Below are 112,193 nucleotides of genomic sequence, written 5' to 3' on the forward strand. Positions count from 1 at the left end.
CGGCCATTCCTCTGGCTGCCACAGGTTTGAACGGATGATGCATTTGGGGCAGTGCGCAAAGATGGTTTCGACATGGATCAACAAGGCCAGTTTGGGGGCATGACCTCCAACATCCATGGTAGAAAGCAGTTCAGAATCCGCACAAATCCTTGCGGTGCCGCGAAGTCGCAGCGTTTCCATTTTTCCGGGGACGAAGAAGATCAAACTAACGCGCGGGTCCTTCAGAACGTTGTGAAAGGTATCTACGCGCTTGTTTCCGGGGCGGTCGGGCAGGGCGATCAGCGTGTCAGAAATGATGAATGTAAACCCTGCCGGGTCCCCGCGTGGAGAAATATCTAGATAGCCGGACGGGTTCGCCGACGCGATGAGGCAGAAAGGTGATGTTGCGATAAAGTCACGGCACATCTGATCCAGCGCCGGAAGTTCTTTGTCGATGATCTGAGGCAGGGGGTGCCCGCAAATCTGTTCGAGTTCGGCTTCTGAGGTCACGAGATTTGCGAACTCTGAAAAAGGTGAAGCATCGACGGGCATGCGCGTTCCTCCTTGGTGCTGGTTCGACGAGTTTGGAAGATCGCGCCAAACGAAACAAGGGCGCCCCGAAGGGCGCCCTTAAAACAGTCCGATATGCTATTGGATCAGCAGCTGTAGTACATGCCGTACTCAACCGGGTGCGGCGTGTGTTCGTAGGTTTCGACCTCTTCCATCTTCAATTCGATGTAGCCGTCGATTTGGTCTTTTGTGAACACGTCGCCCTGCAGCAGGAAGTCGTGATCGGATGCCAGAGCTTCCAGAGCCTCACGCAGCGATCCGCAAACTGTCGGGATGTCGGCCAGTTCTTCGGCGGGCAGATCGTACAGGTTCTTGTCCATGGCTTCGCCCGGATCGATCTTGTTCTTGATGCCGTCCAGACCGGCCATCAGCAGCGCAGCAAACGCCAGGTAGGGGTTTGCGGCGGGATCGGGGAACCGAGCCTCGACGCGCTTGGCTTTCGGGCTTTCGGTCCACGGAATACGCACACAGCCCGAGCGGTTGCGGGCCGAGTAGGCGCGCAGAACAGGGGCCTCGAAGCCCGGGATCAGTCGCTTGTAGCTGTTGGTCGCCGGGTTGGTGAAGGCGTTCAGCGTTTTGGCGTGCTTCAGAACGCCACCGATGAACCACAGCGCCTCATCCGACAGATCAGCATATTTGTCGCCTGCAAAGAGCGGCTTGCCGTCTTTCCAGATCGACATGTTCACGTGCATGCCGGTGCCGTTATCACCTGCGATGGGCTTCGGCATGAAGGTGGCCGATTTGCCGTAGGCGTGGGCGACGTTGTGGATCACGTATTTGTACTTCTGCAGCTCGTCGGCCTGTTTGGTCAGGCTGTCAAAGATCAGACCAAGCTCGTGCTGGCACGAGGCGACTTCGTGGTGGTGTTTGTCGACCTTCATACCCAGACGCTTCATGGTGCTGAGCATCTCGGAACGCAGATCCTGGCTCTCGTCCACCGGGTTCACGGGGAAGTAACCGCCTTTGACCCCGGGACGATGGCCCATGTTGCCCATCTCGTATTCTGTGTCAGTGTTCCACGATGCATCAGTTGCATCAACTTCGTAAGATACCTTGTTGATACTGTTAGAGAAACGAACATCGTCGAACAGGAAGAATTCGGCCTCAGGGCCCATATAGGCCACATCACCGATACCGGACGCCTTCAGGTAGGCTTCGGCTTTTTGCGCGGTGCCGCGCGGGTCACGCTCATAGGCTTCGCCGGTGTCGGGCTCGACAACCGAGCAGTGCAGGCAGATGGTCTTCTCCGCATAGAACGGATCGACATATGCGCTGTCTGTATCGGGCATCAGCTTCATGTCGGATGCTTCGATCGACTTCCAGCCTGCGATGGACGATCCGTCGAACATGAAGCCTTCTTCCAGAAAGTCTTCGTCGACCTGATCGGACATGATGGTTACGTGCTGAAGCTTGCCACGCGGGTCGGTAAAGCGGATGTCGACATATTCGGCGTCCTCATCCCGGATCAGCTGAAGAACTGTGTCCTTGCTCATACTCTCTATTCCTCTGGTTTGAGATTAGTCGGTTACAGCGCGTCCGAGCCGGTTTCACCGGTGCGGATGCGGATAGCTTGTTCAACGGGCGAGACAAAGATTTTGCCGTCGCCGATCTTGTCTGTCTTGGCTGCGCCAACGATGGCTTCGATGGCGGCGTCAACCTGATCGTCGTCCAGCACCACCTCGACCTTTACCTTGGGCAGAAAGTCGACCACGTATTCAGCGCCGCGATAGAGCTCGGTGTGGCCTTTCTGACGGCCAAAGCCCTTGACCTCGATCACGCTCAGACCTTGTACGCCCACGTCCTGCAGCGCTTCTTTCACTTCGTCCAGCTTGAACGGCTTGATGATCGCTTCGATCTTTTTCATTCCGGCTCACCTTGCATGGTTGTCTTGAAGGCACTGATCACGTCTAAGATTGGGCGGCAATCCGATTGCTGTGTTGCAGGCTGCCAGAAACAGTGAAAGCGGTCATTGGATCAAATTTTGATCGCTGTGCACAAAAAGTAATCAAATTTGAATCGCCTGAGGGGCCAGAGATGACAAAACTGCTGACCGCTGCGCAAATGCGCCTCATCGAGACCACCGCGATTGGTCTTGGGCAGGCGACGGGTCTTGAGTTGATGGAGCGCGCAGGACAAGGCGTTGTGGCCGCGATTTTTGAGGAATGGCCAGACTTAGCGAATTCCGGAGGTCGCGCGGTGATATTAAGTGGCCCGGGCAACAATGGCGGAGACGGCTTTGTGGTCGCGCGGTTGCTGCAAAGGCAGGGGTGGCAAGTCGAAGTGTTGCTCTATGGTGACCCTGCCAAATTGCCACCGGATGCGCGCTTGAACTATGAACGGTGGGAAGGAAGGACGCTTGGCGTGGCTGATTTTGGTAAGGCTGAAATTCAGCATCCTGACCTTTCCATTGATGCATTGTTTGGCACCGGATTGACGCGACCAATCGAAGATCCGGTTTTGTGGGAATACCTATGGGCGCATGATGATGCGGAAGACGCATGGGAAATGCGCAGGCAAGGTCGTGGAACCGATATCGTACCACCACGAACAGTCGCAATTGATCTGCCTTCAGGTCTCTGCTCGGATTCAGGCAAAGTTATTGGGGGCGCCTTTGCACAGCATGGTCGCCGTTGCGCACGGTCCGCCCTGACCGTTTCATTCCACGCGCGAAAGCTTGGGCATGTTCTGAGCGAGGGTTCATCTTATTGCGGTCGGCTGGTCGTGAAAGATATCGGATTGAATCGGGATGAGGGAGAGATTGAGGCAGCAACTTCTGTCGAAGCGCCATCTGGCACTCATCTCAACAAAAGTGAGCACAGCCATAAGTACTCGCACGGTCATGCGCTTGTCCTGTCTGGCGGCGTCCGCAAAACCGGGGCCGCACGTTTGGCAGCCCGAGCGGCGCTGCGGATAGGGGCGGGGTTGGTGACACTGGGTGCGCCACCTGCCGCGCAAATGGAGATCGCGAGCCAGATCACCGCTCTGATGCTGAAGCGGGTTGATGGGGCAGGGGACTTACTTGAAACTCTGCAGGATGAGCGGTTTAACGCATTGTGCCTTGGACCGGGCCTGGGGGAAACGCGATCTCGGGAATTGGTGCCGGTTGCACTAAGCGCAGCGCGGCCGACTGTGTTGGATGCGGATGCCTTGTCAGCCTTTGCCGAAGAACCGGCGGCGCTATTAGAACTGCTGCATGAAAGATGCGTGCTGACGCCGCATACAGGAGAGTTCGCGCGTTTGTTCCCGGATATCGCAGAAAAGCTGAATGAAGTGCCCGCCAAGGGCCCGGCATTCTCTAAGGTTGATGCGGCTCGTGAGGCGGCGGTGCGAGCTGGATGTTGTGTACTGGTGAAGGGGCCTGACACGGTCATTGCCACGCTGGACGGGCGGTGCTCGGTCAATTCTGCACATTACAACCGGGCGGCCCCCTGGCTCGCAACGGCCGGATCGGGCGATACGTTGGCCGGCTTCATCACCGGATTGCTTGCCCGTGGGTTCGAGCCAATGCAAGCGGCAGAAACGGCGGCCTGGCTGCATGTTGAGTGCGCCCGGAACTTTGGGCCAGGCTTGATCGCCGAAGATTTGGCCGAGCAGTTGCCCGCCGTATTGCAACAGATTGAAGTATAAATGGATCGGCGGTAAATGGCCGATCACAACCCAAAGCGGCGAATTTATGCCGCTGCGTCCCGCCAGTTGCATAGCGGCTGTTTGCAGTATGCAAAGATCGGCGTCACAATTTTCTTGCATGGTTATTAGAGTCGCCTCTGGGTCTCGATCAATGAATTGAAATTAATGCAGAATTCTTGCCTTCGACGCAGATACCTGTGGCGATAAAGCAATGAATGCTGAACTTGAGCCGGGTATCATTGGAAATGCAGGAACCGATGAGCATTTGAGCAGTATCAAACTTAAAGAACCATCTACGGTGAATGACATGACAGTGAAATATAAACTGACTTCCTTAGCAGCAGCTTTTGCTGCAACAACCGCAATACCTGCCGCCGCCGAACTTAAATATGAAAACAACACAGGTGGTTATGTGTTGCTATACGGACAGTTGCACCCTGCGTTGATTTCGGTCGATGACGGAGAAGACACCGAGACCCGCGTGCTGGACAACGACCTTTCGAACAGCCGGGTCGGACTTGAGCTGTTACAGCCTTTTGGCAATAACGATTTCACATTCCGGTTGGAAACCGGATTGGGACTTCCGAATTCAAGCGAGTGGAACCAGCTAGGCACTGATTTCAGCGGTTGGACTCGCGAAGACATCCGGCATGTAGATTTCGCTCTGGCGGGTGACTGGGGTAAGTTCTCTGCTGGTCAGGGCAGCATGGTGGCGGACGGTGCTGCCGAAGTGGACCTGTCCTATGTCGGGACCGCGCTGTATTCTTTCACGAATGACGAGAACGGCGGTTTTTTCTATCGCGGCACTGACGGTTTCCTAAGCGATATCACCGTGGGCGATTCCAGCAGCAACTTTGACGGCGCGCGTCGTGGCCGTGTTCGTTATGATACACCCGAGTTCAGTGGATTCACCGCTGGGCTGGCATATGGTCAGAACATCCTGTCCAGCGGCGATGACGATGACTATTATGATGTTGGCCTCAGATACAACAACACCTTCGGTGGCGGGGTCGAGTTCGCTGCAGCCATTGCTTACTCGGTTCGTTCGGCTGACGATGGATCAGGGGATCGCAAGGATACGATCGGTTCCGCGTCCGTTCTGCTGCAGAGTGGGTTGAGTTTCACCGTCGCTGCGGGCACGCGCGACAATGATGCGGACGGTGCGTCTGATCCGAACTACTTCTATGGGAAGATCGCGTATGAAGATCAGTGGGTCTCCTGGGGCAAAACCGGTATCGGGATCGACTACTATTCGGGTTCGGACTTCGTGAATGACGGGTCCAGCACAGACGCTTGGGGCATCGCTGTCGTTCAGCGTATCGACAGCATCAATACAGATGCCTACCTGAAATACCGCAATCACGACTTCGAAGATGGCGCTTCGTTCGACAACAACGAAGCCTGGGTGTTGGGCGCCCGCTGGAAGTTCTGAGCTCTTAATTCAGTAATGATCAAACGCTCCGGTCTGCGCCGGGGCGTTTTTTTCGTCTGTGATATGGGCAAAACGGGGCTGAAAAGGCCTTTGCCTCTTGCACGTAGGCGGCTGGGCAAATAGAAGGCGTCAAATTTGCCCGGCGCGCCCGTTTTGCGCGCCCCGAATCCTATGGGGACTACCATAATGCAGGTTACCGAGACGCTGAATGAAGGTCTGAAACGCGGGTACAACATCGTTGTGACCGCAGCCGAGCTGGACAACAAGGTCAACGAAAAGCTGACCGAAGCGCAGCCCGAAGTCGAAATGAAGGGCTTCCGTAAAGGTAAGGTGCCGATGGCACTGCTGAAGAAGCAGTTTGGCCAGCGTCTGCTTGGCGAGGCGATGCAGGAAACCATCGACGGTGCGATGAGTAAGCACTTTGAGGACAGCGGCGAGCGTCCTGCACTGCAGCCCGAGGTCAAGATGACCAACGAGGACTGGAAAGAAGGCGATGACGTAGAAGTTGCTATGTCTTACGAAGCACTGCCCGAAATTCCAGAGGTTGACCTGAAATCGGTCGAGCTGGAGAAGCTGGTTGTCAAAGCTGATGATGCAGCCGTGGAAGAAGCGCTGAACAACCTGGCCGAAACCGCCCAGAACTTCAAAGCGCGTCGCAAGGGTTCGAAAGCGAAAGATGGCGATCAGATCGTGTTCGACTTTGTTGGCAAGGTTGATGGCGAAGAGTTCGAAGGTGGTTCGGCTGAAGATTACCCGCTGGTTTTGGGCTCGAACAGCTTCATCCCTGGCTTTGAAGAGCAGTTGGTTGGCGTAAAAGCCGAGGAAGAAAAAGACGTGAACGTCACCTTCCCGGAAGAATACGGTGCCGAGCATCTGGCCGGTAAAGACGCAGTATTCACCTGCACCATCAAAGAAGTGAAAGAACCGGTTGCAGCCGCGGTTGACGACGAACTGGCAAAGAAATTTGGTGCCGATGATCTGGCTGCTTTGAAAGAGCAGATTGGTGAGCGCCTGGAAGCGGAATATGCGGGTGCGTCGCGTGCGGTTATGAAGCGCGCGCTATTGGACGTGCTGGACGAGAAAGTTTCGTTCGACCTGCCGCCCTCATTGGTGGAAGCCGAAGCCAAGCAGATTGCACATCAGCTGTGGCACGAAGAGAACCCTGAAGTTGAAGGCCACGATCATGATCCGATCGAGCCCACCGACGAGCACAGCAAACTGGCCGAGCGCCGCGTGCGTCTGGGCCTGTTGCTGGCAGAGCTGGGTCAGAAGGCCGAAGTCGAAGTGACCGATGCCGAGATGACTCAGGCGATCATGAACCAGGCACGTCAGTACCCAGGTCAGGAACGTCAGTTCTTTGAGTTCGTGCAGCAGAACGCTCAGATGCAGCAGCAATTGCGCGCGCCGATCTTTGAAGACAAGGTTGTCGACTACATTGTCGAGCTGGCTCAGGTCGCAGACAAAGAAGTCAGCAAAGACGACCTGCAAAAAGCCGTTGAGGCACTGGAAGAGGAATAATCCTCTTCCTTCTCCCAGCCTGGGGCCACAAAAAAGCGGAGCCGTCTGGAAATTAGACGGCTCCGCATGGGTGGCTTTGTACTATGAGGTGAGGGGGTCAGGCCTCATGAGCAAAAGCACGGGGGGTCTGTAACAGAGCGGTCTTTTGCTCTGGGGTGAATGTATCGGTCAGCGCTTCGATCAGTTTCAGCACTGCCTGTCTTTCCACTTCGGTCTTGGCCGCACTCATCTGTTCGACAAAGTACTTCTCAAGATCGGTGAGCGGTTTGTGGTCGCGGTTTGCCGGGTTGGCCGCCGCTGCCTTTTTTGCCTCAAAGAACTCCAATGCCTTTTCTTCTTCGATAAAGACATCGTGGTGGATTTCAGCAAATTCTCGAAGGCCCGAAATCCTTTCCTCGGAGCAATCCAGCAGGGCCGCCATCGCCGGCACTTTGCCCATCGGTACTGTTTCGCCAACATAATCGTAGGGCGCACAGTTCGAGCGTTTGAGGACGCGGTTCATGACCGGGTCGATGACGGTGATGATGTCTTGAATACCCGCGCTGCGGCAATATTCCAGTGATCCAATCATCAACTCACAAGTCGCATATGAGACCGAGTTTTTCTCTTTTCCTCGAGTCAAACGCTGCGTATCGACACAGAAGCGGGTCGATTCCCACATGGTCGCACTGCGCATTGGTGCTTCGCCGCATAAGATATCCGAGAACACATCCGAAAGCATGTGTGGGCCAGTGGTCTGGAGTGCACGTACTGCGGCCACGACGTTCCCCTCATCGTCGAGACCGATTACATATGCAGGATCCAGATGATCGAATTGATCGATTTCTTTCCCATCTTGGATGTTAACGTCCCAACCAAGTCGCCCGCCAAATACCCGAGCGCGCAGTTCGAACATATCGTCAAGAACTTCGGTGAACAGATGTCTGTTCAGCCCATCAACTACCAAAATCATGTTAACCCCCTTCGAGTGATCTGTCTGTGGATAAGACGTTACTCGGTTTCCACAGCGAATCTATTGGGGGTTTCCCGTAATATTGGCTTTTTTTAGCCCAATTTTGGCAAGATTTGGCTTTACCCTGGGTAGATTAAGCCGATTCCGATGGCGCGACCGACGGCCTGCGGAGTCGTCAGTGCATTAAGCTTTTCGCGAGAAGAGCGCAAGTGCACCTCAACCGTACGGTGCGAAATCGACAGAATATCGCCGATATCCTGCTGTGATTTGCCTGCTGCGGCCCATTGCAAAATCTCCAACTCGCGGCTGGAGAGGGTCGGGTGGTACAGCATTCGGCTGATTGTATCCGACGTCATGACGTTGTCATGAATGTGTACGGCCAAAGATTGCAGGTCACTTATCACGTTGGGCACCAGTTTCTTCCACTCTTCCCGGCTGCATTCACGCACGGCGCTGAGCAGGCCGATATCTCCGTACGGCCCGCGCACAGGAATCGTAATGCCCTGATCTGGAATGCCAAAATCATGTGCATCACGAAAAACGCGCTGGAAATCTCTGCCCCGTTCAAGACGACTCCAATCTACGGGCGCGATGCTACGTTGACTCATGTGCAACGTCGGATCGATCAGATGCAGACCTTGTTCTTGATAATGAGCTTTCCAGTCATCGCTATAGGTCACATGCCCGTGGATGGTTCCTGCGGCAGGGTTCATGCCAGCATAAGCGGCATGGTCCATTTCGTATTTGTCACAGACTTGGCGCAGGAACTCGTCATACCGAGTATCCTGTTCTGGAAGGGTGCTGAGATCAACAATATCCATACGGCAACGACCAGCTAGACCCGAGTGAGCGGGCGGATCCCTTTTTCCAGGAAAAAAGATACTGTCTTCCCTGACGTCAACAAGGACACCACATTTCCCACATCATGACAAGAAGCTAGGGGAAATGTCTGCCTTTTAAAGGGAAATGTGCCTTTGGTGCACATCTTTATGGCGTCCTTTGCTCAGGTCAATGTCAGATTTGTGGTGCCCATTCCGAAGTTTATCGGGTGTTTGAGTGGTTATGCGCATACTTTACGAGGTGAATGCGCAGTAATAACGTCTATTTTGTGGCGGAAACTAGGCCGGTTTCAACTAGCATACCCCTCTTCTTAGCTTCGGGGTAATACCCTTTCGCATAAAGAAAAATAGCGCGCTGTTGATCGCCGTCCGACAATAGCCAGGCGCCGCGTAGGTATTTACCTGCAAATTCCAGATTTGTGTCTGCGTCCAGCAATCCCTGGGCATTACCAGCATAACCCATAGATCGCGCGGTCGCAGGCAGGATTTGCAGCAGCCCATAGTAGGGGCGGTTCACTGCCCAGGGGCGATGTGTGCTTTCGCGGATGGCAAGTTTGTGCACCAACTCTCGTGGAAGCTCATAGTGATCGGCCCATTTGTTGATCGAGGCACGCAGTTCCGGCGTCTCATTGGGATATAGGGGCGGGTCGGAGGTGTCGGTGCCACCTGAAGCGTTTGGGCCACCACAGGCGGCAAGTGGCGCAATGAGCAACAAGGTCAAAACGCTGCGGCGAAGGAGAGGGGTCATATATATGCTCCTGATATCGAAGGGCGATGATATGAAACCTTCGCCGGTCCGCAAGTCTAGGCGATCAATCGGGCTAAATCTTGCTGGTGGCGATAAGAAAACAAAAAAAGGCCGCACATAAGTGCGGCCCTTTGGATTCGTAGAAGCAGCTGGATCAGGCTTTGGCTTCGTCTTCTTCAGCCGGAGCTTCTTCGGCGACCAACTCATCGTCATCCGACGCGGCCGAGCCGATGTCGTCAAAGAGTTCAGCGATTTCGAATTCAGCGGCGGCTTCTTCTTCAGCAGCCAGTTCCTGAATCGATTTACCCGATGCCTGCAGTTCGGCTTCTTCTTCCGAACGGGCAACGTTCATCTTGATCTCGACTTCAACCTCGGGGTGCAGTTTGACTGCCAGCGAGTGAAGACCAAGTTCTTTGATCGGGGCGATCAGAACAATCTGTTTCTTGTCGACGGTGAAGCCTGCGTCGGTCGCAGCGTCTGCGGCGTCACGCGGGGTGACCGAACCGTACAGAGCGCCGGCATCTGACGCCGAGCGAATCACGATGAACTGCTGACCGTCCAGCTTTTCAGCCAGCGCTTCAGCTTCTTTCTTGGTTTCCAGGTTGCGTGCTTCAAGCTGCGCTTTCTGGGCCTCGAACGATGCGATGTTCGATTCGGATGCGCTCAGTGCTTTGCCCTGAGGCAGCAGGAAGTTGCGGGCGTAGCCGGGCTTGACGTCAACGACGTCGCCCATCTGACCCAGTTTCGCAACGCGTTCCAGAAGGATAACTTGCATGTCAGTCTCTCCTTACTTCACGGCGTAGGGCAGCAGGGCGAGGAAGCGGGCGCGCTTGATAGCACGGGCCAGTTCACGCTGCTTTTTCGCCGAAACGGCGGTGATGCGCGAAGGTACGATCTTGCCGCGCTCAGAGATGTAGCGCTGCAGCAGACGGGTGTCTTTATAGTCGATTTTCGGCGCGTTCTCACCCGAGAACGGGCAGACCTTGCGGCGGCGGAAAAATGGTTTTGCGGCCATGGGTTATGTCCTTTCCTCAGGCGTTGATCAGCGGCGCTCGCGGCGGCCTTCGCGCTCATCGCGCTTTTGCATCTGGACCGAGGGGCCCTCGTTGTGCTCGTCGACCTTGATGGTCAGAACGCGCATAACGTCGTCATGCAAGCGCATCAGGCGTTCCATTTCCTGAACTGCGCCCGAAGGGGCATCGGTTTTCAGAAAGGCATAGTGGCCTTTGCGGTTCTTGTTGATCTTATAAGCCATCGTCTTGACGCCCCAGTACTCGCTGTCTACGACGTTGCCGCCGTTGTCAGCCAGAACGGTGCCGAAATGTTCGACAAGGCTTTCTGCCTGCGCGTTGGACAGATCCTGACGCGCGATCATTACATGCTCATACAGTGGCATGTGCACTCCTGTTTATATCAAGGCGCATTTCAAAGGCGGGGTCATTGGTCCTTCGCGACCCTGCCACGAGAGGCTGCGCGATTCATAACCTTTGCGAAGGATGGCCCCGTATACACGTTTGCGCGGTCGGGGCAAGCCCTGCCATGGATGCCTTGGTGAAGTCGCCCAATTTCCTTTGGTGTGCCCAATTCCTGACGCTTTTCGCCCCGAGGTTGTTCATGAAGACCGGAGTACCCGGCAGTTTGAAAAAATTAGACAGGGCAAAACAATGGCCGTCATGAACACAAACACTTTTGAACAATCTGCGTCTCGCGCAGCATTTGAGAAATCAGTTCCCGTTCTGATTACCTTCGCGCCGAACTGGCGCGCACGGATCGTTCTTATGCGTGTCGTAGGTGCTTTTCTGATCCTCTCGGCATTTTCAATGTGGCTTATGCCTGGATCTGTCATGGGGGCCGAAGTTTGGCCGATCAAACTGGCCGCATCGATGATGTTCCTAATTGTTGGCGTCAGCCTGCTGACCATCGAGGTCATGGATTCACGCCCAGATGCCTATTTTGATCCGATCCGCCGCGAAGTTCGCATTTTGCAGAAGAATGAAAACGGTCGGCCGCAAACGGTTCTGCGCCGCAGCTACGACTCGCTGGGCGGTGCACGATTTGCGGATGATCAGGTTGAATTGTTTGATGTGGATGGCAGCCTGCTGATGAAGCTGCCGCTGCAATCGGCCGATGTCAGCTCAGCGCTGAAAGGTCAACTCAGCCAAAACGTAACAATTTTCGCCTGAATTTTATTCTGTTCAAAAAGGAACAGATTCTGTGAATCAAAAAAACTTGTGTGCTGCCCTTGGGCAGCACATTTTTGTTGGTGAGCAACCCACCCGGTTTGCGACAACACCATTGCGGAGATTGTTATGAAATCCACCCTTCTTGCCGCTGCTCTGGCTGTTTCGGCCACGACTGCATTTGCCAGCGCTGAAAAATATACTCTGGATCCAAGCCATAGCCAGGTCATCTTCAACTACAACCATCTGGGTTTTTCGACCACCTACGGTATGTTCTCGGGCTTTGAAGGCGAGATCATGTTTGATCAGGAGAACCCTGCTGCTTCAAGCGTGAATGTGTCGATGCCAGTTGTTGAGATGTTCACGGGCTGGAAGCCGCGTGAAGACCACTTCATGACCGAAGATTTCTTCGGCGTGACTGAGGGTGATCTGATCACGTTTACCTCTACCGGTATTGAAGTTACCGGCGAAAACACTGCCAACATCACGGGCGATCTGACCATGAACGGTGTTACCAAATCGGTCGTACTGGACGCCAAGTTAAACCAAGTGGGCGAACACCCGATGGCGGGCAAACCCTGGGCCGGTTTTGACGCCACCACAACACTGGTGCGCAGCGAGTTCGATCTTGGCCAGTTTGCACCCTTTGTCAGCGACGAAGTCGAGGTTCGCATTTCGGTAGAGGCCCAGAAGGCCGACTAATCCGACGTTGACGAACTCTATTACCGCCGGAGGCAACCCTCCGGTGGTTTTTTCATTCCTGGTCGCGCTCTGCCGTCAATTCAACTGTAACAACGACAGTGAAGCCTAACGAATCTTCAGTGGGTTGCGATGTGCCGACGTTGAAATCCATGCGGTTGAGCTCCAGACTGCCGGACATGGTCGCTTCGTCGCCCGCAATCTCCAGCGTGAACGGCAGAACAACATCAACCGATTTATCCCGGATCGTCAGAGGCCCACGTGCTTCGAAGCCTGTTTCTGTTTTGAAAAGATCAGCTTTGAATTGAGCGGTGGGAAATGTCTTGCTGTCGAAGAAATCCGCACCCATCGCCTGATCGGTGACCGTACCAAGGCTAAGTGATCCGATCGCAATGGTCACATCGACCGATCCCGCCAGTCCCGGTTCGGTGGTGTCCTCGAACGCAATCGCCGCAGTCCAGTCGGCGAATTCACCGGTCACCGGGCTCCCCAACTGGGAAATCGTGATCGACAGGGTGCCTTCCTCAACTTCCCACTCTGATTGGACATCTTCAAGCTCTGCAGTGTCCACCGAGGTTTTGCCGTGGTCGTCAAACTCGCCAGTGGCCCAGCCGCCCACGAGCACTGCAGCCCATATTGCTAAAGCGGCAAACGCGGGTACGGTCGAATGGTGCTGTGCTGGTGGCTGTGGCGCCTCGGACCGACCCGGCAGCATGCGGCGCAGAGTGCTGTCTCTGTCCACGACATGATGTTTCAACGCGCCCGCGATATGTAGCAAGAGCGATCCGGCCAGGACCAAGATGAATAACCAATGAAAGGCGGCGGTTAGCTCGGCGAGAAATGCCGATTTTGGAATAAACGGCAGGTTCTGACCGAACGGCCAGAGAATTGGGGCAAAGCCTTCGGCGGCGGCGTGGTGGATCCAGCCACTGAGCGGAACCAATATCAGCGAACCGTAAAGTAACCAGTGCACGGTTTCAGCGGCAAAGGCCTCGGGCTTGTTATCGGCGTTGAGCAGACCGGGTTTTGTTTGGTTTAGAGCCCAGAGGATTCGTGCCAGAGCCACGAAGAACACGGTGACCCCGACGGTCTTATGCAACGAAAATAGCCGGGCCGCGTGGGCGATATCATCCTCGGTCGTTTGGATGTTTGGATCATATATCGCGTGGGCCAGCTCATTCGCGAACCAACCCAGTGGCAAAGCCGTCAGGATCAGCAGAGCAGTCAACCAATGAAATGCTTTGGTTACACCACCATAGCTGGACCGGGTATTTGTCAGGGGCATTGTTTAGCTCTCCGCATTTCTGGGTTTCGGGTAAGTTAAAGGGATGCTGTGCGGACACAAGGCGGAGAAATGCACAGACAAGGTGTCCTGATGCAGAACGCATGCAACGCTTGTGCAGCGTCGTCAGTCAGTTTACACCCCGCCGCAATCTAACGTCATCCATGAGGTTGCAATGACACGCGCATTCGTTTTCCCAGGGCAGGGTGCCCAGACCATCGGAATGGGCAAAGCACTGGCCGACGCCTATCCCGCCGCGCGCGCGATTTTCGATGAGGTCGATGAGGCTTTGGGCGAAAAGCTGAGCGATTTGATCTGGGAAGGCGATATTGCTGAATTGACGCTGACGCAAAATGCCCAGCCTGCGTTGATGGCGACGTCGATGGCAGCGATGCGTGCACTGGAGGCTGAAGGGGCGTCAATCTCAATGGCGTCCTATGTGGCGGGACACTCGCTGGGTGAATACTCGGCTTTGGCCGCTGCCGGTGCTTTGTCGGTTGCTGATACCGCACGGCTGTTGCGGACGCGCGGACAGGCGATGCAAAGCGCTGTACCAGTAGGTGAAGGCGCAATGGCCGCAGTCCTAGGTCTGGACCTAGAAGCAGTGCGTCTGGTGGCCGAAGAGGCCGCGCAGGGAGAAGTTTGTCAGGCTGCCAATGACAACGATCCGACACAGGTCGTCGTCTCGGGTGCAAAGGCCGCTGTTGAACGCGCTGCCGAGATTGCGAAGGAAAAAGGCGCCAAACGCGCGATTATGTTGCCTGTAAGTGCTCCATTTCACTGTGCGCTGATGCAACCTGCTGCAGATGTAATGGCAGACGCTCTGGCTGCCGTGAAAATCAAGGCACCCGCCGTGCCGTTGGTCGCGAATGTTCGGGCCGGTGCTGTGACCGATCCGGATGTGATCCGACAGCTGCTGGTGGAACAGGTCACCGGTTCGGTTCGGTGGCGCGAGAGCGTGCAATACATGGTCGCGCAGGGTGTGACTGAGGCGTGGGAGATCGGCGCGGGCAAAGCTTTGTCGGGAATGATCCGCAAGATCGATCGTGCACTGGCCTGCACGGCGGTCGGATCGCCCGAGGATGTACAAAAAGCCGTTAACCCCGGCGCATGAACAAAGGACAGCCGCCGGTTACAGCGGCCAGAGAGGGAACATAGATGTTTGATTTGACAGGTAAGAACGCGCTGGTCACTGGTGCTTCGGGTGGAATAGGCGGCGATATCGCTCGCGCCCTGTATGACGCTGGTGCCACTGTTGGCCTTTCCGGAACCCGCGTGGAACCTCTGCAAGCGTTGGCTGAAAACCTTGGTGAGCGCGCGCATGTCTTACCTTGTAACCTGAGCGACCCCGAGGCCGTCGAGGCACTGCCGAAACAGGCTACCGAGGCGATGGGCTCGGTTGATATTCTAGTCAACAATGCTGGAATCACGCGCGACAACCTGTTCATGCGCATGTCGGACGAAGAATGGCAGAGCGTGATTGACGTGAACATGACCGCCACGATGAAGCTGTGCAAAGGCGTGATCCGGGGCATGATGAAAGCGCGCTGGGGTCGGATCGTGAATGTCTCGTCCGTTGTTGCTGCGATCGGGAACCCGGGACAAGCGAATTATGCTGCATCTAAGGCAGGGATGATCGGGTTTTCCAAGGCTTTGGCGCATGAGGTGGCAACCCGCGGCATCACTGTGAACGCGGTCGCTCCGGGCTTTATTACCACGGCCATGACCGAGAAGCTGACAGATGAGCAAAAGAAAGGTCTGCTACTCAAGGTTCCGGCTGGCCGCATGGGCGATCCGCAAGAAATCGCAGCCGCCGTTCTGTACCTCGCAAGCCCCGAAGCCGGGTATGTTACCGGAAGCACCTTGCATGTGAATGGCGGTATGGCCATGTTGTAATCGCAATTCGGGGCGGACGCGAAAGCGTTTGCCTTGTGCGTTGTCTGTGCTATAGGCGGCGCATATGCGCAGGAACCGGTCCAAGGGCCGGTTCTCTGATTTCCCGGGGACCCGGGACCCAAACCGCCCGGAAAGGGCAAAACCAGTCCATCCCGAACGGGCAAGGGCAGAACCGGGCGGACAGCCCTGAAATGAAATGAGGAATAGACATGAGCGACGTCGCAGATCGCGTAAAGAAGATCGTTGTTGAGCACCTGGGTGTTGAAGAGGACAAGGTTGCTGAAAACGCCTCGTTCATCGACGATCTGGGCGCAGACAGCCTGGACACCGTTGAGTTGGTAATGGCGTTCGAAGAAGAGTTCGGCATCGAGATTCCAGACGACGCTGCCGAGACCATCCAGACCTTTGGCGACGCGGTCAAATTCATCAGCGAAGCTTCCTAAGCTTATCGTTCGAAGACAAAAGCGGCGCTTCCGGGCAACGGAAGCGCCGTTTTTTTTTGCCTGACGTAATTCGCACTTGCCTTGATCTGTTGAGAATTCGCAATCTGGCGCTTGAGGCAAAAAATGAGCGGGTAAGGGCATGATAAGATCCATCCCGATGATCAATACGGCGCGTCTGACCTTGTGTGCGATGCGCCCCGAAGATTTCAACCGTTTCGCCGAGATCTGGCGTGATCCGAAAGTTGTGCGCCATATCGGTGGCACCCCGAAGACGCGTGGCGAGGCCTGGGATTCCTTCTTGCGCAACGCTGGCCACTGGCAGATGACCGGTTTCGGTCAATGGGGTGTGATGCTGCAATCGAATCGCACTTTGATCGGGCAGGCCGGGTTCTTTTTCGGCAACCGCGAGCTTGGAGAAGATTTTGATGGCTTCCCCGAAGCAGGGTGGGTTCTGGACCCAGAATTGCAAGGGCAGGGGTACGGGCGCGAAGCCGCACAAGCTGCGCATGACTGGTTCGATCGCGTCATACCCGGCCCGCTTGTCGCGCTGATAGATGCGGACCACGCAACGTCTCAGCGACTGGCTGAGAAGTTGGGCTACAAGCTGCTGCGTGAGGCAGAGTATCTTGACACGGCGGTTCATTTGTTTCGCCGAGATGGGCCTCCGGCGCGGGTCTGAAACGCTTATGCTTGAGCGATGCCGCAAACGGCATTTACTTTGCCGATCCCGGGAAAAGATGGGAGGGGCGGCGGAGATATGGTATCGTGGTATTGCCATTTGAGTGAGCGGAGGAAAAGGCTCATGAGAATTTATCCCACGATGGAACTACAGAACGGTCGCTGTGTGACGCTGGACAAGGGGCGTCTGGATGACGCGATGATCTGGCATGTGAATCCGGTAGAGACCGCGCGAAGCTGGTCCGCTGCAGGCGCAGCATGGATGCAACTGACGGACTTCGATGCCATCGAAGGACGTGACACCAATGCAGAGCTGGTTGAAGAGATCATTCGTTCGTCCGAGATGTCCGTGCAGTTGGCCGGTGGCATGCGGACGCGCGAGCAGGTTGAATATTGGATCAACAAAGGCGCTGGACGAATCGTAATCGGGACGTTGGCGGCCTGGGACCCTCAATTGGTAAAAGAACTGGCTAAGCTGTATCCTGATCAGATCGTATTGGCAGTTGATGTCTGGCAAGGCCAGGTGATGACCGAAGGTTGGCGAAGCCAGAGCGCCTTTACACCGGAAGCGTTCATTGAAGCATTTGCAGATACACCATTTGCGGCCATTTTGGTCACTGACATCGATAGCGAAATGGAAGATGTCGAGGCGCAGCTGGGGCTGATCTCGGGTCTCGCCGAGAAATCACGCACACCGATCATTGCAAGCGGCGTCGTCCGTACTGCAGATGATATTTCGCGCCTTGCCTATATATCGAATATTTCAGGTGCAATCGTTGGTCGCGCACTGTTCCGCAAAACAGTTGATTTGTCCGAAGCGTTGGAAGTTGCAAAATCGGCGCATGAGCCGGTCGCTGAATTCCAGTAAACATAGCGCAACAGAAAACCCGGCCGTTATATGCTTGATGTCGGTCGGGTTTTCACTTTTTCACGCATTTTAGATTACATGGCAGAGTTTTGAACGATTTCCGGTTTGGGGATACCGAGCCAGATTCTGCTGTTGCTCTTGCCCCCGCACCCCGGGCCGGGGTATGAGCGGTTCTCATAACAGGAAGCAGGCAAGAGGCACTTCATGCGCAGAGTCGTCGTAACCGGTCTTGGATTGGTCACTCCTTTGGCCAGTGGGGTTGAGGAAACATGGTCGCGGCTGCTGGACGGCGAGTCCGGTGCAGGCCCGATCACACATTTCGACGCTGAGGCAAGCGGGGTCACCACGACCTATGCCTGCGAAGTGCCGCGCGGAGATGGCACCGACGGGACGTTCAATCCCGATGATTGGATGCCACCGAAAGAGCAGCGCAAGATTGAGGATTTCATCCTCTATTCGATCGCGGCTGCCGAGATGGCCTGCAAGGATGCCAATTGGCTGCCCGAGGACGAAGAAGACCGCCTGCGCACGGGCGTTCTGATCGGATCGGGTATTGGCGGGCTTGGGTCGATTGCCAACACAGCAAATCTGATCCGTGACAAGGGTCCGCGTCGAGTGTCACCGTTCTTTATTCCGGGCGCTCTGATCAATCTGGCCTCGGGTCAGGTATCGATCCGGCATGGATTTAAGGGGCCGAACCACTCGGTCGTGACCGCGTGCTCGACCGGTGCCCATGCGATCGGCGACGCCAGCCGCATCATCCGCGCCGGAGATGCAGACGTGATGATCGCGGGCGGTGGCGAGGGCTGCATCTGTGAAATCGGTATCGCAGGCTTCAACGCCTGTAAGGCGTTGTCGACCAAATATGCCGATGATCCGAAGAAGGCGAGCCGCCCCTATGATATTGACCGCGACGGTTTCGTCATGGGTGAGGGCGCGGGTATCGTGGTTCTTGAGGATTACGAACACGCTAAAGCTCGTGGTGCGAAAATTTACGCGGAGGTGCTGGGTTACGGTATGTCCGGCGACGCCTATCACATCACTGCTCCGTCTGAGGATGGCGACGGGGCCGAACGCTCGATGAAAGCAGCGCTGCGCAGCGCGGGGCTTGAGCCGAAGGACCTAGACTACATCAACGCGCATGGCACCTCCACCATGGCGGATACGATTGAATTAGGCGCGGTCGAGCGCCTGCTGGGGGATCACGCCAGCAACGCGACCATGACCTCGACCAAATCGGCCACCGGTCATCTGCTGGGCGCTGCTGGCGCGATTGAGGCAATCTTCTCGATCCTTGCTATCCGCGATCAGGTCGCTCCGCCGACCATCAATCTGGACAACCCGGCGGTTGAAACTCCGATCGATCTGGCCCCGAATGCCAAACGCGAGCGTGAGATCAATGTGGCGTTGTCAAATTCGTTCGGATTTGGCGGCACCAACGCAAGTGTGATCTTCGGAAAGGTCAGCTAAATGTGGCGAGCGCTCGCTTCGAACGCGTTGACTATTCTGATCGTTGGCCTGTTCCTGATGGGTGGCATCATCCTGTGGGGGCAGTCGCAATACAAGTCCGAAGGTCCCCTAGAAACTGCGATCTGCTTGCAGGTGAAGCCGGGCTCGAACATGACGCGGGTCAGCCGTGATCTGGAGGATCAGGGTGCGATCAGCAGCGGGTTGATTTTCCGCTTAGCTGCTGATTACACAGACAAATCTCAGCAGCTGAAAGCGGGTAGTTTTCTGGTTCGCGAAGGCGCGTCGATGGAACAAATCGTCGACGACATAACCCATAGCGGCGCCAGCACCTGCGGGACCGAAATCGAATACCGCATCGGTGTGACCCGTATGCAGACCCGCGTGCGCGAACTGAACCCGGCGACGCTGGATTTCGACGAAGTCGCATCCTTCGTAGTCGGTGAAGAGGAAGCGCCTGAAGCCTATGCAGAAAAACGCGGCGAGGCGGATACGCGCTATCGCATTTCTCTGGCCGAAGGCGTCACCAGTTGGCAGATTGTCGAGTCGCTGAAAGCGATGGATTTATTGACCGGCGAGGTGGCCGAATTGCCCGCCGAAGGGATGTTGGCCCCCGATAGCTACGAGGTCAGACCCGGTGAAGATCGGAATGCAATTCTTGCTGAAATGCAGGAAAAACAAAAACTTAGAATAAATGCAGCGTGGGAGGGGCGTCAGGACGGTTTGCCTTTGAACAGCCCTGAAGAGATGCTGGTTCTGGCTTCGATCATCGAAAAAGAAACGGGTCAACCGGAAGAGCGCGGCCAAGTGGCCAGCGTTTTCGTTAATCGTCTGAACCAAGGTATGAGGCTGCAGACTGACCCGACCGTAATCTATGGCGTGACCAAGGGGCAGGGCACCTTGGGTCGCGGATTGCGGCAAAGCGAACTGCGCCGCGCGACGCCTTGGAACACCTATGTCATCGAGGGGTTACCGCCCACCCCGATCGCCAATCCGGGTCTTGCGAGCCTTGAGGCTGCGGTGGCACCTGACAACACGGATTTCATCTTCTTCGTTGCAGACGGGACCGGTGGTCATGCCTTTGCCGAGACCCTGCAAGAGCACAATCGCAACGTTGCCAAGTGGCGCGAGATCGAGGCAGAGCGAAATTCAGGGAACTGATCTGATCGTCCGGCTTGTACAGGTTTGAAACGGCATGTTGTCCGACTTGTACAGGTTTGAAACGGCATATTGTCCGACTTGTACAACTTGAATTCATAGCCCCAACAAAGAAACGGCCCGGTCATTCGACCGGGCCGTTTCTTGTTCAGGCCGCCTTGGCGCGACGTGGACGGCGGCGTTTCTGACCGCCCGGCTTCGGTGCACCGGAGTGCTGAGGTTTCGGGCCACGACGACGATTGTTCGGACGGCGTGGGGATTTCTTGGGCGCGATTGCTTCGGGCATCTCACCGCTGGCGACCGGGATCTCGATCTTCATCAGCTTCTGGATTTGACGCAGCAGGTCGACCTCTTCTGCCGAACAGAAGGCGATGGCCTCACCCTCGCGGCCTGCACGGGCGGTGCGGCCGATGCGGTGGACATAGTTGTCGGGCACCTCGGGCAGGTCGTAGTTGATCACGTAAGCCACGCCCGGAATGTCGATGCCGCGCGCAGCGACGTCTGTTGCGACGAGAACATTAATCTCGCCCGCGCGGAAGGCCTTGATCGCGCGATCACGCTGGCCCTGACTTTTGTTGCCGTGGATCGAGGCCGCGTTGAAACCATCGGCAACGAGGCCTTTCATCAGTTTCTCGGCCCCGTGCTTGGTGCGAGAGAAGACCAGCGTTAGGGCGTCCATATCTGCCGAGAGGATCTCGCGCAGTTTGGCGGGTTTTGCAGGCTTTTCAACAAAGTGGATCGACTGCGTGATTTTGTCGGCTGCTTTGCCGGGAGGTGAGACCTGCACCCGTTGCGGGTTGGTCAGATAGGCCTGGCTGAGCTCTTCCATCTGCTTCGGCATCGTGGCCGAGAACAGCATGGTCTGGCGCGGCGTGCCTAGTTCCGGCGCGATGCGGCGCAGAGCGTGAATGAAGCCCATGTCGAGCATCTGATCCGCCTCGTCCAGCACCAAATGACGGACCGAACCCAGATCGACCGCGCCGCGATCCATCAGGTCAATCAGGCGACCGGGAGTGGCGACAAGAATATCGGTGCCGCGAGACAGGAACATGATTTGCTTGTTGATCGATTGGCCTCCGACCACGGTGGCAACGCGCAATTTGGTCTTTTTGGTCAGGTTGCGCAGGCTGTCGGCGATCTGATTAACCAGCTCGCGTGTGGGCGCAAGGATCAACGCCTTGGCGGTTTTTGGCGCAGGTTTACCGGGCTGAGCCAGCAGGTGGTCAATCAGCGGCAGACCGAAGGCCAGTGTTTTACCTGTACCGGTCTGCGCAAGGCCGAGGATATCGTGACCGTTCAGCGCCAGCGGGATCGCCTGGTTCTGGATTGGGGTCGGTTGAGTGAAGTTGGCGCGTTTGAGCGCATCATTCAGAGCGGGTGCGAGGCCCAGCATGTCGAAGTCGAACAAATAACTATCCTTTACAGCCCGAGGCAATGGCCCACGGGCAAGTCGTGATCGGCCGCATCCGCGACCAGCAGGGGTTGTGCGAAACCTCAGGACGCGCAGGCGTTTCCTGCAGCATCTGGTTGTCGCGTCAAGAACCCTGCGTGATGGGGAACTATGGGTGAATCGGGCGCTGTTGGGGGGCGGTGTCGCCCACGTGCTCACGCGGTAGCGCTGTTTGAGGGGCACATGCGGGTTGGAAGAACGATTGTCAAGCAAACATTACGGAGATGAGACAGTAAAACACTGGTTTAACTGCGATCGATTAACCCGTGGCGCACAAGGCCAGAAAAAAGGATGTCGTCCCGTTCGTCCTCATACGGACACCATTTACTAAGGCGCGCGACACTTCCAGGTGAAAGCTGCTCGCACGTGACCAAAGCTTTTGATGCGTCGTCCACCCGGTCAAGCGCTGCAAGGCAGATCGCACGACGATACACCATATTGGCGTCGGTCGGGCGTGTGCTGACAGCGCGATCGGCCCAGTCAAGTGCATCAAACGCTTCACCTGCCACTAGGTTGATGCGTGCGATGGACCAGAAATAAAATGCGCGGTCAGGTTCGCGCGGTGAAAGAGCTAGCGCCTTTCGAATCTCTTCGGCGGCTTCCAATCCCTGTGAAGGATCGGCCAATTCCTTTCGGTTGTGATATGCCACTTTTGCACGGGTGAAATAGGGATTCAGCCGAATTGCATGCTCAAGCTCATTGAGGCTGAGTTCTTTTTCTCCGCGCCAGACATAGGCTGTGGACATAACGTAATGGGCGAATGGCGATTTTTTAGAAAGAGACAGAGCCTTTCGCGCAGCATCGAACCCATTTTCGAGGGCGGTGTCACGGTTCTTTGACAAGCCAAAGCCATACTCTTTTAGGTAGGCCCAACCTAGAGCCGCCCAGGCCTCGCCATAGTCCGGCTCAGTATCGATGGCGGCACAAAAGTCCCTTTGCGCTTCTTTGAGGTCCTGCAGCGCCGCGTTGCGCAGATTTGCCATGCCACGCAGATAGAGTTCCCAAGCGCCCAAGTGGCGTGGTCTCTGCTGGCGCAGGCGGTCAATCTCACCCTCGACCAGTTCCACATCGAGCGCGGTGACAACGCGCAAAGTGATATCGTCTTGGATTCCGAAAAGATCCTTGAAATCACGGTCATACTTTTCGGACCAAAGTGAATGTCCGGTGTCACCCTCGATCAGCTCAACTGAAACCCGAATGCGCTTGCCAGCGCGCCGAACCGTTCCTTTGACCAAATATCGGGCACCTAGAACGCGCGCCGCATCCTGCGGCGAAAGAGCGGGATCGATAATGAGGCTCGACGCGCTGGCGATAACAGGGAGGCGGCCCATATGTTGCAGAGCAGAGATGATGTCTTCGGCGAGACCTTCGGCAAAGAATGACTGGTCGGGATCAGGAGCGTGATCCAGAAACGCAAGGACAGCAACCGTTGGCGGGGAAAAAGATTGATTGGGCTCGGTATGCTGCAATTCACGATCCGCAGCCCAACGCCATACCGTCAGTGAGCGCGAGATATTCTTAACGGTGTGTTGCCCATCCTGATCCAGATGAGCAACAAGACCTTTCTGTAGGGCATGCGCAAATTCGGAAGAAGCCGCGATGCCACTAGGGTGTGCTAGCCCTTCGAGGCGGGCAGCGATATTGACACCATCGCCGAGGATGTCTTCACCTTCGATAATGACGTTGCCGATATGGGCGCCAATGCGCAGGAATAGTCGCCGATCTGCTGGCGCCGCGCGTGCTTGTTCAACGCAGGCATTTTGAATCTCGAGCGCCGAAGTCATAGCTGCATCTGCTGTACCAAATTCAGCCAGGAACCCGTCGCCCATTGTCTTGACCAATCTCCCTCCCGATGCCTCTAATGCAGGGAGGATGATCCGATTTCGTAGACTCCGCACCGCTCGCACGGTTCCCAGTTCATCCGCCTCAATTAGTTGCGAGTACCCAACGACATCCATGACCAAAATGGCAGCGAAACGCTTTTGATCTAATGCGACTGTCATCGTTTCGATGCCCCATAGATGATACGCGATGCGTATAGGTTACGAATTGATGCCGATATTACCAAGTGTCATAGCGTGATCGGCCTGAGATGAAGCTGGAATGGCGGATCGGTTCTTGGCTAGAGGTTAAGAAAAAGTAATAATTATAGTACGTTGGGTGTTGCGGCTGTTGCATGAAGCCTTGACTTTGGGTGCGGTTTCTCGTATAGGTTGTGTCATGCTAGAAGAAGTGGGCAACGGCCCCGGGGTGACCCGGTGGCCGTTTTTCATTTCTCTCGTGCGGAAAAACTCACGCATGAGGTCAAGACGCAAACATGACTTTGATTACCCCGGAAGAGCGGATTTCTCAGACGGCTGATTTGTTGCAGTCGCTCGAAAGGTCCATTCGCGATCTGCGCCAGGCAGCGGAAGAACTGCGAAAACAGATCAGTGCCGGGGAGGATGCAGACCTTGCCGGAACAGGCAAGCAACTGGGTCAGCTAGAGGGGCTGATCCGCAGTTGCCAGAAAGTGGAGACAAGCTTTGTCGAACAACATCACAGACAAGCCGGAATTGCCCAAGGAGGCTATGCGCTCGACCTTGATCGGGCACGATCTGAGATCGGGTGCAGGCTGGCTCGCCTCCGCGCCTGCTGCGGTGCAGGACAGATTTCTGAGTGAGATCGGGGAGGGGGGGCTGTGCGCCCTCCCTTTCCTGTTCGAGTTCTGGGCGCTGCCGCATCAGTTGCCGCCCGAGGGCGACTGGCGGTCATGGGTGATCATGGGCGGACGCGGAGCGGGTAAGACGCGGGCCGGGGCCGAGTGGGTGCGGTCGATGGTCGAGGGGTCTTTGCCGCTGGATCGGGGGGAGGCGTGTCGTGTTGCTTTGGTCGGTGAGACATTCGATCAGGTGCGCGATGTGATGATCATTGGCGATAGCGGGATTTTGCAATGCTCTCCGCCGGATCGGCGGCCTGTTTGGAAGGCGTCTGAACGCAAGCTGGTCTGGCCAAACGGAGCCGAGGCGCAGGCCTTTTCGGCACATGATCCTGAGGGGCTGCGCGGCCCTCAATTCGATGCGGCCTGGGTAGACGAGCTGGCCAAATGGAAAAAGGCGGGGGAGACTTGGGATATGTTGCAATTTGCTTTGCGGTTAGGCGAGCGGCCGCGGGTCTGTGTGACCACCACGCCGCGCAATGTGACGGTTTTGAAAGAGCTTCTGGCATCGCCTTCTACGGTGCAAACCCACGCACCGACCGAGGCGAACCGAGCCAATCTGGCGGGTTCCTTTTTGGAAGAGGTACGCGCGCGCTATGCAGGCACGCGGCTGGGGCGGCAGGAATTAGACGGGGTGTTGCTGTCGGATGCCGAAGGCGCGTTGTGGACGGGTTCGATGCTGGAGGCGGCGCGCTGTGCGCAGGTGCCTGAGCTGGACCGGATTGTGGTGGCGCTGGACCCGGCGGTGACGGCGGGGTCGGATGCGGATGCCTGCGGGATCGTGGTCGTCGGCGCTCAGGTTCAGGGGGCGCCCGAGGAGTGGCGCGCCTTTGTGCTGGCCGACCGGACGGTTCAGGGCGTTGGTCCGGCGGGCTGGGCGCAGGCGGCGATTGATGCGATGGATGAGTTTGGGGCCGAACGGCTGGTGGCCGAGGTCAATCAGGGCGGGCAACTGGTGGAAGAGGTCGTGCGGCAGGTAGACCCTCTGGTGCCTTATCGTGCGGTGCGGGCGTCTCGCGGCAAGGTCGCGCGGGCCGAGCCCGTTGCAGCCCTGTATGAGCAGGGGCGGGTGAGCCATGTCGCCGGGCTGGACGCGCTGGAGGAGCAGATGTGCCAGATGACCGCGCGCGGGTTCGAGGGGCAGGGCTCGCCTGACCGGGTCGACGCGCTGGTCTGGGCGTTGCACGAGCTGGTTGTGGGGCCCGCGGGGGTGTATCGACGGCCTAGGGTGAGGGCATTGTAATCGCATCAGTATTCTTGCTTCCGGCAATCCGCGCTCAATGACTTAAAGTTGAAAGTGAATCAGGAATTACATCTTTAGAAATTCTGATCATTGAATACAATGGCACCGCCCGTTCTGCGATCGACGTCGAAAGGAGAATTTGGTGCCGTTCGATATACTGGCGCACACTGTGAATGAAACCGGTCAGGGAGACCTGATCGTACAGAACACCACCGTACCTGCCATTATTGATGGGTCGACCATTTCTTTCGACGGTGGTCAAACATTCCAACCTTACACCTATCTTGGCCAGGGGAACTACCGTGGCACAGGTGAATCTGGCGAGTTTATTCAGGTTGGGGGGCAGGTGTATGCTTACGATACAGCAAACCCGACAGGCCCGATGCGAACAGGTAACTGGAAAATAACGGAAAACGACCTTGATCCCAGTAATCCGCCTTGTTTCGTAAGTGGCACCCTAATCCAAACACCTAATGGCGAAGTGCCGGTTGAGTCTTTGTTACCGGGGAACAGTGTTGTAACCGCTTCCGGCAACAAAATGCCAATTCTTTGGAAAGGAAGTCGAGTAGTCACGCGATATATGTTCCATCGAAATCCATCGCTTAGGCCAGTAATCATAGAGAATGGTGCTTTAGAAAACGAGAGGGCTTTGCAGGTATCTCAGCAACATCGGTTGCTGATAAAAGGTCATCAGGCAGAACTGTTTTTTGGTGAACAAGAAGTCTTGGTTCCGGCCAAGGCGTTGATCGGATTGCCCGGAATCACTGTGGATTGTTCCGACAACGAAGTCACTTACCACCACATTTTGCTGCAAGAACATCAAATGGTTCTTGCAAATGGGATTGTCGCAGAGAGCTTATTTATTGGCGATCAGCTTGGTCACAAGGACTTAGCGGAAATTAAGGCTCTTTTTCCGGAACTTATCGCGGATCTCAAGAAGGTTAAAGCGGCGAAGCCGATGTTATCCAACAACGAAGCAAAGGTTCTAGTTTGGTAAGGCCAGAGTGTCTCACCAGCAAAAGTTCTTGAATCTTTGTGTTGATAAACTTGCGGAACGGGTTTGGTTTCTTCTCGATCGATTGCGATTTGCTCGCGAAGCGCCCAGTAGAGATCAACTTTGGGCATTTTTGGTGCTCTCTAGACCCCTCTCCCAAGGCATTAACGCTTTCCGCGATAAATCCTTTCAAAAAATTGGGTAGAGAGGTGATCAGTTGACCCATGATCTGGCTGGACGCGCTAGAAGCTAAGATATGTTAGATTAGCGCGCGCGTGTTTAAGTGGCAGGACTCACCCTACTGCCTCGGCGCGCTGATCTGGGCGCTGCGTGAGCCGGTGGTGTGGTCTGCAGGGGCGTATCGGCGGCCGAGGGTGCGGAGTTTGTGAGCGCTTTGAGGGTTGATAGATTGCTGGCGCAATCAGGTTCTCGACATTGGGTACTCTTGACTCCAATTATCCTCGTATTCGCCGAGCAGCCGGGACAGCGTCAGCAGCGAAGAAAACAGCCTTGCGTGGACATCCGGCGACATCATTGTTTTGTAGTCATCAAGCAGCTGCACAAGAACGACTACGTTGGAGGCAAACACCTCGTAGACGTGCTTGTCAGCGGCAGTAGGTTCCTTGGTCCAACTATAGGTCGTATCGGAGTGTCCGGAAGGTGCAGGTTCGTTTTCATTCATCGGGTGGCCTCTTCAATTTGAAGCACACGTGGGGGCATGTGAAACGCAGGCAACAGCCGTGGCAAGAAATCACAAGAACTTGGCGGCGATGGCAAAGGATTTGGGTTAAATGTCCAACGAGCCGCTAAATCTTACAATTGGCCATGCTGGATGGGGCTCACCAGACCGGGTCGACGCGCTGGTGTGGGCGCTGCATGAGTTGGTTGTGGGGCCTTTGGGCGTGTATCGGCGGCCGAGGGTGCGGAGTTTGTGAGACGGCTGACAGGCAAAGAGCCGGAATTAGTTCTGACGGCTCGCGAGCCAAAGCTCGAAGTCAATAAACACATCATCACCGGATTTTTCGTATTTGGACTTGGCGTCAAATCCTCTCAATCCAGCGAAAGCATCGTCGGGGATTTGCCACCTTAGTGAATTGTCTAGCCCCCGTGTTCTGGGCCATCTCGGACTAGAGTTTCGGGGACTGGTGGGCGCATGTTGAGGGCCTGATGCGGCCGGGTGTGGTTGTATTGCCTGAGCCAGCAATTGATCACGATCTGTGCCTGCTTGGTCGTTGTGAACCATTCGGAATTGAGAACCTCGCGGCGGAGCGTTCCATTGAACCTCTCGTTGTATCCGTTCTCCCAGGGAGAGCCCGGGTAGATCCGGATCGGGTTCACACCGACCTTCTCGAGCCAACTCTGGGTTGCCCGTGAAGAGAACTCTGGGCCGTTATCGCTTCGAACGAAATCAGGCTTTCTGTGGCGCAGGAACAGCCCGTAGAGAACCTCCAGCACATCTTCAGAACCCATGCGGGTCCGAACTTCCACTGCGAGCGCCTGCGGGTGTATTCATCCAAAACCGTGAGCATCTTGTAGCTCCGCCCATTGCTCAGCTTGTCGTGAACGAAATCGACGCTCCAGACATGGTTAGGATGCGTCGGTCGGAGTCGAATGATCGAGCTGTCCTTGTGGTACAGGCGACGCTTCTTCTTGTGCCGCTGCGGGAGTTGCAGACCTTCCTCCCGCCACAGCCGTTCTACCTTCTTGTGATTGACACGCCAGCCCTCGACCCGAAGTAGCTGCGCCACCTTACGGTAGCCATACCGGCCATAGCTCTTGGCCAGACGGATCATGGCCAGTCGAAGAGCATCATCGTTCTTCTCTACGGCCTGGTATTGCATGGAGCTGCGTGCAAGGCCGACCACCTTGCAGGTGCGACGCTCTGATGTGCCGAGCTTCTGGCGAGCATGAATGACGGCCTGACGAAGTTGGCTCGTCGTCAGGCCCTCGGTTTTAGGTAGTTCAGACTTTCTTTGAGGATCAGCTTGTCCAGTTCCAGTTCGGCCACGATCTTCTTCAGCCGGGTATTTTCTTTCTCCAGGCTGCGCAACTCCGACAGTTGCGACTTGCCCATGCCACCGAACCGACGCCGCCAATTGTAGTAGGTCGCATCGCTGACACCGACACCACGACAGGCTGTCCGAACATCGTCGCCATCTGCCAGCTTCAGTTCAATCTCACGCAGCAGCTTCAGAATATCTTCGTCCGAGTATCGCTTCCGAGCCATCCCTTGTTCCCCCTTCTCGGCCAAAGTAGTGGCCCAAGTTTAGGGGGCAAAGACAACGGGGTTCTGAAGTTCCGAACCCGGGATGGGCGTCGGGCCGTTGACATTGACCCCGAGCAGATCGCGATCAGCACAGATATCGACGGGCCGGTGGAACATCGCCGCGAGGCTGAGGCCGAGATGACCGGGCGCGTGCGTCTGCGGTTCGTCCAGTCGGATGCAGATCACGATGTGGTCGCGGAAGAGGCCGTCTTGCCCGATGACAGAACCCATTCGGTCGCCGTCAACGAAATGCCTCTGTCGATGACCCGCGCTGAGGGGCGTCAGACGGTCGAACGCTGGCTGAGCGAATCCCGCATCTCGCGCGAGACGGCGCGCTTTGCTCTGCCGCCCTCGCTGCTGCATGTCGGGGCTGGCGATGTGGTTCGTTTGCCGGATGCTGGGGACGGAACGCTATATCGGATTGACCGGCTGGAACAGGCCGAGATGCAATTGGCCGATGCAGTACGGATTGAACCCGGCGTCTATACGCCGTCCGACGTGCTGGACGATGTATCTGCGGCCAAACCGTTCATCGCGCCGGTGCCCGTCTTACCGGTGTTCATGGACCTGCCGCTGATCACCGGATCCGAAGCGCCCCATGCACCTTATCTTGCAATCTCGGCCGAGCCGTGGCCCGGCAGCGTGGCCGTCTATTCAGCCCCACAGGATGAGGACTATACGCTGCATCAGGTGATCGCAGGGCAGGCGGTAATCGGATTCACTGAGACACCGCTGCGGCGCGCTGAGGCCGGGCTCTGGGATGAAGGGGCTGCGCTGCGGGTCAATCTCATCGATGGCGTGTTAGAGTCTCGTCCACGCTCAGCGTTGTTGAGTGGTGCTAATCTGGCCGCCATCGGGGACGGGACGCCCGGCAATTGGGAATTGTTCCAGTTTTCCGAAGCCAACCTGCAGGAGACCGGCGTGTATAACCTGTCAGGCCGCCTGCGCGGACAGTTGGGTACGGATGCCTTGATGCCCGATATCTGGCCAGAAGGGTCAACCTTTGTGCTGCTGGATGAACGTGTTTATCAGACCGAATTGCTGCGCACCGAACGGCGCGTGGCCAAGCATTACCGCATCGGCCCGGCAACGCGCGGCTATGAGGACCCGGCCTATGAGCATCTGGTCGAAGCGTTCGACGGCAATGGGCTGAGGCCTTATTCGCCGGTGCATTTGCGAGTCTCTGTGACGGGCTCGGGCGACGACATCTCTTGGGTGCGCCGGACACGGATCGATGGCGATGACTGGAGCGGGCTCGAAGTGCCCTTGGGCGAAGAAAGTGAGGTATATCTAGTTCGCGTGTTCGCCGATGGCGCTTTGCTGCGCGAGACGGTTACTAGTGCTCCGGTCTGGCAGTATTCCGCCGCGATGAAGTTCGACGATGGGCTGAGCGGAGCTTACGACATCGCGATCGCGCAAGTCTCAGCCACTTATGGGCCCGGTGCGTTTGCACATCTTTCGGTAGGCTAAGGCACTGTGAGACCGGTCCTGCACGGAGATATCAGCGCAGCGGCGCGGGCTTTGCTGGCTGCGCCGCTAGCCGACCGTGATCAGTTGAGCACCCTTTTGATCTCTGCGGCCGAAGTGGCAGATCAGCACGTCGCCAGAACGGGTCGGCTGCCTCCGGTTTACGGAAATGGCTCACTAATGGCGGCTGCACGCAGTCGACCGCTGGCAGATGAACCAAGTTTCGATGATCTGCAATATTGCCAGTGTTTCGAGATGGTTCTGCTAAAACTGATCCGGTTTCAGATTAAGCAGTCGAGCAGCTAACACATTTGGATGCGGCAAGGTCCAATTTGAGCCGACCGTGGGCAATTTCCTCGCCGCAATCTTCGCAATAGCCGAACTCGTCCTCTTCCATCCGGACAAGCGCAGCCTGAAGACGATGAACTTCGGTGTTCCGCCGAACCTGCTGGGCTTTCGCCATCGCCTGATTTTGAAGGGCATCCATTCGGCTAAGTCGACCAACTGCCTGTTGATCCAGTTCCACAATCGATTGAGCTTCTTGGCCGGCTGCGGATTGCGTGGCCAGATCGCCAAGGCGCTGGTGGATGAGTTGCCGGAATTGCTCCAGTTCAGCTGAGTTCATTTTTTGTTGCACTGTGCATCAAGGGTTTGCGTTTGGCGTTTTTGCCACTAGATGGCTATTCTAAGCGCAGCAAAGGATGAAAAGCCATGTTCGAAACGCGCAGCCAAGTGACGCCAGTGGATCCCGTTTGGGACCGCATAACCTCTGAAGCCCACGCGGCCGTTGAAAAAGAGCCACTGATGGGCGGATTGGTGCATGCCTGTATACTGCATCACCGCAGCCTGGAAAGGGCGCTTTCCTATCGCATCTCGGCCAAGCTGTGCTCGAACGAGATGTCGATGATGGTGCTGCGCGAGATAGTGGACGAGGCCTATGCCGACGACAAAGCGCTGCTCGAAGCCGCGCGCGCAGACCTGATGGCAGTCTATGAGCGCGATCCGGCCTGCCACCGTCTGCTGCAGCCGATTCTATATTTTAAAGGCTATCAGGCGATGCAGGCCTACCGTGTGGCCCATTGGCTTTGGAAGAAGGGACGGCATGATCTGGCCTATTTCTTCCAGATGCGGTCATCCGAGATTTTCGGGATCGATATCCATCCCGCCGCGCGGATTGGTAAGGGCATCATGATTGACCATGCGCATTCCATCGTGATCGGTGAGACTGCCGTTGTGGGTGACAATGTCTCGATGCTGCATTCGGTAACACTGGGCGGGACCGGCAAGGAAGAAGAACAGCGCCATCCCACGATTGGTGATGGAGTTCTGATCGGCGCTGGTGCTAAGGTTCTGGGCAATATTGAGGTCGGCCATTGCAGCCGTATCGCGGCGGGTTCTGTGGTGCTGCAAGAGGTTCCACCGTGCACGACGGTTGCGGGTATTCCCGCCAAGATCGTGGGCGAGGCCGGGTGCGATCAACCTTCGATCTCGATGGATCATATGCTGGGGAAAGACCAGTAAATCTGAGTTATTAAACGAAAAAGGCCGCCTCGGGGTTCGAGGCGGCCTTTTTTGTGCGTATTCCAGCTGGCTTAGGCCAACATGACCATCGGGTTTTCCAGATTATCGACGATGGCTTGCAGCAGCTGAGCGCCAAGCGCGCCGTCGATGACCCGGTGATCAACCGACATGGTGACGGACATGACGGTGGCGACCGTCAACTCTCCATCATCTCCGACAACGGGTTTCTTGAGGCCAGTGCCGACTGCGAGAATACCGGCATGCGGCGGGTTCACGATGGCATCGAAATTGTCGATGCCGAACATGCCCAAGTTCGAAACGGCGAAAGTGCCGCCTTGGTATTCATGCGGCGCCAGCTTGCGTTCGCGGGCGCGACCGGCGAGGTCTTTCATCTCGGTCGAGAGCGCCGACAGTGATTTGGTGTCGGCATCTTGCAGGACCGGAGTGAACAGACCACCCTCGATGGCGACGGCAACAGCCACATCCGAAGGTTTCAGTTGCAGAACCCGGTCGCCCGCCCAGACAGCGTTGCATTCGGGCACTTGCTGCAGCGCGTTGGCGACGGCTTTGATGATGAAGTCGTTGACGCTGAGCTTCACTCCGCGGCCTTCAAGCTGCTTGTTCAACTGGCTGCGGAACTTGAGTAGTGCATCCAGTTTGATGTCGCGGCGCAGGTAGAAATGCGGGATGGTCTGCTTCGCCTCAGACAGACGCGCGGCGATGGTCTTGCGCATGCCGTCGAGTTTGATCTCTTCGTATTCGCGACCTTCATACATCTTGGCCACGGCGTCTGCCGATGGGCCTGCAGGCGCAGCGGCGGCTGGGGCGGCCGCAGCAGCGGGCGCTGGTGCCGCTGCAGGTGCGGCTGTGGCGCTTTCCACATCGGCTTTGACGATACGACCATGAGGACCAGAACCTGAGATTTGTGCCAGATCCAGGCCTTTTTGTGCGGCAATCCGACGAGCAAGGGGGGAGGCGAAGATACGACCGCCATCCGCTTTGGCCGGCGCTGCCGGGGCAGGGGCGGGCGCCTCGGGTGCCGCTGGTGGGGCAGCCTCGTTGCCCGCTGCAGCTGCTGGCGCAGCCGCGGGAGCGGCGGTTGGCGTGGTTGCGATATCATCAGCGCTTTCGCCGTCTTCAAGCAAGACTGCGATCGCGGTGTTGACCTTGACGCCTTCGGTGCCCTCGGGGATCAGGATCTTGCCAACGATACCTTCATCGACGGCTTCGAACTCCATCGTAGCCTTGTCAGTTTCAATCTCGGCTAAAAGATCGCCTGAGGAGACGGTGTCGCCTTCCTTGACGAGCCATTTTGCAAGTGTGCCTTCCTCCATCGTCGGGGACAGGGCAGGCATCAGGATTTCGGTGGGCATTTCAGCGCTCCTCAATCAGAGTAATTTGGTCAAAGGGCGCTTTGGGGCGCCCGGTGCCGCGTGCGAGCGTCGCAATCGCAGCCTCGATTTTATCTTTGTTCTCCGCCATCCAGACATAGGCGGTCTGGTGCGAGGGGCGCGCGCCGATCAACCGCATATCCGCCGCAAGCCGTTCGGGCACAAGCGCCCGCACGGTCCGGTCGTCGAGATCGATCTCGACACGGTAGCATTCGGTTGCTGGATCGCGGCCCCTGATCTCCATTACCGGTAGGTCACCTGTTTCACCGCCGCGATCACCTCATCAGTGGTGATCAGCGCCAGCTTTTCGAGGTTCGCTGCATATGGCATCGGAACATCTTTGCCGGTGAGGGTGATGACCGGTGCGTCGAGATAATCGAACGCTTCCTGCATCACGACCGAGCTGATGTAGCTACCAACGGAACCTTGCGGCCAGCCTTCTTCGACGGTCACAAGACGGTTGGTTTTCATCACCGAGTTGATGATCGCGCCGGTGTCCATCGGGCGGATAGTGCGCAGGTCGATCACCTCGGCGCTGATGCCGTCCTCGGCCAGCTTGTCGGCGGCTTCCAGCGCATAGTGCATGCCGATGCCGAAGCTGACGATGGTCACGTCCGAGCCTTCGCGCCAGATGCGGGCCTTGCCCAGCGGGATGGTAAGGTCATCCACTTGCGGCACGTCGAAGGAGCGACCGTAGAGGATTTCGTTTTCAAGGAACACAACCGGGTTCGGATCACGGATGGCCGATTTCAGCAGGCCTTTGGCGTCGGCTGCGGAATAGGGCATCACCACCTTTAGGCCGGGCACCTGCATGTACCACGCGGCGTAGTCCTGGCTGTGCTGAGCAGCCACGCGGGCGGCGGCACCGTTGGGGCCACGGAACACGATGGGACAACCCATCTGACCGCCAGACATATAAAGCGTCTTGGCGGCAGAGTTGATAATCTGGTCAATCGCCTGCATGGCAAAGTTGAAAGTCATGAACTCTACAATTGGTTTCAATCCGCCAAAGGCCGATCCAACCGCGATGCCTGCAAAACCGTGCTCGGTGATCGGAGTGTCGATGACACGCTTGGCACCGAACTCATCGAGCAGACCTTGGGAGATTTTATACGCGCCCTGATATTCGGCGACTTCCTCGCCCATCAGATAGACTTCTTCATCACCGCGCATTTCTTCGGCCATCGCATCGCGGAGTGCTTCGCGGACGGTTTCGGACTTCATCTCTGCATCTGCGGGCCAGTCGGGCGACGGGTCGACCACCGGCGCAGCAGGGGCAGTGGCAGAAGTGGGGGCCTCAACCGCCGCTGGGGCGGCCTCGGTCACCGCAGCGGCTGCGGGTGCAGCCGCAGGCAGGGCCGAGGCGTCTTCGCCTTCTTCCACAAGCACGGCGATCGGGGTGTTCACTTTGACCCCCTCTGTGCCTTCAGCGATCAGGATTTTGCCGACGATGCCTTCATCGACGGCCTCAAACTCCATCGTCGCCTTGTCGGTTTCGATCTCGGCCATGATGTCGCCGGAAGATACGGTGTCGCCTTCCTTAACCAACCATTTGGCCAGTGTGCCCTCTTCCATCGTGGGCGAAAGGGCGGGCATGAGAATTTCGGTTGCCATGTCTTATTCGTCCTCTCAGGCGTAAATGTCGGTCCAGAGCTCATCCAGCGACGGCTCGGGGCTTTCTTTCGAGAATTCAGCGGCTTGATTGACGATTTCTTTGATTTCTTTGTCGATCGCCTTCAGGTCATCCTCGGTCGCATGTTTGCCGGTTAGCAGCAGCTCGCGCACGTGTTCGATCGGGTCGCTTTGTTCGCGGACCTTCTGAACTTCTTCGCGCGTGCGGTATTTGGCTGGGTCGGACATCGAATGGCCGCGATAGCGGTAGGTTTTGACCTCGAGGATGTAGGGGCCCTTGCCAGCGCGGCAGTGGGCGACGGCCTTCTCACCAGCAGCTTTGACCGCCAGAACGTCCATGCCATTGACGATCTCGCCGGGGATGCCGAACGCCTCGCCCCGATGGTAGATGTCTTTGGTTGAGGTCGAACGCGTCTGCGACGTGCCCATGGCGTATTGGTTGTTCTCGATCACAAAGACAACCGGCAGATCCCAGATCGCCGCCATATTGAACGTCTCATAAACCTGGCCCTGGTTGGCCGCGCCATCACCGAAATAGGTGAAGGTTACGCCACCGTTTTCCTTGTACTTGTCGGCGAAGGCCAGACCTGCGCCCAATGGCACCTGAGCGCCGACGATACCGTGGCCACCATAGAAGTGTTTCTCTTTCGAGAACATGTGCATCGAGCCGCCTTTACCTTTTGAAAGGCCACCTTCGCGACCAGTCAATTCGGCCATAACACCACCTGGGTCCATGCCACATGCCAGCATATGTCCGTGATCGCGGTAGGAGGTAATCCGCTTGTCGCCTTCTTTGGCGGCAGCCTCGAGGCCCACAACGACGGCTTCCTGCCCGATATAAAGGTGGCAGAACCCACCGATCAGACCCATTCCATAGAGTTGACCTGCCTTCTCTTCGAATCGGCGGATCAGAAGCATCTCGCGGTAGTAGGTTTTAAGTTCTTCCGCAGAAACATTTGGTTTCTTTGTGGTTTTTCGCGCAGCCATCGTGGCGATCTCCCCCTCTCGGACAGATAGTTTAGCGTTAAACTATCTCATAAAGCATTTCGCGCGTTCTGGCGAGTACAAATGTGACGCGGGGGCAGGGTGCCTTCGTTTCGGTGGCAGAAAATCTTAGAAGATGAATTAGGGTGAGTGATTTTTCTGTAAAAAACCCTGTGCCTGGGCGTGATCAGCGAATGACAATTTCATCGGCGCGGATCATGCCGAGGATAGATCGTGCCTGCTGATCCAGCAGGTCAAGGTCCAGATAAGTATCAGACAGACGACGGGTCATATTTTCCATTCGCGCGATCTCATCCTGAAGCAGGGTAAGGTCGCGGGACAACGCGTCACGTTCCGCTGCAATTTCCACACGTCGGAACAAGCCATAATCCCCCTGCACGGCGGCAAAGGTGAAATAGACGCCTAACATAAAGGCGACCGAGTAGAATGCGAATGCCCCAAGACCGGGTCGATAGGAACGGGTCACTGTGTAAACCACCGTAGAACGAACTGCCTCAAAACGTACCCTTAGCGGGCATCTGCCGGTACTATGTCACAGGTGATTCGGCTTGTGAATCCCCTGTGAATAAAAAGGTCAAATCTGAGGGTTGGGCGCTTACCGAACCAGAGCAGCGACGCCTGGCAGGGTTTTACCTTCCATCCATTCCAGGAACGCACCACCTGCGGTGGAGATATAAGAAAATTCAGCCGCTGCACCCGATGCGTTCAGCGCGGCCACCGTGTCACCTCCACCCGCGACAGAGGTTAGTTTGCCATCTCGGGTCAAAGCCGCGGCTTGCAGCGCGGCGGCATTGGTGGCGGCGTCGAACGGGGTCAGCTCGAACGCGCCTAGCGGACCGTTCCAGATCAGGGTCTGGCTTTTCTCCAGCACCTCGGCCACGGCTTCGACGCTTTCGGGGCCAGCGTCCAGTATCATGGCGTCGGCGGGGCATTGATCTGCGGGCAGAACCTGATGCGGTGCGTTTGCCTCGAATGCCTCGGCCACGACGATGTCGCGCGGCAGGACGATCGTGCAGCCTGTAGATTCGGCTTTGTTCAGGATTTCTGAAGCGGTGTCGGTCATGGCGTGTTCGGCCAGAGATTTTCCGACGTCAATCCCTTTGGCCACCAGGAAGGTATTGGCCATACCTCCGCCGATTACGAGGTAATCGACCTTCTCGATCAGGTTGCCCAACAGGTCTAGTTTGGTTGACACTTTCGCGCCACCGACGACGGCAGTGACGGGGCGATTGGGTGCACCCAACGCTGCCTCAAGCGCGCTGAGTTCCTGTTGCATCAGACGACCGGCGCAGGCGGGTAGCAGGCGGGCAAGCGCTTCGGTCGAGCTGTGCGCGCGGTGGGCGGCCGAGAAGGCGTCGTTGCAATAGACATCGCCCAGTTTTGCCATGCCTTCAGCAAGGGGCAAGCTGTTCTTGGTTTCTTCGGCATGGAAACGCGTGTTTTCCAATAGCAGTACCTCGCCTGCAGCCAGCGATGCTGCGGCAGCTTCGGCCTCAGGACCGACGCAATCATCGGCGAACCGAACCGGTGTGCCAAAGGCGGTCTCGAGCGCCGGGACCAATTGCCTGAGAGACATCTCGGCGACGCGTTCGCCTTTCGGCCGACCGAAATGGGCCAGCAGGATCGGCTTGCCGTTTGCGGCGAGGATATCGCGCACGGTTGGCACGATGCGCTGAATGCGGGTGTCATCCGTGACCACACCATCCGCGACGGGCACGTTGATATCCACACGTACCAGAACCCGTTTGCCGTTCAGTTCCATATCGTCCAGAGTTTTCCAGCCCATCGCGTCTATCCTTGCCCATTACATCCAGTTTCAGGCGGTTCTTTTCCTGCATTTTGCCTTCAGGTCAATGCGTCACTTGGCATTCGCGCGTCTGCGTCATAGGTATTTGCGCAAGTTTCAAAGACAGGAGGGCCAGATGGCCGAGATCAAAGACCCCGAAAACACGATCATCATCGAGCTGAAAGACGGCAATGTCGTTATCGAGCTGCTACCCGACGTGGCACCTCAGCACTCGGCCCGCATGAAAGAGCTGGCGCGTGGTGGCGAATATGACAACGTTGCCTTCCACCGTGTGATCGACGGGTTCATGGCGCAAACCGGTGACGTACAGCATGGCGACATGGAAGACGGTTTCAACATTCGCATGGCAGGCACTGGCGGATCGTCGCTGCCGAACGTACCTGCCGAGTTCTCGAAGCTGCCCCATGATCGCGGCACTTTGGGCGCGGCACGCTCGGCCAACCCGGATTCGGCCAACTCGCAATTCTTCATCAACTTCAAGGACAACCATTTCCTGAACGGTCAGTACACCGTGTATGGTCGTGTCATCGATGGAATGGAGCATGTGGATGCCATCGTTCGTGGCGAGCCGCCTGCGAGCCCTGACCGGATGATCAGCGTGAAGGTGGCCGCCGATGCATAAGCTGGCAGCTGCATTCGTCGTGTTGGCCAGCCCTGCGCTGGCGACAGGCCTTGAGATCGAAATCGAAGGGGAGGGGGCGAATGGCACCGTTACGGTCGACCTCTTCGAAGACCTTGCGCCCAAGCATGTCGAGCAGATTACCGCTCTGGCCGCTGACGGTCAGTATGATGGCGTTGTGTTTCACCGCGTGATTGATGGCTTCATGGCTCAGACCGGTGATGTGCAACATGGCCGCGTTGGCGCGGACATGCGTCGCGCCGGAACAGGTGGGTCAGATCGCCCAGACCTGCCTGCTGAGTTCTCGGACTACAATTTTGACCGGGGCGTTGTCGGCATGGCACGGGCACAGGATCCCAACAGCGCAAACTCACAGTTCTTCATCATGTTCGAGCCCGGTCCGTTCCTGAACGGCCAATACACCGTCGTTGGCCAAGTTACCGACGGGATGGATGTAGTCGATGCGATCAAGCGCGGCGACGGCCCTAACGGTGCTGTTATCGGTCAGCCCGATGCGATGAAAAAGGTCACCGTGACCGAATGAACGAAAAAAGCCCCGGCTCGCGACAGCGGACCGGGGCTTTCAGAAACGGACCGATCAGTCGTCGGACGACATCGCCCGCCAGATCAGCGCGCCAATTGCGCCACCAATCAGGGGCGCCACCCAGAACAACCAAAGCTGAGCTAGTGCTGGACCGTCGGCAAACAGCGCCACGCCAGTTGACCGGGCAGGGTTTACCGAGGTGTTCGTCACTGGAATCGAAATCAGATGGATCAGCGTCAGCCCCAACCCAATGGCAATCGGCGCGAATCCTGCCGGAGCACCGCTGGACGTTGCCCCCAAAATGATCACGATGAAGAAGGCCGTCATGACGATTTCGATTACCAACGCGGACATCATCGAATACCCTTCGGGTGAGGCCTCGCCATACCCGTTCGAGGCAAACCCTCCCACACCTTCAAAACCCGGCGCTCCGCTGACGATTAAATAGAGCACGGCTGCTGCCGCGATGGCTCCGATCACCTGAGCGATCCAATAAGGGATCAGATCTTTGGCGTCGAACCGCCCGCCTATCATTAGGCCAAGGCTGACTGCCGGGTTGAAATGCCCGCCCGAGATATGCCCGACCGCGTAGGCCATGGTCAGCACTGTCAGGCCAAAGGCAAAAGAGACGCCCAGCCAGCCGATACCCACATCGGCGACACCCGCAGCCAGAACCGCGCTACCGCAGCCTCCAAGTACCAGCCAAAAAGTGCCAAAGAATTCAGCCATAAGTTTCGATGACATGAAAAGTCCTCCAGAAAACAATGGTTTTAAGACTAATTCATAAAGTTCGTTTTGTGAAACTGACGTCTGCGGGGAATTTCTTAGACTCTTTCACAGCGAGTGGAAACTATCCAGTGCGTCCGTAGAACGTCTGGCGCGCGCTTTCCGATAATGAGATGCCGTGTTCAGTATTGTAGGCGAGCACGGCAAGAATACGGGTCTGTTCACCCTCGTTTGGTGCAACCCGATGGATCGAATTCCGGCCGCGGAAGAACACCAGCGTTCCAGCGCTGGCGTCAAGCCGATTAACTGGGGTACGGCCATCAAGGATGTCACCAACCGCGTCAAAGCTCATCTCACCGGCATCTGCATTGCGCACATCACGAACGTACTCAAATGACCCGCCCTGTTCCGGAGGTTGCACCATCAAAGTGATCGCGAATGAAGAGTTGTCGAAGTGCCATCCCAACTCTTGACCTTGCTCGGCAAAATGCAGGTTAATGGACGACAACGGGTCGGCATATTCATACAGCGCGTCTTCTTCCAGCACGTCGCATAGAAAGGCGCGGAATACATTTGAATCATATAACGCCCGCAGGGCGGAGGATTCGGCAATTTGATCATCTGTCAGGCAACCTTTTGAGGATGTTACCAGCCTGTTGCGCGGGTGATCAGGATTGTAGGCAGGGTCCTTCGGGCTGAGATAGACCGTATGTTTTTCGGTCTTCGCATAAACCTTTTCCCGGTTGGCTAGACCCTCGGCCCGAATCGAAGATATCGCACGCTCTTTGACAAAACCCGGCATCTCCAGCACACCGTCGCGTTGATAGCTCTGTCTGAGTTTCGCGCAAAATTCCGCATCCTCGATCGGGTATGTGGTGAGGTCAACAATATCTGCCAGTTCCATTGAGCCTCCAGGCCGTTGAGTGCAATTTTCCTAACCGGTGTAGGACTTATTCTGTAACCGAGAAACAAAAAAAACGCCGCGATCAGGATCGCGGCGTTTCAGCAGGACAGAATGACCTGTCGTTATTGTTTGACTTCTGCCGCAGGGTTGGCACCCGATTTGCCGCCGCGACCGGGGTTCAGCGGGTCGTCCTGACGCTGGACCGAACCTTCGAAATGGGCACCGCTTTCGATGGCGATGGTCTTGTGGATGATGTCACCTTCGACCCGTGCGGTCGAGGTCAGGCGGACCTTCAGGCCACGTACGCGGCCCACGATGCGGCCGTTGACGACGACGTCATCGGCAGTAACTTCACCCTTGATGGTGGCAGTCTCGCCGATGGTCAGCAGATGGGCACGGATGTCACCTTCTACGGTGCCTTCAACCTGAATATCGCCCGAGGTTTTCAGGTTTCCGGTGATGTGAAGATCCGAGGACAGGACCGATGCGGGTGGCTTTGGCTTGGGCGGGGTGCTTGCCTTGGTTTCAGCCGGTGCAGGAGCCGCCGGAGTGGCCGGTGCGGCTGGTTTTGCTGCCTCAGTCTCTTTCGATCCGGGTTCGTTGATTTTGCTCTTAGAAAACATTTCTCGCAGCCTTGATGTAAGTCATTGGGTTAACAGGTTTTCCGTTCACACGGACCTCGTAGTGCAAGTGTGTGCCGGTCGACCGTCCGGTGCTACCCATATCAGCAATATGATCCCCGCGCGAGACCCTTTGACCAACCTTTACGCGTACCTTGGTGTTATGAGCGTAAAGTGTCTCAATCCCAAAGGCGTGCTTGATCTTAACCAGCCGTCCGAAGCCCGATTGCCAGCCTGCATGAGTGACAACACCATCAGCGGTCGCGAAGATATCGGTGCCCGAGGGGCCGGCAAAATCAGCGCCGTTATGCATGCGGCGACCGCCGGTCTTGGGATCGCGCCGCGTACCGTAGCCGCTGGTGAAACGAACCGCTGCACGCACCGGGCTGGCGAAGGGGGCCTTTTCGGCAGCGATGCGATAGAGGTTAAGCTGGTCCATCTGTTCCAGCAGGATATTTGCGCGGATCTGGTCGGGGGTCAGTTCCTCACCGCGCGTACTAAGGGATAAAGGGGTCAGCGGACCGCCCATACCGCTATATCCACGACGAACCTCGTCGAGGATACGATCTGTGGGCATGCCCGCGTTGCGGAACATCTTGTCGAGGGGTTCGACCGAGATCACCATGGCCTCTTCCAACTGGCGGAAAATCTCGTCGCTGCGTTCCTGCATCAAGCGAATTTCAAGTTCCAGCTCATCGCGCTGATGCAGCGCGCCTTGTGCGTCAGCCGCAATCTGGTCGCGCTGTGCAGCGGTCCTAGCCAGAGCGTCTGTCATGAATGCCATTTGCGCGGGATTGGCCGATGCCGCCATATACGCAGAATCTCCACCGGTGCTTTGTTGCAGTTCGGCCAATTCAATTCGAGCATCTTCACGCTGTTTCATCGTGGCGCGCAGTGTGGTCTGGATTACCTCGATGCCGGTCTCCAACTCGCGGCGGCGGTTCTCGGATTCCAGTAACTCGGACTGCATGACCGAAATCTGTTCCAGCGCCGCGTTGAACCTGTCATGGGCAGCCAAAGCCTCGGCAGCGCGCGTATCGCGTTCATCCGACAGGATATTCAGGCGCTCTTGATAGGTTGCTTGATCGCGCTTGGCTTGTTCCCGGAAATTGCCAGACCCAATACTGTCCATCAGCAGGATCGACGTGGCAATGGCGGTCCAGGCGACCATTACCCCGACACCAGCGACGGCGGCGATCTGGGTCTCCGAACTTAGCCGGATAAACCGTGTATCATTGTCAGATTTCAGAAAAACCCGGCGCTCTGGAAAGTGCCGCTCAAGCAGTGAGTGTAGTTTAATTGCCAGACGTGTCCGCACGCGTCCTACCTCAATTGTCCCCATATCTCGGAGCCGGTCGTGAGTGAGTAGCCGCTCCTTGACGCGATTGCATAAAGGGGTCGGGGCATTCGGGCAAGTTTGTTAACCAATCGAGCGCAATGAACGGAGTTTTACCGCATGTGATCGGCGGGAATTTGCCGATAGCAGGCGTTTGCTGTCAGTCTGATACAACTCCGGGTGGTGGTAGGTCTTCGGTCAGGGGCCAATAGAAATCAGGGGGCAGCCCGGCTTCGGCGCGCTTCTCTTCGTTGAAGGGTGGTTTTAGCGCTCCGTGGAAATAGCGGCGCACAAGGGCGTGAAACACATCCTTGGGATCCGCATTCTCGCGCCCGCACAGAAAGTGAAACCATTTCGAGCCATAGGCAACATGGCCGACCTCTTCGGCATAGATCACCTCAAGCGCGGCAACGGCGTCATCAGCCTTGGCCTTGCGGAAGATGTCTATCATGCCAGGGGTCACATCCAGCCCGCGCGCCTCAAGAACCATCGGGACCACGGCAAGGCGGCCCATCAGGTCCTCGGCGGTGTCCTCGGCGGCGCGCCACATTCCCGCATGGGCGGGCAGGGCGCCATAATGGCTGCCCATTTGTTCGAGGCAGTCGCAGACCATCTCGAAATGGCGCGATTCTTCTTCGGCACATTTCACCCAATCGTCATAGTAGCCGATGGGCATCGGCACATGGCCAAATCGGGCAATGATGTCCCAATGCAGGTCCACGGCGTTCAACTCTATATGCGCGACGGCGTGTAACAGCGCGATACGGCCCGCCTCGGACCCGGGCCTGCGGCGGGGCACATCCCGAGGCGACAATAGTTCGGGCTTTTCAGGCCGCGCAGGGTAAAGCGGTGGCTCGGCGGTGCCCACTTCGATCTTGGGCGCGTCGCCCTGCCGGGATGTAAACCAGGCAGCGGCGTATTGTTTGGACAGGGCGGTTTTCTCGCGTCCGACCGATGTGGTTAAAACCTCAGTCGCCATTTCGGTCAGTGTTTTTGACACGCTTGCCCCCTTACGCTGCAGTCCGCGCGGGTCATACCCTTGATGCCCGCGCGGGTCGAGAGGGTCAGAGTGCGCGCGCAGCCTCAAGCACTTCGTCCACATGGCCCGGCACTTTCACCTTGCGCCAGATACGGGCTATTTTGCCCTCGGCATCGATCAGAAAGGTTGAACGTTCAATGCCCATCGATTTCCGCCCATACATGTTCTTTTCGACCCAAACGCCATAATCCTCGCACACGGTCTGACCCTCGTCGGACAAAAGTGGCGTGGTCAGGCCGTGCTTTGCGACGAATTTGTCGTGCTTTGCCACGGTATCGCGCGATATGCCGAAAACGTTAGCACCCGCATCCGCAAAGGCTTGCAGTTGTTCCGAGAAACCGATGGATTCCTTAGTGCAGCCCGGCGTATCATCGCGGGGGTAGAAAAATAGAACGACGGCACGGCCACGTTGTTCCGACAGGGACACCTCGCCGCCGCCATCGCGGGGCAGAGTAAAGTCGGGTGCGATGTCTGAGACTTCGGGCATATTCAAACTCCGGCTGAGAAATTAACGGTCGCCGCTTATCATAGGGCTCCGTGTGCAGGTTGAAAGGCGTGGGACGTAAATTGGTCCAGCAAGAACAGCAGGATGACGCCGGTTCGGTTAAAAAGCCCCGACGTCGGTCGCGTCGACGGACTGCTGGCTTGTGGACACTGCGCGGTGTCTTCATTCTTGTTCTTCTGGCACTGGTCTCAGGCTTCATGGTGGTGGGGCAGCGCATGCACGCGCCGGATTGGCTACGTGATCGGGTTGAAACTCGGTTAGATCAGGCGCTGGGCGGCGTCAAAGTGCGGTTCGGCGATGTCAGCTTTATCATTCATGAAGGCTGGCGTCCTCGATTGCGTTTGACCGATGTCCGCATCAGTGACGGGGGCGGACGGCAGATCGCCGAAGTGTCCGACCTGCGGGCCAGCCTTTCTATGCGCCCGCTGCTGCGCGGTCATGTGCGGCCCAAGCGGATCATCCTGCAAGGCGCGCAGATCGCTTTGACAAGGGGTGTGGACGGAGCCCTTTCTCTGACGGTGGGTGCGGGCAGTGCGCCGGTCGGGCAAGCTCCGAATCTGGCGCAGCTGATCGAGGCCTCGGACGAGGTGTTCCAGGCGCCTGTCTTGTCAGCCCTGACCTCGGTTGAACTGGATGCAATTACGTTGGACTATCAGGATCTGCGGCTGGGCCGGTCCTGGGTGCTGGATGGTGGGCGCATTCAGGCGACCCGCAGCGCGGGCGAGGTTCGACTGGCCACCAGCTTTTCGGTACTTGCCGGGCGGGATTACGTAAGCACGATCGAGGCCAATTATACCAGTTCGCTTGGCAGCCCTGCCGCACAGTTTGGCATTTCGATCACCGATCTGCCTTCCGAAGATATTGGCGGACACAGCCCAGCTCTTGCATGGATGCAGGTGTTGCGCACGCCCATCTCTGGTGCTTTGCGTGGTAGCGTGGACCCCGAAGGCGCGCTGGGCCCGGTCTTTGCCACACTGAACCTCGGTGCGGGTGCGGTGCAGCCGACACCAGAAACAACACCGATCAAGTTTGAATCGGCGAGAACCTATTTTACATACGATCCAAAGCTGCAGGCGCTGGACTTTAATGAGGTCTCGATCAATTCCGCTTGGGGAACAGTGCAGGCGGATGGAATGACCTTCCTGAAGGGGGTCAAAGCCGGCGGCTTGGAGAGCATGTCAGGGCAGTTCCGTTTGAGCGGGATTGAGATTAATCCCGTGGATCTGTTCCCTGAACCGCTGAACCTTTCGCAGGCCGAGGTGGACTTTCAGATGAAACTGGCCCCGTTCCGGCTGCAGTTGGGCCAGATGTCAATTGAAGATGGTGAACATCGCGCGCGCCTGAGCGGGTCATTGGCCGGTCTGTCCGAAGGTTGGGTTGCCGAGATTGACGCGCAGATCGACCAGATGAGCTCTGATCAATTGTTGAAATACTGGCCAGAACGTCTTGCGCCGAAACCACGTCTCTGGGTCACTGAAAACCTGTATCAGGGCGAAATGTCGGATCTGGATTTCGCTCTGCGTCTGCGGCCAGGAGAAAAACCCGACATCTATGCCGATTTTGAGTTCGAAGAAACCAAGGTCCGGTTCGCCAAGACGCTTCCGCCCATTCAGGATGCACAAGGGCAGGCCAGTCTGCTGAACGGACGGTTTACGGTCTCGGCGCAGAAGGGGATCGTAATCGCGGACGAGGGCGGTGCGGTTGATGCTTCGGGCACTTCGTTTATCATTCCAGACACCCGTATCAAGAAATCCACGCCCGGGATCGCCCGCGTGCAGGCCAAGGGTAGCGTGACGGCTGCCCTGTCTTTATTGGATCGACCACCGCTGCAATTATTGACCAAGGCTAATCTTCCCATTGAGCTGGCAGAAGGTCAGGTCAGTCTTTCGGGTACGTTGTCGTTGCCCATGATCAAGGGCTTGAAGCTTAAAGACACACGATTCCATTTTCTGGGGGAACTGGTCGATCTGGACAGTGACAGGCTGGTGCCGGGGTTTGAAGTCAGTGCCGACCAACTCGATCTGACGGGGGATCAAACGCAGGTCGCCATTTCGGGCGAGGGCTTGTTTGGCGTCGTACCAGTTCAAGCTACCTGGCGACAGCCCATCGGCGGCGACACCGCGCAACGTAGTGAGCTGACGGGGCAGATTGAAGTCTCTCCACGCCTGATGGAACAGATAAATGCCGGCTTACCCAAAGGGATGCTAACTGGACAGGGGTTGGCTGACTTTACATTGGGTATCGGCGCAGGTGAACCGCCACTTCTGAACGCAAACTCAGACCTGGTGGGGGTGGCTTTGGCCATCCCTGAGTTGGGGTGGAGGAAAGGGGCAAGCAGCAACGGCACCCTGACGGCTGAAGCGACGCTAGGCGCGCAACTCAACGTCGATGAGCTGCGTATCGAGGCGGCGGGGCTGCGAACATCGGCCACGATCTCTTTCAGAGATGGTGGGTTTGACCGCGTGCGCTTCAGCTCATTTGAATTGGGCAACTGGTTGGCTGTTCCTGCGGAATTGATCGGGCGAGGGGCGGCTTTACCGGATATCCGTGTGTTGGGCGGCGTGCTTAATCTGGGTAAATCGACCTTGGGTGAAGGGGCTAGCAGCGGAGGTAGGGCAGCTGGACCTGGGCCGAAACTCGACGTCACATTGGACCGGTTACAGGTTACCGAGACGGTGGCATTGACCGGGCTAACCGGCTTGTTTCAAACCACAGGCGGGTTGACGGGTGGATTCGCAGCTCAAGTCAACGGCGGCGCGCGGATCAAAGGCCAGGTGACGCCGCGCGATAATCGAACAGCGGTTGGGCTGACTTCCGAAGATGCGGGTGCGGTTCTGCGTTCGGCTGGTGTTCTGACGCAGGCGCGTGGCGGGTCCATGCAATTGCAACTCGACCCGATTGCCGAGCCCGGAAACTACGACGTTGACCTAAAAATCAAGAATACACGGATCACCGACGCTCCCGCGATGGCGGCCTTGTTGAACGCGATCAGTCTGGTGGGGCTGTTGGACGAGATGGCGGGACAGGGCATATTCTTTGCAGCCATCGATAGCAAAATGCGCATCACCCCGACCGAAGTGAAGGTTTTAAGTGGCAGCGCCGTGGGGCCATCTATGGGACTTTCATTCGAGGGCACCATTGATACGGTGACTCAAATGCTGAACCTGCGCGGCGCGATCTCGCCAATTTATCTGGTTAATGCGATTGGCAGTGTTCTGTCGAAGAAGGGCGAGGGGATTTTCGCCTTCAATTATACCCTGACCGGCCCACTGAGCGATCCAAAGGTTTCTGTCAATCCGCTGTCCGGGCTGGCCCCGTTGTTCCTGCGAAACTTGTTGCGCGAGCCCGCGCCGACTGTCTCGGATGGCCCAAATGCAACGCCTGACCGATCGGACCAACCCCATCCGGCTGTGCAATCACGCGGCGAGGACCGTTGATCTGAGCGGTGGCCGAATCTGTTGGGCCGATGTATGGCGCGGCCATGAAACTCAGCGATTTTGATTTCCATCTGCCCGAACACTTGATTGCAACACGGCCTGCCAGCCCGCGCTCATCGGCACGCCTGCTACTTGCGCAGCAGGATACCATTCGGGATCAGCGTGTCCACGAACTACCGGACATATTGCTCCCTGGGGACCGGCTGGTTTTGAACGACACGCGTGTCATCCCGGCACGCCTGAACGGTCGCCGCCATCGCAGCAGCGCACAGGGGCCTGTGTCCGCAGCGATCGAAGCGACGCTGCTGGACCCGCAATCCGACGGCTGCTGGGCTGCACTGATCAAACCGTTAAAGAAGGTCAAACTCGGCGAAGAAATTGTGTTTTCAGATGATCTAAGTGCGACCCTGGATCGCGTTGCTGATGGCCAGGCCTTTCTGCGTTTCAACCGGACCGGAGAGGATTTCGACCAAGCCTTGGAGCAGGCTGGCGCGATGCCATTGCCGCCTTATATTGCGGCGAAACGTGCTGCGGACGAACAGGATAAGACCGATTATCAAACTGTATGGGCGCGGAACTCTGGTGCTGTTGCAGCCCCGACAGCGTCGCTGCATTTCGACGATGCGTTGCTTCAAGCGCTGTCAGCACGTGGTGTCGAGTTTACCCATGTCACTTTGCATGTGGGCGCAGGCACCTTTCTGCCAGTTAAGGTCGAGGACGTGGCGACCCACAAAATGCATGCTGAATGGGGCCGTGTCAGCGCGCAGGCCGCAGCCGATATCGCCGCGACCAAAGCAGCCGGTGGGCGGATCATTCCTGTGGGCACGACGGCCTTACGTCTGATCGAAAGTGCTGCACGTTCAGGGCAGATCGAACCGTGGGAAGGTGAGACCGACATATTCATTTACCCCGGATTTCAGTTTCACGTCACTGATGCGTTGATGACTAACTTTCATCTGCCGAAATCCACACTGTTAATGTTGGTTTCCGCGTTGATGGGACAGGATCGAGTCAAGTCAATTTATGATCACGCGATCGCGGATGAATATCGCTTTTTCTCCTACGGCGACGCATCTCTTTTGATCCCCTAGTCGCATCTGTTTCATCCGCGCCGCAACAATGTCGTAGACAGGCGCGACGCGGATAGTATTTGATCGCAAAGCGAACAAAACAAATCAGCAATTTGGGTTGGCAGAATGCTTCAGGTTCTTTCCAGCGCTTGGGCGCTTCTTCTGGGTATGGGATTGCTGATGGTCGGCAACGGCCTGCAGGGCACTCTGCTGGGCGTGCGTGGCGAGATTGAGGGGTTTTCTACCCTCGAAATGTCATTTGTAATGTCCGCCTATTTTGTTGGATTTCTCGGCGGTTCGCGTTTGGCGCCCGAAATGATCCGTCGCGTCGGTCATGTGCGCGTATTCGCAGCACTGGCTTCGTTTATTTCGGCCGTCATGATCATGTATCCGATGCTTGCCGATCCCATTGCCTGGTCGCTGGGCCGGGTCGTGATCGGATTCTGTTTCTCGGGTGTGTATGTGACCGCTGAGAGCTGGCTGAACAACGCCGCAAACAACGAGAACCGAGGACAGGCCCTTTCGCTTTATATGATCGTGCAGATGGCGGGTGTGGTCAGCGCTCAGGCCCTGCTGCTGGTTGGTGACCCCGCCGGGTATGAAACCTTTGTCATCGCGTCGATTCTGGTTTCGATCTCGTTTGCACCCATTTTGTTGTCGATCTCTCCTACACCTGCGTTTGACACCACCAAGCCGATGACCCTGCGCCAGTTGATGGAAACATCACCGCTGGGCTGCGTTGGCATGTTCTTGTTGGGCGGGATTTTCTCGGCTCAATTCGGTATGAGCGCCGTTTATGGTGCGCAAGTAGGTTTGAGTCTGGTTGAAATTTCGATCTTCGTGGCGGTGTTCTATATTGGAGCGGTATTGCTTCAGTTTCCACTGGGCTGGATGTCCGACCGGATGGATCGTCGCGTATTGATTATACTGGTCTCGGCAGTTGGCGGGGTCGGTGCCGTTATTGGCATGGTGCTGGGCGTAACATTCACAATGCTTCTTGTTGCGGCCTTCTTTATTGGCGGCATGACAAGCCCGCTTTATTCCCTGCTGATAGCTTATACCAACGATTATCTGGAATATGATGATATGTCGGCGGCCTCGGGCGGATTGGTATTCATCAATGGCCTTGGAGCTATCGCCGGGCCGATTATTACCGGCTGGCTGATGGGCACAGGCGTTGTCGGGCCAAAGGGTTTCTTTCTGTTTATCGCCACGCTGATGTTTGCCATGGCCGCCTACGCCGCCTATCGGATGACCCAGCGAGTCTACACGCCGGTGGATGAGACGGGCGCGATCGCTCCGATCTATCCAACTTCGTCACCTGTTGCGCTGGAAGTCGCCCAAGAGGTTGCTATTGAAGCAGCGCAAGATGAGCAAGATGCGCAAGAACCCGCCCGTGCGCCGGAATTGTGACTTTAGTGTTGCAATATGTTACTGTCACAAATCTGTAAAAGTGATTTTAATGACGTTACGTCCTGGGGAGGACAATTACGGAGTCTAGGGCAATGGCAGGTCCTGAAGAAGTATTGAGTTTTTGGTTAGATGAGGTCGGCCCCGAGGGGTGGTACCTACAGGATGAAGCGCTGGATGCGCGGATCCGAGACAAATTTCTTTCAACCTGGAAAGCAGCGTGTGAAGGCAAGTTTTCGCTCTGGCTGACCTATCCCAGCGGGACGCTGGCTTACATTATCCTTTTGGATCAGTTGCCTCGCAATATGTTCCGGGGCAGCAAGCAAGCCTTTGCATCCGATAGGGCGGCACTGGCGGCAGCAAAATGCGCGGTCGACAAGGGCTGGGATCTAAAGATCGATGAACCCGCGCGGCAGTTCTTCTATCTGCCAATGATGCACTCGGAAAATTTGTGCGATCAGGAGCGTTGTGTACGCATGATGCTTGAGCGGATGCCCGAAAGTGGCGACAGTAATCTGCTGCATGCGCGCGCGCATCGCGAGGTGATCCGAAAATTCGGTCGTTTCCCATACCGAAACGATGCACTGGAAAGGGCAACTACCGATCACGAAGCCGCATATGTGAGCAATGGTGGCTACGGCTCTACAGTGCGTGAATTGCAGGCCGCGACCTAGGTCGCGGGCTCGCAACCCTTGATGATCAATATCCGGTTGGTGATGTTGTCTGCAGAAGTCGTGATCGCATAGTTGATCAGGTCTTCCGGACGTTCGACAAGGTTCGCCAAGCGAGATTGGGTGTTTTCAAGCTTCCCCTCCAAACTGTTCAAGCGTTGCAGGGCGGCGCTCAGCTGTTGGCGCATGGTTTCATCTAGCTGCGCTCTCTGGCCAAATGAGGCAAGATCGCTGCGCAGCTCTGTCAGCTCTACTCGAATGCCTTGCGCCTGTTCGCGCAATGGCGCCACTGCTTGCAAATTCTCAGCAAATCCGGTCCGAATTTGGTCTGCGGATTGCAAAAGTTTCCACCCCAGGAAGAGGCATAAGGCCAGCAATATCAATGTCGCGTTCAAAAAAGCCAGTAATAAGTCCTTGAGGGTGTTGGCCATGTTTCGCCTTTCGAAATATGGTGGATATCAAAAACAAATGGTTCCGAAGTCTCCGTTCTAGCCTTTGCGGCGGCACGGGTATAGGCTGAATTCAGCTTGATAATGGCGAAATTACCCTGCGTCACATATGTCGCGGGAAGTTATGTTGATGCGTTGGGAAAAATAGTTTAACGGTAAACTAGTTTTTAAACCGATCTGTGCCGAGAGGGAAACATGGCTGCACAATCCTATGATCTGATCGTAATCGGGGCTGGCCCCGGTGGCTATGTGGCCGCTATTCGCGCGGCACAATTGGGCCTTAAGACCGCTGTCGTTGAACGCGAGCATTTGGGCGGCATCTGCCTGAACTGGGGCTGTATCCCCACAAAGGCGCTGTTGCGGTCATCGGAAGTGTTCCATCTGATGGAGCGTGCCAAGGATTTTGGCCTGAAAGCTGACAAGGTCGGTTACGATCTGGACGCCGTGGTCAAACGCTCGCGCGGGGTTGCGGCGCAGCTTTCCGGCGGCATCGGTCACCTGTTGAAGAAAAACAAAGTGGCCGTTGTGATGGGAGAGGCGACTATTCCGGCCAAAGGCAAGGTCAGCGTGAAAACTGACAAAGGCACCGAGGAGCTGACAGCGAAGAACATCGTTCTGGCCACTGGCGCCCGTGCGCGTGAACTGCCGGGGCTCGAGGCTGATGGCGATCTGGTCTGGACCTACAAACACGCGCTGCAGCCGCCGCGGATGCCCAAGAAATTGCTCGTTATCGGTTCGGGCGCGATCGGAATCGAATTCGCCAGTTTCTACAACACGCTGGGAGCAGACACGACTGTTGTCGAAGTCATGGATCGCGTTCTGCCGGTCGAAGATGCTGAGATCAGCGCGTTTGCAAAAAAGGCCTTCACCAAGCAAGGCATGACCATCATGGAAAAAGCAATGGTCAAGCAACTGGACCGCGCCAAGGGCAAAGTAACCGCGCATATCGAGGTGAAAGGTAAGGTCGAGAAGCACGACTTTGACACTGTGATTTCGGCGGTCGGTATTGTCGGCAATGTTGAGAACCTCGGGCTTGAGGCTCTGGGCGTAAAGATTGACCGCACCCATGTTGTGACGGATGAATTCTGCCGTACCGGGGTTGAAGGACTTTATGCGATTGGCGATATCGCTGGCGCGCCGTGGCTTGCGCACAAGGCGAGCCACGAAGGCGTTATGGTCGCTGAGCTTATTGCTGGTAAGCACGCACATCCGGTCAAACCCGAAAGCATCGCTGGCTGTACCTATTGTCAGCCTCAAGTCGCCTCGGTCGGATACAGCGAAGCCAAGGCCAAAGAGTTGGGGTACGACATTAAGGTCGGCCGGTTCCCGTTCATTGGCAATGGCAAGGCCATCGCACTGGGTGAGCCTGAAGGGCTGATCAAAACCGTGTTTGATGCCAAAACCGGTGAACTGCTGGGCGCGCACATGATTGGTGCTGAAGTGACCGAGTTGATCCAGGGCTATGTGGTGGGCCGCCAGTTGGAGACCACCGAAGAAGATCTGATGAACACTGTCTTCCCGCACCCAACGCTGTCGGAAATGATGCATGAAAGCGTGCTGGATGCCTATGGACGCGTGATCCACATGTAAGGATGGGGGCTCAGCCCCCGTCGAGGTATGCCGCGACTCTCCGAGATAGTTATCGCCAGATGAAGCAGGGTATCCGTACTTCATCTGGCTGGAAATATCCCGGAGCGCGAGGCTGAGCCTCGCAAAATACCATGCTTATTTCCTGGTCAAAGCGTCCAGAATGCGCGCCCACGAGCGGATGCCCTTGTGGAAACTTTTGACGTCGTATTTCTCGTTCGGTGAGTGAATGGCGTCGTCGTCATTAGCATAGCCGACCAGCATGGAATCCAAGCCCAACACCGAATTGAAATAACCAACGACAGGGATCGAGCCGCCCATGCCAGTGAAGACGGCCTCGCGGTCCCATTCATCCGAAAGCGCGCCGCGCGCGGCTTCGAATTCGGGGCGATTGAGGTTCATGACCGAGGCGGGCGAGCCCTCAAGGTCGTTATCCCATACTACTTTGGCATCCGATGACAAGCGATCTTCGACATGTTTGCGGATTCGATTGCGCAACGCATCTGGATCCATATCGCCAACCAGACGGCAGGTAATCTTGCAATGCGCCTCGGACGGGATCACGGTTTTGGAGCCAGCGCCGTTGTAGCCTCCCCACAAGCCGTTCACTTCCAGCGTCGGCCGCGCCCATTGTTGTTCGAGCGTCGAATACCCCTTTTCGCCGTGTGGTTCGGAGTAGCCAACAGAGTTCAGGTATTCCGCTTCGTCGAAACCACAATTCTGCCATTGGCGCAGTTGCTCCGCTGGGACTTCGTGCACGCCTTCGTAGAAGCCGTCGACCGCTACGCGACCGGTGTCTTCGTCGTAGAATGAGGCAACGATGCGCGATAGCTCTCGCAGCGGGTTCAGGCCGGGTCCGCCATAATGGCCTGAATGCAGGTCGATGCGGGGGCCGATGATGGTGAATTCATCCTTAAGCATGCCGCGCAATTGCGACGCGATTGACGGGACACCTCGCGAGACCATCGAGGTGTCACAGACCAAAGCCAGATCGGCTTGAAGCTCGGCTTTGTTCTCTTCGAGGAACGGCACCAGAGATGGCGATCCGGATTCTTCCTCGCCCTCAAAGAAAAAGGTAATGCGGCAGGGCAGGGAGCCGTGAACCGCTTTCCAGGCGCGGCAAGCTTCTACAAAGGTCATCAATTGACCCTTGTCATCGGAAGACCCACGACCGCGGATCACTTGACCATGTGCGGTGTCTTCCAATGCTGGATCGAAGGGGTCGCGGTTCCACAGTTCCAGCGGGTCAACCGGTTGTACGTCATAATGGCCATAGAACAGAACATGAGGGCCTTCGTTGCCTTCGCCGACATGACCAACAACCATAGGATGGCCCGGGGTTTCTCGCTTTTCAGCGTTGATGCCGATGCTTTTCAAATCATCGACCAACCAGTCTGCGGCTTTGTCGACGTTCTCCTTGAACGCTGGATCAGTGGAAATAGAGGGGATTCGCAGGAACTCCATCAGGCGATCGATAGAGGTTGTCAGATCGGTATCGATCCGGCTCAGTACAGCGTCAAGCGACATGGGTCTCTCCTGAAAGGTCTGGACTTGGCGCAGAGCCTAGCAGCGCAAACGGGGCCGTCCAGCCCGTTTTGCCTTAAGAATCGGTGAATCTGCCTGCGTCGTTTCCTCGCGTCTGGTTGCCGTAACTTTACTTGTCGGATAGCCGCTTAGTAGGTATTTGATGCAAATCAAAGTTGGGTTCAACGGTTCGGCTGTAGGCAGGTCGGACAGGGGAACGCGAAGCCATATATTCAGCCCGTCTGTGATGTGGCAAAAAATATCGCCCGGGGTTATGATAAACCCGGGCATCCAAGGAGGGTCCGTTGGACTATACTGCTCAGCTCGATACTGCGATTGCCAGGCTGCATGACGAAGGACGTTATCGGACCTTTATTGATATCGAACGCCGTAAGGGTCAATTCCCGCACGCCGTGCGGACTTGCCCGGACGGATCACAGCAGAACATCACCGTGTGGTGCGGCAACGATTATCTGGGCATGGGGCAAAACCCCGTGGTGCTGGACGCGATGCATGAGGCGGTAGATGCGACCGGTGCGGGTTCAGGCGGAACACGCAATATATCAGGGACGACTGTCTATCATAAACGTCTCGAAGCTGAGTTGGCCGATCTGCATGGCAAGGAAGCCGCGCTATTGTTCACCAGCGCTTACATTGCAAATGATGCGACCCTGAGCACGTTGCCCAAGCTATTTCCTGGCTTGATCATCTATTCAGACGAGCTGAACCACGCCTCAATGATCGAAGGCGTGCGCCGTAATGGTGGGGCCAAGCGTATATTCCGTCACAATGATGTCGCACATCTGCGCGAATTGCTCGAGGCCGATGACCCGGCAGCCCCCAAGCTGATCGCCTTTGAATCAGTCTACTCGATGGATGGTGATTTTGGTCCGATTGAACAGATTTGTGATCTGGCTGATGAATTCGGAGCTTTGACCTATATCGATGAAGTTCACGCAGTCGGTATGTACGGCGCCCGTGGTGGTGGCGTGACTGAGCGGGATCGCCTTGCTCATCGCATCGACATCATCAATGGAACGCTGGCCAAGGCCTATGGCGTTATGGGGGGCTACATTGCCGCAAGCGAGAAGATGTGTGATGCCATCCGCTCTTACGCGCCCGGTTTTATTTTTACCACGTCCCTGCCACCTGCGGTCGCTGCAGGGGCGGCGGCTTCAGTTGCCTATCTCAAGCGCGCACCGGAATTGCGTGAGCAGCACCAAACCCAGGCCAGCATTCTCAAGCTGCGGCTCAAAGGGCTGGGCTTGCCGCTGATAGATCATGGCAGTCATATCGTGCCGGTGATCGTCGGTAATCCCGTGCATACGAAGATCCTCAGCGACCGGTTGCTGGATGACTATGGAATCTACGTTCAGCCAATCAATTTCCCGACCGTTCCGCGCGGCACCGAACGCTTGCGCTTTACCCCCTCTCCGGTGCATGGGCCTGACGAAATGAACCGTCTGGTGCAGGCGATGGACGAACTTTGGTCACATTGTGCGCTAAATCGCGCCGAACTTGCCGGGTAATGTCACACTAAAGTGTGCAACGAGTTTGCTGCGTGTTACGCTTACGCTAACAAAAGAATTAGACGAATCGTTGTAGGGGCGATTCGCCGCTAGCGTGCAACACGCGACAGGCAAAGATGGGGCAGCAGGAATGATTGGGCGCAGATCACAGCGCGATTCCGAAGAAGACATGGACGTCAGGCCAAAGGGCTTTGACGACTATGAGGTACGACTTGGCGATGTTATGCGCGGTGAACGCGCGACGATGGGCAAATCTCTTTTGGATGTGCAGCGCGAACTTCGGATCAAAGCCAACTACATAGCCGCCATCGAAAATGCTGATCCCGATGCTTTTGACACACCCGGCTTCATCGCTGGGTATGTGCGTTCCTATGCCCGCTATCTGGGGATGAACCCCGATGAGACTTTCGCAAGCTTCTGTCAGGAGAGCGGATTCGAAGTTGCACACGGCATGTCGGCCGAGGCATCGGTAGTCAAGAAAGCCCAAGGTGGTTTGCCCGCTCGCGGGTCGATGGGGCGTGATCCCTTCGTCTCGCCGAACACGCCCTATATTCCCGGTCGCGAATCCGTGGTCAGCCAGATCGAACCGCGGGCCATCGGCTCGACACTTGTGCTGTTGGCCGTAATTGGCGGAATTGGCTATGGCGGCTGGTCGGTTCTGAACCGAATTCAGCAGGTACAGGTCAGCCCGGTCGAGCAAGCGCCGGTTGTACTGACTGATCTTGATCCGCTGGACGCTGCGCAGGTGCGGGCGGACGAGGAGGCCGAATTGGCCAGCGTCGATGCACCAAGCACAGAAGCGCTGGATCGTTTGTATCGCCCGCAAGCGCTGGATGTACCGGTGCTGGTTGCCCGCGATGCCCCGATTTCAACGCTTGATCCGCGTACAGTCGGCACTTTCCGCGCTCCTGAGCTACCGCAGATTCAGGTGACTGAAGTTCATACGGTCGAGCGTCCGGCGTTACCGCAGGTGGTTGAGCAACTGGATACGACGCTGAAGATCGTAGCCGTTAACCCATCGTGGATGCGCGTAACGGCCGCTGATGGCAGTGTCATTTTCGAAGGTACACTGGGTACCGTCGAACAAGGCAGCACGTTCGAAGTACCCCTGACCGAAGAGGCTCCGCTATTGCGAGCTGGCGCATCAGGATCCGTATATTTCTCGATGAATGGTGAACATTTTGGTCCGGTTGGCGCACCCGGCACGGTGACCAAGGGCGTTGTGCTCTCGAAAGATGCAGTTTCCGAAAAATTCGCAGTTGCAGATCTTGAGGCCGAACAGAACAGCGCGCTCAAGCAACTGGTCGCGGAATTGCAGACTAAGCCAGCAGAAGCGCCTGCTGAGTGATCTAGCCATTGCTCCCCTTGGGTTGGCGAACTATCTAAGGGGCAACTCAGGCTGATCTGGACCCTCCCTCATGTCCCTTAATCACGTGCGTCCCTGGCGCGACATCTATCGCCGCAAATCTCGCCAGATCATGGTGGGCAATGTGCCTGTTGGTGGAGATGCGCCGATTGCTGTGCAAACCATGACCAACACGCTGACGACAGATGTGGCAGCGACTGTCGCGCAGGTTCAGGCGGCAGCAGAGGCTGGCGCGGATATTGTTCGGGTGTCGGTCCCGGACGAGGCCTCGGCCAAAGCGCTGAAAGAAATCGTGCGCGAAAGCACGGTTCCAATCGTGGCTGACATTCACTTTCACTACAAACGTGGTATCGAAGCCGCCGAGGCGGGTGCCGCTTGTTTGCGGATCAATCCCGGCAACATCGGTGATGAAAAGCGGGTGAAAGAGGTCATCAAGGCCGCGCGTGACCACAATTGCTCGATACGGATCGGGGTGAATGCGGGTAGTCTGGAAAAACACCTGCTTGAGAAATATGCCGAACCATGCCCCGAGGCGATGGTTGAAAGCGGGCTGGAACACATCCGTATCCTCGAAGACAACGACTTTCACAATTTCAAGATCAGCGTGAAGGCCAGTGACGTCTTTCTATCGGCAGCCGCCTATCAAGGCATCGCCGAAGCCACGGACGCACCGATTCATCTGGGCATCACCGAGGCTGGCGGGTTGGTATCGGGCACGATAAAGTCTGCCATCGGCCTGGGCAATCTGCTGTGGATGGGCATTGGCGACACGATCCGGGTCAGCCTGTCCGCCGATCCGGTGGAGGAGGTGAAGGTGGGCTTTGAGATCCTGAAATCTTTGGGCCTGCGCCATCGCGGTGTGAACATCATCTCATGCCCTTCCTGCGCGCGTCAGGGCTTTGATGTGATCAAAACAGTTGAGGCGTTAGAACATCGACTGGAACACATCAAGACTCCAATGAGTCTGTCGATAATTGGCTGCGTGGTGAATGGGCCGGGCGAAGCCCTAATGACCGATGTCGGCTTTACCGGCGGCGGGGCAGGGTCTGGCATGGTCTATTTGGCGGGAAAAGCCAGCCACAAGATGTCAAACGATCAGATGATCGATCACATCGTGGAACAGGTCGAAAAGAAGGCGGCAGAGTTGGACGCTGCAGCCGAGGCGGCGGAGTAGAGCCTTTTAGCGTTTACTTTGGCAGTGGAAATTGAGAGGTATCAAGGACTAGGGCCTGCTGATCTTCGGTCAAGTATGCCAGTTGCGTAATCAGCCTCTCGTGACTCGGGCCTTTTTGTGGGCGGCCCCACATATCAAAATGCACTCCGCGGCACGGATCGAAGAAACCGTGATAGTCACCAGCCTGTGCCAGAACGATACATCCCAAACCTGCAGGGCTTATGGGGCTGACGATCAACCATTCCACGCGGGCAAATTCCTCGGGACCCAACGCATTCGCAAGCGATCCGTCGTTTAGCACCTCAGCCCAATCCTTCAAAGGGATGGACGCGTCGGCCTGCGACATCGCTGTAGCCATTTCCGTAGGGCTGCGGCGCCAAATGACCACGGGCTTTCCACGAATAACCAGGCGTTTTATTTCACCGGGTGCCCAGCTTACTATCGGAATTGTGTGCAGTCTGGCCTGATAGCTGGATTTTACGTCAGCCGTTGGTTCCATGCTGGACATCAGAAAGTGCGCGCCAATAGCAACTGTCAACAGCGCCCAACCTCCCGTCAAATAATAAAGAATAACGCCTTTTTTCATCACAACAGACTTGAGCAAAACCAGTTTAGTAAATCATGCTTTGATTGAACGCTAATCGAAACGCCTTTCCACTGGGAAGTGCATATTAATCTATCCATCCGTCTCTGAAGGGAATAGCGAAGAGGGTTACTCTGCAAACTTCGGATATATGAAACCGTTCACCGGGTATGAACTGCCGTACCGACCCGGATTGGTTTCCACCCGCACCAGCGTCCAATCATTGTTTTTGGATACGTCCATGACGCCCATTTTCAACGACACTTTGTTGCGGTGCCAGTTTGCATGGTTGATGATGACTTCTCGGTTGGTGACGATATCGGAGACGACGGCGACATGACCCAGAGGCATTCCGCGGGTTGCACGAAACGACATCACAGCACCAACCTCTGGCTCATTGCCCCGGTCAAAGATATTGCCAGCCTTGCCCCACCAGTCCTTGGCATTACCGCGGATCTGGATGCCGCTGAGGTTTCGGGCGTAGGGTACGCACCACACTCTTTGCCCGCGGGCATGCTTTTTCGAAACCTCTTGCAGCGCCATTGCCTGTCGCTCCGGATCAAGATCACTATCGTTTGGATTCTGAGCGCAGGCCGAGACAAAACCGATAAGGCCCATCGCAATCACAGCGCGGGCGGTGACTGGCAGGCGCGGCCAAATCGTATTTGTTTTGCGGTTGCTGATTTGCAAGAATCTTTGATGCCGGTTTGAGTGGTTACAGAGTTTTAAGGTGATCATGCAGCTTGTGAAAAGAGCCCAAAAAGGTCCCGGCAAAATATTGCCGGTTCCCTAGTTCCAAGGTGGTCCAATGCATGCTCAGGAAAGCCCACTCAATCGCTTCAATTCAATTGATAGGTTTGAAGAGAAGGCTCACAAAAGGCTCAATATCCAATGTAGATGGCTGTTGGGCCAAAGGTGAGTTGAACCCATTGGCAAAGTGAACGTCGGGCGATCATTCCAACCTCTGCTCTTAACCTTGTTCTGCTCGAACTCCGTTCGCAATCTGCAGCATCTGATCTGCGGGTAGGTAACCGCGCAGCATTTCAGTGCCCAGAACAAATGAAGGCGTTCCAGAGATTCTTAGTTTTTGTGCCAGCGCGCGGGTTTTGGCGATCTCCTCGGTGACTTCTTCACTGTCCATCGCCGCGATGATCGCGTCGCTGTCCAGTCCCAGCCCGTCAGAGATGCGGCGCAGGGTGACTTCGGACGGCTCACCGCTAAAGGCCAGGAGGGCATCATGAACCTGTTTGTATGCATCATCTCCCGCCACCTGTTTGGTCGCGATGGCAAAGCGGGATGACACGACCGAGGCATCGCCCAAAATTGGCAATTCCTTAATAACCAGACGGATATTGCCGTCCTGGGCCAGCAGGGTCGCCACTTCGGGCATGGCGCGCCGGCAATAGCCGCAGCGATAGTCCATGAACTCAACCAGAGTTATGTCGCCGTCTGGGTTGCCGCCCACCCAGCTATACCCATCGTTGAACAGGTCTTCCGCATTGGCAGCGACGAGTTCTTTGTCGGCATTCGCCTCGGCTGCGGCGTTGCGCTCTTCAAGGATGTTGATCGCCTCGATGATCACCTCCGGATTTGCCAGCAGATATTCGCGCACCTGCGCGCCAAACTCGGCTCTCTCTGCGTCGCTCATGGCGTTCAGGTCAAGCGCCTGCGCGGGGCTGGTGATCAGGGAAAGAGCCAATAGGGCCGGTGCAGCATGTCTCAGGATCATTTCCGTTTCCTTCTTTTGTTCTTTTTCAGGCGCTCCGAGGCAATCAGCACATCCTGCGCCCTTTGCCAACCCGGAGACCCTTCGGGGAGTTGTGCAACCGCGCGTTTAGCATGGATGCCTGCATCAGCAAGACGACCCTGCAGCGCATATCGCTCTGCGGTCACAGCAGACGCCATTCCATTGTTGCCCACCTGCGAATAGGCTAAGCCAAGATCACGCATCAATCGGGCGTTTCGGTAATCTCTTGCCCTTGCTTTTTCAAGAACTTGCAGGGCTTTCTTGGTTTGGCCATCCGCCAGCAGAGCGCGCCCATATCCCGCCAGAATCAGAGAATTGTTCGGTGCCATATCGACTGCGGCACCATAGGCTGCAACAGCCTCGCTCAGGCGTCTGTTCTCCAGCAGAATCTGACCTTTCAGTTCATAGAAAAACGGATCATCGGGGCGGATTGCCAACGCTCCGTCAATCGCGGCGCGGGCGCGGGACAGGTCTCGGTTCTGGTGGTAGGCCGATGCTTCACGCATCAGACGGATGTCGCGGTCGGTTTCCTCGGCTGCACGGCGTAGAGTCCAGGTCGGGGATCGCAAGAAGGCTGACAGTTTTCCTTTTACGCGGGCAAACCAGTAATCTGCGTTTGGGTTCTTTTTAGCTTTGTCACCATACTGATCCAGAAACGTCTCAGCCGCGCGAAGGCGCTCTCGGCTAGTTGGGTGCGAGCGCATATACGGGTCCTGCCTGATTTCGCTCAGCAGTTCCTGCCCGGCAAACTTGCGGTGCAAATCAACCATCCCGCGCGGTGAGATCCCAGCCCAACGCAGATAGCTGGCAGCACTGCGATCGGCCGAGGCTTCTTCGGCGCGTGTATGCCCCAAGAAACTGCGCAATGCCGAAGCCTGAGTGCCCACAGCAATGCCTGCCGCAGCCTCTCCGCCGCCCGCTGCTGCGGCCGCAAGCGCCAGCAGCGTGCCTAGCTGCGCGTTGCGCTGTGCCGCCCGCAGGTTTTCCGAACGGCGTGCAAGGTGACCGTTGGCGATATGGGCGGCCTCATGCGCGATCACCGCCTGCAACATCTCGGGGGTTTCGACGGTCAGGATAAGACCGTAATTCAGGTAGATGGTGTTGTAGTCTATAACAAAAGCATTGAATACGCTGTCATTTACCACCAGTACCCTAACCCGGTTGGTGTTCAGGCCAGCCGCGCGCAAGATCGGAAAGGCAAGTTCTCGTAGGCCGTGTTCTATATCGGGATCGCGGATCAGGCTTTGCGCGTTGGCCTGAACGACACTGACCAACCACGTCACTGCGATCAGCAACACAGCCGGGATTGACGCCAGCCGGGATAAGCGTTCAAAAGCCATGGCTGCAACATGGGAGATGGCCATGAGAAACTCAACCCGTTCCGGGGTCGATCCCTTCATCGTGATGGATGTGATGGAGGCCGCACGCAAGGCAGAAGAGGCCGGGCGGCATGTCATTCATATGGAGGTAGGCCAACCGGGAACCGGGGCACCTAAAGGGGCGACCGAAGCGCTGGCGAGGGCCATGGAACAGGGGCCGCTGGGGTATACGGTGGCTTTGGGTTTGCCCGCGCTCAGGCAGCGGATCGCGCGGTTGTATGGCGAGTGGTATAATGTTGATCTTAACCCCGAACGGGTGGTGATCACACCGGGGTCGTCCGGCGGGTTCCTGCTGACCTTCACGGCGCTTTTCGACAGCGGTGATCGGGTAGGGATCGGGGCACCGGGGTATCCGTCTTATCGGCAAATCCTCAAGGCGCTGGGGTTGGTTCCGGTTGATCTGCCGACTGCGCCTGAAAACCGGCTGCAACCAGTGCCCGCCGATTTCGCGGGGCTCGATCTGCAGGGATTGATGGTTGCTTCACCTGCGAACCCCACAGGAACGATGTTGGACCATGCCGCGATGCAGGCACTGATCGAAGCCGCGCAGGGGAAGGGCGCGTCGTTCATCAGTGACGAGATTTATCACGGGCTGGAATACGAAGCCAAAGCCGTCACTGCGTTGGAGCTGACGGATGAGTGCTATGTGATCAACTCGTTCTCCAAGTATTTCTCGATGACGGGCTGGCGTGTTGGCTGGATGGTTGTGCCCGAAGATCAGGTGCGCGTGGTCGAGCGAATTGCGCAGAACATGTTCATTTGTGCGCCACATGCGAGCCAGGTGGCGGCATTGGCTGCGATGGATTGCGAAGATGAGCTGCAGGCCAATCTGGATGTTTACCGCCGTAATCGTCTGTTGATGCTGGATGGGTTGCCCAAGGCCGGGTTTGCCAATATCGCACCGCCGGATGGGGCGTTTTATGTCTACGCAGATGTCTCGGATTTGACGCAGGATAGCCGTGCCTTTGCGGCCGAGATTCTGGACAAGGCCGGGGTTGCCGTGACACCGGGGCTGGATTTCGATCCGGTGCGCGGGCACACGACGTTGCGTTTTTCTTATGCGCGGTCGAGCGAAGACATTCAGGATGGGCTGGATCGGCTGCAGCGTTTTATGGCCGAGCGAGGCGCGATCCCGCAAACGGCCTAAAGCGTTCACAAAGGCAGGGGATTGCTATAGGCTCTGCCTCAAACGATCTCGGGAAAACTTGAGGCCATGAGCAGGATTTTCTTCGCACTCGCCCTGATCTGGGCGCTGACTGGTGCTGCTATCGCGCAGGACTTCAGCGCACTTGCACGCGCCCTTCCGGAGCAGAGCCGCATCGTCGATGAGGGCAATACCGGGGTGCGGCTGGACCTTGGCCTCAGCCAGGGTGTGCCATACCGCGTGTTCACATTGCGTGATCCCTACCGGATGGTGCTGGATTTCCAGGAGGTCGATTGGTCTGGTTTGGACCGCGGGACCTTCCTTCAAACTGACCGTATCAGTGGTGTTCAGTACGGAGCCTATGTGCCCGGCTGGTCGCGCCTAGTGCTGGAGCTTGGTGCTCCTTTGGCTGTAGAAACCGCCGATCTGCGGATTGATCAAGCGACGGGTGCTGCACATTTGTCGTTGCATCTGAAAGGGACTGACTTTGACAGTTTCGCGGCCAGCGCGGGTGCTCCGCGCCAGCCAGGGTGGGACCTTCCGGAACCCGCGGTGACACCGGCGATGCCTGGGCGCGTTGATCAACATGTGTTGCTTGTCATGTTGGACCCCGGCCATGGGGGCATCGATCCGGGTGCCGAAGTCGCTGATACCAATGAGAAAACGCTGATGCTGACCTTCGCACGCGAACTGCGCGAGGCGCTGCTGCGTACAGGCGGATACGAAGTGGTGATGACACGCGTCGACGATCAGTTTGTCTCGCTAGAGCGGCGCATTGCTTTGGCGCACAGGGCCGGGGCGGACGTGTTCATCTCGCTGCATGCGGATTCGCTTTCCGAAGGGTTGGCGCATGGGGCTGTCGTCTACACACTGTCAGAAGAGGCCTCGGATGTTGCCAGCCAGAAGCTGGCCGAACGGCATGACCGAGGCGATTTGATCGCAGGTATCGATCTGAGCGGTGCCGACGATCAGGTTGCTGATGTGCTGCTGGATTTGGCCCGGCAAGAGACCAAACCGCGCAGCAAAGCGCTGGCCCGCTCGTTGGTCGATGGTATGGCGCAGCAGGGTGGGCCGATGAATCGCAGACCCCTGCGTTCTGCGTCATTCTCGGTATTGAAGGCCGCAGACATCCCATCTGTGTTGGTCGAGTTGGGGTTCTTGTCCAGCCCGCGTGATTTCAAGAACATCTCTGATCCCGACTGGCGGGCCTCGATGGCGCGCGGGCTAGTGCAGGGGCTTGAGAACTGGCGTCAGGACGATTTGGTGAAACGATCGCTGATTGGTCAATAACGTAGCGGCGCAAAACGGCCATTGTAGCCTTTCGTGTTTTGACCCTGCGGGGGGGCGACACTATATAGGCGTCACCGCGAGTAAAAGGCAGTAACGTGATCCGGTTCATTCTTTCGTTTTTCGGGGCGATTTTCAGCCTCGTGACCTTGGGTATTTTTATGGCCGCGCTGGTCGTTGGCGCGGTGTTCTGGATGTATGGGCGCGACCTGCCCAGTCATGAATCATTGGCGCAATACAAGCCGCCGACCATCAGCCGGATTTACTCGGGCGAAGGACAGCTGATCGACGAATTTGCACAGGAACGCCGTCTGTTCACGCCGTCCGAGGAAATCCCCGATCTGGTGAAACAGGCGTTTATCTCTGCGGAAGACAAGAATTTCTATACCCATCAGGGCTATGACCCGCGCGGTATCATTGCTGCCGGGGTCGAGGCTGTGCGCACCAAGGGCGAAACCGTACGTGGTGCGTCAACGATCACGCAGCAGGTGATGAAGAACTTCCTGCTGTCCGGCGATCGCCGGGCCGAGCGCAAGATCAAGGAAATCATCCTCGCCACCCGGCTTGAGGATACGCTCGACAAAGAACAGATTCTCGAACTCTATATGAACGAGATATTTCTGGGCCAGAACTCTTATGGCGTGACAGCCGCCGCGCAGACCTATTTCAACAAGACCCTGCAAGAGCTGGCACCACACGAAGCGGCGATGCTGGCCGCCATGCCCAAAGCGCCGTCCGATTATCATCCGGTCCGTCAGAAAGAACGCCTGCTCAACCGCCGCAACTATGTGCTGCGCGAAATGCAGCAGAACGGGTATATTGATCAGGCGACCTATGAGACTGAGGTCGAGATGCCCCTGCGCTCGGTCCAAAACGGTGACTTTGAAAGCTTCCGTACTGCATTGCCACCCCGTGATTACTTCACTGACGAAATCCGCCGCCAGCTGAGTGAGGATTTTGGTGAAGGGGAGTTCTTCACTGGCGGCTTTACCGTCCGGGCGTCGGTTGATGAAGAAATGCAGGTCGAAGCGGCGAAAGCCCTGCGCACGGCGCTGCAGAAATACGACCGCTCTCGTGGACGTTGGCGGGGCACGGGCGAGGTCATCGCCGAGGAAAAGCTAGCGGATGAAACGCAATGGCGCGAGGCGCTCGCGATCATGGAAATCCCCCGCGACGTGGTGCTGCCGACGCAATGGTATCCGGCCGTTGTTCTGAATGTCGCCGAGCAATCCCTGACCGTTGGCATCGAAGACGGCCCGGCAGATGGGATTGTCCCGCGAGAAGACATCAAGTGGATGCAGGGTGATTTCGCAGCCAATTTCAAACGCGGCGATGTCATTCTGGTAGTGGCCGGCGAAGATGGGCAGTGGTCTGCCCGTCAGGTGCCAGAAGTGCAGGGCGGCTTTGTCGCGATGGACGTGAATTCGGGCCGTGTTCTCGCGATGCAGGGTGGGTTTTCCTATCAGGACACGGTGTTCAACCGCGCCACGCAAGCGCAGCGGCAGCCTGGGTCCAGCTTCAAGCCATTCGTTTATGCAGCGGCGCTAGACAGCGGATATAGCCCAGCCACAATCGTTGTGGATGCGCCGATCGAGGTGAATACACCGCAGGGCCTTTGGCGTCCCAAGAACTCGACCAACAAGTTCTATGGTCCGACGCCGTTGCGCACCGGGATCGAGATGTCGCGGAACTTGATGACCATCCGCTTGGCGCAAGAGGTCACCATGCCCGTTGTTGCGGGGTATGCCGAACGGTTCGGCGTTTATGACCGTATGGGCGCATTCCTTGCGAACTCGCTGGGGTCCGAAGAAACCACGCTTTATAAAATGGTTGCTGCCTATGCGATGTTCGCCAATGGCGGCGAGCGGGTTGAGCCGACTCTGGTTGACCGTATTCAGGACCGGTTCGGCAAGACCATCTATCGCCATGATGATCGCCAGTGTGTGGACTGTAACTCCAGCTGGCTTGAGCCCGATGAATCGCCCACGATCCTGACCGATCGCAGTCAGGTCATGGATGCCATCACCGCCTATCAGCTGACGTCGATGATGAAAGGCGTGGTGGATCGCGGCACCGCGTCGCGTGTCGTGAACCTGCCCGTGCCCACGGCGGGCAAGACCGGCACAACGAATGAATCCAAGGATGCGTGGTTTATCGGCTTCACCTCAAACATCGTGGCTGGTTGCTACATCGGTTATGACCGCCCGCGCCCGATGGGCCGGGGGGCCTATGGCGGCACGCTGTGTGGCCCTGTGTTCCAGAGCTTCATGGAAAAGGCCGTCGAGAAATACGGCGGAGGCCCCTTCGAAGTGCCTCCTGGCGGTCACTTTATCAAGATCGACCGGTTCAGCGGCGCGCGCCTACCTGAAGATGCCAGCGGAGAATACGTGGTCGCCGAGTATTTCCGTGATGGCGTCGACGGCTTCATCGACCGCATCTATGATGGTGGTTTTGCTATGGGCTCGGATTTGCCGTTGTTTGAAGAGGCCAGCTCGGGCCGTCAGGTAACCACCTCGACGGGTGATACGATCACGGTCGGCCCCAATGCTAGCCAAGGTGAACTGCAGGGCGGTGGGCTTTACTGACCGCCCAAGTTTCACCGCTTAGTCGTCTTGTGGTGACTTGCACCTCTTGCTATCACGCAACCCTGATTGAGCAAGTTGGGACCTGACCATGCGCGCCGAAACCCAGAATATCGTGGCGGAAATCGAAAAGTCGCTGGAGCTGCTGGCGCAGCGTATGGACTATGAAACCGCTCCGCACAGGCTAGAGGAATTCAACGCGCGTGTTGAAGATCCGAACCTGTGGGACAATCCTGAAAACGCGCAAAAACTGATGCGCGAGCGTCAGATGCTGGTCGACGCAATCGAGACCTACGAATCCATCAAAACCGATCTCAGCGATAATATCGAACTGATCGAATTGGGCGAGATGGAAGGGGACGAAGAGGTTGTCACCGACGCTGAGAACGCCATCAAAAGCCTGCAGACCAAAGCCGCCAAGAAAGAGCTTGAGGCGCTGCTGGATGGTGAAGCCGACGGTAATGATACGTTTCTTGAGATCAATTCGGGCGCCGGAGGTACGGAAAGCTGTGACTGGGCTTCGATGCTGGCGCGGATGTACGTGCGTTGGGCCGAGAAAAAGGGTTATACGGTCGAGCTACAATCCGAGACGGCGGGGGAAGAGGCGGGGATCAAATCTGCAGCTTACAAGATCACCGGTCACAACGCCTATGGCTGGTTGAAATCGGAAAGCGGCGTGCACCGGCTGGTGCGCATTTCGCCTTTCGACTCGGCAGCCAAACGGCATACCTCGTTCAGTTCGGTCTGGGTTTATCCGGTGGTGGACGACAATATCGAGATTGAGGTCAATCCTTCGGACATCCGCATCGATACATACCGGTCCTCGGGCGCAGGTGGTCAGCACGTGAACACCACAGATTCGGCAGTACGTATCACGCACATCCCGACTGGGATTGTTGTGACGAGTTCGGAGAAATCGCAGCACCAGAACCGCGATATTGCGATGAAGGCACTGAAATCGCGGCTGTATCAGCAAGAGCTGGATCGCCGGAATGCTGACATTAACGCAGCGCATGAGGCCAAAGGTGATGCGGGTTGGGGTAACCAAATCCGGTCCTACGTGCTGCAGCCCTATCAGATGGTCAAAGATCTGCGAACCAACCATGAAACCTCGGATACCAAGGGCGTACTGGACGGCGATCTTGATGAGTTCATGGCTGCGACGCTGGCGCTGAATGTCTCGGGTAAAAGCCGGTCCGAGGCGCAAGGCGAAGGCTAGTTGCGAAAGCACCTGACCTCTGCTGCAAACCTGATCAAAGGCCACTGGCAATTGATCATCATTGTCGCGTTGGTGTTTGTGTTCTGGAACACGATGCTGGTGCTTCCATTGAAAATCCTGGTTGTTTTTCTGCATGAGCTTTCGCACGCCCTTGCTATCGTTCTGACCGGAGGATCGGTCGAAAGCTTTTCGATCTCACCGCAACAGGGTGGTCTGGTGGTCGGCCGAGGCGGCAACCGGTTTATCAGCCTTTCAGCCGGATATCTGGGCTCATTGATGCTTGGGATGGGGCTGCTGATGATCGCCCTACGCACGAATGCAGATCGGATGGCGCTTGGTCTCTTTGGTGGCGTCATGCTGGTGGTCACTCTGCTGTATATCCGTGACCCGTTTGCCATGGCGTTCTGTGCGTGCAGCGGCGTGGTGATGGTGGCGATCGCCTGGTACCTGAGCCGCAATCTGTGCGATCTGATTTTGCGAGTCATTGGATTGACCAGCATGATCTACGTGCCCTTTGATATCTTCGATGACACCATCCGGCGCTCGGGCTTGAGTTCAGACGCGTACATGCTGGCCGACGAGTTCGGTGGAAGGACAATGATGTGGGGTGGGCTGTGGCTGACAATCAGCCTAGTCATGATCATCTTTGGCCTGAGGAACATGCTTGGCCGCGATAGCAATGTCCGGATCGACGTCAGTATCAGGTAAGCATAACCTTTGCTCACATCCAAAAAAGATACATCTAAACAGTGGCTTTAAATGGTCCGACCACGTCGTTAGGCTGATCGGGAACAGGCAAAGGGCCAACCCACATGGATCTGAACAGAGCCTCTGCAAAGGACATTCTCGATAGCTTGTCCAACCGTCAGCTTTCAGCAGTTGAGTTGATGCGCGCGACACTGGACCGTATTGCTGAGGTGAATGGCCCGGTGAACGCGATTGTCGCGCTCCGAGAGGAAGACGCTTTGATGGAAGAGGCGCGGGCGGCGGATGCGGCCCTCACGCGTGGGTCTCTGCACGGGTTACCGATTGCGGTGAAAGACCTGGTGAATGTGGCGGGGATCGCCTCGACCCAGGGTTCGCCATTGTTCAAGGATCATGTCCCACAAACTGACGATCTGTTGGCCGCCCGGTTGCGCGCAGCCGGAGCGATCCTGATCGGTAAGACCAATACGCCGGAATTCGGACTTGGCTCGCACACGTTCAACCCCGTCTATGGCGCAACCCGCAACCCTTACGATACGGCAAAATCTTGTGGCGGCTCGTCGGGTGGCGCGGCTGTGGCGTTGGCGACGGGCATGCTGTCGCTGGCCGACGGGTCCGACATGATGGGCAGCTTGCGCAACCCTGCGGCATGGAACAACGTCTATGGGTTCAGGCCTACTTGGGGGCGGGTTCCTTCCGAACCAGCTGGCGACAGCTATCTGCACCAGCTTTCAACATTGGGACCGATGGCGCGCAGCCCCGAAGATATCGGGTTTTTGCTCGACGTGATGTCTGGTCCAGACCCAAGAATGCCCCTGAGCGCTGAGGTTGCGGCAGTGTCCCCCATTCAGACCGCCGATCTGACTGGAATGCGTATCGGCTGGCTGGGTGACTGGGGCGGGGCGTTTCCATATGAGCCGGGCATACTTGAGCTTTGCAGAGATGCGTTGCGGGGTTTCGAACGAAACGGCGCGCGGGTTGAGACGCTTGAACCACCCTTTGATGCGGACCTGATCTGGGACAGCTGGATCACATTGCGCTCGTGGAGCGTGGCAACTAGGCTTGAGCCTCTGGCGCGGGATAAAGCCGTACTCAAAGATACAGCGCAATGGGAGTTGGAGCGTGGGCTGTCTTTCAGCGCAATGGATGTGCACCGCGCCAGTGTTATTCGATCAGACTGGCACAGACGCGCGGCAGAGATATTTGCTGATTATGACGCTCTCGTATTGCCAGCTGCGCAGGTCTGGCCATTCGAGATCGAAACACCATACCCAACCAAAATCGAAGGGCAGCGGCTGGATACCTACCATCGCTGGATGCAGGTTGTGACGCCAGTCAGCCTGCTGGGTCTACCCTGTTTGGGAGCTCCAGCCGGGTTTGGGGCCAATGGGTTGCCGATGGGGCTGCAACTATTTGGCCCGCGTGGATCGGATGCGAAAATCTTGTCGATGGGCGCCGCTTATCACGCAGAAACGCACTGGCCACAGAAACGACCCGCCATGTAGAAAGAAACGCCTGGGAGGAGCAAACAGGAATGAATAAACCCTTTGGTGTGCCGACGTTGAAACCGGTCGATACTGCGATGCTGAAACAAGCGCTGCGTCGCGCCTGGCAAGATTTTCGCAGCGCGCCGCTATACGGGCTTCTTTTTGCTGGTTTTTACGTCTTGGCCGGGTGGCTCATGGCCTGGGTTACACTAAAGACCGGTACATCATTCTGGCTGGTTCTGGCCGCAATCGGGTTTCCTTTGATCGGGCCGTTCGCCGCCGTAGGACTGTACGAGGTGTCGCACCGATTGGAGCAGGGCGAACCGTTGAACCCTGCTGCGATATTCGGCGTCGTCGTTCAGCAAAGCCGCAGGCAACTGCCGTCGATTTGCGCGATCATAGTGGTGATATTTCTGTTCTGGTTCTTTCTGGGTCACATGATCTTTGCCCTGTTCATGGGGCTGTCGACGATGACCAACATCTCGACTTCGTTTGAAGTCTTTCTGACCCCCAATGGTTTGGGCATGTTAGCTTTGGGCACATTGGTCGGTGCCGTGTTTGCGATCATTTTGTACATGATCACGGTACTATCGATACCAATGTTGCTGGATCGCGAATTAGACTTCGTGACAGCGATGATCTCAAGCTTTGGTTACGTCAAGGCGAACATGAAAGTGATGCTGGGGTGGGGTGGTTTCATCGCGATTGTTACATTTCTCGCGATGGTGCCCTGGTTCTTGGGTCTGTTTCTGGTTCTGCCGTTGCTTGGACACGCAAGCTGGCATCTCTATCGTTTGATCTCAGATGGTGGAACATCAGAAACTGCTGAACCTGAGAGTGCCTGAACGCGCAATCTCAGGTCAGAGTGCCCTAGCGCGGGTGCGCTGAGCGCTTTGCTTTGCGCGCCAATTTCAACGCAGCAGACAGGTCATGTCCCAAGTGCCGTAGCTCAACCCGTTGGGTGCTCTGGCCTAGCTCGGATCCTTCTGCCAGCCGATAGACATAGCCCAACAATCGGGTGCCGTTCTCTTCGCTTGTCTCAGACAGAACCATCATTCGACGATCTTGCGCGCCTTTTCGTGAAATCAACGCGCAGATCTTTCCATCTGCATAAGACACGATACCCCGAACCTCACGCGTGGCGGGTCTCTCGGATAGCGGGGAATAGGGGTCATAACCACGTAGCAGGGTGCAATTGAAGATCTCACGCACATGGTACAGCCGGTGATGAGGTTGGCTCGCGGCTGTCTGGTCACGCTCAATGGCTTGATAAAAGCCGGTCGCAAACGTCGTATCGACGTTAGCCGAGAGGTAACGATCGATGACATTTACCGCCGGATGCGTGGCGTGGGGCTCGATTTCATCCAGTGGTTTTAGAAGGATACGCGCATCGACATCAAAAAACTGACAAATCCTATCCAAGATATCCGGGCGCGGAAAGCTCTCACCGGCCAGATATCGGTTGAACTGCGTTCGATTGATTCCCAGCTGGCGGCATAGCTCAGACACCGATGGGTATCTTTGTGCAAGCTGCCGAAGGTTCGCGCCAAACATTCTACGTAATTTAGCAGGGCTGCGATTGGTGTCGGTCACGTCAATTCCACGGTTCTGCTTGAGATTCGAAATAACAAGATGACGTCAACACAGTGGCTGCACGTCAGTCAGAAATCGTAAAAATGACAAATGGGGGCGTCGGATGAGGCCCCGCTACGCGGCTCAGGCTAACGTCACGTCATGCAAAATCAATAGCGATTGAGTTTATTTGCATGATCTTTTACGAACTATTGTTCGTGAACTGCGTGGAATGCGGACTAATTTCGGATTATTGTTTAAACTTATTGCGTTGTCAGGTCCTCGGCTGGGCAAGCACAGCCGAGGATGGTGCCAAAAATGTCAGTCGCCACGCAGCAGGGCAGCAACACCGGTCCGGGCGATTTCGATTAGCCCTAGAGGGCGCATCAGGTCAGCAAACGCATCGATCTTGTCTGGCGCGCCGGTGATTTCAAAAATGAATGAATTCAGCGTGCTATCGACCACATTGGCTCGGAAAATATCGGCCAGACGCAACGCCTCGACCCGTTTGTCTCCTTCGCCGACAACCTTGATGATCGCCAGCTCGCGCTCGACCGAGGCGCCTTCAACGGTCAGATCATGGACATCGCGAACCGAGACGATGCGTCCGAGCTGCGCTTTGATCTGTTCGATGACCTGCGGGGTGCCGGTGGTAACAATAGTGATGCGGCTCAGGTGGCCTGTATGATCCACTTCGGCGACCGTGAGGCTTTCGATGTTATAGCCGCGGCCCGAGAACAGTCCGATCACCCGCGCCAGAACGCCTGGTTCGTTTTCAACCAGAACAGCAATTGTATGCTGTTCCTGAACGTCCGAGAAAGTTGGGCGTAGGTTGTAAGCAGAATGGCGAGTTGCGCCTTTTTTGATTTGTAGGGCAGACATTTACGTCCCTTTCATCATCTTTCGATGGCCGGGCACCGAAGCGCCCGACAAAATTCGTCGAATTTTGTTAAACCAGTACCGAGCCTTTGCTATCGATTACGCCCTGCGTTTCGGCCTCGCCCAGCAGCATTTCGTTATGGGCTTTGCCTGATGGGATCATCGGGAAGCAGTTTTCGTGCTTTTCGACTACGCAGTCAAAGATCACAGGGCCGTCATAGTTGATCATCTCCATGATCGCGTCGTCCAGATCAGCTGGGTCGGAACACAGGATACCTTTGGCACCAAAGGCCTCGGCGAGTTTGACGAAATCAGGCAGTGCTTCGGACCAGCTGTGCGAATAGCGTTCGCCATGCAGCAGCTCCTGCCATTGGCGCACCATGCCAAGGCGTTCATTGTTCAGGATAAACTGCTTCACCGGCAAGCGGTACTGTGCTGCGGTGCCCATTTCCTGCATGTTCATCAACCACGACGCTTCACCTGCCACGTTGATGACCAGCGCATCGGGATGCGCCATCTGCACACCGATCGAGGCGGGGAAACCATAGCCCATTGTGCCCAGACCACCCGATGTCATCCAGCGGTTTGGATCTTCAAAGCCGAGATACTGAGCCGCCCACATCTGGTGTTGTCCAACCTCAGTCGTGACGTATCGATCGTGGTTCTTTGTCAGCTCTTCAAGCCGTTGCAGCGCGTATTGCGGCTTGATGGTTTTCTCGCTGTTGGTGAAGGCAAGGCAGTTAACTTTGCGCCACTCGTTGATCTGTTCCTGCCACTGTTTGATATTGGCGGCATCTGTTTTGCGACCGCGTGCCTTCCAGACTTTCAGAATATCCTCAAGCACATGGGCAACATCGCCAACGATTGGGATGTCCACACGAATAACCTTGTTGATCGAGGATGGGTCGATATCCACATGAGCCTTGGTCGAATTTGGCGAGAACGCATCGATACGGCCGGTGATACGGTCGTCAAAGCGCGCGCCGATATTGATCATCAGATCGCAATCATGCATCGCCATGTTGGCCTCGTAGAGCCCATGCATCCCCAGCATACCGATCCAGTTTTCACCCGAGGCCGGATAAGCCCCAAGCCCCATCAGGGTCGAGGTGATCGGGAAGCCGGTTGCGTCTACAAGCTCGCGCAACAGCTGGCTGGCTGCAGGGCCCGAATTGATGACACCGCCGCCAGTGTAGAAGACCGGTTTCTTCGCGGTCTCAATTGCCGCAACCAGTTCAGTGATTTCTTCCAGATCGCCCTTCAATACTGGCTGATAGTGGGAGGTTGACGGTTTTGGCGTCGTGTATTCACCCGAGGCAAACTGAACGTCTTTCGGAATGTCGACCAGCACGGGGCCGGGACGACCCGCGGTTGCCACGTGGAAGGCTTCATGCATTGTTGCCGCCAGCGAGTCCGTATCCTTCACCAGCCAGTTGTGCTTGGTGCAGGGGCGGGTGATGCCTACGGTGTCCGCTTCCTGAAAGGCATCAGAGCCAATCATAAAGGTCGGAACCTGACCGGTCAGAACAACGATCGGAATCGAATCCAGCAACGCATCGGTCAGGCCGGTCACCGCATTTGTCGCACCGGGACCGGATGTGACCAAGGCAACGCCCGGCTTGCCGGTTGAGCGGGCATAGCCTTCAGCGGCATGTACCGCACCCTGCTCATGCCGTACCAGAATGTGGCGAATGTCGTTTTGCAGAAAAATCTCATCATAGATCGGTAGGACGGCGCCACCGGGGTATCCGAAAACTGTGTCCACGCCCTGATCCTTGAGGGCCTGAACTACCATCTTTGCGCCGGTCATCTCACGTGTCATCTGCTTTGCTCCGTTCGCGACATGTGTCTTGCGTGTTGCCAAAAAAAAGCCCCCGAGATTTTCGGAGGCGCATGGGTTCGATTATGGTTTACCGTTACCGGCCCATGCGCGTGTTTCCTACGATTACGACTAGCGCTTTCATCGCCAGAGGCTCCTTCTTTGCGTGCAGGGACATTATGTTTGAGGGGAAGGGGCGTCAACAGGCAAATACAAAAATATTGTAAGTCAGTGTTCATATTTTTTGTTACTTTATTGCGCAAAATGACGCAGCTCGAGAAACATCCGTGAAATTTGGGTGAAATTTTGAGTGCATGACCTTGCGTTAGGCTGGTCTGATTGCGTCAGGTCCATGTCTGAAACAGACCAGAGCAACCCCCGATGCTGAGGCAGGCTGATGAAAACAGCACTACATCGGGAGGTCAGACATGTTGCACGATCTTGTAGATTTAGGGCGATATCCGATCGATCGGCCTGACTCCTATGGATATAGGCAGTTGATCGCGGACCTGCGGCGGGATCTGGATGCTGATGGATGTGCAGTCCTGCCGTCCTTTGTGCATGAAGAGGGATTGGAAAGACTGATTGCCGAGGCCGACGAGGTCGCTCCCAAGGCGCATCGGTCATTCAATCGCACGAACGCCTATTTCACTCAGGACGACCCGAGCTTTGGTATCGGGCATCCGATCCGACGGTTTTTCGACCGGTCCAATGCCTTTGTGCCTGCGGATAATTTTATAGCCACAAGCCCTTTGCGGCGTATTTATGAGTATGAAGGTTTCATGCCCTTCATCCGCGAGGCGCTGAACGAGCCAGAGGATCGGTTCTTTAGATATGACGATCCGTTGGCGGACGTGATCATCAATGTTGTCGAGAAGGGAGGCGGCTTCCCGTGGCACTTCGACACCAATAATTACACTGTGACGCTAGCAATTCAGAATGGCGAAGCAGGCGGCGCGTTCGAATACGCACCCAACCTACGAACCGGTGAAGACGAAAATTTCAAAGGCGTCGCTGCGATTTTAGATGGCAGCAGGAGGGGTGTGCACCAACTGGAACTGCAACCAGGAGACCTGCAGATTTTCAAAGGGCGTTATGCCTTGCACCGGGTTGCTCCGGTCGAAGGTGATCGCAAACGCTATGTCGGAATTTTTTCATTTGTAGAAACTGAAGGGATGTGCGGCGGGGTTGAGCGTACACGGCAACTTTATGGTCGGGTTTTGCCCCATCATTACGCGCGTGCTGGGCTTCGGGATGACGAATTGCTGGATTGAGTTAAGCGAGAGGCTAGACTGGCCACTATATTATCTGCGGAGAAACCATTAATGTCGCAAATACTGCAACTCACACCATTTGTTCTTTGTTCGTCTTTGGAAGCGCAGATTGAGTTTTATTGCAAGAAGCTGCGATTTACGTGCAATTTCAGGCAGGAGAACTATGCGTTTCTAAGGTTGGATCAAGTTGCCATTCGTTTATTGGAATGCCCGCCGCGATCGGATGGTAAACCATTGGGTGATAACCAATCCTTCTATATTGATGTCGACGGAATTGATGAGCTTTATGAAGAGATGAAAGGGCGGCTGGCCGAATTGCCAGAAGGCCGCGTGCGCCCGCCTTTCGATCAGCCCTATCAACAGCGCGAATTTCATGTGATCGACGAAGATGGAACGCTGATCTTCTTTGGTCAGGACATTCGCCCCAGGTAACCGGACAAAGCTCCCGCCCGTTATCAACGCGCCATTCAGCGCGCCTTTTCCGGTTGGGTCGGGCAGCGCGTATAGCGCTGCGGTCAGAGCCCCGGGCTGGTGCCCTGCAGAACGCCGTGTTCCAGCGCATAGCGGGTCAGACCGGCAGTCGAAGAGATCCCCAGTTTACGTTTGATATTCTTACGGTGGGTTTCGACCGTGCGGACAGAAATATCCAGAGACTGCGCGACTTCTTTGTTAGATTTACCCTGCGCGAGCTCCAGCAAGATGGTCTGTTCGCGCCCGGTTAGCGCTTCACGCGTGTCACCCTCTTTCGGTTCCAAAGAACCTCTGGCACCGGTGCAGAGATAGCGCTCGCCACGCATCACCGCGTCGATAGCTTGCTTGATTTCTTCGGTCGGAACGTCCTTGAGGATATAGCCCTTGGCTCCGTGACTGAGCGCCGTCGAGATATATTCGGGACTGTCGTGCATTGATAGGATCAGAATGCGGGTTTCAGGAAGGCGTTCCAAGATAATCTCAGTGGCGTTGAGCCCGCTGAGGCCGGGCATGTTGAGATCCATCAGGATCACGTCTGGTTCGAGCTGGGTCGCCTGATCAACCGCCTCTTGCCCGTTTGAGAGCGTGCCAACCACGTCTATTTCATCAAAGCTTTCCAGTAGTGACTGAATGCCTTCAGCGACCATGGGATGATCGTCGACTATAAGTACACGGGTGGTCGTGTCGGACATCAGAGACCGGCCTTTCGTTTTGGCGTTGGATCTTCCTGCGGCGGCAGCATATGGCTGAGTGGCAGGCTGACTTCAATCACAGTGCCGCTTTGTCCGCCGCGAGAGGAGAGGATACGCAGGCTGCCGTCAAGCTGCTCAATCCGCTCTTGCATGTTGCGCAATCCGATCCCGGCGCTGACTTGACCGGGTTCGCTACGCAATCCGCGGCCATTGTCGGTGATCCGCATCGTGGCGCCTTTCTTATGACCCCGCAGATCTATGGTAACACGTGTCGCGCCCGAGTGGCGCTCGATATTGGTCAGGGCTTCCTGTGCAATCCTATAAAGGGCGATCTTGCTGTCCTGATCCAGCCGGTTACGGAACACGACTGTCGAAAACTCGGTCTCGATCCCGGTGCGTTCGCTGAAGTCGTCTGTTAGTGCTTTTAGGGCAGGCCCAAGACCTAGATCGTCCAGAACGCCGGGGCGCAGATCGCGGCTAATACGGCGGACTTCGGTGATGGCGGTGGCCAGATTATCGATACCTGTTTGCAGCGGAGCTTGCGCGGCTGCGTCGTCTCCGCGGCCCAACCGTCGACGGGCATTGTCCAGCGCATAACGGACGCCGACCAGTATTTGGCTGATGCCATCGTGCAATTCACGGGCAACGCGCCCGCGCTCTTCCTCTTGGGTATCAAGCACGCGCTGGGTCAGTTCCTTGAGTTTGGCGTCAGCCAGCCTGCGTTCGCGGAAATTCAGCAACATTCCGGATGCAAAGACGATCAGTACGGCTGCAAGAACGATTCCCCCGATATAAAGGAATGTGCGCTGCACGCGCGCCTCGACCTCGGCGCGGGCGTTGGCCACGGTGGCGACGATATCGTCGATGAAAACGCCGGTGCCGACGACCCAGCGCCAATCCTGCAAGCCAACCACATAGGCGATCATCTGCGCCTCTTCCCCGGTTGAAGGTTTTTGCCACATAAAGCTGTGCCATCCTGCGCCTTGGCGGGCGAGGCTTATGAACTCATCCACAATGGGCGTGCCATCACTATCCGTTAGGCCAACCCAGTTGCGGTTGATAAACTCGGTCTGGCGCGGGCTGACCAGATTGTTGCCGTCATAATCGTAGACGAAGAAGAACCCGTCTTTGCCGTAGATCATCGCCGACAGGATTTGCGTGACCAGGTTCTTTGCCACCTCGTCATCGGGCGAGGCGCGACCGTAGATATAGGCAAACCCGTTGCGCGCTTGTGTGACGTAGTTGCGCAGTTCGTCCTTCTTGGCTTCGATCAGGCGGCGTTCAAGCGCTTGGATCTCGCTTTCAGCGGTTGCGCGGGATTCATATGCGACCACCAAGGCGATCGCAGCCACCGCCGCGATCAATGGGATGGCTGCGACCAGCGACAATTTCTGCGCGTAGGTCAGCGAGATGAGATTCCGGAAACCTCTCATGATCGAATCGATACGCAAGCCGCAGCGAAATTGCAAAAAGATTGGTTGATCAGTGACCTCAGGCAACGCGATTTAGCGCTGGGCACGCGAAATCAGCCCGAATTGCGCCCTCAAATCCAAAAAAAAACTGACTGGCTACGTAGTAGTAGGTATTCACATTCATGTGTGCGGAACTAGGCTAACGCGCACTGGAAACGATCGACCCGGCATCACCCGGGGAATGAATATGAAGGGGAGGATCACTCATATGGATCGTCGTAAGTTTCTAAAAACATCAGCACTGGGCGGCTCGGCCGCTGCAGCCACCACGCTGGCAGCGCCCGCCTACGCGCAGGGCAAGCGCACGCTGACCATGGTTACCTCATGGGGCCGTGGCCTTGCAGGTGTATTTGACAGCGCACAGCGCTGCGCCGACAGCATCACCACCATGTCGGATGGCGACCTGAACGTTGAAATCAAAGCAGCCGGTGAACTGGTTGGTGCTTTCGAAGTATTTGACGCGGTATCGTCCGGTCAGGCTGATATGTACCACGCGGCAGACTACTACTTTGTGGGTCAGCACCCGGGCTATGCGTTCTTCACCGCTGTTCCGTTCGGCATGACTGCGCAGGAACTGGTAAACTGGTACTACCATGCCGGCGGCATGGAGCTGCATGATGAGCTGGGCGAAATCTTCGGCCTGAAATCCTTCCTGGCCGGTAATACTGGCGCGCAGGCAGGTGGCTGGTACTCGAAAGAGATCAACAGCCCCGAAGACTTTAACGGCCTGAAATTCCGTATGCCGGGTCTGGGCGGTAAGGCACTGGGTAAACTAGGCGCATCCGTTCAAAACATTCCGGGTTCGGAAGTGTATCAGGCGCTGTCGTCCGGTGCGATTGACGGAACCGAGTGGATCGGTCCTTGGGCTGACGAAAAAGCGGGCTTCCAGGAAATCACCAAGACCTACTACACTGCGGGCTTCCATGAGCCGGGTGCGGGTCTGTCGTTGGCCACTAACCGCGAGGTTTATGACAGCCTGTCCGCTGCGCAGCAGAAGATCATCGAGATCGCAGCAGCCGAATGCCACCAGTGGAACCTGGCACAATTCCTGGCCAATAATGGTGCCGCGCTGGCGCGCCTGCAAGCCGGTGGCGTCAAGGTCATGGAATTCCCTGACAGTGTTTGGGACGCATTTGGTGCAGCCAGCCAGGAAGTTCTGGACGAGAACATGGGTGACGAGCTGTTCAAGCGCATCCACGACAGCGCCATGGCGTCGATGGCTGAGTCCTCGGCATGGAACAACCTGTCGTCGGGTGTTTACACCGCACAGCGCGACCGCGTTCGCGGCTAAGTAAACCGCTCAATGCAATCGGTTCCCCCGTATAGGCGGGGGAGCCTTTCCCGTTGCACATAAGCGGTTCGGACATGCCGCAATAATCAAACGTGCAACCGATACGACCTGGGGACAACATGCAGGACGAAAACGGTATCTCGTTCTTCGGCGCCCTGTGGAATGGACTGACATGGTTCATTCAGAACATTGCCGAAGCCTTCTATAATTTCGGATACGCCATCACGCATCCGCAGCTCTGGCTGAACTGGTCGGACAAAGAAGCGATCATGCGCTTTGTCTATTACGGCGGGTCTGTCGAGTTCTTCTTCGTGATCTTCGCGCTGTTTCTGGTGCTGACGGCCATAGGGCTCTACTACCGGAACTTTATGTGGGGGATGGTGCGCGGGCTCGAGGGTTTTGCCAACACCACGGGCCGTTTCTTTGCCTGGGCGGGACTGCTGATGGTGATCCAGCAGATCGTGATCGTATTCATGCAGCGGGTGTTCACGCGGCCAGATATGTCCTTTGGTTTGGGCATCCCTTTTCAGATGGATATCAGTTGGTTCGCCGAAGAACTTAAACTTTATAACGCGATGGTTGTCTGCCTGTGCTGCACCTACACATTCGTCCAAGGCGGTCACGTCCGCGTTGACCTGATTTATGCAGGTATCAGCCACAAGGCCAAACGCGTCGTTGATATGTGTGGGGCGGTTCTGTTCATGATGCCCATGGCCGTGCTGACCTGGATGTATGGCTGGTATTTCATGTGGCGGCACCTGATCGTGCCGAAACCCTCGGCCAGTGATACGCTGGACCGGCTGCTGGCCAAGTCCCGCGCATTGCGCTGGAACGTTGAAACCATCGGGTTCAGCCCGAACGGGTTTAACGCCTACTTCCTGTTCAAAATCCTGCTGGTGGCCTTTGCCGCCATGGTGTTCCTGCACGCGATTGCGTTCCTGTATCGCTCGTATCTGGAATACGTGGAAGGGCCGGAAAGTGAAGGAAAATACCTCGACAAGGACAGCCTTGGCGAGGGTGAAGAAGCCTACGAAGGCGCGCATTAGGGACGGAGAACCAGACAATGCTATTCGGACTTGATGGCGTCGAGATAGGCCTCATTATCGTATTCTTCTGCCTCTTCGGGGGCATCCTTTCGGGTTTCCCCGTGGCCTTTGCCATCGGCGGGGCCGGGGTGATTTCCTTCGGGATCATCGCCGCATTGGACAGCGCCGGGCTGTTGATCCACCAAGCGATCGACACTGGTTCGCAAGCCTACCGTGACGTGGTGAATTCGGGTGTCAAACCTGACGTGATATCCGTGTTCCGATACCCGGATTTGCCAAGGATCGCCGAGCCGGTCTTTGTACAAGGCTGGGAAACCGCGCTGGACCGGAACGTCTCTTTCATCGTGAACCGTATGAACGAACGTGTTCTGGCCGGGCAATCGATTGAAACCCTGCTAGCGGTGTTGATGTTCGTCCTGATGGGCATCACGCTGGAGCGCTCCAAGATCGCAAACGACCTGCTGACCACGATGGCGCGCGTCTTCGGGCCCTTGCCCGGTGGCCTTGCGGTCTCGATTGTGGTCGTGGGTGCATTCCTTGCGGCTTCGACCGGTATCGTGGGCGCGACTGTGGTGACCATGGGCTTGTTGGCCCTGCCCACCATGCTGCGGAACAACTATTCGCCGGAACTGGCGACGGGTGTGATCGCGGCCTCGGGTACGCTGGGGCAGATCATTCCACCGTCCATCGTGATCGTTCTGCTGGGGACGCTGGCGGGTGACCTCTATTCCACCGCACAGGAAACGCGCGCGGTCGAGGCCGGGTGTACCGATGCGCTGACCTATCTGGGCGAGCCTGCGGTCGTTTCGGTGGGCACCTTGTTCCAGGCGGCGCTGCTGCCAGGGATCATGCTGGCGCTGCTATATGCGCTCTATGCCTTTGGTTATGCACTGTTGAACCCGGAAAAGGCCCCTGCGGTTGAACTGTCGGGCGGTTCGGGTGAAACCATCACGCGCTCAGAAGGTCTGACTTGGCTGCTGGGTGCTCCGGTTGCTCTGATCGTTGGCGCTGTACTGCTGGGCAGTGCGGGCGTGATCGGAAGCCAGAATGTCTCAGTCTCGGCATTCTCGGATATCGGGCAGGGCGCATCACTGCGCACAAACGTCTCGGAAGAGTGTCAGGCTTCGATGATCGAACTGCATGGTCAATCCGCCTGGGATCAGGCGGTGGCCGAGCAGGAAGCGATCGATGAGGCAGGAGGTGCGGCTGAATCCCAACGTCTGAGCGAAGAGGAACTTGCGGCTGCACAAGAGGCCAAGATCGCTGCCGCTGCACCAATAGGAAACGGTGTTGCCGTTATTGTGGTTCTGCTGGGGCTCACGTTGGTACTGGGACGCGGGATTGCTCCATCGCGGTCGCCGCAACCTCTGATCGTCGGGGCTATCGGCTTATTGCTGATGCTGCTGGTCGATGTGCTGCTGATTGCGCCGACAACGTCGTCCGGGGCGACGTTCTTGTTGCTGGCGATACCCTTCGTGTTTGCCATGTATGGCTGCAAAGAGGCGGCCGCACGATGCGCCACTAATGATCTGATCAGGGTGGTGTTCCCGCCGCTGGTCCTGATCATCGCGGTGCTGGGATCGATCCTTGGCGGTGTCACCAACCCCACGCCCGCAGCGGCACTGGGGGCGGGTGGGGCTATCATGCTGGCGGCCTATCGCAAGCTGCAGGATCAGGGTAGGTCGGGCAAGGTGATCATATGGTCGACCTTTGCAGTGATCATTGCGCTGCTGATGGGCGTGAACTTTGATCTGCGTATCAATCAGGGCGGTGTCACGGTCGAAAGCTGGATTGCCTTCATCATTGCCTATTCCGCTTATCTTTACGCGCTGTTCGGGCTGTTGTTCGCATGTTGGGTGCTGTTCTCGAGCGGGGTTCTGACACCTGTAGTGCGCGAGACGGCTAAGGTGACCTCGATGGTCTTTACCATCCTGATCGGATCGCAACTGCTGAACCTGGTGGTGATCTCGTTCGGAGGCGAGCACTATATCCAGCAATTCCTCAAGAGCTTCGACAATGAATTCACAGTCTTCCTGATTGTGATGCTGGTGTTGTTTTTCCTGGGCTTCGTTCTGGATTTCCTTGAGATCATTTACATCGTGATCCCAATCGTGGGACCGGTGATCTATGGCGGGTCATTCGATCCGAAATGGGTGACGATCATGGTTGCGGTGAACCTTCAGACCTCGTTCCTGACGCCACCTTTCGGGTTTGCGCTGTTCTATCTACGCGGGGTTGCGCCCAAAGAGGTCACAACCGGCCACATCTATCGTGGCATCATACCGTTTGTGATCATTCAGGTGGTGGGTATCGCGATCTTGTGGTTCTTCCCCTCGATCGTCACCATTGTGCCCGATCTGATACCAAGCTGATTGAGGCGATTTATATCCAAGGGAAAGGGGGCTTCGATGCCCCCTTTGCTTTACGCAACTGCGAAGGGGATCAGGTGAACTGGATCAGGTCCCAGCGATTGCCGAAGGGGTCACGCCAGACCGCTACGGTACCGTAGGGTTCGTAGCGAGGCGGTTCTTCAAAATGAACGCCGTTGACGCGCATGTTTTCGTAGTCCCGATTGAAATCATCTGTTTCAAGGAAGAAGCCGACGCGGCCCCCTGTCTGGTTCCCGATGCACGAGCGCTGGACGCCATTTGCAGCTTTGGCAAGCAAAAGCGTACCCCCAGATGATCCCGGAGGCGCGACGCGCACCCAGCGTTTGCCACCACCCAGATCAATATCCTGGAGCAGCGAGAAGCTCAGCACATTGGTGTAGAACGCAATCGCATCATCGTAATCCGGCACTACAAGAGTGACCGCGTGAAGGCTCTGCCTCATTGCAGGTTAGCCTTTCGTCGGATGTCTGTCAGGCAGTTGGATATTGGCCACCTGCTCGGCAATGGGGGCCGATGACAGAGGGTGGTGCGCTGTCTGGGCGTATTGTTCCGGGTCTTCAATCTGCTTCCATTCGCCTCGAATATAGGCCTGAAGCCCCGAAAATTTGGCTTTATAGTCCATCTTCGGACTGCCGGGGACCCAATATCCCAGATAGATGTAAGGCAATCCTGCCTCGCGCGCGATCTCAATATGGTCGAGGATCATATACGTACCCAGAGAGTGTTGCTGAAACTGTGGATCGTAGAATGAGTAGACCATGCTCAACCCGTCATCCAGCACATCGGTCAGACTGACTGCGATCAATTCGTCTGTATCGGGATCGGCATACTCCACTACGCGGCTGCGAATCGGGGTTTCCTCGATCATCGCGGCAAATTCAAACACATCCATATCGGCCATACCGCCATCAGCATGGCGAGCATCGAGATAGCGCCGGAATAGGTCGAATTGCTCATCCGTGGCCCACGGCGATGTGGCACGCCGAGTCAGGTAGGAATTGCGCCGACAGGCCCGTTTCTGGCTTTTGCTGAGGCGAAAGTTTGAAACATCGATGCGCGCTGACAGGCAGGCGGCGCAATCGGTGCAGGACGGACGATAAAGCACATTCTGCGAACGGCGAAATCCTTGTTGCGACAAGCAATTATTCAGCTGGTCCGCGCCTTCTCCCTGAAGGGCGGTGAACAGTTTGCGCTCCATTCTACCCTCAAGATAAGGGCAGGGTTGGGGTGCTGTCACATAGAATTGTGGCGCGATTGGCAGCGTGTGTCGCATGAAGGTCCCGCATTTCCTCGGGACCGATGATAGCAACGGTTTTTGGTGCCGCCAAGTGTTTCACTCAGGTGTTTAGTCAGGCGCGTTGATTGATCATCACGGTGCCAAGGAAGGCATCGGTAAGGCCCTGACAACGGGCGCTGGTCATCATCATGATAACCGAGATGATCTGCAGTACCGGAAACGCCATGCTAACGAAATAGCCTGCCGTGTGTGCGATGGCTTTGCCTGTATCCATCCGGGCACCAAACGCATCACGCAACTCGATCCCCATGAAGCGCATCCCCAACGTGGCCGAGCCATTCGCGATAGTGACAACGCGGTAGACGAAGCTAACCACTGCATAGATCAGGGCCAGGATGAAAAAACCCATGCCAAAGGTCAGCAGAATTGCAACTGTACACAGCAGCGAGATGAAGGCGATGTCGAACAGCCAAGCAAAGAAGCGTTTGGTCGCCACGGATTGATAAAATTCGGGCTGTCTATCGGGATCAGGCAGGTGAGTCATAGAGTGCGGTCCGGAAGTTTGTCAGAAACACCCTGTCCCGACAGCCGGGACAGGGCAAGTTCAGATCAGACGGGTTTATTGCCATCGTCTGCGTCGTCGCGATTGTCGCGGGCGCGTTCGTCCATGAACTCGTCGAATTCGGCCTTATCCTTGGCTTCGCGTAGGCGGTGCAGGAAGGCCTCAAAGTCCTTCTGTTCACGTTCGAGCCGCGCCAGCGTGTCAGCCTTATACGCGTCAAATGCGCTGTTGCCCGAAGGTTTCATTGCGCTCATGTGACTGTTCCACGATGAACGACGGCTGCAGGATTTGCTGAACATGCGTTTGCTCCAGATCATATAGGCAAGGAAGGCAAGGCCGATCGGCCAGAAGAAGATAAAGCCAAGGACCATTGCGGCGATCCAGGCGCCTTTGCCCTTGCTGTCAAGCCAGGCTTCGCTTCGGTGCAGCCACCCCGGGTTTTGGGGAACGGCGTGGTCGGACAATGCGGTCATTTTGCTCTCTCCAGTTAGGATGTAAATTCTCTTCACATTTCCTAGATGGGAGGGGTCGATCGGCAATGCAAGGGGTGTATGTGAAAAAGATTTACATTAGCTCAGAAACGGGTTCGTTTCGCAAAAAAGGCCTTTGTATATAAGAGAGGTGGCGATCGCTTCTGTTCCGGTACTTCAGCCGAGTATGTGCGTGCAATGCGAATTAACGCCCGATTAAGATCGCTTAATATTCAACCACTTCGCCAGTGATCCACGTTTATGTGCATACATAATGCTGAGCTTAGATTTGTAGGGAGGCCTTAAAATGATTGCTGGGAATACATCGCGTTGGCAGCCTTTGCTGGGGGATGAGTTCATACTGCCGATCGAACCTCATTTGGTTGCAAGCACTTACGGTGCGGGTGATCGGCCCTTGGGTCACGATGAACTCTTCCGATATGAAATCGCCACCGATCCGACATGTATTGCGCAAGATACTTCGCTGGATGTCAGCGCAAGCTCAGTGGGTCAGAATGAGGTCCCGTTTCGAAACCTCGACTCTTATGATCTGACTGGTAAAGACGATCTGCCCAACATCACACTTCATGAGCGAGGCGGTGGGCCTGTCTATTCGGAGGTTGGTGCCTATCACGGGGCCGGAATTGATGGGGCGGAATTCGGTCTTTTGCTGACGGGATACCAAATGGCGTCCGATAACAGCACGACGCAAATTTCTGAGCTGTATCACGAACAAATTGTCGAACTTGAGTTCGCACATCAGAATGGTCAGTTTGTGCCGGCAGGTTATCAAACCTATTCAAGCTTTGGATTTGAGGGGCAGTATACGGATCAGTCGGTTCAGTTTTACCATTTGTCCATCGAAGCAGAGCGTGAAGAAAGCTTTCAGACCCAAATGCTCTTTGGAAGTGAAGATCCGGTCCTAACGTCTTATGGCTATCATGAAGTTCTTGCGATTTCAGGAGAGGCGTTTCAAAACGGAATCGCCGATTTTTCATTCAGTCTCCAGTATTCGATCGAATTTCAAATGAATGCTTATGGTCAGTACGAGCTGCTTGCCGAAGTCGCGTTTGAGGGGCAGATAAACTATATGAATGCCCAGACGCGGGAGTTTCAGTTTTACGATTATGTGCCTATCGTGTTTCGCGATCTTGAAAGCTTGGAATTTCCTCCCTTTTCAGATCAGCTTGCTGATCAATTAGCCATGTTTCAATACAGCATGGGTGAGGCCTGGGATGGGTTGGCGCAATTGAACGATCGGCTTGAGGCGGTGTTCGTGAAGATGCGCGAAGATGGACATTATGACGCGTGGGACCAGATCGGGCAGGGGCCTGATAACCCGTACAATTTCGATTTGCCGCCGCCTGATCTGTGGCTATAACGAATTGGCCAAAGCTTAATCGATCCAAGAGTTTGCCTTGGCTGTATCTGATATTCTTCGGTCACAAGACATAGGCATATGGAAAACGACGAGAACACCAACCCTCCAACCCTTGATGAAATTCTATTGTTGGAAAAGCAGGTGTGGGAGGCGTTGGTCGATGGCAACGCTCAAGCTGACCGCGCGCTATTGTGCGCGGATTTTCTGGGCGTTTATCCGAGCGGTTTTGCAAATCGCGATGATCATGTCGGGCAATTTGCCGATGCGCCGACGATGGCACAGTATGAACTCAGCGACACCAGACTGCGTGTTTTGTCGGCGGACATAGTTTTGCTCTCGTACCGCGCAGATTATCGTCGACCCGACAGAGAAGAATGGGAAGCGATGCTGATCTCGTCACTGTGGGAGCGGCGGCACGACGTTTGGGTCAACAGCTTCAGCCAGGACACCCCTTTGGATAAAGCATGAGTGACGCTCTCGCCATAAACCGTCTACCGCGTGCATTTCATGCCGAACTAGGGCAGGAAACACGTGCTGCACTGCCCGATCTGACGGCCGAACAGGGTGAGTTGATCGCAGGAACTGCTGGCTCCAGCCCCTATCTTAAGGGATTGATCGACCAAGAACGGGATTGGCTGCCGCAAGCGCTGCAGCGACCGGACCAATCATTCGCGGATGTGATGGAGGCGACCCGGAAGCTACCATCGGATCAGTTGAAACCCGGATTACGGCAAGCAAAACGGCGCATGGCATTGCTGACGGCCCTCGCAGATCTGGCGGGTGCGTGGCCGTTGGAAAAAGTGACTGCTGCGCTGACCGATTTCGGAGCGCTGGCCACCGATGTGGCAGCGAAGGCCGAGATCGCGACTCTAATTCGGCGTGGAAAGCTGCCGGGCATGACTGAAGACGATGTCGAAACCGCTGCCGGTATGGTCATTCTGGCGATGGGCAAGATGGGTGCGCACGAGCTGAACTATAGCTCGGATATCGACCTGATCGTGATGTTCGATGAAACACGTTTCGACCCTGATGATTTTTACGAGGCCCGGCAGGGAATGGTTCGCGCCACGCGTAACTTTTGTGCGACGCTCAGCGACAAAACGGCGGATGGTTATGTATTCCGCACTGATCTGCGCCTGCGCCCTGACCCGGCAGTCACGCCAGTGTGTCTGGCGATGGAAGCGGCTGAGCGGTACTACGAAAGCCTTGGACGCACGTGGGAGCGCGCGGCCTATATCAAGGCGCGACCTTGTGCCGGGGATATCGCGGCGGGGCAGAGGTTTTTGGATGCGTTGCGCCCGTTCGTCTGGCGCCGGCACTTGGATTTTGCCGCGATTCAAGACGCTCATGACATGCGTCTGCGCATTCGCGAGAATAAGGGAACTGGTGGCAGCCTCTCGATTCCAGGTCATGATATGAAGCTGGGGCAGGGCGGTATACGCGAGATTGAGTTCTTTACTCAGACCCGCCAACTGATCGCAGGAGGCCGCGACCCTGACCTGCGGGTGCGGGGAACCGTGCCTGGTTTGGCGGCGCTGGCGTCGAAAGGCTGGGTGCCCGAGGATGTCACCGTAAAACTAACGGATCATTACCGCGCCCATCGCGAGGTCGAGCATCGCATCCAAATGGTACATGATGCGCAAACCCATAAAGTTCCAAACTCAGAAGACGGGATCGAACGGGTTGCCTGCTTGATGGGCATCAGTAGCGACGAACTGACCGCCGATCTGACCCGCCGCCTGACCGAAGTGCACGAATTGACTGAAGGGTTCTTTGCTCCCGGACCGGGCGCGCAGCCTGCGCCGTTACAAGAGGTCGAATTCGACAAGGGTGTTCTGGCCCGCTGGCCCACCTATCCGGCGCTTAGGTCTCAGCGGGGGGCTCGGATATTCGAGCGGCTAAGGCCCGAGCTTTTATCGCGACTGGCAAAGACCGCGAAACCCGAAGAAGCGTTGCTTGCGTTGGACGGGTTTCTGTCTGGACTGCCAGCTGGGGTACAGCTGTTTTCACTGTTTGAGGCGAATCCGCAACTGATCGATCTGCTGGTCGATATCGTCGGTACATCTCACGCTCTTGCCACCCATCTTTCGCGCAATGCCTCTGTTTTTGACGCGGTGATAGGCGGAAGTTTCTTTAGCGACTGGCCGGGGCTGACTACGTTGCGGGCCGATCTTTCACGGACCCTGACAGAAGAAGACGACTATGAAACGCAGCTGGATTTTGCGCGTCGCTGGTGCAAGGAATGGCACTTTCGCATCGGCGTGCATCATCTGCGCGGATTGATCAACGGGGCGCAGGCCGGGCGGCAATATGCTGAACTTGCGCAGGCCGTTATTGCGGCGGTGCTGCCTGGCGTTGTAGAGCAGTTTGCCAAAAAGCACGGCCCTGCGCCGGGGCGTGGCGCCGCGGTTCTGGGCATGGGATCGCTTGGGGCAGGGCGCATCAACTCGCAATCCGATCTGGACATGATTGTCATCTACGACCCACAGGATCAGGACATGTCTGATGGCCCTCGCCCGCTGGCCACGCGGACATATTACGCTCGGTTTACCCAAGCCCTTATAACAGCGCTCAGCGCGCCGATGTCGCAGGGGCGTCTTTATGAAGTCGACATGCGCCTTCGACCTTCGGGCAATCAGGGGCCAGTAGCCACCAGTTGGGGCAGCTTCACCAACTACCAGCAGAATGAAGCGTGGGTGTGGGAACACCTGGCGCTGACCCGAGCCCATGTTGTTGCGGGCGATGCCGAGCTGGGGAAGGATATCGAGACCTTTCGCGCTGAATTCCTGTCGCAACCACGCGATAGGGATATGGTTCTGAAAGAGGTTGCCGAAATGCGCGCCCGGCTTGCTGCCGCCAAAGCACCCGCCGGGGTGTGGGACGCCAAGAACGGACCGGGCCGCATGATGGATATCGAACTTTTGGCTGAAACCGGAGCTTTGATGGCGGGGCTTTCTCAGCGCGACGTAGCCTCGGGTCTTGACGGCGCGGTCGCAGCCGCGTTGCTGGATGTCGCGCAGGCACAAACCCTCAAGTACTGTTACGACTTATGTTGGTCGGTGCAATGTGCAGCGCGGCTGCTGTCGGGGAAAGTGATTGAGGCCGATAAGATTGGCGAGGGAGGCACAGCCTTCCTGTGCCGGGCCACTGGGTTCGATCAGGTCGAGCAGCTGCAATCTGCCTTGAAGGACAGTTACAGTAGGGCCGCCCAGTTGATCAGCGGTGTGGTTGGGGAGATTGAAGATGGCACGCAACGATGATCCGAACGACCATAAAGGTCTGATCCGCGAGGCTTATCGGATTGAAGGCATCACCTTGCCTGAATGCCGCAGCATTTTTCTGGACTGGGCGCTGAGCCTGCCTGCGGACCGCGATCAGAAACAGGCCGTGAGCTCTCTGCATTCGATTTACTCGGCTCAGGCAGAAGACCACCCAATGACGCAGGTACTGGCCGAAGGGCTGCAAACTGCCCAAGCGCCCAAGCGGCGTGGCGGCTGGCGCAATCGCAACCGCTAACAGGGCTTTTACCCCTGCCTATTCGCGACTATGAGGGCGCCATGACAAATTCATCCGAACGCCCCCGTATCCGTTTGAAACCCAAGGCCAACGCGCGTGGCCTTCGCCATGGGTTTCCATGGGTCTATGCCAATGACATCGTGACCGACCGCCGGACTCGAAAAATCGAAGCCGGAGCATTGGCTGTGCTCGAAGATGATAAACGCGCACCCATCGCTCTGGTCGCAGTAAACCCGGCCTCGATGATCATGTGCCGGGTGCTGGATCGCGATATCGGGACACAGCTGACCGCGGATTGGTTCGAAACGCGACTTCGCCATGCGCTTGAGATGCGCGAAAACTTGTTTGATGCCCCATACTACCGTCTGATCCATGCTGAGGCGGATGGGTTTCCGGGTGTCATCATCGACCGCTTCGGAGATGCCTGCGTGATCCAGCCAAACGCCGCATGGGCCGAGGCGCATCTCGATGCGCTGACCGACGCGCTGGTCAAAGTCACCGGGGTGTCCACTGTGTTGAAAAATGCCTCGGGCCGCACGCGCGGTTTGGAAGGGCTGGACGATCTCAGCCTGGCCCTCCGCGGCACTGCGCCCGAGGCACCCCTGCCGGTGCCTATGAACGGTGCATCCTATATGGCCGACCTGACGGGCGGGCAGAAAACCGGTCTGTTTTATGACCAGCGCCCCAATCATGCGTTTGCCGCCAAGCTGGTTCACCCCGGTGCGCGTGTACTGGATGTTTTTAGTCATGTCGGTGGGTTTGGCTTGGCCATGCTGGCGGGCGGCGCGGCACACGCCGTGTCGGTTGATGGATCGGCGGCGGCTTTGGAATTGGCGGCAAAGGGCGCTGAGGTATCAGGGTTTGCCGACCGTTTTCAGACCCGTCAAGGGGATGCCTTCGATGTGCTGGCCAAGCTGGGGGAAGAGGGTGCAGAATTCGACGTTGTAATCTGCGATCCTCCAGCCTTTGCACCCTCGAAACAGGCGCTGGACGCAGGCTTGCGCGCGTATGAGCGCATCGCACGTCTGGCAGCACCGCTGGTCAAGCCCGGCGGTTACCTTGGCCTCTGCTCCTGTTCTCATGCCGCTGATTTGGGACGCTTCCGTGATGCGTCTTCGCGCGGGATCGGACGCGCAGGGAGACGAGCCCAACTGATCCATACCGGATTTGCGGGCCCTGACCACCCGCAACTGCCGCAACTAGCCGAAAGCGGTTACCTCAAAGCTGTGTTCTACCGGCTGTGAAAGCGGTTCTGGATACCTGCGTCATCTATCCAACGGTGATGCGAGAAATGTTGCTGGGCGCCGCCAAGCTTGGCCATTTTACACCTGTCTGGTCCGCGCGCATTTTGGAAGAATGGGCCCGCGCGGCGCGCAAACTCGGCCCGGAGGGCGAGGTACAGGCACGTGCCGAAATCGCATTGGTTCAGGCAAATTGGCCAGATGCCGAGCATCCTGCCGCACCCGGAGCAGAGCAACGTCTATGGCTGCCGGATGCGGCAGATATCCATGTTCTGGCAACAGCAGTCACAAGCTCGTCGGATGCCATAGTCACCGTCAACGCCAAAGACTTTCCAAAAAACATCCTTGCCGAAGAAGGGCTTGATCGGCGCGACCCCGATGGGTTGCTGCACGGTTTCTGGCTTTCGGATCCAGAAGGCATGTCGCAAATCGCTACCAGTGTTCTGTCAGTCGCCAACCGCCTATCGGGCGATAACTGGACATTACGCGCACTGATGAAGAAAGCACGGCTGCCAAGACTAGGCAAAGCGCTCGCCGACTGACGCAGGATTTTCTTCATCTGGCCAAAAATACTCCGGGGTGTGCGAGGGGCTGGCCCCTCGCTTCCAAACTAACCACCAACGCCCCACTTTTGTTCCAACACCTCCAACGCTGCAATCCGCTCATCCGTTTTCGGGTGGCTCATCAGCCAGGCTGGTGCTACGCCTGCACGCTGTTGTGTCAGATCTTCAAGCTTGTGGAACAATGACTTCTGCGGCCCAATCCCAATTCCGGCTTTTGTCAAAAGCGCCGCGGCATACTCATCTGCCTCATACTCGTCGCCACGCGACAATCGCGAGGCCAACAGATGTGTCAGCATATTCGCGATCCACGCACCGATGAACGGAATAAAACGGTTCAACAGCATCATCAACGCCGCCCGCAGCGCATTTTGGCCGGAAAAATCGATCATGCGCCGCCGGGCGTGTCCCAGTGCTACATGCCCAAGCTCGTGCGCGATGACGCTCGCCATTTCTTCTGCCGAAACCTCGCCATTGTGAAACTTTCGATAGAATCCACGTGTAATGAAAATGCGTCCATCAGGGGCTGCCAGACCGTTCACCGGATCGATTTCGTAGATGTAGACTGGCACACGATCGATTTCCAAAGCTGCCGCCAATCGGTCGGTCATACGTTTGAGAGCGGGATCAGCCAACTCAGTCGATTTTGCATCCAGCTCGCGATGCGTGCGCCAAACGGAAATCCGATACATGACGACGGCATAGGCGATGGCCAGCAAGATGGGTGTTAATCGGAGCATGTGTTAGATATGGGCGGCCCGCCCTGTAGAGGCAAGTCGCTATTCCAGATACAGGCCCGATTGGAGGGTGTTGCGTAGACGATTGCTACTGACTTGGCGTTGGCAACTGAAGGTTCGAGTGGAACTCTGAAAGCGACTGCTTAGTCAAAACCGCGCCCTTTGAAGCTTCGAAAAACGCATGTTCGGCCTCTTTCTCTGCGACCAAGGTGTCAATTCTCAGATCCCTCACATCGGCGCGCAGATCGTCGCGCGCCTCTTCATAGGCCTCAGCATCGCGCAGTTCATCCTCAAGCGCACTGAGATCGTCTTCGTAATTCGGGTCTGCAGGATCAAGCGCGGCGATGTCATCAGCGATGTCTTCGCTGCTGCGGCCATCATAGCTCTCGTTCAGGTCACGCAGTTCGCGGCGCGCCTCATAGAGGTCATCGCGCAGGTCGTAATAGGTTTCCGCCGCAGCCTGATAGGTCGCGATCTTGCCCACATTGCTGTTTGCTGAGGCGTTGCGGAACGCCGGCGCTGCCGCCTTGGATGCATTCAGGTTGCGCAGCTTATCCGAGCCATAGGGATCGGTGATCGCCGCGACAAGCGGATCGCGGTAATAGCGGTAGCGATCCTTCTTGCGATCGGAATATGGCTTGTCGTAGCGCAGTCGATAGTCGGTTTCATCATAGAACGTCTTATCATCCGAATAGCTGTAGTCATCAGGATCGTAAGGCACCGGCTGGATCGTTGCCCAGTCCTTGTGCCGGTAACCTGGCTGTGGCAGGTCGAGATAACCATGGAACTCGCCCAGCGTCGCCTTGGTCAATGTCCGCCCTTTCGAAGCGTCATAAAAGGCAGCCTCCGCATCTTGCAACGCGTCGCGGGTTTCGTATCTCAGATCCCTCACATCGGCGCGCAGATCGTCGCGCGCCTCTTCATAGGTTTCTGCATCACGCAGTTCATCCTCAAGCGAACTGAGATCGTCTTCGTAATTCGGGTCTGCAGGATCGAGCGCGGCGATGTCATCAGCGATGTCTTCGCTGCTGCGGCCATCATAGCTTTCGTTCAGGTCACGCAGTTCGCGGCGCGCCTCATAGAGGTCATCGCGCAGGTCGTAATAGGTTTCCGCCGCAGCCTGATAGGTCGCGATCTTGCCCACATTGCTGTTTGCTGAGGCGTTGCGGAACGCCGGCGCTGCCGCCTTGGATGCATTCAGGTTGCGCAGCTTATCCGAGCCATAGGGATCGGTGATCGCCGCGACAAGCGGATCGCGGTAACGACGCGTGCCGGGTTTTTTGTCGACATGGCGCTTGGAGTAATAATCCGTACGGGCAACAGGGCGCGGGGAATGCTCGAGCGGAGCTACGGAAGCTTTGCGGTAACTTTTCTTTACCCGGTTGGCACTTGTATTGGATTTCGATCGCGTGCGTTTTCCGAAAAGCTGCTCAACATCGCGTTTGAACTCTCGTCCAAAGCCCGCCAGTGTAGTTTCCCGGACTTTGCTGTTCTGTCCCTTATTCTTGTTCTTGGCCAACCGTTGGGATTTTGCATTCTGATTTTTATTGAATCTAAAAGTTTTGCCTGAGCGTCGAGTATTGAACTTGGCACCACCTGCATCTTTATCTGTGCTTTTGGCCCCATGGCCTTTACCGGATTTTCCTTTACCGCCCTTGGTGCCGTCATTGCCTTTGCCGGATTTTCCTTTACCGCCACTGCGGCCTGGTCCCCTCCCGTTACCATTGCTCTTGTCGTCCTTGGCATAAGCCGCATCGGGACCCAGCATAATGGTAGCGACAGCTCCCGATGTAAGAACCAGCGAAGTAACCGTCAAAACAGACGTCAGAATATAGCGGAATTTGGAATTGGTCATCTCAGCCCCCCAGCCTCAAACCCTGCTCTGTATATCATGGATTTGAGAGAGGCGGGGAACTTAGCTTAGATTGTTTCCGGAGTGCTCATTTTGGAGCGTGAATCATTAGATTTCAGCCTGATTGTTTCCCGTTTTCGATCAATCAGAATTCCAACGGCCCTAACGTGTCAGCTCCCGCATACCCTGTTCCAGACCCGCCAAAGTCATCGGCACCATGCGATCTTCAAAAATCTCGCGGATCATGCTGATCGAATGGGTGTATTCCCAATACTTCTCGGGCACCGGGTTGATCCATAGGTTCGATGTCCACTGTTCGCGCGCGCGCTGCAACCAAACCTGTCCGGCCTCCTGGTTCCAGTGCTCATTTGCGCCGCCGGGGTAGGCGATCTCATAGGGGCTCATAGAGGCGTCGCCAACGAAGATGCATTTGTAGTCCGGCCCGTATGTGCGCAGCACTTCGTGCGTTGGCGTCTGCTGATCCCAGCGGCGGCGGTTGTCACGCCAGACACCTTCATAGAGGCAATTGTGGAAGTAGTAGTATTCCAGATGCTTGAACTCGGTCCGCGCGGCCGAGAACAGCTCTTCGACCACCTTGATATACGGGTCCATTGAACCACCCACATCGAGAAACAAAAGCACTTTGACGGCGTTGTGCCGTTCAGGACGTGTTTTGACATCCAGATAGCCATGCTCGGCGGTGGCACGGATTGTGCCATCCAGATCCAGCTCTTCCGCAGCACCCTCACGCGCCCAGCGGCGCAGGCGTTTCAGGGCGACCTTGATGTTGCGGGTGCCGAGTTCAACCGTGTCATCCATGTTCTTGAATTCACGCTTGTCCCAGACTTTAACCGCGCGTTGATGGCGGCTTTCTTTCTGTCCGATGCGCACGCCTTCGGGATTGTAGCCATAGGCCCCGAATGGCGAGGTACCTGCTGTCCCGATCCATTTGTTGCCGCCTTGATGTCGGCCTTGCTGATCTTTCAGGCGTTCGCGCAGTGTCTCCATCAGCTTGTCAAAACCACCCAGCGCCTCGATCTCGGCCTTTTCTTCGGCGCTCAGATGTTTTTCTGCCATCTTTGCAAGCCATTCGGCTGGAATATCGACGGCCTCGAGCACCTGCTCAAAACTGATTGCGTCCAGGCCTTCGAAACTTGCGGCAAAGGCGCGGTCGAACTTGTCGATATTGCGTTCGTCCTTCACCATCGACACGCGGGCGAGGTAGTAGAAAGCTTCGACATCGTAGGTTGCGAGGCCCTTTTTCATTCCCTCCAGAAAAGTCAGGTATTCGCGTAAGGAAACGGGAATACCGGCGTTTCGAAGGTTCTCGAAAAAGGGCAGGAACATATCTTTAGACCAATCGCACCAGAACCAGCGAGATCACCAGTCCGATTAGCGCAAAAGCGATCCCGTATCCGGCAGCATACTGGGCCATATCTGCACCGCTGCCATTGCGTTTCCGCGCCGTTCGAATGCCCAGCAAAGCCCCCAAAAGTGCCATGCCCAAAACCACTACCATATGCCGTTATCCACCCGTACCTGCGGCGGCCGCTTGCGCAATGTCTTGCGATACCGAGCGTGCCACCAATTCCGAGCCGAAGCCGTAGCGCGCCCACCCGATACTGTCCAGCCGAACGCTGCGTGCCTGATCAATTTGCCCAGACTGGCGCAAAGCTTCGGATTTCAGCAGCAACAAAGTCGCAAGCAGCGCGGCGTTTTCGGATCGCGTCATGACATCAATCGCATTGTTCAATTCGGGCAGCGCCTGCGCTCCTTGACCCTGCGCCAAGGCAAATGCCGCAGTCTGGGCTGTGATATGGGCGCGCTGGACCTCTGTTCCGGGTGTGTAGCGCAGGTACCTCTTCGCGATGTCATATTGCCTCTGCGCGGCTTCGGGGTCGTCGAACTGCCCCATGCGCCCCAGCAGGTAATGCGGGTAGGCGCGGCGGTGGTCCGTCCAGCCTTGTTGTTGCCCGATCTGTGCCGCTTCTTTCGCGGCATTGACCCGCTTGGCGGTGCCCGCACCAGCCCCCAATGCGCGCTGTACTGCATTTATCCAGGCGCGGGGTGTCTCGGTTACCGGTTGCGGTGCAACGCGATCCCCGCGCGGGTTCAGGCGGCTTAGGACACCGGGCAAAACCGCCGCGACCTGTTCGCTTGTCATACCGTTCTGCAACTCGGGCGAGTAGGCCGTTCGCAGGATCAACATGTCGAACCCGGTCAGAACCGTGTGAAAGTTATCGTCGTTGAATACAGAATCCGGCAGTCGGTAGAGATCGTTTAGCGGCCCAAGGGCCTGAGCCAGCTCTTCATGCAGGCAATCGCGAATTTCCTGAGGGCTGGCATCATAGGGGATGAAAATTCCGATCCTCTCGCGGCTGCGAAGTTCGGTCCAGTTGCTTTTCTTTTTCCGCCGGTCGCGGCGGTATCCTTCCAGGCTTGAAGAGTTTGGAACGACGAAACACGCAGCCTGCGGAAGGATGCGGCGGATCTGTTTTTGGCTTACAGCCTCGATGGTGATATTCGCCTGACCTTCTGGAATCTGTCGGATGTCGATCTTCGCCTCCCGTTGCAGCCGTGTCAGTAGCCGGCTCAGGTCGGTCTGCATCGTTGGAGGGGGTGTCCCAGTCAGGCGCACCGTGATCGGCTCGTCGAACCGAGTAAAGACCGGAAGTTCCGCACCGCTTTCAAGCGCGAAATGCAGCGACAGGAAATCAGCTGCGATGTTCTTGTTCGAACGGGCAGGCGGGCTGGGACGGGCCGCACCGAAGGATTTAGACGGCGGCAGCGATGCTTCGATCACCTGAGTACGGGTCGGCGTCTCAATCCGGTCGACCGTGGTGCAGGCGGAAAGCGCCGCCAGAAGGAGGGTTGCGCCCAAAAGCCTCATGGTCGCTGATACTTCAGGAACGGCGACAACTTGCCGATGCGGTCATAGAGTTTGCGCGCGGTATGGTTGTTTTCCTGTGTCAGCCAATAGACTGAGGGGGCTTTCTGCCTGTCCGCTTCGTCGTAGACGGCTTGAATCAAGGCGCGTCCAACACCGGTTCCACGCGCTTCGGGGCGGGCATAGAGATCCTGCAGATAGCAGACACTTTCCTCTTTCCAGGCGTGGCGATGAAAAAGGTAGTGAGTCAGCCCGAGCAGCTGCCCATCCAGATCGGCGACAAAACAGGAAAAGTCATTCGGATCATCACCTAAGAGCCTTGCAAAGGTGCTTTTGTAAGTCGTATCCGGCACCTCGGTTTCGTAAAATGCAAGGTAGTCACGCCACATCTCCGCCCATTGATCCCGATCCTCTGGTCGCAAAGGGCGGATTGTGGGGGTGGTCGACATTGTCATGTTTCCTGCTCTGGAGGCCCGATTGTCGCGGGGTTCTTCGTTAACGCAATGCTGACATCCGAGCGTACCGATGACAAGCCGTGATCACCGCTTGCTGCGCGCCATAAAGGCCAGCCGTTCAAACAGATGTACGTCCTGCTCATTTTTTAGAAGCGCACCATGCAGTTTTGGTAGCGCATTAACGCCGTCGCGCTTCAGATCCTCGGCACTTAAATCCTCTGCTAGGAGCAACTTCAGCCAGTCCAGCACCTCCGAAGTCGAGGGCTTTTTCTTCAACCCCTGTGTCTCGCGGATTTCGTAGAACTGGGTTAGTGCGGTGGTCAGCAGAGCGTCTTTGATGCCCGGGTGATGCACCTCGACGATCCGGCGCATCGTGGCCTCATCCGGGAAGCGAATGTAGTGGAAGAAACAGCGGCGTAGGAATGCATCGGGCAGTTCCTTTTCGTTATTTGAGGTGATGATCACGATTGGGCGGTTCTTGGCCCTGATCGTCTCGCCGGTCTCGTAGACGTGGAACTCCATCTTATCGAGTTCCTGAAGCAGATCGTTGGGAAATTCGATGTCGGCCTTGTCGATCTCATCGATCAGCAGAACCACCTTTTCATCGGCGTCAAAAGCCTGCCACAGCTTGCCCTTGCGGATGTAGTTCGACACCTCATGCACCCGTTCATCGCCAAGCTGGCTGTCACGCAGACGGCTGACGGCGTCGTATTCATAGAGGCCCTGTTGCGCACGGGTTGTGGATTTCACGTTCCACTCGATCATCGTCAGCCCCAAAGCACCCGCAACCTGTTTCGCCAGCTCAGTCTTGCCGGTACCGGGTTCACCCTTGACCAGCAAAGGGCGTTCCAGGGTGACGGCAGCATTTACAGCAATGGTCAAATCGTCGGTGGCAACATATTCTGCGGTGCCTTGGAAACGTGCGGTCATGGGACCCCTCATATGGTGTTAGGGCGGTGTTTGCTTTGCAGGGGTTACAGAGGAGCAGGTGTTTTTACAAGCCGGGTCGCTGCGTCGCGCTGAGATGAATTCTACCGTGAGTTCAATCCCTCTCGGGCGATTCGCCTGCATCAAATTAGCTTGGTGGCTGAGGTGCCCGAAAAACGCCATGTGATAACCACAGAAAAACAAGGTTTTGTTGTTACAAGTCTCATTATTAGAGCAGGCGGAGTGACGCGGCGACGAGCGACACGTTTGTGTAGTGACAATCTCAGCGCCGTCGGATACACGCTCCGCAGAAGGGGGTGCCGAATGTCAGCTAATACAACAGCAACAGACGTTTCAGGCCATACCGAGGGAGCAAATATGAAGCAGGAAGTTTTTCTGCCGGACGATTATCGACCGGCTGAAGATGAGCCTTTCATGAATGATCGACAGCTTGAGTATTTTCGCCGCAAGCTGATGGATTGGAAGACAGAACTACTCGCAGGCAGCCGCGATACGATCGAAGGGTTGCAGGACAACACCCGTAACATTCCTGATGTCGCCGATCGCGCAAGCGAAGAAACCGACCGCGCGTTGGAACTGCGCACCCGGGATCGTCAGCGCAAGCTGGTGGCCAAGATCGACTCGGCCCTGCGCCGTATTGACGAGGGTGAATACGGGTATTGCGAGAAAACCGGTGATCCGATCTCGTTGAAGCGTCTGGACGCACGTCCAATCGCGACGATGACCTTGGAAGCGCAAGAGCGCCACGAACGCCGTGAAAAGGTCCACCGCGACGATTGATCGCTGGATAAGCAAGATAAAACAGCAACGCCGGGGCATGTCGCCCCGGCGTTTTTGCGTTAAGGCAGGGCTATGAGGATCAACGGTCTGAAATTTGGCGTCATCGGCGGCGGCATAGGCGGAATTGCGTCAGCGATGGCATTGCGGCAGCGCGGAGCCGAAGTAACTGTTTTTGAGCAGGCAAAAGAACTTACCGAAGTCGGCGCTGGTCTGCAGATCAGTGAAAACGGTATGGTTGTCCTGCGCGCCCTAAACGTCATTGACGAAACGCCGCAGGCGCGTTTGCGGTCCTACGGAACGGTGCTGCGCGACTATCGGGCGGGCAGGTCTGTCAGCGAGATACCTGCTCCCGCTGCAGGACCGACCTATTATTATCATCGCGCTGATCTGCTGGGATTGTTGTACAAAGCAGCGATTCGCAAAGGGGTCGAGTTTCGATTGGGCGCGCGAGTTTCACAGGTGCGTAAACATCCATCTGAAGCCGAGCTTGCATTGGAAGACGGCACCAGATTCTGCGTTGATTGCGCAATTGCTGCAGATGGTGGGCGAAGCGAAATCCGTGCCGGGTTGAATGGTCCCGAGGTGCCAGCCTTCACACATCAGGTGGCCTGGCGGGCAACAATCCCTTGGGCGCGTCGCGATCAAAAGCCTTGTGCTGTTTTGACCATGGGTCCGGGGCGGCATGTCGTGACCTATCCCCTTCGTGACCATACCTTGATGAACGTTGTCGCGATTGAAGAGCGCTCTGATTGGCAGGAAGAAGGCTGGCGGTTGCGCGGCGATCCTGCGGATTTGAGGGCGCGATTTAGTGATTTTGGCGGATTGGTTGGTGACATTCTCGGGCAAGTTCAAGACCCAAATATCTGGGCCTTGTTCCTGCGGCCTGTCGCGAGCCGCTGGCAAAACGGACGTGTTGCGTTGTTGGGGGATGCAGCCCATCCGACTCTGCCGTTTATGGCGCAAGGCGCCTGCCTCGCGCTTGAAGACGCTTGGATGTTGGCCCGATCTTTCGATGAGCAGTCTGGCATACGGCAAGCGCTAACCGCGTACGAGGCGCGCCGCCGACCTCGGGCAAAGCAAGTAGTTGCCGCCGCCGGTGCAAATGCGCGCAATTTCCACCTGCGTGGACCAATGCGACTGGCTGCACAAGCCGCGTTGATGGCAATCGGCCCACGCTTGGCGCGGCGCTATGAATGGATCTACAGCTACGACGCGACGGCGTAATCCATCAGAGATCGAGATCGACCCAAACCGGCACATGGTCCGAAGGTTTTTCGTGCCCACGAATCTCAAAATCGATCCGACAATCGCGCATCAGATCTGCTGCCTGCGGAGTCAGAAGGAAGTGATCGATCCGAATCCCGTCGTTTCTGTTCCACGCACCGGCCTGATAGTCCCAGAACGAATAATGACCCGGACCATGCGTGCGAGCGCGGAAGGCTTCGGTAAAGCCTAAGTTCAAGATTTTTCGAAATGCAGCGCGGCTTTCGGGCCGAAAAAGAGCGTCCTCGCGCCAGGCGTCGGGGCGTTTTGCGTCCTCGGCTTGCGGAATGATATTGTAGTCCCCGGCCATCAGCGCGGGCTCTTCGGTGGCCAGCAAATCGCGCGCGCGATCATAAAGGCGCTCCATCCACGCAAGCTTGTAGTCATATTTCGGCCCCGGCACCGGATTGCCGTTAGGCAGATACAGCCCACAGATGCGAAGAGCTTTTTTCCCGATGACAGTCGCTTCAATCCAACGGGCCTGTTCATCGTCGTCGTCACCGGGAAGGCCTCGGGAGACATCCTCCAACGGTAGTTTCGAAAGGATTGCGACGCCGTTGAAACTCTTTTGCCCGTGTGTTTCCACGTTGTATCCGCGTTCTTCGAATATCTCGCTTGGAAAATTCTCATCAATCGATTTGATTTCCTGCAGCAAAACGACATCCGGCTGCGCCTCATCCAGCCAACGCGGTAGCGCCTCGGCCCGAGCTTTTATCCCGTTGATGTTGAACGTGGCGATTTTCATGCGCGATCCTCCGGTGCCATCCGCAACCTATCGCGCAGATTGCACCTGACGGCAAGGAACAGAACGGGCCAGCGAGGCTCTGCCTCGCGCTCCGAGGCATTTTGGGCCAGATGAAGAAACGGGTTCTTAACCAAACTTGTAAAAAATGATTATGCGGTACAGGCGGAGGCGCCGATGACCGTGCCAGGTGAAGCTCTCTGACCTTGACAGTCAGAGAGCGGATCCCTCTTCATCTGGCTAGAAATACCTTGGGGGTGTGAGGGCAAAGCCCCTACTTTGGCTACATTGAGAAAGATGTACCGCAGCCGCAGGAAGACGTGGCATTGGGGTTCTCGATAACAAAGCGCGCACCGATCAGTTCCTGTGTGAAATCGATCACCGCATTTTCCAGAAATGGCAGAGAGATCGAGTCGACGATAACCTTCTGGCCTTTGCCCTCTAAAACCAAATCGTCTTCCTTAGGCTTATCCAGCGCAATTTCGTATTGAAATCCTGAACATCCACCGCCCTCTACTGCGACGCGCAGGGCCTGGCCCTGATCTGCGGCGCCAATCTCGGCCAAGCGATCAAAGGCGCGTTCTGTAACTGTTGGGGGCAGATTCATGCCGGTCTCCAAAGGTTTATTTCCTTAGCATCGTACAATATATGAAACCTGAAGACAGGCGACAAGGACAACACCATTGGACAGAGCGGGTTTTGCCTCGGATCCGGGCCGCGCGCGGGGGCGATTGGTGCCGGAAGAAGAGAGCAGCTTTCGTTCATGCTTTCAGCGTGACCGCGACAGGATCATTCATGCCAGTGCCTTTCGGAGGCTCAAGCACAAGACGCAGGTCTTTGTTGAGCACGAAGGTGACAGCTATCGTACCCGTTTGACCCACTCAATCGAAGTTGCGCAGGTGGCGCGGACGATTGCTGGCGCTTTGGGGTTGAACCCGGAGCTGACCGAAGCGGTCGCTCTGGCGCACGACCTTGGGCACACGCCTTTTGGTCATACGGGTGAGGATGCCTTGCACGCGTTGATGGAGCCCTATGGCGGTTTTGACCACAACGCACAGGCCATTCGGATCGTAACCAAACTTGAGCGCCACTATGCCGAGTTCGACGGCTGCAATCTGACCTGGGAATGTCTGGAGGGCATCGCCAAGCATAACGGTCCCGTCGTAGGTGAATTGCCATGGGCGCTGGCCGCGTGCAATCAGGGCTATGACCTCGAACTCAACACACACGCGAGCGCCGAGGCGCAGGTGGCCGCGCTTTCTGATGACATAGCCTATAACAATCACGATCTGTTCGATGGGTTGCGCGCTGGTCTGTTCAGCGATGACGACATTCAGCAACTTCCCATCATCGATGCCTGTTTTGCAAAAGTCGATCGCAGATATCCGGGTCTGGACCCATACCGGCGTCGCCATGAAGCGCTGCGGCGGGTTTTTGGCGTGATGGTCTCGGATGTTATTGACACGTCGCGCGCGTTGATCGCTTCTTCAGGGGCGCAATCGGTCGAGGATATTCGGAATCTGGGCTATCCGGTCATTCAGTTCTCAGATGAGTTATGGGCTCAGCTCAAACAAATCCGGGCGTTTCTATTTTCGCGTATGTATCGCGCACCAAGCGTGATGCAAGTGCGAACCAAGGTCAGCAAGGTGGTCGAAGAGCTATTTCCGATTTATCTTGCCGACCCGAAGCAGATGCCTGGGCACTGGCACGGCGATATCGAGGCGGCGGCTGACGAAACGGCGTTGGCGCGGATCGTCTCGGATTATATCGCGGGTATGACGGACAGGTTTGCGCTGCAGGACCATGCCCGCCTGACCGGAGATCATTCAATCGCGATATAGGCAATGGCCCAGACTTGTTGGCTGGCCTGCATCTGAGCCAATTCTGCATCATCGGTTGGAGGGAAGACGATCATTGTGGGGCCATAGCCGCCGATTCCCATGGGCACGCCGTCCGCATGGGTGGCTACAATCGGTTGATGTGTTTTGATGCTCTGCCAAGGGATTTCCGCTTGATAACCGTCCATTGCCATAGGCAGGGCGGATTTACCCTCAGCCCCGGCCAACTTCATTAATTCGGACAGCCGTGGGCCTGAAAAAATATAGTCGCGCTGGCTCTCTGGCGGGCCATAGGGGATAGTGATCTTGAGCTGCTCCAATCCCTCCAGCATGGTTGCGTCGAACCCGGCCGCTCCTGCGTGCGTGACTTCGAGGTAACCGAACAGGCCACCGTCATTTTCTGTTTGTGCGGGCAGGTTGGTCTCATCGACGGCGCCACCCAGTGTCAGAATGACGTGACCCTCGGGCGTAGATAGTTCGGCCCATGCGGTTATGGCGGCAGATAGAAGCAGGACTAAGGGCAGAGCGCGGTACATGGGGATCTCCGGGGCGTGTGTGGCGTCAGGCCCGAAACTACCCGGCCTGTGCGTTATGCCAAGTACAAACTAAGGGCGTCCATTGACCTTGCCGCGATGCGTGTTAAACCCCGCGACAAGTAAAAGGACATCCGAAATGAACCTGTTTTCCGAGATCCGCGGCCTTGTACTGGACGCGCTGGCGCAGATGCAGTCCGAAGGCGCGCTGCCAGAGGGATTGAGCTTTGACAACGTGGCGGTTGAGCCTCCGCGCGATGCAGCGCATGGCGACATGGCGACCAATGCGGCGATGGTACTGGCGAAACCGGCGAAGATGAAGCCGCGGGATATTGCGGATGTGCTGGCAGGCAAGCTGTCTGCAGACGACCGGATCACCAGCGCCGAGGTGGCGGGCCCGGGCTTTCTAAACCTGCGGCTTGCGCCTTCGGTCTGGCAGGGGGTGTTGGCTGCGGTGCTGGAAAAGGTCACCGATTATGGCCGTTCGACCATGGGGCATGGTCAGAAGGTCAACGTGGAGTATGTCTCGGCCAACCCGACCGGCCCGCTGCATGTGGGCCACACGCGGGGGGCTGTGTTCGGGGACGCGCTGGCAAGCCTGCTGGCCTATTCGGGCCATGATGTGACACGCGAATACTACATCAACGATGGCGGCGCGCAGGTGGATGTGCTTGCGCGCTCGGCCTATGAGCGGTATCGCGAGGCGAATGGTCTAAGCCCTGAAATTGCCGAAGGTCTATACCCTGGTGACTACCTGATCCCGATTGGCGAGGCGCTGAAAGAGAAATATGGTGGCAGCCTGATCGACAAGCCGGAAAGCGAATGGCTGGAAGAGCTGCGCAACTTTGCCACCGACGCGATGATGGACCTGATCCGCGCCGACCTGAAGGCGCTGGGCGTCGAGATGGACGTGTTCTTCTCAGAGAAGTCGCTCTACGGCACGGGTCGGATCGAGGCAGCGCTGCAGTCTTTGACCGACAAGGGCTTGATCTATGAAGGTGTGCTTGAGCCGCCCAAGGGCAAAAAGCCGGAGGATTGGGAGCCGCGCGAACAGACCTTGTTCAAGTCGACCGAACACGGGGATGATGTCGATCGCCCGGTCAAGAAGTCGGATGGCAGCTGGACCTATTTTGCCCCCGATATCGCCTATCACTACGACAAGGTAAGCCGCGGGTTTGACGCGTTGATCGATGTGTTCGGTGCGGACCACGGCGGCTATGTCAAACGGATGAAGGCGGCTGTGTCGGCTCTGTCCGATGGCAAGGTGCCGCTGGATATCAAGCTGACCCAATTGGTGAAGCTGTGGAAGAACGGCGAGCCGTTCAAGATGTCCAAGCGGGCAGGGAACTTTGTCACCCTGCGCGATGTGGTCGATCAGGTCGGGCCGGATGTGACCCGTTTCGTGATGCTGACTCGCAAGAACGACGCGCCGCTGGATTTCGATTTCGACAAGGTGCTGGAACAAAGCCGCGAGAACCCGGTGTTCTACGTGCAATACGCCCATGCCCGCGTCATGAGTGTACTGCGCCGCGCGGCCGAAGCCGGGATCGCGGCCGATGATGCGACCCTTAAAGGGGCCGATCTGGGCAAGATTGATCACGCTTCTGAGCTGACTGTTGCCAAGAAGCTAGCGGAGTGGCCACGGCTGGTGGAAATCGCTGCGCGTACCAACGAGCCACACCGGGTCGCATTCTATCTCTATGAATTGGCAGGGGATTTTCATGCGCTGTGGAACAAAGGCAATGACGAAACTCAGCTGCGCTTTATCCAGGATGGCGATGTTGCCACAAGCCAATCGAAAATCGCATTGGCCCGCGCTGTTTCTGTTGTGATTTCAGCGGGCTTGGGTATTCTTGGCGTTACCCCGGCGCAGGAGATGCGGTAAACAATATCGCCCGAACCGCCGGTACGAGGTAGGCAAGAAATGACCCGCGCGCCATCTTTTTAAGGCGCGAAACGGGCGGTGAGGCGGATATGGCACGTTACGATTACTCGGGGCAGAACAGCTCCGAGCAGATGCATTACTCGAATCAAACGCACTCTGCAGATGCGTATGACTATCCTGACGAAAGCTATGGCTATGACGATGCGCCGCGCGCAGGGGCTGGGCTTGGTCGAATTGTGAACGTGCTTGGCGCGGTAGCGTCCCTGGCGCTGGTCGCGGGTGTTGGCGTCTGGGGCTACCAGTTGATCATGCGCGACGTTAGCGGTGTGCCGGTTGTGCGCGCCGCCGACGGGCCGATGCGGGTGCAACCCGAAAACCCCGGCGGTACGCCTGCGGATCACCAGGGGCTGGCGGTGAATGCGGTCGCCGCAGTTGGAACCGCTGCACCTCCGGCAGATCGGCTCATTCTGGCGCCACGCCCTGTGTCGCTGACGGATGAAGACACACCGATGGCGACGCTCGAGGCGACGAATGCCGTACAGGTGGTTGAAGAGCCCGCCACAGATCAGGCAGTCATGCAGGCTTTGGCCCAAGGGCTCGCCGCACCTGCGCCCGCGCAGGAGCAAGAGCAGGGTGTGCAGCTGGCCTCGCTGGTTACCCCGGAGGAAGAGCCCGCGATTGATCCGGCGGACTATGCCGCGCAACAGCCTGACCCGAAGATTGCTGCACTGCCCGGAGTGCGCCGTTCGCTACGTCCGCATGTGCGCCCAGCTCGTGCAACTCCCAGCACAATCTCGTCCAGCAGTGCAACCGAGGCCGCAATAAACGCGGCCGTAAAGGCTGCCGTTGGTTTGGATGTTGACCCGGATACGCTGACCAAAGGCACGCGATTGGCTCAGCTTGGGGCATACGAAAGTGCAGATGTGGCGCAGGCCGAATGGGCACGTTTGAATGGCCGATTTGGAGAATATATGGATGGAAAACAGCGTGTTATCCAGAAGACCTCAAGCGGAGGACGAACCTTCTATCGTCTGCGTGTCATGGGGTTTGATGATCTGAGCGACTCGCGTCAGTTTTGTGCCGCCTTGGTCGCGCAGGGTGCAGACTGTATCCCGGTCGCCGTCCGGTGAGATTCGGCGCTGTCATCACCGATGCCGAAGGGCTGCGCCTGACGCCGGATGAGAAAGCATTGTTCAAAGAGATGAACCCATTCGGGTTCATTCTGTTTGCCCGCAACATCGAATCCGCTGACCAGACCCGCGCCTTGTGCGAGGACTTCCGCGCGGCGGTTGGCCGAAATTGCCTAATCACCGTCGATCAGGAGGGGGGCCGCGTACAACGTCTGCGCGCACCTTTAGCCCGTGAATGGTTGCCCCCTTTGGATCATGTCGCGCATGCCGGAGATCAGGCCGAGCGCGCGATGTATCTGCGCTATCGTCTGATCGCGCATGAACTGCTGGAATTGGGCATCGACAGCAATTGTGCACCGATGGTCGATCTGGCCCGCGAGGGTACTCATGCGTTCCTGAAGAACCGCTGCTATGGGTCCGATCCCGAAAAAGTTTCCGCGATTGGTCGAGCCGTTGCCAACGGACACTTTGATGGCGGAGTGTTGCCGGTAGTAAAGCATATGCCCGGCCACGGTCTGTCGACGCTCGACAGTCATCACGACCTGCCTCATGTGAACCTTTCGCTGGAAGCACTGGAAGACGCAGATTTTTCGCCGTTCCGAGCGCTCAACGACCTGCCAATGGGAATGACGGCGCATTTGGTCTATGGCCAGATTGATCCCAGACCTGCGACCATTTCTGCCGGAATGATGACATTGATCAGGGAACACATTGGGTTCGATGGTCTGATTATGACCGACGACATCACGATGAAAGCGCTCAACGGCACGCCCACCGACTTGGCCCGTCAGGCTTTGGACGCTGGGTGCGATGTGGCCTTGCACTGCAACGGGGCGTTTGAAGAACGTGCTCAGGTGCTCGAAGCCGCTGGAGAAATGACCGATGCGGCACAGGTCCGCGCAGATCGGGCGTTGGCCCGACGCCAGCCGCCACAGGAACTTGACATCCAAGCCGCCGAAGCGGAACTATCTGCCCTAATGGGCGGGCAGGTATATGCAGGATAACCTTTTCAGCGAAGACCCGGTCTCGGTCGCGGATCGGCTTGCGGCCGAAGCGCTGATTGTTGACGTTGATGGGTTTGAAGGGCCGTTGGACGTGCTGCTGACCCTGTCACGCACGCAAAAGGTGGATCTGCGCAAAATCTCGGTTCTAGCGCTGGCGCAGCAGTATCTGACCTTTGTCGAAAAGGCGCGGCAGCTGCGGATTGAGCTGGCGGCGGATTATCTGGTGATGGCGGCATGGCTGGCCTTTCTGAAATCCCGCTTGCTGCTGCCCCCGGACCCGGATGATGAAGGCCCCTCGGGTGAAGAACTCGCCGCACACCTCGCATTCCAGCTGGAACGCTTGCAGGCCATGCGCGATGCAGCCGCGCGTCTGATGGCACGCGATCAACTGGGTCGTGACTTCTTCAAACGCGGGCAGGGCGAGGATGTCACCCGTATCCGCACCGTGACCTATTCTGCCACGCTGCTAGACCTTATGCAGGGCTATGCGCGCATCCGCACCCGAGACGAATTCCGACCCTTTGTGATGGACCGCGATGCCGTCTTCACGATGGAGCAGGCGCTGGAACGGATGCGCCCGCTGATTGGTTTTGCCGGTGCTTGGACGGATATGGAGACCTATCTGCCCGAAGGTTGGGACGCCGATCCGGTGCGCCGCCGCTCGGCCACGGCTGCGACCTTTGCGGCCTCGCTGGAGCTGGTGAAAGAAGGACATATGGAGATGAAGCAAAGCGAGACATTTGCACCGATCCATTTGCGTAAGAGGACCGAAACACGTGACTGACGCCCCAGAAGAGACCGGCACTCTGTTTGAAGCGCCGCCATTGGCCGAACAGGAACGTATGGTCGAAGCCGTGTTGTTTGCTAGCGCCGAGCCGGTGACGATTGGTGATCTCGAAGCGCGGATGCCCCATGGCAGCAATGCTGCACAAGCAGTTGAATCGCTGCAAAAAAGATACGAAGGGCGCGGTGTGCGCGTGGTGCGCGTGGGTGAGGCATGGGCAATCCGTACCGCACCCGACCTGGGTTTCCTGATGCAGAAAGAAACGGTTGAGACGCGCAAGCTGAGCCGGGCAGCCATCGAAACGCTGGCGATTGTTGCCTATCACCAACCCTGCACAAGGGCTGAGATTGAAGAAATCCGAGGCGTTTCCGTCTCGCGTGGCACCATTGATCAGCTTCTGGAGATGGAGTGGATTCGGCTGGGGCGCCGCCGCATGACGCCGGGCCGTCCAGTTACATTTGTGGTAACGCCCGAGTTTCTGGATCATTTCGGTCTGGAAAACGCCCGTGACCTTCCGGGTCTGAAAGAACTGCGCGCGGCGGGGCTGTTGGAAAACCGGCCGCCTCCAGGCACAGTGCCGTTGGGTGAAGGGCAGGATCAGGATGAAGACGAAGATCAGACCGAGCTGTTCGAGGAAGAGTGATAAAACACCTCTTTTGTTGGCGTAAAACAATCCTATTGTAGTGCGCAGGAAACGGAGTTGAACCAATGAATGCCAATCGGATCATTGACATGATCGTGCGTCAGGTTATGCGCCGCCTTGTGAACCGCGGGGTCGACAAGGGTATTGATATGGCGAGCCGGGCCGGTCGCAAATCAGGTCCGTCAGAGACCCAAAGTGATCCCGAAGCAAATCGTCAAATGCGCGATGTGGCTGGGCGCCAGAAGCAGAGCGCCAAGCAGATGAAACAGGTAACTCGGCAGATGCGCCGCTTCATGAAATTTTGATTGTTAGCTTACGGCCTTAAAATGCTTAGACAGCTTGAGGCCTTGCCCCTGATAGTTTGAGGCAATGCCCGCGCCATACAGTTGCGTCGGCATCTCAGCCATTTTCTCATATACCAAACGCCCGACGACCTGTCCGTGCTCCAGCACAAAGGGTGCCTCGTGGCAGCGCACTTCCAACACGCCGCGCGATCCTGCGCCGCCCGCTTCGGCATGACCAAAGCCCGGGTCGAAGAAACCGGCGTAATGCACCCGGAACTCGCCAACCATGGCCAGATAGGGGGCCATCTCGGCGGCATACATCGGTGGGATATGCACTGCTTCGCGGCTGACGAGAATGTAGAACGCGCCGGGGTCAAGGATGATGCGTCCGTCTTTGGTGCGCACCTCTTCCCAGTACTCCTGCGGGTCGTATTCGCCGATCCGGTCCAGATCAATCACCCCGGTGTGGGGTTTGGCGCGATAGCCAACTAGGTCGGTATCGGGTAGTTGCAGATCGACCGAAAAGCCCAACCCGTCCTGAATAACCGCTGGTCCGTCGACCAGGGGTGAATCATTATGGAGCGCGGCCAGTTCTGCATCGCTCAGCACGGCCTGACCCTTGCGGAAACGGATTTGGTTCAGCCGCATGCCGGGGCGCACCAGAACCGAGAAAGAGCGCGGGCAGATCTCGGCATATAGAGGACCAGTATATCCAGCGGGGACCCGATCGAACTCGGTACCACCATCTGTGATCGTGCGTGTCAGCAGGTCGAGCCGCCCGGTCGAGCTTTTGGCATTGGCCGCCGCACTGACGTCATCGGGCAGGGCGAGCGATTCCATAAGCGGCACCAGATAGACGCAGCCTTTTTCCAGAACCGCACCTTCGGTGATGTCGATGCGGTGCATTTCAAACTCGGCCAGACGATCTGCAACAGACCGTCCTTCGCCTGCCAAAAATGAGGCGCGCACCCGGTAAGCTACTGTTCCCAAACGTAGATCAAGGCTGGCGGGCTGCACCTGCGCAGGGATGATGTCCGGGCTTGCAGTAATCTCACCACGCGCGATCATCGCCTCAAGCTGCTGATTTGGGCAAACACCTGTCATTTCGATCCCCTCTGCTGCCAGAGCGGGATCTGGCCTATGTGCCATAAACGTCGGTGTGATTTGGTCGGGCTAGCAGGACTCGAACCTGCGACCTTCCGTCCCCCAGACGGACGCGCTACCAGGCTGCGCCATAGCCCGACGTTGAGGTGTTCATAAAGACTTTCCCGGCAGGAGCAAGAGGAAATCATCGCCTTTTTTGCTATCCCGCCACCCGGTTTTCAACGCGATCCAGCCAACGGCGCAGGTCTTTCGCAATCGGTGCAATTTGGTGCAGAAGCTTGTCGTCATACTCTGCCCGGTTCCATGCCAATGATGCTATTCCACCCATAAGCGGAGCGGCGTCCATTGCATCAGGTTGCGGCTTGGGTTGGTCGCTAATGTCGGGCTTTATTGGTGCCGGAGCTTGTCCGGGTTCGCCGAGATCCATGTTAATCTGGTTCGCAGGCTGCGCCGAGGACGCTGCGGTAAACGGAACAACCGTGTCATTCGGGGGCGAAACGGACGGGCTGTCATCCAGGCTCGGTGAAAGTGAAGCAACGTGTGCAACGCCTTGTTCCCGCAGGATTCTCTGTACGCCTTTGATGGTGGTGCCATCCTCGTGCAGCAGTTTCTTGATGCCACCCAATAATCGCATATCATTCGGGCGGTAATATCGCCGCCCACCGGCACGCTTTACCGGCTTTACCTGCGTAAACTTGCTTTCCCAAAAGCGCAGAACATGAGCCTGAACTCCTAGCCAGTCCGCAACTTCACTAATGGTGCGAAAGGCGTCGGGGGACTTACTCATAACCAAACTGTCCTGAACTTACTTGCGGTTCCCTGCAGCGACGCGATCCTTCATCAGGTGCGACGGGCGGAAGGTCAGCACGCGGCGCGGCTGGATCGGAACCTCTTCTCCGGTCTTGGGATTACGTCCGATGCGGGCGGTTTTGTCCCGAACGCTGAATGTACCGAAAGACGAAATCTTGACCTGCTCGCCACGCACCAACGCGTCGGAC

Annotated in this window: 112 protein-coding genes, 1 tRNA gene and 1 pseudogene (2 of these 114 running past the window's edge); 56 read left to right on the top strand and 58 right to left on the bottom strand. The window is 56.7% G+C overall.

The genetic code is table 11. The annotated features are described in order from the left end of the window. The 3 genes from ACR3EJ_RS10885 to ACR3EJ_RS10895 all read right to left on the bottom strand — a co-directional run. Positions 1–531, bottom strand: partial view of an MSMEG_1061 family FMN-dependent PPOX-type flavoprotein gene (locus ACR3EJ_RS10885; protein WP_170472264.1) — the 5' portion only. It extends 117 nt beyond the left edge of the window; only the first 531 of its 648 coding nucleotides appear in the window; it begins with the start codon at positions 529–531; the stop codon falls past the left edge of the window. Positions 532–635: 104 nt separating this feature from the next. Further along, positions 636–2,042: a type I glutamate--ammonia ligase gene (glnA, locus tag ACR3EJ_RS10890; protein ID WP_170540616.1), complete on the bottom strand. Its 1,407-nt coding sequence runs from the start codon at positions 2,040–2,042 to the stop codon at positions 636–638. Between the two features lie 32 nt (positions 2,043–2,074). Beyond that, on the bottom strand, positions 2,075–2,413 hold the full coding sequence (locus ACR3EJ_RS10895; RefSeq protein ID WP_074734010.1) for a P-II family nitrogen regulator: 339 nt from the start codon (positions 2,411–2,413) through the stop codon (positions 2,075–2,077). 170 nt (positions 2,414–2,583) lie between these two features. Here ACR3EJ_RS10895 and ACR3EJ_RS10900 point away from each other — a divergent pair, with 170 nt between their 5' ends. The 3 genes from ACR3EJ_RS10900 to tig all read left to right on the top strand — a co-directional run bounded on the left by ACR3EJ_RS10900 (position 2,584) and on the right by tig (position 7,126). Then, entirely contained in the window at positions 2,584–4,176 is a 1,593-nt protein-coding gene (locus ACR3EJ_RS10900) for an NAD(P)H-hydrate dehydratase (protein ID WP_170540612.1), read from the top strand. A gap of 307 nt (positions 4,177–4,483) precedes the next feature. Then, positions 4,484–5,608: a porin gene (locus tag ACR3EJ_RS10905; RefSeq protein ID WP_260022629.1), complete on the top strand. Its 1,125-nt coding sequence runs from the start codon at positions 4,484–4,486 to the stop codon at positions 5,606–5,608. 186 nt (positions 5,609–5,794) lie between these two features. Beyond that, complete coding sequence (gene tig, locus ACR3EJ_RS10910) at positions 5,795–7,126, top strand: trigger factor (RefSeq protein ID WP_170540607.1); 1,332 nt, start codon at positions 5,795–5,797, stop codon at positions 7,124–7,126. A 97-nt stretch (positions 7,127–7,223) separates the two neighbouring features. Here the strand turns inward: tig and ACR3EJ_RS10915 are convergent, their stop codons facing one another. From ACR3EJ_RS10915 to rpsF, 6 genes are all read right to left on the bottom strand, one after another. After that, positions 7,224–8,078, bottom strand: a complete 855-nt coding sequence (locus tag ACR3EJ_RS10915) for an acyl-homoserine-lactone synthase (protein WP_170540604.1) — start codon at positions 8,076–8,078, stop codon at positions 7,224–7,226. A 119-nt stretch (positions 8,079–8,197) separates the two neighbouring features. Then, a complete protein-coding gene (locus ACR3EJ_RS10920) occupies positions 8,198–8,899 on the bottom strand; it encodes a LuxR family transcriptional regulator (RefSeq protein WP_170540601.1) in 702 nt (233 codons plus the stop codon). A gap of 280 nt (positions 8,900–9,179) precedes the next feature. Next, positions 9,180–9,665 (bottom strand): lytic transglycosylase domain-containing protein, encoded by a 486-nt coding sequence (locus tag ACR3EJ_RS10925; protein ID WP_010442080.1) that lies wholly within the window; start codon positions 9,663–9,665, stop codon positions 9,180–9,182. 154 nt (positions 9,666–9,819) lie between these two features. After that, positions 9,820–10,440, bottom strand: coding sequence for a 50S ribosomal protein L9 (gene rplI, locus ACR3EJ_RS10930; protein ID WP_010442081.1), 621 nt, complete (start codon positions 10,438–10,440; stop codon positions 9,820–9,822). A 12-nt stretch (positions 10,441–10,452) separates the two neighbouring features. After that, the gene (gene rpsR / locus ACR3EJ_RS10935; protein WP_005608650.1) at positions 10,453–10,680 is read right to left on the bottom strand and encodes a 30S ribosomal protein S18; all 228 of its coding nucleotides are present in this window, start codon (positions 10,678–10,680) and stop codon (positions 10,453–10,455) included. A 27-nt stretch (positions 10,681–10,707) separates the two neighbouring features. Further along, positions 10,708–11,061 carry a 30S ribosomal protein S6 gene (gene rpsF, locus ACR3EJ_RS10940; protein WP_029622013.1) on the bottom strand — a complete coding sequence of 118 codons (354 nt, stop codon included), beginning with the start codon at positions 11,059–11,061 and terminating at the stop codon, positions 10,708–10,710. A 268-nt stretch (positions 11,062–11,329) separates the two neighbouring features. Here rpsF and ACR3EJ_RS10945 point away from each other — a divergent pair, with 268 nt between their 5' ends. Next, a complete protein-coding gene (locus ACR3EJ_RS10945; RefSeq protein WP_010442083.1) occupies positions 11,330–11,848 on the top strand; it encodes a hypothetical protein in 519 nt (172 codons plus the stop codon). 126 nt (positions 11,849–11,974) lie between these two features. Then, positions 11,975–12,547, top strand: coding sequence for a YceI family protein (locus ACR3EJ_RS10950; protein WP_010442084.1), 573 nt, complete (start codon positions 11,975–11,977; stop codon positions 12,545–12,547). A gap of 52 nt (positions 12,548–12,599) precedes the next feature. Here the strand turns inward: ACR3EJ_RS10950 and ACR3EJ_RS10955 are convergent, their stop codons facing one another. Continuing rightward, on the bottom strand, positions 12,600–13,829 hold the full coding sequence (locus ACR3EJ_RS10955; RefSeq protein ID WP_170540598.1) for a cytochrome b/b6 domain-containing protein: 1,230 nt from the start codon (positions 13,827–13,829) through the stop codon (positions 12,600–12,602). A gap of 172 nt (positions 13,830–14,001) precedes the next feature. Between ACR3EJ_RS10955 and fabD the strand changes: the two genes are divergently transcribed. The 7 genes from fabD to mltG all read left to right on the top strand — a co-directional run bounded on the left by fabD (position 14,002) and on the right by mltG (position 20,339). Beyond that, complete coding sequence (fabD, locus tag ACR3EJ_RS10960; RefSeq protein WP_170540595.1) at positions 14,002–14,940, top strand: ACP S-malonyltransferase; 939 nt, start codon at positions 14,002–14,004, stop codon at positions 14,938–14,940. A 44-nt stretch (positions 14,941–14,984) separates the two neighbouring features. Further along, positions 14,985–15,722 carry a 3-oxoacyl-[acyl-carrier-protein] reductase gene (fabG, locus tag ACR3EJ_RS10965; protein ID WP_170540593.1) on the top strand — a complete coding sequence of 246 codons (738 nt, stop codon included), beginning with the start codon at positions 14,985–14,987 and terminating at the stop codon, positions 15,720–15,722. 209 nt (positions 15,723–15,931) lie between these two features. Next, positions 15,932–16,165 carry an acyl carrier protein gene (locus tag ACR3EJ_RS10970; protein ID WP_008756330.1) on the top strand — a complete coding sequence of 78 codons (234 nt, stop codon included), beginning with the start codon at positions 15,932–15,934 and terminating at the stop codon, positions 16,163–16,165. A gap of 139 nt (positions 16,166–16,304) precedes the next feature. Further along, positions 16,305–16,844: a GNAT family N-acetyltransferase gene (locus ACR3EJ_RS10975; RefSeq protein WP_170540590.1), complete on the top strand. Its 540-nt coding sequence runs from the start codon at positions 16,305–16,307 to the stop codon at positions 16,842–16,844. Positions 16,845–16,967: 123 nt separating this feature from the next. Continuing rightward, positions 16,968–17,711 carry a 1-(5-phosphoribosyl)-5-[(5-phosphoribosylamino)methylideneamino] imidazole-4-carboxamide isomerase gene (locus tag ACR3EJ_RS10980; RefSeq protein WP_170540587.1) on the top strand — a complete coding sequence of 248 codons (744 nt, stop codon included), beginning with the start codon at positions 16,968–16,970 and terminating at the stop codon, positions 17,709–17,711. A 204-nt stretch (positions 17,712–17,915) separates the two neighbouring features. Beyond that, positions 17,916–19,181 (top strand): beta-ketoacyl-ACP synthase II, encoded by a 1,266-nt coding sequence (fabF, locus tag ACR3EJ_RS10985; protein WP_170540584.1) that lies wholly within the window; start codon positions 17,916–17,918, stop codon positions 19,179–19,181. Continuing rightward, the gene (gene mltG, locus ACR3EJ_RS10990; RefSeq protein ID WP_170540581.1) at positions 19,182–20,339 is read left to right on the top strand and encodes an endolytic transglycosylase MltG; all 1,158 of its coding nucleotides are present in this window, start codon (positions 19,182–19,184) and stop codon (positions 20,337–20,339) included. Between the two features lie 145 nt (positions 20,340–20,484). Here the strand turns inward: mltG and ACR3EJ_RS10995 are convergent, their stop codons facing one another. Together ACR3EJ_RS10995 and ACR3EJ_RS11000 are read right to left on the bottom strand one after the other, a co-directional pair. Then, positions 20,485–21,744, bottom strand: a complete 1,260-nt coding sequence (locus tag ACR3EJ_RS10995) for a DEAD/DEAH box helicase (protein WP_170540578.1) — start codon at positions 21,742–21,744, stop codon at positions 20,485–20,487. 287 nt (positions 21,745–22,031) lie between these two features. Further along, entirely contained in the window at positions 22,032–23,789 is a 1,758-nt protein-coding gene (locus ACR3EJ_RS11000) for an adenylate/guanylate cyclase domain-containing protein (protein ID WP_170540575.1), read from the bottom strand. 314 nt (positions 23,790–24,103) lie between these two features. Here ACR3EJ_RS11000 and ACR3EJ_RS11005 point away from each other — a divergent pair, with 314 nt between their 5' ends. From ACR3EJ_RS11005 to ACR3EJ_RS11015, 3 genes are all read left to right on the top strand, one after another. Further along, entirely contained in the window at positions 24,104–24,448 is a 345-nt protein-coding gene (locus ACR3EJ_RS11005; protein WP_170703395.1) for a hypothetical protein, read from the top strand. Beyond that, positions 24,357–25,727, top strand: a complete 1,371-nt coding sequence (locus ACR3EJ_RS11010; protein WP_480422936.1) for a DNA-packaging protein — start codon at positions 24,357–24,359, stop codon at positions 25,725–25,727. Before ACR3EJ_RS11005 ends, ACR3EJ_RS11010 begins: the two co-directional genes overlap by 92 nt. A 142-nt stretch (positions 25,728–25,869) precedes the next feature. Further along, positions 25,870–26,724: a Hint domain-containing protein gene (locus ACR3EJ_RS11015; RefSeq protein WP_170540572.1), complete on the top strand. Its 855-nt coding sequence runs from the start codon at positions 25,870–25,872 to the stop codon at positions 26,722–26,724. Positions 26,725–27,142: 418 nt separating this feature from the next. On the opposite strand, the gene ACR3EJ_RS11020 is transcribed toward ACR3EJ_RS11015, so the two are convergent. The 4 genes from ACR3EJ_RS11020 to ACR3EJ_RS11035 all read right to left on the bottom strand — a co-directional run bounded on the left by ACR3EJ_RS11020 (position 27,143) and on the right by ACR3EJ_RS11035 (position 28,948). After that, positions 27,143–27,403, bottom strand: coding sequence for a hypothetical protein (locus tag ACR3EJ_RS11020; RefSeq protein WP_170540570.1), 261 nt, complete (start codon positions 27,401–27,403; stop codon positions 27,143–27,145). 416 nt (positions 27,404–27,819) lie between these two features. Then, positions 27,820–28,173 carry an integrase core domain-containing protein gene (locus ACR3EJ_RS11025; protein WP_480423338.1) on the bottom strand — a complete coding sequence of 118 codons (354 nt, stop codon included), beginning with the start codon at positions 28,171–28,173 and terminating at the stop codon, positions 27,820–27,822. Beyond that, a complete protein-coding gene (locus ACR3EJ_RS11030) occupies positions 28,056–28,562 on the bottom strand; it encodes an IS3 family transposase (protein WP_480422937.1) in 507 nt (168 codons plus the stop codon). Before ACR3EJ_RS11030 ends, ACR3EJ_RS11025 begins: the two co-directional genes overlap by 118 nt. A gap of 98 nt (positions 28,563–28,660) precedes the next feature. Continuing rightward, entirely contained in the window at positions 28,661–28,948 is a 288-nt protein-coding gene (locus tag ACR3EJ_RS11035; protein ID WP_170703282.1) for a transposase, read from the bottom strand. A 54-nt stretch (positions 28,949–29,002) separates the two neighbouring features. On the opposite strand from ACR3EJ_RS11035, the pseudogene ACR3EJ_RS11040 reads away from it, so the two are divergent. Then, a pseudogene (locus ACR3EJ_RS11040) lies at positions 29,003–30,457 on the top strand (phage tail protein); the annotation flags it as partial. Between the two features lie 6 nt (positions 30,458–30,463). Then, positions 30,464–30,760, top strand: coding sequence for a DUF7742 family protein (locus tag ACR3EJ_RS11045; RefSeq protein WP_170540567.1), 297 nt, complete (start codon positions 30,464–30,466; stop codon positions 30,758–30,760). On the opposite strand, the gene ACR3EJ_RS11050 is transcribed toward ACR3EJ_RS11045, so the two are convergent. Next, positions 30,741–30,806 carry a hypothetical protein gene (locus ACR3EJ_RS11050; RefSeq protein WP_311201790.1) on the bottom strand — a complete coding sequence of 22 codons (66 nt, stop codon included), beginning with the start codon at positions 30,804–30,806 and terminating at the stop codon, positions 30,741–30,743. The genes ACR3EJ_RS11045 and ACR3EJ_RS11050 overlap by 20 nt on opposite strands. Between ACR3EJ_RS11050 and ACR3EJ_RS11055 the strand changes: the two genes are divergently transcribed. Then, on the top strand, positions 30,798–31,073 hold the full coding sequence (locus ACR3EJ_RS11055; RefSeq protein WP_311201793.1) for a hypothetical protein: 276 nt from the start codon (positions 30,798–30,800) through the stop codon (positions 31,071–31,073). The genes ACR3EJ_RS11050 and ACR3EJ_RS11055 overlap by 9 nt on opposite strands. 92 nt (positions 31,074–31,165) lie before the next feature. After that, positions 31,166–31,975, top strand: a complete 810-nt coding sequence (gene cysE / locus ACR3EJ_RS11060; RefSeq protein ID WP_170472221.1) for a serine O-acetyltransferase — start codon at positions 31,166–31,168, stop codon at positions 31,973–31,975. A gap of 71 nt (positions 31,976–32,046) precedes the next feature. Here the strand turns inward: cysE and ACR3EJ_RS11065 are convergent, their stop codons facing one another. From ACR3EJ_RS11065 to ACR3EJ_RS11090, 6 genes are all read right to left on the bottom strand, one after another. After that, positions 32,047–33,348 carry a pyruvate dehydrogenase complex dihydrolipoamide acetyltransferase gene (locus tag ACR3EJ_RS11065; protein WP_170540561.1) on the bottom strand — a complete coding sequence of 434 codons (1,302 nt, stop codon included), beginning with the start codon at positions 33,346–33,348 and terminating at the stop codon, positions 32,047–32,049. A 1-nt stretch (position 33,349) separates the two neighbouring features. Further along, entirely contained in the window at positions 33,350–33,610 is a 261-nt protein-coding gene (locus ACR3EJ_RS11070) for a hypothetical protein (RefSeq protein ID WP_010442121.1), read from the bottom strand. Then, entirely contained in the window at positions 33,610–34,980 is a 1,371-nt protein-coding gene (locus ACR3EJ_RS11075; protein ID WP_170540558.1) for a pyruvate dehydrogenase complex E1 component subunit beta, read from the bottom strand. Before ACR3EJ_RS11075 ends, ACR3EJ_RS11070 begins: the two co-directional genes overlap by 1 nt. Positions 34,981–34,995: 15 nt before the next feature. Continuing rightward, positions 34,996–35,985 (bottom strand): pyruvate dehydrogenase (acetyl-transferring) E1 component subunit alpha, encoded by a 990-nt coding sequence (pdhA, locus tag ACR3EJ_RS11080; RefSeq protein ID WP_170472215.1) that lies wholly within the window; start codon positions 35,983–35,985, stop codon positions 34,996–34,998. Between the two features lie 184 nt (positions 35,986–36,169). After that, positions 36,170–36,469 (bottom strand): septum formation initiator family protein, encoded by a 300-nt coding sequence (locus ACR3EJ_RS11085; protein WP_170540555.1) that lies wholly within the window; start codon positions 36,467–36,469, stop codon positions 36,170–36,172. 129 nt (positions 36,470–36,598) lie between these two features. After that, positions 36,599–37,789, bottom strand: a complete 1,191-nt coding sequence (locus ACR3EJ_RS11090; RefSeq protein ID WP_170540552.1) for a phosphoglycerate kinase — start codon at positions 37,787–37,789, stop codon at positions 36,599–36,601. 136 nt (positions 37,790–37,925) lie between these two features. Here ACR3EJ_RS11090 and ACR3EJ_RS11095 point away from each other — a divergent pair, with 136 nt between their 5' ends. Then, entirely contained in the window at positions 37,926–38,432 is a 507-nt protein-coding gene (locus ACR3EJ_RS11095) for a peptidylprolyl isomerase (protein WP_170396522.1), read from the top strand. Continuing rightward, positions 38,425–38,973 carry a peptidylprolyl isomerase gene (locus ACR3EJ_RS11100; RefSeq protein ID WP_170540549.1) on the top strand — a complete coding sequence of 183 codons (549 nt, stop codon included), beginning with the start codon at positions 38,425–38,427 and terminating at the stop codon, positions 38,971–38,973. Before ACR3EJ_RS11095 ends, ACR3EJ_RS11100 begins: the two co-directional genes overlap by 8 nt. Positions 38,974–39,027: 54 nt before the next feature. Here ACR3EJ_RS11100 and aqpZ read toward each other — a convergent pair whose 3' ends face one another. The 6 genes from aqpZ to ACR3EJ_RS11130 form a co-directional block, all read right to left on the bottom strand. Further along, on the bottom strand, positions 39,028–39,717 hold the full coding sequence (aqpZ, locus tag ACR3EJ_RS11105; protein WP_170540546.1) for an aquaporin Z: 690 nt from the start codon (positions 39,715–39,717) through the stop codon (positions 39,028–39,030). A 106-nt stretch (positions 39,718–39,823) separates the two neighbouring features. After that, positions 39,824–40,603: a 2OG-Fe(II) oxygenase gene (locus tag ACR3EJ_RS11110; RefSeq protein WP_170540543.1), complete on the bottom strand. Its 780-nt coding sequence runs from the start codon at positions 40,601–40,603 to the stop codon at positions 39,824–39,826. Between the two features lie 122 nt (positions 40,604–40,725). Beyond that, the gene (locus tag ACR3EJ_RS11115) at positions 40,726–41,226 is read right to left on the bottom strand and encodes a bactofilin family protein (protein WP_010442130.1); all 501 of its coding nucleotides are present in this window, start codon (positions 41,224–41,226) and stop codon (positions 40,726–40,728) included. Then, complete coding sequence (locus ACR3EJ_RS11120; RefSeq protein ID WP_170541648.1) at positions 41,216–42,541, bottom strand: DUF5930 domain-containing protein; 1,326 nt, start codon at positions 42,539–42,541, stop codon at positions 41,216–41,218. Before ACR3EJ_RS11120 ends, ACR3EJ_RS11115 begins: the two co-directional genes overlap by 11 nt. A 178-nt stretch (positions 42,542–42,719) precedes the next feature. Beyond that, complete coding sequence (locus tag ACR3EJ_RS11125) at positions 42,720–43,538, bottom strand: ferritin-like domain-containing protein (RefSeq protein ID WP_170541645.1); 819 nt, start codon at positions 43,536–43,538, stop codon at positions 42,720–42,722. A gap of 85 nt (positions 43,539–43,623) precedes the next feature. Continuing rightward, complete coding sequence (locus tag ACR3EJ_RS11130; protein WP_170540540.1) at positions 43,624–44,085, bottom strand: peroxiredoxin family protein; 462 nt, start codon at positions 44,083–44,085, stop codon at positions 43,624–43,626. Between the two features lie 68 nt (positions 44,086–44,153). Here ACR3EJ_RS11130 and ACR3EJ_RS11135 point away from each other — a divergent pair, with 68 nt between their 5' ends. From ACR3EJ_RS11135 to ACR3EJ_RS11150, 4 genes are all read left to right on the top strand, one after another. Then, positions 44,154–47,540, top strand: a complete 3,387-nt coding sequence (locus ACR3EJ_RS11135) for a YhdP family protein (protein WP_480422938.1) — start codon at positions 44,154–44,156, stop codon at positions 47,538–47,540. 44 nt (positions 47,541–47,584) lie between these two features. Then, a complete protein-coding gene (gene queA, locus ACR3EJ_RS11140; RefSeq protein WP_170540533.1) occupies positions 47,585–48,631 on the top strand; it encodes a tRNA preQ1(34) S-adenosylmethionine ribosyltransferase-isomerase QueA in 1,047 nt (348 codons plus the stop codon). Between the two features lie 105 nt (positions 48,632–48,736). Next, positions 48,737–50,023 (top strand): MFS transporter, encoded by a 1,287-nt coding sequence (locus ACR3EJ_RS11145; RefSeq protein WP_170472195.1) that lies wholly within the window; start codon positions 48,737–48,739, stop codon positions 50,021–50,023. A gap of 92 nt (positions 50,024–50,115) precedes the next feature. Next, positions 50,116–50,694, top strand: coding sequence for a DUF924 family protein (locus tag ACR3EJ_RS11150; RefSeq protein ID WP_170472193.1), 579 nt, complete (start codon positions 50,116–50,118; stop codon positions 50,692–50,694). On the opposite strand, the gene ACR3EJ_RS11155 is transcribed toward ACR3EJ_RS11150, so the two are convergent. After that, positions 50,691–51,122 (bottom strand): hypothetical protein, encoded by a 432-nt coding sequence (locus tag ACR3EJ_RS11155; protein WP_170540530.1) that lies wholly within the window; start codon positions 51,120–51,122, stop codon positions 50,691–50,693. The two genes, ACR3EJ_RS11150 and ACR3EJ_RS11155, sit on opposite strands and share 4 nt — an antisense overlap. A 213-nt stretch (positions 51,123–51,335) precedes the next feature. Between ACR3EJ_RS11155 and lpdA the strand changes: the two genes are divergently transcribed. Next, positions 51,336–52,730 carry a dihydrolipoyl dehydrogenase gene (gene lpdA / locus ACR3EJ_RS11160; protein ID WP_170540526.1) on the top strand — a complete coding sequence of 465 codons (1,395 nt, stop codon included), beginning with the start codon at positions 51,336–51,338 and terminating at the stop codon, positions 52,728–52,730. A gap of 135 nt (positions 52,731–52,865) precedes the next feature. Here lpdA and ACR3EJ_RS11165 read toward each other — a convergent pair whose 3' ends face one another. Then, the gene (locus ACR3EJ_RS11165) at positions 52,866–54,254 is read right to left on the bottom strand and encodes a dipeptidase (protein WP_170540523.1); all 1,389 of its coding nucleotides are present in this window, start codon (positions 54,252–54,254) and stop codon (positions 52,866–52,868) included. A 302-nt stretch (positions 54,255–54,556) separates the two neighbouring features. Between ACR3EJ_RS11165 and hemA the strand changes: the two genes are divergently transcribed. The 3 genes from hemA to ispG all read left to right on the top strand — a co-directional run bounded on the left by hemA (position 54,557) and on the right by ispG (position 58,320). After that, positions 54,557–55,780, top strand: a complete 1,224-nt coding sequence (gene hemA, locus ACR3EJ_RS11170; RefSeq protein WP_170472185.1) for a 5-aminolevulinate synthase — start codon at positions 54,557–54,559, stop codon at positions 55,778–55,780. Between the two features lie 130 nt (positions 55,781–55,910). Continuing rightward, a complete protein-coding gene (locus ACR3EJ_RS11175) occupies positions 55,911–57,128 on the top strand; it encodes a helix-turn-helix domain-containing protein (protein ID WP_170540520.1) in 1,218 nt (405 codons plus the stop codon). 70 nt (positions 57,129–57,198) lie between these two features. Next, positions 57,199–58,320: a flavodoxin-dependent (E)-4-hydroxy-3-methylbut-2-enyl-diphosphate synthase gene (gene ispG / locus ACR3EJ_RS11180; protein WP_170540517.1), complete on the top strand. Its 1,122-nt coding sequence runs from the start codon at positions 57,199–57,201 to the stop codon at positions 58,318–58,320. A gap of 13 nt (positions 58,321–58,333) precedes the next feature. On the opposite strand, the gene ACR3EJ_RS11185 is transcribed toward ispG, so the two are convergent. From ACR3EJ_RS11185 to ACR3EJ_RS11200, 4 genes are all read right to left on the bottom strand, one after another. Then, positions 58,334–58,858 carry a Rieske (2Fe-2S) protein gene (locus ACR3EJ_RS11185; RefSeq protein ID WP_480422939.1) on the bottom strand — a complete coding sequence of 175 codons (525 nt, stop codon included), beginning with the start codon at positions 58,856–58,858 and terminating at the stop codon, positions 58,334–58,336. A 174-nt stretch (positions 58,859–59,032) separates the two neighbouring features. Beyond that, a complete protein-coding gene (locus ACR3EJ_RS11190; protein WP_170472179.1) occupies positions 59,033–59,641 on the bottom strand; it encodes a CHAP domain-containing protein in 609 nt (202 codons plus the stop codon). Between the two features lie 232 nt (positions 59,642–59,873). Next, on the bottom strand, positions 59,874–60,632 hold the full coding sequence (locus tag ACR3EJ_RS11195) for a DsbA family protein (protein ID WP_170703166.1): 759 nt from the start codon (positions 60,630–60,632) through the stop codon (positions 59,874–59,876). Beyond that, positions 60,629–62,014, bottom strand: coding sequence for a M48 family metalloprotease (locus tag ACR3EJ_RS11200; RefSeq protein ID WP_170540508.1), 1,386 nt, complete (start codon positions 62,012–62,014; stop codon positions 60,629–60,631). Before ACR3EJ_RS11200 ends, ACR3EJ_RS11195 begins: the two co-directional genes overlap by 4 nt. On the opposite strand from ACR3EJ_RS11200, the gene ACR3EJ_RS11205 reads away from it, so the two are divergent. From ACR3EJ_RS11205 to ACR3EJ_RS11235, 7 genes are all read left to right on the top strand, one after another. After that, positions 62,013–63,176, top strand: coding sequence for a pyridoxal phosphate-dependent aminotransferase (locus tag ACR3EJ_RS11205; protein ID WP_170540505.1), 1,164 nt, complete (start codon positions 62,013–62,015; stop codon positions 63,174–63,176). The two genes, ACR3EJ_RS11200 and ACR3EJ_RS11205, sit on opposite strands and share 2 nt — an antisense overlap. Before the next feature lie 66 nt (positions 63,177–63,242). Beyond that, positions 63,243–64,463 (top strand): N-acetylmuramoyl-L-alanine amidase, encoded by a 1,221-nt coding sequence (locus ACR3EJ_RS11210; RefSeq protein ID WP_170540503.1) that lies wholly within the window; start codon positions 63,243–63,245, stop codon positions 64,461–64,463. 95 nt (positions 64,464–64,558) lie between these two features. Further along, complete coding sequence (locus ACR3EJ_RS11215) at positions 64,559–67,045, top strand: penicillin-binding protein 1A (RefSeq protein ID WP_170540500.1); 2,487 nt, start codon at positions 64,559–64,561, stop codon at positions 67,043–67,045. Between the two features lie 88 nt (positions 67,046–67,133). Further along, on the top strand, positions 67,134–68,261 hold the full coding sequence (gene prfB / locus ACR3EJ_RS11220; RefSeq protein ID WP_170540497.1) for a peptide chain release factor 2: 1,128 nt from the start codon (positions 67,134–67,136) through the stop codon (positions 68,259–68,261). Then, complete coding sequence (locus tag ACR3EJ_RS11225) at positions 68,262–68,969, top strand: M50 family metallopeptidase (protein WP_170540494.1); 708 nt, start codon at positions 68,262–68,264, stop codon at positions 68,967–68,969. It abuts the gene before it with no gap. Positions 68,970–69,073: 104 nt separating this feature from the next. Then, positions 69,074–70,471 (top strand): amidase, encoded by a 1,398-nt coding sequence (locus ACR3EJ_RS11230; protein ID WP_170540490.1) that lies wholly within the window; start codon positions 69,074–69,076, stop codon positions 70,469–70,471. Between the two features lie 29 nt (positions 70,472–70,500). Then, positions 70,501–71,298: a DUF2189 domain-containing protein gene (locus tag ACR3EJ_RS11235; protein WP_010442154.1), complete on the top strand. Its 798-nt coding sequence runs from the start codon at positions 70,501–70,503 to the stop codon at positions 71,296–71,298. A gap of 25 nt (positions 71,299–71,323) precedes the next feature. On the opposite strand, the gene ACR3EJ_RS11240 is transcribed toward ACR3EJ_RS11235, so the two are convergent. The 3 genes from ACR3EJ_RS11240 to ACR3EJ_RS11250 all read right to left on the bottom strand — a co-directional run bounded on the left by ACR3EJ_RS11240 (position 71,324) and on the right by ACR3EJ_RS11250 (position 74,726). Continuing rightward, positions 71,324–71,962 carry a helix-turn-helix domain-containing protein gene (locus ACR3EJ_RS11240; protein ID WP_480422940.1) on the bottom strand — a complete coding sequence of 213 codons (639 nt, stop codon included), beginning with the start codon at positions 71,960–71,962 and terminating at the stop codon, positions 71,324–71,326. 384 nt (positions 71,963–72,346) lie between these two features. Beyond that, entirely contained in the window at positions 72,347–72,907 is a 561-nt protein-coding gene (gene ilvN / locus ACR3EJ_RS11245; protein ID WP_010442156.1) for an acetolactate synthase small subunit, read from the bottom strand. A 67-nt stretch (positions 72,908–72,974) separates the two neighbouring features. Beyond that, positions 72,975–74,726, bottom strand: a complete 1,752-nt coding sequence (locus ACR3EJ_RS11250; protein WP_170540487.1) for an acetolactate synthase 3 large subunit — start codon at positions 74,724–74,726, stop codon at positions 72,975–72,977. A 425-nt stretch (positions 74,727–75,151) separates the two neighbouring features. Here ACR3EJ_RS11250 and ACR3EJ_RS11255 point away from each other — a divergent pair, with 425 nt between their 5' ends. Both ACR3EJ_RS11255 and ACR3EJ_RS11260 read left to right on the top strand, forming a co-directional pair. Next, complete coding sequence (locus ACR3EJ_RS11255; RefSeq protein WP_170540484.1) at positions 75,152–75,997, top strand: HalD/BesD family halogenase; 846 nt, start codon at positions 75,152–75,154, stop codon at positions 75,995–75,997. Between the two features lie 51 nt (positions 75,998–76,048). After that, a complete protein-coding gene (locus tag ACR3EJ_RS11260; protein ID WP_170540482.1) occupies positions 76,049–76,429 on the top strand; it encodes a bleomycin resistance protein in 381 nt (126 codons plus the stop codon). Between the two features lie 83 nt (positions 76,430–76,512). On the opposite strand, the gene ACR3EJ_RS11265 is transcribed toward ACR3EJ_RS11260, so the two are convergent. Continuing rightward, on the bottom strand, positions 76,513–77,160 hold the full coding sequence (locus tag ACR3EJ_RS11265) for a response regulator transcription factor (RefSeq protein WP_010442161.1): 648 nt from the start codon (positions 77,158–77,160) through the stop codon (positions 76,513–76,515). Continuing rightward, a complete protein-coding gene (locus ACR3EJ_RS11270) occupies positions 77,160–78,593 on the bottom strand; it encodes a cache domain-containing protein (RefSeq protein WP_029622026.1) in 1,434 nt (477 codons plus the stop codon). Before ACR3EJ_RS11270 ends, ACR3EJ_RS11265 begins: the two co-directional genes overlap by 1 nt. Positions 78,594–78,840: 247 nt before the next feature. On the opposite strand from ACR3EJ_RS11270, the gene ACR3EJ_RS11275 reads away from it, so the two are divergent. From ACR3EJ_RS11275 to ACR3EJ_RS11285, 3 genes are all read left to right on the top strand, one after another. Further along, positions 78,841–79,923, top strand: coding sequence for a TRAP transporter substrate-binding protein (locus ACR3EJ_RS11275; protein ID WP_170473331.1), 1,083 nt, complete (start codon positions 78,841–78,843; stop codon positions 79,921–79,923). 119 nt (positions 79,924–80,042) lie between these two features. Then, positions 80,043–80,969: a TRAP transporter small permease subunit gene (locus ACR3EJ_RS11280; protein WP_170540479.1), complete on the top strand. Its 927-nt coding sequence runs from the start codon at positions 80,043–80,045 to the stop codon at positions 80,967–80,969. A 17-nt stretch (positions 80,970–80,986) separates the two neighbouring features. Continuing rightward, positions 80,987–83,341 carry a TRAP transporter large permease subunit gene (locus tag ACR3EJ_RS11285; protein ID WP_170540476.1) on the top strand — a complete coding sequence of 785 codons (2,355 nt, stop codon included), beginning with the start codon at positions 80,987–80,989 and terminating at the stop codon, positions 83,339–83,341. Between the two features lie 70 nt (positions 83,342–83,411). Here ACR3EJ_RS11285 and ACR3EJ_RS11290 read toward each other — a convergent pair whose 3' ends face one another. The 4 genes from ACR3EJ_RS11290 to ACR3EJ_RS11305 form a co-directional block, all read right to left on the bottom strand. Continuing rightward, positions 83,412–83,801: a VOC family protein gene (locus tag ACR3EJ_RS11290; RefSeq protein ID WP_170540473.1), complete on the bottom strand. Its 390-nt coding sequence runs from the start codon at positions 83,799–83,801 to the stop codon at positions 83,412–83,414. Between the two features lie 6 nt (positions 83,802–83,807). Beyond that, positions 83,808–84,632 carry an arginyltransferase gene (locus ACR3EJ_RS11295; protein ID WP_170472143.1) on the bottom strand — a complete coding sequence of 275 codons (825 nt, stop codon included), beginning with the start codon at positions 84,630–84,632 and terminating at the stop codon, positions 83,808–83,810. A gap of 76 nt (positions 84,633–84,708) precedes the next feature. Continuing rightward, on the bottom strand, positions 84,709–85,140 hold the full coding sequence (locus ACR3EJ_RS11300; protein ID WP_170472140.1) for an RDD family protein: 432 nt from the start codon (positions 85,138–85,140) through the stop codon (positions 84,709–84,711). A 65-nt stretch (positions 85,141–85,205) separates the two neighbouring features. Further along, a complete protein-coding gene (locus ACR3EJ_RS11305; protein ID WP_170540470.1) occupies positions 85,206–85,631 on the bottom strand; it encodes a DUF2852 domain-containing protein in 426 nt (141 codons plus the stop codon). A gap of 304 nt (positions 85,632–85,935) precedes the next feature. Here ACR3EJ_RS11305 and ACR3EJ_RS11310 point away from each other — a divergent pair, with 304 nt between their 5' ends. The 6 genes from ACR3EJ_RS11310 to ACR3EJ_RS11335 all read left to right on the top strand — a co-directional run bounded on the left by ACR3EJ_RS11310 (position 85,936) and on the right by ACR3EJ_RS11335 (position 92,308). Beyond that, the gene (locus ACR3EJ_RS11310) at positions 85,936–87,009 is read left to right on the top strand and encodes a hypothetical protein (protein ID WP_170540467.1); all 1,074 of its coding nucleotides are present in this window, start codon (positions 85,936–85,938) and stop codon (positions 87,007–87,009) included. A 78-nt stretch (positions 87,010–87,087) separates the two neighbouring features. Then, on the top strand, positions 87,088–87,477 hold the full coding sequence (locus ACR3EJ_RS11315) for a nuclear transport factor 2 family protein (RefSeq protein ID WP_170540464.1): 390 nt from the start codon (positions 87,088–87,090) through the stop codon (positions 87,475–87,477). Beyond that, positions 87,474–90,269 carry a [protein-PII] uridylyltransferase family protein gene (locus ACR3EJ_RS11320; RefSeq protein WP_170540460.1) on the top strand — a complete coding sequence of 932 codons (2,796 nt, stop codon included), beginning with the start codon at positions 87,474–87,476 and terminating at the stop codon, positions 90,267–90,269. Before ACR3EJ_RS11315 ends, ACR3EJ_RS11320 begins: the two co-directional genes overlap by 4 nt. Further along, complete coding sequence (locus ACR3EJ_RS11325; protein ID WP_170540458.1) at positions 90,253–90,525, top strand: hypothetical protein; 273 nt, start codon at positions 90,253–90,255, stop codon at positions 90,523–90,525. Before ACR3EJ_RS11320 ends, ACR3EJ_RS11325 begins: the two co-directional genes overlap by 17 nt. Before the next feature lie 41 nt (positions 90,526–90,566). Then, positions 90,567–91,769, top strand: coding sequence for an RSP_2647 family RNA methyltransferase (locus ACR3EJ_RS11330; RefSeq protein WP_170540455.1), 1,203 nt, complete (start codon positions 90,567–90,569; stop codon positions 91,767–91,769). Further along, positions 91,766–92,308 carry an RSP_2648 family PIN domain-containing protein gene (locus tag ACR3EJ_RS11335; protein ID WP_170472126.1) on the top strand — a complete coding sequence of 181 codons (543 nt, stop codon included), beginning with the start codon at positions 91,766–91,768 and terminating at the stop codon, positions 92,306–92,308. Before ACR3EJ_RS11330 ends, ACR3EJ_RS11335 begins: the two co-directional genes overlap by 4 nt. Positions 92,309–92,376: 68 nt before the next feature. On the opposite strand, the gene ACR3EJ_RS11340 is transcribed toward ACR3EJ_RS11335, so the two are convergent. From ACR3EJ_RS11340 to ACR3EJ_RS11370, 7 genes are all read right to left on the bottom strand, one after another. Next, positions 92,377–93,066 (bottom strand): M48 family metallopeptidase, encoded by a 690-nt coding sequence (locus ACR3EJ_RS11340; protein ID WP_170540452.1) that lies wholly within the window; start codon positions 93,064–93,066, stop codon positions 92,377–92,379. An 85-nt stretch (positions 93,067–93,151) separates the two neighbouring features. After that, the gene (locus ACR3EJ_RS11345; protein ID WP_480422941.1) at positions 93,152–94,918 is read right to left on the bottom strand and encodes a hypothetical protein; all 1,767 of its coding nucleotides are present in this window, start codon (positions 94,916–94,918) and stop codon (positions 93,152–93,154) included. A 159-nt stretch (positions 94,919–95,077) separates the two neighbouring features. Beyond that, complete coding sequence (locus tag ACR3EJ_RS11350; RefSeq protein ID WP_170540337.1) at positions 95,078–96,262, bottom strand: vWA domain-containing protein; 1,185 nt, start codon at positions 96,260–96,262, stop codon at positions 95,078–95,080. 4 nt (positions 96,263–96,266) lie between these two features. Then, positions 96,267–96,434 (bottom strand): hypothetical protein, encoded by a 168-nt coding sequence (locus tag ACR3EJ_RS11355; RefSeq protein ID WP_170540334.1) that lies wholly within the window; start codon positions 96,432–96,434, stop codon positions 96,267–96,269. 6 nt (positions 96,435–96,440) lie between these two features. Beyond that, positions 96,441–97,805 carry a DUF2927 domain-containing protein gene (locus tag ACR3EJ_RS11360; RefSeq protein WP_170540331.1) on the bottom strand — a complete coding sequence of 455 codons (1,365 nt, stop codon included), beginning with the start codon at positions 97,803–97,805 and terminating at the stop codon, positions 96,441–96,443. Further along, positions 97,802–98,251 (bottom strand): GNAT family N-acetyltransferase, encoded by a 450-nt coding sequence (locus ACR3EJ_RS11365; protein WP_170470839.1) that lies wholly within the window; start codon positions 98,249–98,251, stop codon positions 97,802–97,804. Before ACR3EJ_RS11365 ends, ACR3EJ_RS11360 begins: the two co-directional genes overlap by 4 nt. A gap of 90 nt (positions 98,252–98,341) precedes the next feature. Next, positions 98,342–99,187: an AAA family ATPase gene (locus ACR3EJ_RS11370; protein ID WP_010440600.1), complete on the bottom strand. Its 846-nt coding sequence runs from the start codon at positions 99,185–99,187 to the stop codon at positions 98,342–98,344. 375 nt (positions 99,188–99,562) lie between these two features. Between ACR3EJ_RS11370 and dksA the strand changes: the two genes are divergently transcribed. Together dksA and ACR3EJ_RS11380 are read left to right on the top strand one after the other, a co-directional pair. Next, a complete protein-coding gene (dksA, locus tag ACR3EJ_RS11375) occupies positions 99,563–99,985 on the top strand; it encodes an RNA polymerase-binding protein DksA (protein WP_010440598.1) in 423 nt (140 codons plus the stop codon). Positions 99,986–100,057: 72 nt separating this feature from the next. Continuing rightward, a complete protein-coding gene (locus ACR3EJ_RS11380) occupies positions 100,058–101,209 on the top strand; it encodes an FAD-dependent monooxygenase (protein WP_170540328.1) in 1,152 nt (383 codons plus the stop codon). A gap of 4 nt (positions 101,210–101,213) precedes the next feature. Here ACR3EJ_RS11380 and xth read toward each other — a convergent pair whose 3' ends face one another. Both xth and ACR3EJ_RS11390 read right to left on the bottom strand, forming a co-directional pair. Further along, entirely contained in the window at positions 101,214–101,993 is a 780-nt protein-coding gene (xth, locus tag ACR3EJ_RS11385; protein ID WP_170540325.1) for an exodeoxyribonuclease III, read from the bottom strand. A gap of 280 nt (positions 101,994–102,273) precedes the next feature. Next, the gene (locus ACR3EJ_RS11390) at positions 102,274–102,597 is read right to left on the bottom strand and encodes a HesB/IscA family protein (protein WP_010440593.1); all 324 of its coding nucleotides are present in this window, start codon (positions 102,595–102,597) and stop codon (positions 102,274–102,276) included. A 76-nt stretch (positions 102,598–102,673) separates the two neighbouring features. On the opposite strand from ACR3EJ_RS11390, the gene ACR3EJ_RS11395 reads away from it, so the two are divergent. Next, the gene (locus ACR3EJ_RS11395) at positions 102,674–103,831 is read left to right on the top strand and encodes a deoxyguanosinetriphosphate triphosphohydrolase (protein WP_170540322.1); all 1,158 of its coding nucleotides are present in this window, start codon (positions 102,674–102,676) and stop codon (positions 103,829–103,831) included. Here ACR3EJ_RS11395 and ACR3EJ_RS11400 read toward each other — a convergent pair. Further along, the gene (locus ACR3EJ_RS11400) at positions 103,813–104,364 is read right to left on the bottom strand and encodes a molybdopterin-binding protein (protein WP_170540320.1); all 552 of its coding nucleotides are present in this window, start codon (positions 104,362–104,364) and stop codon (positions 103,813–103,815) included. The two genes, ACR3EJ_RS11395 and ACR3EJ_RS11400, sit on opposite strands and share 19 nt — an antisense overlap. Positions 104,365–104,500: 136 nt before the next feature. On the opposite strand from ACR3EJ_RS11400, the gene argS reads away from it, so the two are divergent. From argS to ACR3EJ_RS11430, 6 genes are all read left to right on the top strand, one after another. Further along, positions 104,501–106,246, top strand: coding sequence for an arginine--tRNA ligase (gene argS, locus ACR3EJ_RS11405; protein WP_170540317.1), 1,746 nt, complete (start codon positions 104,501–104,503; stop codon positions 106,244–106,246). A gap of 89 nt (positions 106,247–106,335) precedes the next feature. Continuing rightward, on the top strand, positions 106,336–107,376 hold the full coding sequence (locus ACR3EJ_RS11410; RefSeq protein WP_170540315.1) for an SPOR domain-containing protein: 1,041 nt from the start codon (positions 106,336–106,338) through the stop codon (positions 107,374–107,376). Next, positions 107,373–108,380: a beta-N-acetylhexosaminidase gene (nagZ, locus tag ACR3EJ_RS11415; protein ID WP_170540312.1), complete on the top strand. Its 1,008-nt coding sequence runs from the start codon at positions 107,373–107,375 to the stop codon at positions 108,378–108,380. Before ACR3EJ_RS11410 ends, nagZ begins: the two co-directional genes overlap by 4 nt. Continuing rightward, a complete protein-coding gene (locus ACR3EJ_RS11420) occupies positions 108,370–109,164 on the top strand; it encodes a segregation and condensation protein A (RefSeq protein WP_010440582.1) in 795 nt (264 codons plus the stop codon). Before nagZ ends, ACR3EJ_RS11420 begins: the two co-directional genes overlap by 11 nt. Next, positions 109,157–109,807: an SMC-Scp complex subunit ScpB gene (scpB, locus tag ACR3EJ_RS11425; protein ID WP_010440580.1), complete on the top strand. Its 651-nt coding sequence runs from the start codon at positions 109,157–109,159 to the stop codon at positions 109,805–109,807. The genes ACR3EJ_RS11420 and scpB overlap by 8 nt, the downstream gene beginning before the upstream one ends. 65 nt (positions 109,808–109,872) lie before the next feature. Next, positions 109,873–110,112, top strand: a complete 240-nt coding sequence (locus tag ACR3EJ_RS11430; RefSeq protein ID WP_170470821.1) for a hypothetical protein — start codon at positions 109,873–109,875, stop codon at positions 110,110–110,112. Positions 110,113–110,115: 3 nt separating this feature from the next. On the opposite strand, the gene ACR3EJ_RS11435 is transcribed toward ACR3EJ_RS11430, so the two are convergent. From ACR3EJ_RS11435 to ihfA, 4 genes are all read right to left on the bottom strand, one after another. After that, positions 110,116–111,195, bottom strand: coding sequence for a 2'-deoxycytidine 5'-triphosphate deaminase (locus ACR3EJ_RS11435; RefSeq protein ID WP_170470927.1), 1,080 nt, complete (start codon positions 111,193–111,195; stop codon positions 110,116–110,118). Between the two features lie 61 nt (positions 111,196–111,256). Beyond that, positions 111,257–111,333, bottom strand: a tRNA-Pro gene (locus ACR3EJ_RS11440). A gap of 61 nt (positions 111,334–111,394) precedes the next feature. Then, positions 111,395–111,982 carry a MerR family transcriptional regulator gene (locus ACR3EJ_RS11445; RefSeq protein ID WP_170540308.1) on the bottom strand — a complete coding sequence of 196 codons (588 nt, stop codon included), beginning with the start codon at positions 111,980–111,982 and terminating at the stop codon, positions 111,395–111,397. An 18-nt stretch (positions 111,983–112,000) separates the two neighbouring features. After that, on the bottom strand, positions 112,001–112,193 hold the 3' portion of the coding sequence (gene ihfA / locus ACR3EJ_RS11450) for an integration host factor subunit alpha (RefSeq protein WP_008755922.1). It continues 110 nt past the right edge of the window; the window shows 193 of its 303 coding nt (coding positions 111–303); its start codon lies beyond the right edge, outside the window — the gene reads right to left on this strand; its stop codon occupies positions 112,001–112,003.

It is taken from the genome of Ruegeria sp. AB11, assembly GCF_056536325.1.

Coding starts and splice junctions, on each gene's coding strand:
- glnA (WP_170540616.1), bottom strand. CDS start 2,042: ATGAGCAAGGACACAGTTCTTCAGCTGATCCGGGATGAGGACGCCGAA.
- ACR3EJ_RS10895 (WP_074734010.1), bottom strand. CDS start 2,413: ATGAAAAAGATCGAAGCGATCATCAAGCCGTTCAAGCTGGACGAAGTG.
- ACR3EJ_RS10900 (WP_170540612.1), top strand. CDS start 2,584: ATGACAAAACTGCTGACCGCTGCGCAAATGCGCCTCATCGAGACCACC.
- ACR3EJ_RS10905 (WP_260022629.1), top strand. CDS start 4,484: ATGACAGTGAAATATAAACTGACTTCCTTAGCAGCAGCTTTTGCTGCA.
- tig (WP_170540607.1), top strand. CDS start 5,795: ATGCAGGTTACCGAGACGCTGAATGAAGGTCTGAAACGCGGGTACAAC.
- ACR3EJ_RS10915 (WP_170540604.1), bottom strand. CDS start 8,078: ATGATTTTGGTAGTTGATGGGCTGAACAGACATCTGTTCACCGAAGTT.
- ACR3EJ_RS10920 (WP_170540601.1), bottom strand. CDS start 8,899: ATGGATATTGTTGATCTCAGCACCCTTCCAGAACAGGATACTCGGTAT.
- ACR3EJ_RS10925 (WP_010442080.1), bottom strand. CDS start 9,665: ATGACCCCTCTCCTTCGCCGCAGCGTTTTGACCTTGTTGCTCATTGCG.
- rplI (WP_010442081.1), bottom strand. CDS start 10,440: ATGCAAGTTATCCTTCTGGAACGCGTTGCGAAACTGGGTCAGATGGGC.
- rpsR (WP_005608650.1), bottom strand. CDS start 10,680: ATGGCCGCAAAACCATTTTTCCGCCGCCGCAAGGTCTGCCCGTTCTCG.
- rpsF (WP_029622013.1), bottom strand. CDS start 11,061: ATGCCACTGTATGAGCATGTAATGATCGCGCGTCAGGATCTGTCCAAC.
- ACR3EJ_RS10945 (WP_010442083.1), top strand. CDS start 11,330: ATGGCCGTCATGAACACAAACACTTTTGAACAATCTGCGTCTCGCGCA.
- ACR3EJ_RS10950 (WP_010442084.1), top strand. CDS start 11,975: ATGAAATCCACCCTTCTTGCCGCTGCTCTGGCTGTTTCGGCCACGACT.
- ACR3EJ_RS10955 (WP_170540598.1), bottom strand. CDS start 13,829: ATGCCCCTGACAAATACCCGGTCCAGCTATGGTGGTGTAACCAAAGCA.
- fabD (WP_170540595.1), top strand. CDS start 14,002: ATGACACGCGCATTCGTTTTCCCAGGGCAGGGTGCCCAGACCATCGGA.
- fabG (WP_170540593.1), top strand. CDS start 14,985: ATGTTTGATTTGACAGGTAAGAACGCGCTGGTCACTGGTGCTTCGGGT.
- ACR3EJ_RS10970 (WP_008756330.1), top strand. CDS start 15,932: ATGAGCGACGTCGCAGATCGCGTAAAGAAGATCGTTGTTGAGCACCTG.
- ACR3EJ_RS10975 (WP_170540590.1), top strand. CDS start 16,305: ATGATAAGATCCATCCCGATGATCAATACGGCGCGTCTGACCTTGTGT.
- ACR3EJ_RS10980 (WP_170540587.1), top strand. CDS start 16,968: ATGAGAATTTATCCCACGATGGAACTACAGAACGGTCGCTGTGTGACG.
- fabF (WP_170540584.1), top strand. CDS start 17,916: ATGCGCAGAGTCGTCGTAACCGGTCTTGGATTGGTCACTCCTTTGGCC.
- mltG (WP_170540581.1), top strand. CDS start 19,182: ATGTGGCGAGCGCTCGCTTCGAACGCGTTGACTATTCTGATCGTTGGC.
- ACR3EJ_RS11000 (WP_170540575.1), bottom strand. CDS start 23,789: ATGACAGTCGCATTAGATCAAAAGCGTTTCGCTGCCATTTTGGTCATG.
- ACR3EJ_RS11005 (WP_170703395.1), top strand. CDS start 24,104: ATGACTTTGATTACCCCGGAAGAGCGGATTTCTCAGACGGCTGATTTG.
- ACR3EJ_RS11010 (WP_480422936.1), top strand. CDS start 24,357: ATGCGCTCGACCTTGATCGGGCACGATCTGAGATCGGGTGCAGGCTGG.
- ACR3EJ_RS11020 (WP_170540570.1), bottom strand. CDS start 27,403: ATGAATGAAAACGAACCTGCACCTTCCGGACACTCCGATACGACCTAT.
- ACR3EJ_RS11030 (WP_480422937.1), bottom strand. CDS start 28,562: ATGCAATACCAGGCCGTAGAGAAGAACGATGATGCTCTTCGACTGGCC.
- ACR3EJ_RS11035 (WP_170703282.1), bottom strand. CDS start 28,948: ATGGCTCGGAAGCGATACTCGGACGAAGATATTCTGAAGCTGCTGCGT.
- cysE (WP_170472221.1), top strand. CDS start 31,166: ATGTTCGAAACGCGCAGCCAAGTGACGCCAGTGGATCCCGTTTGGGAC.
- ACR3EJ_RS11065 (WP_170540561.1), bottom strand. CDS start 33,348: ATGCCCACCGAAATCCTGATGCCTGCCCTGTCCCCGACGATGGAGGAA.
- ACR3EJ_RS11070 (WP_010442121.1), bottom strand. CDS start 33,610: ATGGAGATCAGGGGCCGCGATCCAGCAACCGAATGCTACCGTGTCGAG.
- ACR3EJ_RS11075 (WP_170540558.1), bottom strand. CDS start 34,980: ATGGCAACCGAAATTCTCATGCCCGCCCTTTCGCCCACGATGGAAGAG.
- pdhA (WP_170472215.1), bottom strand. CDS start 35,985: ATGGCTGCGCGAAAAACCACAAAGAAACCAAATGTTTCTGCGGAAGAA.
- ACR3EJ_RS11090 (WP_170540552.1), bottom strand. CDS start 37,789: ATGGGCTGGAAAACTCTGGACGATATGGAACTGAACGGCAAACGGGTT.
- ACR3EJ_RS11095 (WP_170396522.1), top strand. CDS start 37,926: ATGGCCGAGATCAAAGACCCCGAAAACACGATCATCATCGAGCTGAAA.
- ACR3EJ_RS11100 (WP_170540549.1), top strand. CDS start 38,425: ATGCATAAGCTGGCAGCTGCATTCGTCGTGTTGGCCAGCCCTGCGCTG.
- aqpZ (WP_170540546.1), bottom strand. CDS start 39,717: ATGTCATCGAAACTTATGGCTGAATTCTTTGGCACTTTTTGGCTGGTA.
- ACR3EJ_RS11110 (WP_170540543.1), bottom strand. CDS start 40,603: ATGGAACTGGCAGATATTGTTGACCTCACCACATACCCGATCGAGGAT.
- ACR3EJ_RS11115 (WP_010442130.1), bottom strand. CDS start 41,226: ATGTTTTCTAAGAGCAAAATCAACGAACCCGGATCGAAAGAGACTGAG.
- ACR3EJ_RS11125 (WP_170541645.1), bottom strand. CDS start 43,538: ATGGCGACTGAGGTTTTAACCACATCGGTCGGACGCGAGAAAACCGCC.
- ACR3EJ_RS11130 (WP_170540540.1), bottom strand. CDS start 44,085: ATGCCCGAAGTCTCAGACATCGCACCCGACTTTACTCTGCCCCGCGAT.
- queA (WP_170540533.1), top strand. CDS start 47,585: ATGAAACTCAGCGATTTTGATTTCCATCTGCCCGAACACTTGATTGCA.
- ACR3EJ_RS11145 (WP_170472195.1), top strand. CDS start 48,737: ATGCTTCAGGTTCTTTCCAGCGCTTGGGCGCTTCTTCTGGGTATGGGA.
- ACR3EJ_RS11150 (WP_170472193.1), top strand. CDS start 50,116: ATGGCAGGTCCTGAAGAAGTATTGAGTTTTTGGTTAGATGAGGTCGGC.
- ACR3EJ_RS11155 (WP_170540530.1), bottom strand. CDS start 51,122: ATGGCCAACACCCTCAAGGACTTATTACTGGCTTTTTTGAACGCGACA.
- lpdA (WP_170540526.1), top strand. CDS start 51,336: ATGGCTGCACAATCCTATGATCTGATCGTAATCGGGGCTGGCCCCGGT.
- ACR3EJ_RS11165 (WP_170540523.1), bottom strand. CDS start 54,254: ATGTCGCTTGACGCTGTACTGAGCCGGATCGATACCGATCTGACAACC.
- ACR3EJ_RS11175 (WP_170540520.1), top strand. CDS start 55,911: ATGATTGGGCGCAGATCACAGCGCGATTCCGAAGAAGACATGGACGTC.
- ispG (WP_170540517.1), top strand. CDS start 57,199: ATGTCCCTTAATCACGTGCGTCCCTGGCGCGACATCTATCGCCGCAAA.
- ACR3EJ_RS11190 (WP_170472179.1), bottom strand. CDS start 59,641: ATGATCACCTTAAAACTCTGTAACCACTCAAACCGGCATCAAAGATTC.
- ACR3EJ_RS11195 (WP_170703166.1), bottom strand. CDS start 60,632: ATGATCCTGAGACATGCTGCACCGGCCCTATTGGCTCTTTCCCTGATC.
- ACR3EJ_RS11205 (WP_170540505.1), top strand. CDS start 62,013: ATGAGAAACTCAACCCGTTCCGGGGTCGATCCCTTCATCGTGATGGAT.
- ACR3EJ_RS11200 (WP_170540508.1), bottom strand. CDS start 62,014: ATGGCCATCTCCCATGTTGCAGCCATGGCTTTTGAACGCTTATCCCGG.
- ACR3EJ_RS11210 (WP_170540503.1), top strand. CDS start 63,243: ATGAGCAGGATTTTCTTCGCACTCGCCCTGATCTGGGCGCTGACTGGT.
- prfB (WP_170540497.1), top strand. CDS start 67,134: ATGCGCGCCGAAACCCAGAATATCGTGGCGGAAATCGAAAAGTCGCTG.
- ACR3EJ_RS11230 (WP_170540490.1), top strand. CDS start 69,074: ATGGATCTGAACAGAGCCTCTGCAAAGGACATTCTCGATAGCTTGTCC.
- ACR3EJ_RS11235 (WP_010442154.1), top strand. CDS start 70,501: ATGAATAAACCCTTTGGTGTGCCGACGTTGAAACCGGTCGATACTGCG.
- ilvN (WP_010442156.1), bottom strand. CDS start 72,907: ATGTCTGCCCTACAAATCAAAAAAGGCGCAACTCGCCATTCTGCTTAC.
- ACR3EJ_RS11250 (WP_170540487.1), bottom strand. CDS start 74,726: ATGACACGTGAGATGACCGGCGCAAAGATGGTAGTTCAGGCCCTCAAG.
- ACR3EJ_RS11255 (WP_170540484.1), top strand. CDS start 75,152: ATGTTGCACGATCTTGTAGATTTAGGGCGATATCCGATCGATCGGCCT.
- ACR3EJ_RS11260 (WP_170540482.1), top strand. CDS start 76,049: ATGTCGCAAATACTGCAACTCACACCATTTGTTCTTTGTTCGTCTTTG.
- ACR3EJ_RS11265 (WP_010442161.1), bottom strand. CDS start 77,160: ATGTCCGACACGACCACCCGTGTACTTATAGTCGACGATCATCCCATG.
- ACR3EJ_RS11270 (WP_029622026.1), bottom strand. CDS start 78,593: ATGAGAGGTTTCCGGAATCTCATCTCGCTGACCTACGCGCAGAAATTG.
- ACR3EJ_RS11275 (WP_170473331.1), top strand. CDS start 78,841: ATGGATCGTCGTAAGTTTCTAAAAACATCAGCACTGGGCGGCTCGGCC.
- ACR3EJ_RS11280 (WP_170540479.1), top strand. CDS start 80,043: ATGCAGGACGAAAACGGTATCTCGTTCTTCGGCGCCCTGTGGAATGGA.
- ACR3EJ_RS11285 (WP_170540476.1), top strand. CDS start 80,987: ATGCTATTCGGACTTGATGGCGTCGAGATAGGCCTCATTATCGTATTC.
- ACR3EJ_RS11290 (WP_170540473.1), bottom strand. CDS start 83,801: ATGAGGCAGAGCCTTCACGCGGTCACTCTTGTAGTGCCGGATTACGAT.
- ACR3EJ_RS11295 (WP_170472143.1), bottom strand. CDS start 84,632: ATGCGACACACGCTGCCAATCGCGCCACAATTCTATGTGACAGCACCC.
- ACR3EJ_RS11300 (WP_170472140.1), bottom strand. CDS start 85,140: ATGACTCACCTGCCTGATCCCGATAGACAGCCCGAATTTTATCAATCC.
- ACR3EJ_RS11305 (WP_170540470.1), bottom strand. CDS start 85,631: ATGACCGCATTGTCCGACCACGCCGTTCCCCAAAACCCGGGGTGGCTG.
- ACR3EJ_RS11310 (WP_170540467.1), top strand. CDS start 85,936: ATGATTGCTGGGAATACATCGCGTTGGCAGCCTTTGCTGGGGGATGAG.
- ACR3EJ_RS11315 (WP_170540464.1), top strand. CDS start 87,088: ATGGAAAACGACGAGAACACCAACCCTCCAACCCTTGATGAAATTCTA.
- ACR3EJ_RS11320 (WP_170540460.1), top strand. CDS start 87,474: ATGAGTGACGCTCTCGCCATAAACCGTCTACCGCGTGCATTTCATGCC.
- ACR3EJ_RS11325 (WP_170540458.1), top strand. CDS start 90,253: ATGGCACGCAACGATGATCCGAACGACCATAAAGGTCTGATCCGCGAG.
- ACR3EJ_RS11330 (WP_170540455.1), top strand. CDS start 90,567: ATGACAAATTCATCCGAACGCCCCCGTATCCGTTTGAAACCCAAGGCC.
- ACR3EJ_RS11340 (WP_170540452.1), bottom strand. CDS start 93,066: ATGCTCCGATTAACACCCATCTTGCTGGCCATCGCCTATGCCGTCGTC.
- ACR3EJ_RS11345 (WP_480422941.1), bottom strand. CDS start 94,918: ATGACCAATTCCAAATTCCGCTATATTCTGACGTCTGTTTTGACGGTT.
- ACR3EJ_RS11350 (WP_170540337.1), bottom strand. CDS start 96,262: ATGTTCCTGCCCTTTTTCGAGAACCTTCGAAACGCCGGTATTCCCGTT.
- ACR3EJ_RS11355 (WP_170540334.1), bottom strand. CDS start 96,434: ATGGTAGTGGTTTTGGGCATGGCACTTTTGGGGGCTTTGCTGGGCATT.
- ACR3EJ_RS11360 (WP_170540331.1), bottom strand. CDS start 97,805: ATGAGGCTTTTGGGCGCAACCCTCCTTCTGGCGGCGCTTTCCGCCTGC.
- ACR3EJ_RS11365 (WP_170470839.1), bottom strand. CDS start 98,251: ATGTCGACCACCCCCACAATCCGCCCTTTGCGACCAGAGGATCGGGAT.
- ACR3EJ_RS11370 (WP_010440600.1), bottom strand. CDS start 99,187: ATGACCGCACGTTTCCAAGGCACCGCAGAATATGTTGCCACCGACGAT.
- dksA (WP_010440598.1), top strand. CDS start 99,563: ATGAAGCAGGAAGTTTTTCTGCCGGACGATTATCGACCGGCTGAAGAT.
- ACR3EJ_RS11380 (WP_170540328.1), top strand. CDS start 100,058: ATGAGGATCAACGGTCTGAAATTTGGCGTCATCGGCGGCGGCATAGGC.
- xth (WP_170540325.1), bottom strand. CDS start 101,993: ATGAAAATCGCCACGTTCAACATCAACGGGATAAAAGCTCGGGCCGAG.
- ACR3EJ_RS11390 (WP_010440593.1), bottom strand. CDS start 102,597: ATGAATCTGCCCCCAACAGTTACAGAACGCGCCTTTGATCGCTTGGCC.
- ACR3EJ_RS11400 (WP_170540320.1), bottom strand. CDS start 104,364: ATGTACCGCGCTCTGCCCTTAGTCCTGCTTCTATCTGCCGCCATAACC.
- argS (WP_170540317.1), top strand. CDS start 104,501: ATGAACCTGTTTTCCGAGATCCGCGGCCTTGTACTGGACGCGCTGGCG.
- ACR3EJ_RS11410 (WP_170540315.1), top strand. CDS start 106,336: ATGGCACGTTACGATTACTCGGGGCAGAACAGCTCCGAGCAGATGCAT.
- ACR3EJ_RS11420 (WP_010440582.1), top strand. CDS start 108,370: ATGCAGGATAACCTTTTCAGCGAAGACCCGGTCTCGGTCGCGGATCGG.
- ACR3EJ_RS11430 (WP_170470821.1), top strand. CDS start 109,873: ATGAATGCCAATCGGATCATTGACATGATCGTGCGTCAGGTTATGCGC.
- ACR3EJ_RS11435 (WP_170470927.1), bottom strand. CDS start 111,195: ATGACAGGTGTTTGCCCAAATCAGCAGCTTGAGGCGATGATCGCGCGT.
- ACR3EJ_RS11445 (WP_170540308.1), bottom strand. CDS start 111,982: ATGAGTAAGTCCCCCGACGCCTTTCGCACCATTAGTGAAGTTGCGGAC.